The organism is Alkaliphilus hydrothermalis (genome assembly GCF_016908555.1).
In the GTDB taxonomy this organism is placed as follows: domain Bacteria; phylum Bacillota; class Clostridia; order Peptostreptococcales; family Natronincolaceae; genus Alkaliphilus; species Alkaliphilus hydrothermalis.
In genome coordinates, this window is record NZ_JAFBEE010000006.1 from 1 (window position 1) to 115343 (window position 115343).

The following is a 115343-nucleotide window of genomic DNA, read 5'->3' on the forward strand; positions in this document are numbered from 1 at the left end:
AAGACCCCAGATAGACCATCTGGTTGATAGGTCGGAGGTGTAAGTGCAGTAATGTACTGAGCTGACCGATACTAATAGGTCGAGGGCTTGACCAATTTTTAAACAGCTAGCTTAAAAATGTGTGGTTTTGAAGGAACTAACCTTCAATCAAACTTAATGGTTTGTAATTTATGCCGTGACAATAGCGAAGAGGTCACACCTGTTCCCATCCCGAACACAGTAGTTAAGCTCTTCTGCGCTGATGGTACTTGGAGGGCAGCCTCCTGGGAGAGTAGGACGTCGCGGTATTTTTTTATGTTAAACTACCTATATATGAATGGGTAGTTTTTTAATTTTCATGATGTCTGATCCGTTTTAGACATCTTTATTCAATTTTATATTTTTAGATTAACCAGATAATATTGAAAGGCTTAAGGAGAAAAGTTCCCTAAGTCTTTTTTTATTACCAAAATTAGATTAAATAAATACATTACACTTCATACTTTGAATGAGAAGATATGTTTATATACAAAGGTATCTCAATGGTAATTGTTTAGAGAGTTTAGGAAGATTGATGGTAGCATTTTTAACTGTAAGTGCGGTAGAGAAAAGTATTAAATGTAATGTAAATATATGAAATCATAAGGCAAACCAGATATAATTGCGGGGATAAATATAGGGGATATGTGGATAAACAACGAATAAATTATCAAAACTCATAAAGATATATACAGCATGCTAATTAGTTTAAGAAGATAACTCTTTGAATGAAGGTTATTAAGTAATCCTGATCAAAATTAATAAGCTGAAATACATATAGGGGAAGGCATATATATTGACTCTACATTAGTTATCCAAAAGATTAAATATAAATAATACTTAATAAAATTAAGATTTTGATAAATCTTAGATCTTTTTCTAACTTGATTAAAAACACCTAATATGATAGTATCGTTATATTGTCAGATGACAAGACACTTGTAAAATCACTTTTTAACTGGAGGAATACGTTATGGAAAATTTAAAAATGATAGAGGAAATACAGAGACTCAAGAAAAAGAAGAACGCAGTTATATTAGCCCATAATTATCAAATACCAGAAATTCAAGAAGTAGCGGATCTAGTAGGGGATTCATTAAAGTTAAGTCAAGTAGCAGCTGAGACAGACGCAGATATCATTATTTTAAGCGGTGTTAGATTTATGGCAGAAAGTGCAAAAATTTTATCACCAAATAAAAAAGTACTCCTACCTGCCTATGATGCTGGATGTCCAATGGCAGATATGATTGATGTAGATAAACTAAGGGCATTTAAGGAGGAACATCCAGGCGCACCTGTAGTATGTTATGTAAATTCCTCAGCAGAAGTAAAGGCAGAGAGTGATATATGTTGCACATCATCAAATGCTATTAAAATCATAAAAAGCATCCCATCTAAGAAGATATTATTTGTTCCAGATATGAATTTAGGGAGCTATATCGCTAAACAAGTACCAGAAAAAGAGATTGTCCTGTTTAAGGGATTCTGCATCACACACCACAGAGTAAAACCAACAGAAGTAGACCAAGTAAGGGAAGCATATCCAAAAGCAAAAGTATTAATTCATCCAGAGGCTGCGCCTGAAGTAGTGGAGAAGGCAGATTTTGTTGGAAGCACTTCTCAAATTATCAATTATGCAAAAGAATCTAATTGCGATACCTTTATCATTGGTACTGAGATGGGTGTTATGCATAAATTACAAAAGGATAACCCAACCAAGAAGTTTTATCTCCTATCTCCAGGGTTAGTTTGCAACAATATGAAAAAAAATCGTTTAGTAGATGTTTACGAAGCTTTACTTGAAGAAAAACATGAGATTACAGTAGATGAAAATATAAGAGAAAAGGCATTGGGATCGTTAGAAAAAATGCTTAGAATCAGCTAGGAGGAAATGTCATGGGGCAACGATACATCATGTCTACCAGCAAAGACTTTATGATTGAGGAAGACTACGATGTGATTATTTTGGGAACAGGGATCGCAGGATTATTTACTGCGTTAAATATTGATCATAGATTTAGGGTGTTGCTAGTAACTAAGACAACTATGGGAATTAATAATAGTAGCTTGGCCCAAGGGGGGATAGCTACGTCTAAAGATGCTAAAATACATTATGAGGATACAATTCATGCAGGAGTCAATCATAATAATAAGGAAGCTGTTGAAATCCTAACTACTGAGTCGGAAGAAGCTATAGAAAAATTGATGGGATATGGAGTTAATTTTGATCGAGATGAAAAAGGCAACCTTCTTTACACTCGGGAAGGTGGACATAAGCAACAAAATATACTTCATGTAAAAGATGAGACAGGGAAAGAAATTTCAAATACACTAGTTAAAGCAGTAATGAGTAGGGAAAACATAGTTATTAAAGAAGACACATTTATTCTTGATGTACTAACTAGTCAAGAAGCTGTAAAAGGTGTAATGGCATTGAATCCTAATGGTGAATATAGTGTGTTTACCGGTAAAGCAGTAATTATTGTAACTGGCGGAGTGGGTCAACTATATGGTAAAACCACAAATGAAAAGGTAACTACTGCTGATGGTATTGCTATGGCATATAGGGCTGGGGCTAAAGTTAAAGATATGGAGTTTATTCAATTCCATCCAACTGCATTTTATGAACCTAATTCTCAACAGAGATTCTTAATTTCTGAAGCTGTTAGAGGAGAGGGGGCTATTTTGAGGAATGTAGACGGTGAAGCCTTCATGGAAAAATATCATGAGATGAAGGACTTAGCACCTAGAGATATTGTTGCCAGGGCCTTATTTAAAGAAATGACAAAATCCAATAGTGACCACGTATATCTAGATATAACCCATCTAGAGAAGGATTATGTAAAGAATCGTTTCCCTATGATTTACAGTAAGTGTATGAGCTTGGGCATTGATATGACAAAAGATTGGATTCCTGTTGCACCTGCTGAACATTATATAATGGGAGGGATCTCTACAGATTTGTATGGTAGAACAAATATTAAAAATCTATATGCATGTGGAGAGTGTGCTTGTACAGGGGTTCATGGAGCTAATCGATTAGCCAGCAACTCATTGTTAGAGGGTACTGTTTTTGCAAATCGAGTAGCGAGAGATATTAATATGAACTTAGTTGATTCCTTTGATGGACCATCCCATATAGGGAATGGTATGGAAACGGTAGATAGTTATACTAAACTATCTATAAAAACTAATAAAAACCAGAGTAAGATTAAACATCAGTCTATTTATCTAAATTTAAGTCAAATAGAAAAACAACTAAAAGAAACGATGAACGAGTATGTTTCGATTGTTAGAACAAAATCTGGGTTGATGGCAGCCCATATTATTACTTATAGGATTTTAGAAGAATTAAGTAAGAATTCTCAAGACAATATTCGGTATTATGAATTAATAAATATGGTAACAGTAGCACGGTTAATCATCAAAGCTGCTTATCGACGGGAAGCAAGCTTAGGAGCCCATTTTTTAAATGAAGAGATGGAAAATAAGGAGGGGATCGTATGTTAAATAAATTAATGATAAAAAGAATGATAGAGGAAGCACTAATTGAAGATATGAATTATGGGGATATCACAACCGATAGCCTTTTAGATGAGTCGATTATGGGTGAAGCTATTATTACTGCTAAAGAGACGGGTGTAATCGCAGGATTACCTGTGGCAGAAGCTACGTTTAAAATATTAGATGAAAAGATTGAATTTATAGCTATTGTGTCTGATGGGAATAACGTCTCAAAAGGAGATGATATTGCTATCATTAAAGGGAGTCTAAAAAATATTATCAAGGCTGAACGTACTGCTTTAAATCTATTACAGAGGATGTCTGGAATAGCAACTAAAGCCCATAAGTATGCAGAAATCGTTAAGGATTATCCAGTCAGAATTGTAGACACTAGAAAAACAACTCCTGGCCTACGATCCTTAGAAAAATATGCTGTTAAAGTGGGAGGTTGCTCAAATCACCGTTATAACCTATCGGATGAAGTGATGATTAAGGATAACCATATTAAGGCGGTGGGGGGAATATCTGAAGCGCTAGAAAAGTGTAGAAAGGCTATACCTCATACGACAAAGATTGAGATAGAGGTGGAGACATTAGAGCAGTTAAAGGAAGCTATAGCAGGTGGGGCAGATATTGTATTACTAGACAATATGGACACAAATACTATGAAGGAAGCTGTAGAAATTAACCAAAGAAGAGTTATTTTAGAAGCTTCAGGAAATATTACAGAAGAACGACTAAAGGAGATAGCGGCCATAGGAATCGATGTAATTTCTGTAGGGGCATTAACTCATACTGTGAAGGCGATGGATATTAGTTTAAACTTAAAATAGTAATAGGAACAAGAATAGATATAAGTAGTCGAGTAATATTTCCTAGTATATATTTTAAGAAGATAAATAGTTAAAAGGCAAAATAACTTCCTGATTTTATTAAAACAGAGAAGAATAGTTTGCATTAGAGTTGTATGTACTTTATTATGGATGAGTGGATTATTATAGGATTGAGGGGAATATCGGTTTTGTGTAGTGTTGAATGTTCACAGATAGAAGTAGTATATATACAAATACGTGAAATTAATAAGATAATTTAAGTAAACATATTAATGAAATACATTAATAAAATACCTTAATAAAATACTAATTTTAATACAAGTGACTTGGTAAGATCAAAATTTATTAGTGTATATAAAGTTTATATATTTGATAGTTCTATAGGAGGTGAACAATTTGAACGCAGAAGATCGTAGAAGTAGCATTATACAAATACTTCAGGAAAAGAACAAGCCAGTTAAGGGAACGGAACTAGCTAATCAATTGGGTGTATCAAGGCAAGTGATTGTACAAGACGTCGCTCTATTGAGGGCACAAGGCTCCCAAATAATGGCCACCCCTCAGGGGTATGTTATGCTAAAGAATGATAAAACCAAATTAATGAAAACAATCGTATCTAAGCACCATTCATATTCGGATATGAATGATGAATTACAAATCATGATAGACTATGGCGCTAGAGTAATAGATGTGGTAGTGGAGCATCCCCTATATGGAGAGATTAGAAGCATCCTAGATATTAGCTATAAAAAGGAACTAGATGATTTTATGGAAAAAATACGTACGGAAAAGGCTGAACCTTTAGCCACTTTAACGGATGGAGTTCATATTCATACAATAGAGGTTCCAAATGAAGAAAGTTACAATAAAATTAGAAAAGTACTTCTAGAAAAAGGATTCTTGATTGAAGACTAATCATATGCTTTCACGTGTAATAGGTACAAAACACAGATTCAATTCTTGTGGTGATGATTACTTTATGAAATGGGGAAATTTAATAATACTACAACAGTGAATTAGCAGTAGAATTTATACAAAAATAAAAACCGAGTACTCTTATGTCTATTGGCATTTCCGTAATGGTATAGGAATAAGTTCGTTAGAAACTTCCATATCTAATTAGATCATATTTAAAATAAATTTAGTATTATAGCTTCTAATGAAGAGAACTGATACGAAATTATAGATTTCGGACATCTGTTTTAAAATACGAAGTTTTTATTGGCATTTATATAAATTTAATTATATAAATTGAAATTAATCATGGGTATATAATAGCTAGTCAATAGCTAGCTAAAAAAGATATTAACCATTTATAATTAGGTTGTTGATAATAAAACCAAGAAAGGGGTCTTAATCAAGATGCAGGAGAAACGATTTTCTCTAAGGGATTATATTACTAAAGCACTGAATGGAATGGCTTTAGGTTTGTTTTCATCATTAATCATAGGACTGATCTTAAAGCAAATTGGAGACAATTTTAATATCGAGTTTTTAGTTCGTTTTGGTAGTATTGCTCAAGTCCTAATGGGACCAGCAATAGGAGCAGGGGTAGCCTATGCAATCGGGGCACCATCTTTAGCTATATTTGCCTCTATAGTAACTGGAGCTATAGGAGCTGGTACATTTCCTCCAGTAGAAACAGGTGGGTTTTTGGTCAAGTTGCCTGGCGAACCAGTTGGCGCATTCGTAGCAGCTTTAGTTGGTGCAGAAATCGGAAAACTGATTGCAGGAAAAACTAAAGTTGATATTGTGTTAATCCCAGCAGCTACTATTTTAGTAGGGGGACTTGCAGGGAACTATGTAGCACCAGTGGTATCAGCATTAATGTCTGGATTGGGTCAAATTATCAATCAAATTACACAGCAGCATCCGATTCCTATGGGAATACTGCTATCAGTAATCATGGGAATCATCTTAACTTTACCAATAAGTAGTGCGGCCTTAGCAATCTCTCTGGGCTTGAGTGGATTAGCGGCTGGAGCCTCAGTAGTTGGTTGTGCAGCTCAAATGGTGGGCTTTGCTGTGGCCAGCTACAGGGAAAATGGATTTGGTGGCTTAATTGCTCAAGGACTGGGAACCAGTATGTTACAAGTACCTAACATTATCAAGAATCCCCGCATATGGATTCCACCAATCGTAGCCAGCGCACTATTAGGACCGTTGGCAACAACCATCTTCCAGATGGAGAATAACAGTATCGGTGCTGGAATGGGAACAAGTGGTTTAGTAGGACAGGTGGGAACCTACACACAGATGGTGACTGTCAACGGAGACCCAGCCATTACAGTCTTAATTAAGATGATTTTATTACACTTTGTTTTACCAGCTATATTGACACTGTTTGTTTCAGAATATATGAGAAAAAGAGGCTGGATTAAATTCGGTGATATGAAATTAAATCAATAGTTTGTAATATAGGACTTCTGATAGTATAATAGGATACAATCGGGGGTTCTTTTTTAGTTTTAAAATACGAGGAGGGAAATAGATGAAAAAAAGAAGTAAAGTTTTATTAGGAACGGCCCTAACAGTCTTTTTTATGTTCTTTTTATTCTTTGATCAGATTATCACCTTAGTCACCGACTACCAATGGTTTAATGAATTAGGTTATGAGGAAGTCATGGTTAAACGGCTTATGACTCAAGTACAGCTTGCAGGCCCCATCTTTCTTGTATCAAGTTTATTTTTCTATTTATACTTTCAATCATTAAAAAGAGGCTATTACAAAAAAATTCAGTCCTATCATATGGGATTACCTGAAAAATTCTTAAATAGAATTATTCTACTCCCATCACTTTTCTTAGGATTTATCTTATCCTCTTCAGTTGCAGGAAGGTTATGGTTTGACTTTTTAATTTTCCGAAGTAGCCAATCCTTCAACTTCACTGATCCGATATTCAACAAAGACATATCCTTTTACATGTTTCAATTACCAGTATTGAGACAGGTTTTAGGAATATCTACTGGTCTAATCTTTTTGCTACTTATATTAACCTTCATATTCTATATCATCATGTTCATTGTCAGAAGACCAACCTTATATGAAGTAGATGGTAGGTTTGTTGTAGGGCATGAATTTTGGAAAAGTGTATTTCATATGGCATTAAAGCAGTTGATGGTGGTAGGAGTTGTATTCTTTATTGTATTAACGATCCAGTACTACCTTAGAGCTTATAATGTATTATATAATCAAGGGGTAGACCGTGGCGTTATATTTGGAGCTAGTTACACCGATATAATGGTAGACCTAAAAGTACTAAGGGTGCAAATGATTGCCTCTGGGCTAGCGGCTATTGGTCTAATAGTTGCTTACTTTAGAAAAAATGTTAAATTAGCTGTAGCAGGGCCTATTGCCCTTGTTGTAATAAGTCTAGTAGGTGGTGTTATTGGCGCATCAGTAGAAAACTTCCTAGTAGCCCCTAATCAAAGGGCAAAGCAATTACCCTTTATAGAGGACAATATTGCCTATACCCGCAAAGCCTATGGGTTAGAAAATGTCACTACAAAGGACTTTGATATTAAGGAGGATCACTTAACTGCCGAGGACATTCAGAACAATAGAGAAACCATCGACAATATTCGTATCAATGATTATCGTCCTACATTAGAAGCCTATAACAATATACAAGCTATAAGATCTTATTACCGCTTCAATGATGTAGATATAGATCGGTATTATATAAACGGAAAATACACACAGGTTTTCTTATCAGGAAGAGAGCTAGACATTAATCGATTAAACCCAAATGCACAAAATTGGATTAATCAGCATTTAAAGTATACCCATGGCTATGGAGTGACATTGTCCCCAGTAAATAAGGTCACTAGTAATGGCTTACCTAGTTTAGCGATTAAAAATATACCTCCAATTAGTGATATTGATATAGAAATTACTCGTCCAGAAATCTATTTTGGAGAAATTACAAATCAATATATTATCGTGAAGACAGAGGAAAAGGAGTTCGATTATCCTGTAGGAAATGACAATGCAGAGACCATATATGAGGGAGAGGCAGGGATTTCTTTAAAGGGGATTAATAAACTACTGTATAGCTATAAACAGGGAACAATTAAGTTACTTTTATCAGGTGGGATAACAGCCGATAGTCGAATTGTTCTAAATAGAAATATTCTAGAGCGGGTTGAAAAAATAGCCCCCTTCATAGAATATGACGAGGACCCTTATTTAGTAATTCATGAAGGTAAACTCTACTGGATGATTGATGGGTATACCCTATCCAGTGATTACCCTTATTCTACTCCTTTTAGGAAGGATGGAGTGAATTATATACGTAACTCGGTAAAGGTAGTGATTGATGCCTATAATGGTGATGTTGATTACTATATATCCGATGCCACTGATCCAATTATCAATACCTATGCCAATGTTTTCCCCAAGCTTTTTAAACCTTTAGAGGAAATGCCCGAAGGACTAAAGGGGCACATAAGGTATCCCCAGGATTTATTTGATTTACAATCTAGAGTATTTGCAATGTATCATATGACCAATCCTAATGTATTCTATAATCAAGAGGACCTCTGGTATTTAGCTAAAGAAAAATATTACGAAGAAGAACAGACTGTAGAGTCTCAATATATGATTATGAAGCTTCTAGAGGAAAGTCAAGGAGAATATGTGTTGACAATACCCTATACTCCAAAGGATTTACCAAACTTGACAGCCCTATTGGTGGCTAGAAATGATGGGGAGCATTACGGGGAGCTGATGGTGTATAAACTACCAAAGGAAAGGAATATATATGGGCCAGCCCAGATCGAATCTAGAATAGACCAAGATACTGTAATTTCTCAAGATTTATCCCTATGGGGAGAAGGTGGTTCGGGCGTTATTAGAGGAAATCTGTTGGTAATACCAATAGAAGACTCCCTATTATATGTTGAGCCCCTATATATTGAAGCATCTGGAGACAATAGTATACCAGAGGTGAAGAAGGTAATTGTAGCCTACCAAGACCAAATCGTAATGGAGGACACATTAGACTTAGCCTTAGAAAGAATTTTCGGTGGGAAAGGGGATGTTCAGGTTCCACCAGAAATAGGAGATGGTTTAGGGGAGGATTTAGAAATCTCTGAATCCTTACAAGAAATTATTCAAAAAGCTACTGATGTATTTGAGAAAGCTAAGGTAGCTTCCCAAAAGGGAGACTGGGCAACCTATGGTAAATATTTAGAAGAGTTGGAAGGGTTGCTGAATAAATTAAATAATGAGAGTAGTAGTCAAATAGAAGAGTAAAGAAAGGATAATAAAGGAAATATAAGAGGTAAACAGGAGTTAAAAATTAAACCAAAGACAAAAAAAGCCTATTGAAGTATCTTCTTCAGTGGGCTTTTTTACGTAGGGCTAGAATATTGGCTACAGGGTTATACATTAATTACTTAAGTTATAGGTTTATTAATTTATTTTCCAACACGATTTTGCTTGATTTCTTCTAAGGTCAAGTTATCTAAATAATAGGACTTACGGGCAAATTCTTGTCTTGTAATGATATTCTTTTCGATTAACAACTCTATTATTGTGGCGATTGCCAAAGTATTGCGGTAATCAGTATCCTTTAATTTACTAAGCTGTGCAATGATATCTATTTCCTTCATATTAATCCCCCTCCCTAAATCATATTTTAATTATTGACCCCAGAAAAGCTTTTATACCACTTCATATCTAAATTTATAAGAATATTATAAAAAACATACATAAAAATAATATAAAGTGGGAAAAGTAATTTTACGCTTGAACAATGGTAATAATTATGTTAAAATACAGTTTAATTAAAAGAATTTCAAATAAATAATAGGCGTTGAAGAGAAGTAGTAAATAGATAGCTTTTTTAGAGAGTCGATGGTGGGTGGAAATCGATAAAGCGAACTGTTGAATCCGTCTCGGAGCTAATGACTGAACATATATGAGAAATCATGAAGTAGGAAATTCGGAGGGCAGCCGTTATCATGTCGAGAGGTGGATTAATATTTTTATAATATAGTCAACTAGGGTGGCAACGCGGAATTTTATAGCTCCGTCCCTTATTATAGGGACAGGAGCTTTTTTGATGGAAAAAATGGAAAAAATGAAAAACAATATATAATATTGATCGAGGAGGTAATAAGATGTTAGATATTAAAAGAATAAGAGCAGACTTTGACAACATTAAAGCAGCAATGGGCAAAAGGGGAGAAAAAGATTTTAGTTTGGAGGAAGTCATTCGACTGGATGACGAGAGAAAAGGCCTTCTACAACAAGTGGAACAAATGAAGAATGAGCAAAACACAGTTTCTAAGGAAATACCAAAGTTGAAAAAAGAAGGTAAAGATGTCTCTGAAATAATGGCAAAAATGAAGGAATTATCAGGTACGATTAAGTCAATAGATGGTGAAGTAAAGGAAGTAGAAGAAAAGATTCATGAGCTAATGTTGAGGATTCCTAATGTACCCCATCCAGATGTACCACAAGGGGATACAGATGATGACAATGTAGAAATCCGCAAGTGGGGAGAGCCTAGACAATTTAACTTTGAAGTTAAACCCCATTGGGATCTTGGAATGGACTTAGGTATCTTAGATTTTGAAAGAGCATCAAAGGTAACAGGTTCTCGTTTTACTATTTATAAAGGATTAGGGGCTAGACTTGAGCGTACTTTAATCAACTTCATGCTGGACCTACATACAGTGGAGCATGGATATACAGAAATCTTACCTCCATACATGGTAAATAGGGACAGTATGACGGGGACAGGTCAATTACCAAAGTTTGAAGATGATGCGTTTAAAATTCCTCAAAAAGACTTCTTCCTAGTGCCAACAGCCGAAGTACCAGTTACAAATATCTTTAGAGATGATATTTTAGAGGAAGCACAACTACCGATCCACTATGTAGCCTATACTCCCTGCTTCCGTTCTGAGGCAGGTTCAGCTGGTAGAGATACTAGAGGTCTAATCAGACAACATCAATTCAACAAGGTGGAGCTAGTGAAGTTTGTAAAGCCAGTGGATTCTTATGATGAATTAGTAAAGCTTGTTGCCAATGCTGAAAAGGTATTACAGTTATTAGAACTGCCTTATAGAGTTGTCAAAATCTGCACAGGAGATCTTGGTTTTCAAGCGGCCTTCAAATATGACATTGAGGTATGGATGCCAAGCTACAATAAATATGTTGAGATATCTTCTTGTAGTAACTTTGAAGACTTCCAATCAAGAAGAGCTAACATCCGATTCCGTCCTGAGACGAAGGGTAAGGTGGAGTTTGTTCATACAGTAAATGGTTCTGGTTTGGCGGTAGGTAGAACTTTAGCTGCAATACTAGAAAACTATCAAAATGAAGATGGAAGCGTAACATTGCCAACAGCAATCAAAGATTTGATGAGGGTGGATGCGATTAAATAAGATAGTTGAGTAAGGTAGTTAACATGTTTAATAGAAAATTAAGGTTAGATATTCAATAAATATAAATACCATAAACAATGTGGATATCAAGTGAAATACCCCCTATTAGTAGTTGATTTAAGGGCTACTATTAGTGGGGTATTTTTTGTTAAGTTGTTATAATTATCAGTACAAACTGTTCACATGGAACTGAGCAAATGAGCAATGGGAGGGAGGGTTAGGAAACAAGAGCTTTGGTACAGCAGCCAGAAGTCATAGACTTTTCCCAAAAGGATTAATTACATTATAATTTATTGGATTTGCTATGGTTAGATTTGCAATGTTAGAAGAATACTAAAAGCAGGTGATCATGAAAAAAAAGCAAAAAGGTGGGATTAGATTGTGCAAAAAACATTTTATTAGAAGTATTATCATAATTGTGTTGTCCGTTGTGCTAGTAGGATGTTCGGTAGGAAATCTAGGGAATCAAAATAGAAATAGAGAAGAATTGGGTGCGTTACAGAAGGACACCCTGTTGATAGATGTCGAAAGTACCCCAATAGATATGGGGTCACTAAATCAGTACAAAATTGAAGCAGAATTGAATACAAATATCCATCAATTAATTGCAAAGCAGTCTGTAAGCTATGTTAATAATACTCAAGAAGAACTGAAGGAAATCTATTTTAATCTATATCCAAATGCCTTTAAGGACAAGGATACTGCACCAATTCTGTTCGACCAGACCAGACATGCCTCAAAATATGAAGCAGGGTACATAGAGTTAAACAATCTAAAGGTGAATGATGAAAAAAATAATTATGAAATCTCTGGTATAGGGGAAACCCTGTTAAAAATTCCTTTAGAGGAGCCGTTACAACCACATAAAGTCGTAGATATTTATATGGAATATACGATTCAGGTCCCTAATGTAAAAGAACGATTTGGTGTATGGGAAGGGGTCTATAACTTTGGAAATTGGTATCCTGTAGCAGCTGTATATGACCATAGGGGGTGGAATCTCGAACCCTACTATTCGATAGGAGACCCTTTTTATAGTGAAGTTGGAAATTATGACGTAACCCTCATATTGCCAGAGAAAATGGAGTTAGCTGCATCTGGAAACATAACCAGCCATATGACTAGAAAAAATAAAAGAATTTGGAAAATAGAGTCTAAGCTCATGAGGGACTTTGCTTGGTGCAGCAGTGAAGATTTTGAAGTAGAGGAGGTTATGGTGGGGGATACAGTTGTCAAAATGTATTACTTAACCAATGACCCTCAAGTAAGAGAAAAGGCTAAGGAGTATGCAGTTAACTCCCTAAAGACCTTTAACGAAGTTTATCAGCCCTATCCCTATGGTTATTACTCAGTTGTAGAGACAAACTTCCCTAGCGGCATGGAATACCCTGGCTTGGTATACGTGGGCCGACAACACTATGATAAAAATAGACTGGATTCTTTAGAATTGATTATTGTACACGAAACCGCCCATCAATGGTGGTATGGGGTGGTGGGGAATGATCAAGTGAATGAGGCATGGTTGGATGAAAGCTTGACCACTTACTCAGAGCTAGCCTATTATCGAAATGTGTATGATGAAGAAAAGGGAATACAACATCATCAAAGGAGAAATCAAAGTCAATATGAAGTAGTTAAGGAAGGATTCTCCGATAAACGAATACTAAGACCCTTGTCAGAGTTTGATGGGTGGTCTGATTATGGAACATTAGTATATAGTCATGGAGCTAATATGCTGTATCATTTAGAGGAACAGTACGGTGAAGATAAATTGTATGAAATTTTAAAGACATACTATCATGAAAATCAATTTAAAGTGGCTACATCAGAGGACTTTATTAGAATTACTGAAGAAATTTTAAGTAAGGATCAAGAAATATTTTTTGGCAAGTGGTTATTGGGACAATAAAATTTGACTATAATATTTACTAGATACGTCTTTTATTAAATAGTAGGAAATTGATTTTTGTAAATGATTGTGTTAGACTATTAAATGTACAACAAATGAGCACATAAAGTGCCATAGGTTTCCGTAGCTCAGTAGGATAGAGCGTTCGCCTCCTAAGCGAAAGGCCGTGGGTTCGATTCCCGCCGGGAACACCATTTAAGTAGAGACAAAGTCTTACAGACATCGTTTGTGGGACTTTGTTTTTTATAACGAATAGGAAAGTTCTACATTAAATTAATAAAAAAGAGAACTTTTTCGTAAATGAGTTTCAACATAAGTCATCATTTAAATCTTCCGAAGGAAGACTTTGTTCATGGGGATAGTCTATTATTCTTATTCACATGAACTAACGTAGTATATACTGTGGCTCTGTTTAATGCATACGATTTAGAGTAAATGGTATATATTGATACTTGATTGTTATATATACTATGCTATATAATAGATGTAGTGTTAAATTTAATCCCACCAATACTTATATGGGTGGATAGCTGTATACAAGCTGATTAGATGGAAATAATATCAGTATAGATGAGATTGCACAGAAAAACACTGAGAATAATTTGGAATTAAAAAACATGCCATAGAGTATGGACAAGATTAGTCGTATAAGATATACTAGTGCAAGCGGAAGTGCTATGGTACTTTTAGTTTTGGAGGTTGCCCGATGGATGAATATTTTATGGGATTAGCAATAGAGGAAGCAAAGAAAGCCTATGTAATAGGGGAAGTCCCTATTGGAGCTGTTTTAGTACGGAATGGTGAGGTTGTTTCCAAAGCCTATAACCTACGGGAAACTGAGAAAAACGCCACTTACCATGCCGAAATTTTAGCTATAGAAAAAGCTTGTAGAAATTTGAGGGGATGGAGGTTGACAAGTTCCACATTGTATGTTACTATAGAACCCTGCCCTATGTGTGCGGGAGCTATTCTTCAAAGTCGTATAGACCGACTAGTAATCGGAGCAATGGATCCTAAGGCAGGAGCTTGTGGTTCAGTAGTTAATCTATTAGATAACCAAGCCTTTAATCATCAAACTGAGATTGTTGCTGGTGTACGGGAAGAAGAAGCAGCCCAGTTGATGAAGAACTTCTTTAGAGAATTAAGAAAAAAGAAATAAAAACAAGGAGAGGTGTCCGAGTTGGCTAAGGGGCACGCCTGGAAAGCGTGTAAGACCGCAAGGTCCCGCGGGTTCGAGTCCCGCTCTCTCCGCCATTAAAAAGTTTAAAAGTTTGCTGTGCTAGACGGGGAGGTAGCGGTGCCCTGTAACCTGCAACCCGCTGTAGCAGGGTCGAATTCCTCACCTAGGCTTGTTGTATGTAGGGCTGGCCTAAGCAAGTGGTAATGAGAGTTGGGTCCTACGCAATGGAAGCTTACGAACCCCGCCAGGTCCGGAAGGAAGCAACGGTAAGTAATCCCTTTCGTGTGCCGTGGGGCTGCCTAACTTGAGCTAACTGCTTGGGTATCGCCTATGGCAACCTGCCAAAGTGAGGTGCACAGCATTACATATTACGTAATGATAGAACATGAGTATGCAGCTCATGTTCTTTTTGATTTTTATTATAACTAATCACCAGTATTGAAATTATCAATACAAAATGTTGGTATGATAGATAGAAAGAATACTAACTGGGATACAATACGTTGTAGAGGCGTAGGAGGATTGATATACTATAAGGTAGGGAAATAAATAGAAATATATCCGAAAGTAGTAGGAGGGAATTCGATGAATAAACAAGTTGATGCAAGGGGAATGAATTGTCCACTGCCAGTAATACATACAAAAAAAGCATTAGAATCCATAGATGGTGGAGTTGTAACCACCATAGTCGATAATGAAGTTGCCAGAGAGAATGTATCTAAATTAGCCAATAGTCTTTCCTTAAAGACAGAAGTGAAGGAAGGTAGGGGAGAGTACCATATTAATATCTACAAGGATCATTCTATTGATGCGGTAGAGATGATTGATCTACAATGTGATGATGGTAAAAAGCAGGATTTAGTAATCGTTATTACCAGTGATGTGTTCGGCGAAGGAGAAAGGGAATTAGGTAAAGTATTAATGAAGGGGTATATCTATGCCTTGACAGAGGTTCAACCATACCCAAAGGCATTAATTTTTATAAACAGTGGTGTTAATCTTCCAGTAGATGGATCGGATGTGATAGACCATCTAAGGACTTTAGAAGCTAATGGCGTAGAAGTATTATCCTGTGGTGCCTGCTTAGACTACTATAAGCTTAAAGAAAAATTAGTAGTGGGTGGAGTTAGCAACATGTACACAATCGTTGAAAAAATGAATAATGCCCAAAATACAATTAAACTATAGTTAGGAAGTGGAGCATAAAAGATGGAACATAAGGATTTTTGCGTAATCGTATTTGAATCAACTCATTTTGCAATTGCAGCAGAGAGCTTATTAAAGGAAAAGGCATATAAGATAGAGATCATCCCAACCCCTAGGGAAATCACCGCCAGTTGTGGTTTATCCATTAGGTTTGAGGCACAATTATCTAATGAGGTCCAGCGGGAAATGAAGGACGGTAACATTGGAATAAAAGGAATATATCAAATGATTAAGACGGAAAAAGGTAGGGGCTTTAAGCCTATTCCATAAGGAGGTTTAGTATGGTATTAGACACGATTAGAACAGTCTTTGTAGAGACAATGGAGTTTCTGAAGGACCCCAAACAAATGACGATGTTATTTGGCAAGCTATTTAATATTGTAATGATATTGGTGATTGCTAAGGTTAGTATTAAAGTGATTGATGCACTGATTAATAGGTTTATTGATACCCAAAAGAATTTAAAGTTTAAGGTTGATATACCAAGGCTAGAAACAATGAAGGGTGTACTAAAAAGTATTGTCAAGTACACAATCTATTTCATTGCCTTCACCAGTATTATAAAGACCTTTGGTACTGATGTTACGGCCCTAATAACAGCAGCAGGAATTGGGGGTCTAGCTATTGGTTTTGGAGCTCAGAACTTGGTTCGAGATATCATTACTGGTTTCTTCATATTATTTGAAGACCAGTTTGGTGTAGGGAACTATGTAGAGCTGGAAGGAATCCAGGGGATTGTTGAAGATATGGCATTGAGGGTAACTAAAATACGAGGATTTAATGGGGACCTATATATTATTCCAAATGGAGAAATCAAGAAGGTTACCAATAAAAGTAATGGTAAAATGAGGGCTTGGGTGGATATATCTATAGCCTATGAGGAAGATATTGATAATGCAATAAAAGTACTAGACGAAGCTTGTGAGAAACTAAGACAAGAGGATGCTAGAATATTAGAAGGGCCTACTGTACTGGGGGTGAGTAGCCTAGCGGCATCGGATGTTGTGATTTCTGTAATGGCTAAAACTGTGCCAATGGAGCAGTGGGCTGTGGAACGCCTCATGAGAAAGACCTTTAAAGAAGTCTTTGATCAAAAAGGAATAGAAATACCGTATCAAAGACGAGTAGTAATAAATAAAAATCCATAGAAATGAATACTATATATACAATAATTCTAAGACCCTGTTATATTTAAGAGGGTTTTTTTATTACATCCAGCACTCAGCACTAGTATTTAGGCAACCGAAACAATTAACAAAATATATAAAAAAAGTGAAATAAATCAATGAATTTTACAGGATTTTTATGATTACTATAGAATTAAATAAATCAACAATAAGTACTATTTTGAAGAAAGGGACATTGTAATGGAAAAGATAAAAATACTGGTAGTAGAAGATGACTTGGCTTGGATAAAACTTCTGGAAATGCTCTTTAAGATAGAGGGAGATATGGAAATTGTAGCTGCAGTAAAAGAAAAGAAGGAATTTTATGAGATTATAGAAAATGGCAACATAGATGTTATTTTAATGGACATTAATCTTACAAGTAATCAATTAGATGGTATATATATTGCCGCTGAGGTTAGTGGGGTAATAGATGCTAAGATTATTATGCTTACCTCTTTAGAACCTAAAGAAGTTGCACTAGATTCCTTTAATGCAGGAGCAGTAGAATTTCTTTCTAAATCCCATTATAAAAAATTGCCTCAAGTGATTAGGGATGTAATGAACAGAAATACTCCTATGGAGGATTTACTTAAGGATTATAGGCGTTTGAAGGAGCAAGAGATGCTCAGTTGTTTATCAGGTGCTGAAAAAGAGGTGTTCAGTCTAGTGGAACAGGGTTATACAAGGGATGAGATTCGAGAGAAGCTTGTGAAATCTGATAGTACTATAAAAAATCAAATCAATAAAATTATAAGTAAATTGGGGGTGGGTAATGTAAAAGAAGCCATTATAAAAATTAAATGTAGGGGCTTATATAACTCTAAAGAACTTTAATAAGGAGCAGACATGAAAAAATTTATTAGTCAGATGATAGATAGTTATGCTTTAAACAAATTACATAAGAAAAAAAGTAAAAGCTCCCACTATAGAGTGATAACAGGAGAGGCTAACGGTATAGAAAAGCAGAAGCAGTTTTTAAAATTACACAATATACCCCACTTAGATTTTTTAAAGTCTAGGGAAGAGGGGTTATATACTATAGGGACATTTAGATATCCTTCTTTAGTAGAAACAGAGTGGGAATGTAATAATGTCGTTGTAGGTAAATACTTTAATGTAAAAGAAAAGGATCACGATTTCAGCGATTCTTATAGAAAAGATAGAAAAGATAGAAAAGATAGAAAAGATAGAAAAGATAAAGTTAGCGTTATAATGGTACATGGCTGGAGGTCAGAGGGGTTTAGACATTTTGACAAGTTATTTTTACAAGACTTTAGGGATAAAGAGTTTGATATATTTTATTATACCCTACCCTATCATTTAGATCGTCAACCTCCAAATTCCTTATATAGTGGAGAGTATATGATTAGTGCAGACGTAGAAGGGACCCTTCAAGCAATCCAACAGGCGGTGGTAGATTTAAGGGCTTTAGTCCAGTGGATTAAAAAAAATAAGGGCGGGAAGGTATTTCTTATAGGGTTAAGCTTGGGGGGCTTTATTACCAACTTGACGGCGACAATAGAGGCTGATATTGACGGACTGGTTTCAATTATGTATGCCAATGCCCTATCCTTCTCCATATGGAAGACACCTCCTGGAAAATACATAAAAAAAGACCTTGTAAATAATAAATTCACATATGAAAAACTAATCAATTATTGGAATATTATTGACCCCAGTAATTATCCACCCCTATTGGCTAAAGAAAAAATTCTTTTAATCAGTGGAAAATATGATCGGTATGTTTGGCTTGAGGATACAAATAAGCTGTGGTCTAAATGGCAGCAGCCAAAGAGGATTTTGTATAATTGTGGACATGCTGGGATTGTTCTATGTAGAAAACAAATACGTAAAGATGTAATTAATTTTGTGGATAAATTGATTTAAAGGGGGGTAGCTTTCTATATGATTTTTGTAGTGATACTGTTGTGGACGCTGTCTGCTATTGTGTTAGTATATGGTCGTAAAGAAGAGTCCAATAGATGGCTCGGTGCCCTTACTTTTCTTACAGGATGTGGGGCTTTGGCAGTAGTGCTAGAAGAATATGGGATACAAGTTGTAAATACTTATATAGGGGTGGGCAATACCAATAACTATGTGATGTACAGTTTAATTGGTTTTTCTTCTTCTTTATCCCATCACTTTGCGCCCTATGCTTTATTGATGTATGGAATAAATAATACACTTATATTTCAGAAACGGTTCAAGCGTTGGAAAAATAAACTTAAAATAGTACTCCTTATACCACCAATAATGATGTATATGCTCTTTCCTTTTATGGGGGGGTATAATCCATCTTTTAAAATCCTAACCATTTGGGTAGCACCTTATGTAATTATGGCAAATTTATTATTATTCTTAACCTTTATAATAACACCATCTCCAGTGGAAAAACAACAGAAATTATTCAACTGCCTAATCGTTTCACCTATTACTCTGTACGCTTTATATTCCAACTTTATCCTGAGGATATTTAATAATCATGAAGCATGGAGGTTCCACCGTTGGTTTGTAATCCTACAGTTTACTTTATTTATAATATTTAGTGCCAGACACGGGGCCTTGGGAGTGAAGATCAAGTTTGAGAAGCATCAATTGGAAAGAACCAGAAGGTCGATTTCTTCAGGTACTGCCATCATTAGTCATACAATTAAAAATGAGATTGGAAAAATTTCTATGGGGGCTGAGAGTATTCGACTCTATTGCAATGAACCTAATGAACATATTAATACTTCCTTAGAGATTATTAATGATTCTACTAACCACCTATATGCTATGATTAGTAGAATCAATGTGCAGATGTCAGATATTATATTAGATAAATCATATAACAATGTTAAGGATATTGTAGATACAGCTATCAATATGGTGGGTTGTTCCATTAAGAAAAAGAGTATTACTGTGGAAACAAACTATTATGAAGCTGATGTGGTTTGGTGTGACGAAATACATATTCGGGAAGTATTGATTAATATATTAAAGAATGCTATAGAAGCAATGGAGCAAAATGGTCAAATAAAGATTACTTTATGCAAGGGAAAGAGGGGAATTTCCTTATCCATAAGCGATAATGGTAAAGGAATCCCTAAAGAAAATTTAGAGAAGGTATTAGACCCATTTTTTACAACCAAGAAACTTACCCTTAACTTTGGCTTAGGATTATCCTATTGTTATAATGTAATGGAAAGACATGGTGGTAGACTAGAGCTAATTAGTGAAGTAGGAGTAGGGACAACAGTACTATTACACTTTTCTACAAAAAGAAAACTGTGGAATCTGTTTAATTAACGATCTCTATTACTATTAATTCTTGTTTTGTAATAATTATACATTATTATGGACCATCATTCAGTTTAAACCCTAGTATCAATATGTTAATATGTAGATAGCATATTTCTTCTCATACTAGAGTAAAAATGTAATATTTGGAAAAGAGGGGGTTAATAAATGAAGAAATTTTTAAAAACATTTGGATGGATTCTGTTATACCTATCGATCTATTTTACCCTACAGGTAATCTATACAATCGTAGCAGGTATTATAGTCGCCGTCAAATTAATAGTCCAAAACCCTGGTATTACGTCAGAGGAAGTTCAACAAAAGATACCACTTTTAATAGCACAGCAAACAACTTTAGCGATTATTGTCAGCTCAATACTAGCTTTTGGTCTATATTATCTAATCATTAAAGCCCGCAAGGAGAGCTTCTTTGAAGTATGTCAGTTCACCAAAATTTCTTGGAAAAATGCAGCTTTATTTGTACCTGTAGGAATTGGTATGGTATTTATTAATGGATTCCTATTGTCGTTGATCCAAAAAACAGAGGTGATGGATGATGCTTTTTCAAAGCATATTGACCTGATGGAACAGCTGTTAAGTGGTAGTCCAATCCTCTTATATCTGGCGGTAGCTATTGCAGCACCCTTCATTGAAGAAATTATCTTTAGAGGGCTAATCCTAAAGGAACTTAGAAAAAATCTATCTATTAAATGGGCTATTGTTATTCAGGCCATACTATTTGCCCTATACCATATGCAATTGGTACAAGGTATTTATACTTTCTTTATGGGAATTCTGCTGGGGTTAGTATGTGTTTGGTTTAAATCAATATGGCCAGCCATCATTATTCATCTATTTAATAATCTTATCAGTGTTATTTTATCTAGAATGACTAATGTGGAAATCTTGAATAAGCTGGAGATACCGATTCTTATTGTAAGTCTTGGTGTATTGGTATCTGTCGTGATATATGCTCATCGTAATAGAGAACTTGAAGTAGAGGAAATAGAAGAAAATATAGAAGTGCCTGTAAATATGTAAGAAAATAGGCTAAAAAAAAGCAACTAACACGATTGTTATAAAAATTGTCTAGTTGCTTTTGTTCACATTGGGCATTTTTTATTTATCAGGGAAGCGATGTTCTATAAAATGTTAATAATGTTTTCTACAGTGGGCTGTAATTATATCGCCAAATAGTCTACAATAATAGTAATAGATGATATAGAAGGGAAGGGGAATAATGCCAATTAAATTTGAAGTAGGAGATGTCGTAGAATTGAAGAAGCAACACCCATGTGGAAATCATCATTTTGAAATTTTGAGGACGGGGGCAGACTTTAGGATTAAATGTGTAAAGTGTGAAAAACAGTTATGGCTAGCAAGACCGGAAATAGAGAGAAGAACAAAAAAAATACACCCTAAGAATGAGGGGAACGAATAAAGGAGAGTGGCTATTGCCACCCTCCTTTATCATTGTAAGGGGGAGATTGGGATGAATAAATGTTATATTGTGGGGGCTATCTCATTAATATATTTGCCTCATTTGTAAAAAAATATACGATAATTATAAAAAATATTTTAAGCTTCTTAAATGATAACTAAATAATCGGGTAAGGAATTAATAGGAAACTTTCAGGCAGGATAATTAAATAGATTGTAGTATTATTATGGTTGTATATAAAAATAATAATAAAATAACCATAGCAAGAAAATATATAAGATTTTGAGGGATAGAATATTATTTTTATGAGGATGATGAAGGGTGAACAGTAAAGATAACCTATTTAATAAAGAGGAATACTATCTAAACCGTGAGTTGAGTTGGCTAGAATTTAACGACCGTGTAATAAAGGAGGCTAAAGACAACAAAAATCCTTTATTTGAGAGATTAAAATTTTTAGCCATAGCAGGGTCCAATTTAGATGAGTTTTTTATGGTAAGGGTGGCATCCCTAAAGGATCAGGTGAATGCAGAATATACCAAGCCAGACCCGGCAGGATTAAAACCAAAGGAGCAATTAAATCAAATATCCCAACGGGTACATCGGATGGTTCATGAACAATACAATGCTCTAAATAGAGGACTGCTACCAAAGTTAAAAAAGAATAACATTAATATCGTTAATAGTAAATCTTTGATGGAGGAACAAAGACAGTTTCTACAGGAATACTTTGATAGTACAGTCTATCCAGTATTGACTCCTATGGCAGTGGACGCTTCTCGTCCCTTTCCCCTGATCCTTAACAAAAGCCTCAATATAGGTATATTAATGGATCAACAAGTGGAGGAAGGAGAATTAATATTTGCAACAGTACAGGTACCAGCAGGATTACCAAGGCTAATCGAATTGCCTTCTAGTCTAGAGAAGGGGGTAGAGCTGATTTTCCTTGAGGATGTCATCAAAATGAATGTCAGTAGTTTGTTTTCTGGATATAAGATTGTTTGTGCTTCAGCATATCGTATTACACGGAATGCTGACTTGAGTATAGAAGAAGAGGAGGCAGAGGATCTACTAAAGGAAATAGAAAGGTCCTTACAAAAAAGAAAATGGGGAGCAGCGGTAAGATTAGAAATTGAGCAAAGTAGTCATGCTGCCTTAGTAAAAATACTAAGAGATTCCTTAGAGATCCATGAGAAGGATATTTACCACATAAAAGGTCCCCTAGATTTAACGTTCTTATGGAAAATTTATCGGAGGAAAGGATTTGAACATTTAAAATATCCAGAATATATACCGACTATTCCTCCAGTTCTCGTGGATGAGGAGGACCTATTTGAAGTGATTAGACAACAGGATCTATTATTGCATCATCCCTATGAATCCTTTGATCCGATAGTAGAATTTGTTGAAAAGGCATCGAAAGACCCAAATGTATTGGCGATCAAACAAACCCTCTATAGAGTAAGCGGAGATTCACCCATTATTAAAGCACTGGCAGAGGCCGCCAAGAGGGGGAAACAGGTGACAGTTTTGGTGGAGCTAAAGGCAAGATTTGATGAAGAGGTAAACATCCACTGGGCTAAAAAGCTAGAACAATCGGGGTGTCATGTAATCTATGGACTGGTGGGTCTAAAAACCCACTGCAAAATGACTTTAGTGGTTAGAAAAGAGGCGGAAGGGATGGTTCGTTATGTCCACTTAGGAACGGGTAACTATAATGATATCACAGCAAAGCTCTATACCGATGTGGGACTACTAACGGTGAATGAAGAGATCGGAGCCGATGTCACAGCACTATTCAACATGCTTTCAGGCTATTCTTACCCACCAGAATTAAGTAAAATTGCTGTAGCCCCCTTAAATTTAAGAGAAAAGTTCTTGGAATTGATCTATAGGGAAGCAAAAAATGCAGAGTTGGGAAGGGATGCAAGAATTATTGCCAAAATGAATTCTTTGGTGGACAAGCATATTATACAAGCCCTATATTATGCCTCTACTAAAGGAGTAAAAATTCATTTAATCGTTCGGGGCATATGTTGTTTAAGACCTGCAATACCAGATGTGAGCGAAAATATTACAGTTACCAGCATAGTCGGGAGGGTTTTGGAACATAGTCGCATATACTATTTCTACAATGATGCTGCGGAAGAGGTCTATATATCCAGTGCTGACTGGATGCCAAGGAATCTTGATCGACGGGTGGAAGTATTAGTCCCTATAGAAGATAAAGGAATTAGAAATAGAATCGTAAAGATGCTCACAATTGAAATTAATGACAATGTAAAGACAAGAGTACTTAATTCCCAAGGGATATACCATAAAATCGATAAACGAGGAAAACAACTAATAGATACCCAGAGATATTTTTTTAGCTTGGCTTCAAAGCAGTGGCAACAGCAACAAAGGGAAAGAAAACAGTTGATTTTTGAACTAAAGACGATGTGTGGAGCAACAACAATGGATAAAGTAGAGGAAAAAGAAGGTGGGGATTCTGATGGAAAAGAAATTTGCCATCATTGACTTAGGTTCCAATTCGGTACGAATGATTATTATGAAAATAGATCAAGACCATTCCTATAGGATGATAGACGAGGCTAAGGAAATGGTGAGGCTTAGTGAAGGAATGGGAAGAGAGATGATTCTAAAGCCTACCCCTATTAAAAGAACCATTAAAGCCTTAAAACTGTTTAAAAAGCTACTGGAGGTACATCACGTAGATGAAGTATTTTTAGTGGCTACAGCAGCAGTGCGAAATGCCATAAACCAAAAAGAATTCTTACAAATAGTTTATACAGAGACGGGATTTGAATTTGAAGTGATTACAGGGGAAAAAGAGGGCTATTACGCCTACTTAGGGGTAATCAATACCATAGACATAAATGAGTGTGTAATTATCGATGTAGGTGGGGGCAGCACTGAACTGGTACTGGTGGAGAATCGGCAGATTAAAGAGGCCATTAGCTTCCCCTTTGGGGCCGTAATTCTGACTGAAGGTTATTTAGATAGAAAGCAGGAATCGACGGAAAAAATGAAACAACTGGAGGAGTATATTGCAAAGCAATTTAAAAAGGTAGATTGGCTGAAAAAAGCAGTAGGCCTACCGGTGGTGGGGATTGGAGGAACAGCTAGAACCCTAGCGAAAATCAACAAAAATGAAATTGAATTTCCCTTAACTAGCCTCCACAACTACCAAATTACCAGCAAAGAAATGATTGCCGCCTTCAATAAGGTCAGTAAAGCTAAGATCCATGAAAGAAAAAATATCCCTGGAGTTAACAAAGAGCGGGCAGACATTATAGTAGGGGGAATTGTCCCCATAAAGTGTTTAGTAGAATATTTGAAGGCAGATAAACTAATTATCAGCGGTAATGGATTGAGGGAGGGGGTATTCTTCGAAAAATACATACTGGAATGTTATCCTGTTAATCGATTATTAAAGGATGTCCTCCATCATAGTATTAATAATGTTTTAAGGAACTATGATGCTAATATTATACATAGTTACCATATTAGAAAGTTGGCTCTTTCCATCTTTGACCAGATGACCGATCTGCATGGCTTGGGGAAAGAAGAAAGAAAACTACTATCGGCAGCAGCACTACTGCATGATATTGGTAACTACGTGGACTATTACAACCACCAAAAGCACGGATTTTATCTAGTGCTAAACTCCAGATTAAATGGTTTGAGGAATAGAGAGCTGGTGATGTGCGCCTTTATCGTAGCTATGCATAGGGAAGTGGATTTTAGAAGGGACTGGAAATCCTATAGTATGCTGATTTCAAAAAAAGACTTTGAGATAATTATAAAACTTAGTATATTTCTTAATATAGCTGAAAAACTAGATAGAAGTGAGGCCCGTATCATAGAAGATGTGGAGTGTTTAATAGAGGGGGAGCGAGTCCAAATAAAAGTGAAATCTGCTACTTCACCAGAACTGGAGATTTGTACAGCCTATAAGGTACAAAAGGCTTTTAAAAAAGCCTTTAATCGTGATCTGGAGATTATATAACAGCATAGATTTTGGCTATAATATTTTAGTATAGGACTTAATTTAAGAGAGATATGGAAAACAGGTAATAAAATATATAATAAAAATATTAAAAAATCATTGAAATTAAGGCTACATAATGATATAATCTTTTAATGTGAGAAAAACATTTCTCTCTGCCTTGCCAAAGAGCAAGGCCGCTAAGTCCAAAGGGAGGTGGAAAAGATGAACAAGTACGAATTAATGTACATTCTTAAGCCAAGCACTGAAGAAGAAAAAAGAACTCAACTATTAGAGAAATTCAAAGGTATTGTTGAAGCTGATGGTGAAGTTGAGAACGTTGATGAGTGGGGTAACAGAAAGTTAGCTTACGAAATCAGCAAAGTTAATGAAGGATACTACGTATTAGTAAACTTCAATTCTTCAGCTGATGTGCCGAAAGAATTAGACAGAAACTTAAAGATTGCTGACGAAGTAATCAGACATATGATCACTAGATTAGAAGCGTAATACAATAAGGTGGTGTAACGATGAATAGTGTTGTGTTAATCGGACGTTTAGCAAGAGATCCAGAGTTACGATTTACTACCAGCGGAAAAGCTGTAGCCACCTTTAGTGTTGCAGTGAATAGAGCCTTTTCAAAGACGAAAGAGGCAGACTTTTTTAACATTGTGGTTTGGGGTAAAAGCGCTGAGAACTGTGCCAATTACTTAGCTAAAGGACGTTTAGTAGGTATTAATGGTAGATTACAAAGCCGTTCCTACGAGACTCAAAATGGGGACAAAAGATATGTTACTGAAGTAGTGGCAGATCAAGTTGAATTCCTAGAGTGGGGAAATCGTGAGAATAATCAAAATCAAAACCAATCGCAATCAGGTTCTTTTAATGACTTTAATTCAGCTGATATAGATCTAAACGATTTTGAAGCAGTTGACGATGACGAAGATATTCCATTCTAAGATAAGGAGGGAAACCAATGATCAACAAGAAAAAGCGTAGAAGTAAAAAGAAAATTTGTACTTTTTGTGCGGACAAAGTAACTACTATGGACTACAAAGAAGTTCAAAAGTTAAAGAAGTACATTACTGAGCGTGGTAAAATTCTTCCAAGAAGAATCTCAGGAAACTGTGCAATTCACCAAAGAGAATTAACTAAGACTATCAAAAGAGCTAGACATATGGCTTTAATTCCATATACAGTAGATTAGTCATAAAATAACGGGGAGTGGTCAAAAGACTGCTCCCTTTTTGAGTGGAAATTTTTAATTAAATAAAGTATTAATATCCCCCTATCTCTATTAATATATATTCAGTAGACTATAATATCTACTTTACTACAGAGGAGGAGTCTACAATGAATAAAAAGAGTTTAATTGCTCTGGTACTCATCTTTTCAATGCTAATAAATACTTTTTCCGCATATGGAAATGAAGATGTAGAATATATAAAGGCTAAAGCAACGGTCTTGAAGGTAACAACAGAGCAACAAGGGGAAGTAATGATTCAGCATGTTGAAGCAAGGATTTTAGAAGGGATATATGAAGGGAATACTGTGGATTTTTCCCATAAACTCATAAAAGGTTCTCCATACAATATAGCCTTAGAAAAAAACATGAAGATTTATGTGCAACTGGCAATGAATAATGGTAAGTTGGAGAATATTAGCTTTAGAGATATATCTAGAGAAGGATATATTACAATTTTATTTGCATTATTTTTTATACTCATTATTTTATTTGGGGGGTTTACGGGATTAAGATCCTTTATAGCCCTTGGTATCACAGCCTTTTGTATTTTAAAAATCTTTATGCCCATGATTATAAAGGGATATGGCTTTATCATTACTACAATTTTAGTATGTAGTATCATTATTATCGTCAGCTTTATTCTGATTAGTGGATTCAGTAAGAAAAGCTTCACCGCCATTGCTGGCACCATAGGAGGTACAATATTGTCTGGAGTTTTAGCGCTTTATTTTGGGAATTTGATTCAACTTACAGGGATTTCTGATGATACCATACAAATGCTGGTTACCCATACAGAATTAGATATTGATTATAGGGGATTACTCTATAGTGGGATAACGATCGGCGTATTAGGAGCAGTGATGGACGTTAGCATGACCATTACATCTGTAATATGTGAAATTAAGAAGGCCAATAGTAAAGCAAGAATCAGCACCTTATTTTTATCAGGACTTTCGGTGGGAAGAGATATCATGGCAACAATGACCAACACTTTAATATTGGCCTATGCCGGTACTTCTTTGCCATTGTTATTTTTCTTCACCTTATCTAATATGCCAATCGTAGACCTCATTAATTCACAATTTTTAGCTACAGAAATACTACGCTCCTTGAGTGGGAGTATAGGACTAATTTTAACCATTCCCATTACCTCCTTTATTGCTGCCATCAATAGTTGATGGAATAATAAAAGATGTGACTAAAATTTAAGCAGGATTTAAAACCTAATAATAGAATAAATAGTATAGGGTGAAAAGAGGTAATAGATCCATAGGATAATCATTTCAGAGAATATCTGATCAATTGGTAGGAAAACCTACAGATATATAATAAACCTAAAACTATGAAATGATTACTTATAATCTATTAAGAATCTACATATTCATTGTAAAATAACATAATAGTCAGGCACACTCCCTAGAGAAAAGGGAAAAATAAGGAGGATAAAGATGAGTTACGTATTGGTGGAAAATAAAATGTATGATAGTGAAGAAATACTTAATAGAATTAAAGAAAAACATCCCTTCAAAGTCGTAAAGGATATAACAAAGGGTTCTAAAAGGGACGATACCCTTGTATACCAAATAATCCATGATGTTGTCCATTTGAAGGAGGAAATCCTATTAGATACTACTGAGCCCATAGAGCAGGAGGATTTAGTTGAAGAATTAATGAATCTCGCAGATGAAAAGGTGGCAATGATAGAGGACCTTTTATCGGGTGCCTTTATTTGTTATAGTTATTCTTATCATTATGATGACGGATTGGAGGAAATAAAAAGTATTTTTATTGCTTGCGATGAATCGGTGGGGGATTTAAGATTATCAGATATAGCAGAAAGAATCTTAAAATCCATCGATTAAATAGAGTTTGGTGGGGGTGTCCTGTACTGTTGGGATACTCTCTTCAAATCAAATCTAAAGGGGGAATTTAATATGGCAACACCACTATTACAAGTCTACCAAAGAGAAATTGTAGGGAAGAACAGTGTTGCAAAGCAGAGAAAAAAAGGAAAAATACCAGGGATTTTATACAGCAGGGGAAAAACCACCCAACTTATCTTTATGAAGGAAAGAGACATAGAAAAAATATTAAGCAAGTATGGTAGCACTAGAATCGCCGTAAGTTTAGAGGGAGAAAAAAGCTTTGCGGTGATTAAAGAAATTCAGAGGGAAAATTTAAAAAACCAGATATTACATGTGGATTTACAAACTTTACGAGATGATCAAAAGATAAAACTTACCCTTCCAATACACTTCGTCAATAGAGAAGCTGTTGAGAACAGTAGTCAATTCTTACAAACGATACATAATGAAATAGACATTCAAACCTATCCTAAATACATTCCCGATAAAATAGAAGTAGATGCAAAGCTTTTAAATAAAAAGGATGCAATAACAGTGAAAGATCTACAAATATTAAACAGTGAGCATATTGAGGTTTTTCTTGAAAAGGATGCCATCATCGCTAATATGAGCTATGTAGGACAAAAGGAGGAGCCTCAAGAAGAAGAAAATCTTTTAATGCTTATATAACAAAAAACGCACCTCTATCTCTCCAATTTATGCCAGATAATAGAGTATAAAAAAACTCTAATTGGTTATAATTCTTTAATAAATTGAAGAGGAGAGGTGTTTTTATGCAATCAATTACAAGCGAAGTTCGCAATAATGTGGGTAAGAATGAAAGTCATCGTGTAAGATTTGATGGATACGTGCCATCAGTGATTTATGGTCGAAATATGAATACTGTGCCAATCAAAATAGATAAGAGGGAATTACAGTCCTTATTAAGAAATCATGGGGAAAATGGAATCATTCAAGTCGAAATGGGTGGAGAAAATCATACTGTATTAATCAAGGAAGTTCAAAGGGACCCAGTGACTAAAGAAATCATTCATTTAGATCTACAACAAGTAAGTTATGATCAAAAGATACATGTTAAAGTACCAATAGTGTTAAAAGGAAGAAATTATGTTGAAAGAGGAGGAGTCATCCTACAACAACAACTACAAGAGTTAGAGGTGGAATGCTTTGCTGGAAATATACCTCAAAAGCTTGAGTATGATGTAACCAGCCTTACCAGAGGGGACGCCTTAAGGGTAGCAGACATGGAGTTTGGAGAAGAGTTTCACATTATTCAGGACCCCCAATCCATCATTGCGTCCTTTGCAAGGGTTGAAAAGGCTTTAGACGAAGTAGTGGAGGAGTAACACAAAGGTCTCTCATATAATAAAAAAAATTTTAAAAGATATGCAAAAAACAAGGCATCATCCCAGTAGATGGGATGATGCCTTTAGTTTATTAAAGTGTCTGAGGGAATCCTTTTCATCCAATGCATTGGCAAAATCCTCTGTAGCTTCCAATTGATAACACATATAAATTCCTCCTTGGAATATAATTATTGATTAAGCGAGAAACATAAGTACATAAATAGTATAAACAAGCAAATTATAAAGATAGAATAATTTCTCGTAAAAAAGTCTCAATAAAAAAGATCTATTCGATATACGAAAAAAATTTTCCCTTAATCATAGAAAATATTATTTGCATACTATAGGGGGGTATGGTATCCTAAAGTAGAGGAGGTGTTTGCAATGAAGGAAGAAAAATTGGGACGTTCGAATTATAAGGTCCCCAGCGAAGAGTCCCTTAAAATACAAAAGTCCATTACTGATCGTTTAAGTCGAGTGGAGGGTCAAGTAAGAGGAATTAAAAATATGATTGAAAAAGGTACCTATTGTAATGATGTGATTAATCAGATAGAAGCATCCCGATCGGCCCTTAGTTCCATCGCTTTGATTTTGATGGAGGGACATCTAAAAAATTGTATATCAGAACAAATCAAAAACGGTGATGAGAGTGCCATTGAAGAAGTGTTGAAGACGGTTAAAAAATTGATGAAGTAATGATAGGAGGAATGACTATGAAGCTAGTTCAGAAAACTTTGCTGGCGGAGGGCATGACCTGTGCTGCTTGTGCTAAAGCCATTGAACGAAACCTTTCGAAAATGGAGGGGGTTACCAGTGCAGCAGTGAATTACGCCAGTGAAAAAGTGACGATAGAGTATGATGAAGAAAAAGTAAGCCTAGATGATATGGTTACTAGGATTACTAAGCTAGGATATGGACTGAAGGAAGAAAATCATTTAAGGGAGATTAGTATTCCTATTGAGGGAATGACCTGAGCCTCCTGCGTCAGTGCGGTGGAGCGTGCTCTACGAAAACTAACGGGTATAGTGGAGGCAGATGTAAACATAGCCACTGAAAAGGCCCAAATCAGATATGATAGTAATGTACTAAGGATTTCTCAAATTAAGCAGGCCATTGAAAAGGCAGGTTACAAGCCCCTTGATCTAGAGATGGAGAGTAAGGTTGACCAAGAAGGTGAAAAAAGGGAGAAGGATATCAAGACCCTTTGGAATAAGTTTGTGATTTCAGCCATCTTCACATTACCGCTACTGTATATCGCCATGGGTCATATGGTGGGGGCACCATTGCCAGTATTTTTAGACCCCCATCCCAACGCCCTTAATTTTGCCATTACTCAATTACTTTTAACAATTCCAGTATTGGTGGCGGGACAGAAGTTTTACACTGTTGGATTTAAAGCACTAATCAGAAGAAATCCAAACATGGATTCATTGATTGCCATAGGCACCAGTGCTGCCTTCCTTTATGGAATCTATGCCATTATGGAGATCCTTAACGGAAATCATCATATGGTGATGGAGCTGTACTTTGAAACAGCAGCAGTAATCATTACACTAATTTTACTAGGTAAATATCTAGAGGCGGTTTCGAAGGGTAAGACATCCGAAGCCATCAAAAAGCTTATGGGAATGCAACCAAAGACAGCTCTAATATTCCAGGATGGGCAGGAAATGGTCATTCCAATTGAAGAAGTAGAAGTGGGAGATATTGTTATTGTAAAGCCTGGGGAGAAAATCCCCGTCGATGGTACTGTAGTAGAAGGATATACATCTGTAGATGAGTCAATGCTCACAGGAGAAAGTATCCCAGTAGAAAAGAGAAAAGGAGATCCTGTTATCGGGGGAAGTATCAATAAAAATGGTTCTATCCAGTTCCAGACGACAAAGGTTGGTAAAGATACAGCCCTATCTCAAATCATTAAGCTAGTGGAGGATGCCCAAGGTTCAAAGGCACCGATTGCTAAGATGGCGGATATTATTTCTGGTTACTTTGTACCGATTGTTATTGGAATTTCTATTCTTGCATCTGTTCTATGGTATTTTTCTGGAGAATCGGCAGTATTTGCCCTTACAATCTTTATTTCGGTATTGGTGATTGCTTGCCCTTGTGCCTTAGGTCTAGCAACCCCTACAGCTATTATGGTGGGAACAGGTAAAGGTGCAGAGAATGGAGTATTGATTAAGGGTGGAGAAGCCCTAGAAACAGCCCACAAGATTGAGACGGTAGTATTTGACAAAACAGGTACCATCACTGAAGGTAAGCCAAGGGTGACGGATATCGTGACTAAGAATATTTCAGAGGAAGAGTTATTAATGATGGCGGCTTCTGCTGAAAAGGGTTCTGAGCATCCATTAGGGGAAGCGATTGTTAGAGCCCATGAGGAAAGAAAATTAGACTTGAAAAAAGTAGATGACTTTATGTCGATCCCTGGTAGAGGGATTGAAGTATCAATAGAAGGTAAGAAATTACTATTGGGTAATAAAAAACTTATGGTGGAGAAAAATATATCTATAGGTTTAGAGGATGAGTCAAACCGTCTGGCCAATGAAGGTAAAACACCAATGTATGTTGCCCTCAACCAAGAGTTGGTGGGAATTATAGCAGTAGCCGACGTTGTAAAGGAAAACAGTAAAAAGGCTATTGAAAAGCTACACCAAATGGGAATTGAAGTAGCTATGATTACTGGAGACAACAAACTGACAGCCAATGCCATTGCAAAACAAGTGGGGATTGATATTGTATTAGCGGAAGTACTTCCAGAAGATAAGGCCAATGAAGTGAAAAAGCTACAAGGAAAAGGTAAAAAGGTTGCAATGGTTGGAGACGGAGTAAACGATGCTCCAGCATTAGCCCAAGCAGATGTAGGGATTGCCATTGGTTCTGGTACTGATGTTGCAATGGAATCTGCTGATATTGTCCTTATGAGAAGTGATTTAGTAGATGTTGTAACAGCTATTCAATTAAGTAAGAGTACCATCAGAAACATCAAGCAAAATCTTTTCTGGGCATTTGCCTACAATACGGCGGGAATTCCTTTAGCGGCAGGGTTGGTATATCTGTTTGGAGGACCATTGCTTGACCCAATGTTCGCGGCAGGTGCTATGGCCTTAAGCTCTGTATCTGTAGTAAGTAATGCCCTCAGATTGAGGAATTTTAAACCACAATTATAAATACCAAATAAATAAGTAATCTGAGCAAGGTAAATATAAATTAAGGAGGAATCAAAAATGAAAAAGCAAATCAAAATCGAAGGAATGTCCTGTGGACACTGCTCCAATCACGTGAAGAACGCTTTAATGGAAATCGAAGGAGTAAAGGATGTAGTGGTGAATTTAGCAGATAAGAATGCCGTCGTTGAAGTAGCAGACAATGTTACTGATGCAAGCATGAAGGAAGCTATTGAAGAGGCTGGATATGATGTAATGGGATTTGAAAATATATAAAACAAGAACATCAAAAATTTATATTTAAAAAAAGCAGACTATATTGTCTGCTTTTTTTAGTAGCAACTTCATCTTTCCCACTTAAATCTATTAATTTTATAAATATTCTTAATTTTAATGGGTAAAAGCTATAGAAATACTAATATATTGTAAGAAGATAAAGATGCAAATATACAAACACTTTAGTAAAAAATAAGGAAAAGAGGGGGGAGGTAAAGCATGAAATATGATTACGATATTATTGTAATTGGAGCTGGTAGTGCTGGATTGGTAATTGCAGCAGGAGGAGCTAGCCTTGGTGCAAAAGTTGCACTGGTGGAAGAAAGCAAAATGGGTGGAGATTGTTTAAATACAGGATGTGTACCAAGTAAAACATTTTTAAAGAGTGCCCACCTGGCAAAAGATATACAGTTATCTCATAAATTTGGGATAAATGCTTCCTTAAATAATGTTAACTTAGAAAATGTAATGAATCGGGTAAAATCGGTAATTAAATCCATTGAGCCCCATGATTCTAAGGAGAGGTTTGAGGGTTTGGGGGTTGATGTTTTCCTAAAAAAGGGTAAACTAATGGATAATCATAGAGTTTCTATAGGGGAGCAATTTATTACAGGAAAGTACATTGTTATTGCAACCGGGGCCAAACCATCTATTCCCAATATAAAAGGATTAGATGAGGTTTTCTATCTTACCAATGAAAACGTGTTTGGCCTTAAAAAGCTTCCAACACATCTAATTGTATTGGGGGGTGGCCCTATCGGACTTGAGCTTGGCCAAGGATTTAGACATCTTGGGTCCAAGGTGACAATCATAGACAAGCATTCTGATATTTTTCATAAGGATGACCCAGAGGTAGGACCCTGGATGAAGGAGAAATTCCTTCGAGATGGAATGGATTTGCAGTTAGGCGCATCTATTTTACAGGTAAAACAAGACGGGGATGATGTGGTGGTTGTAATAGAGGCAGATGGCCAGAGTAAAGAAATAAGAGGAGATCAGCTGCTAGTTGCTTTAGGAAGAAGGCCTTCGTCACAAAACTTAGGCCTTGAAGAAATAGGGGTGGAGATGGATGAAAAAGGATACATTAAAGCTAACGCTAAACTACAGACAAATATTAAAAATATTTATGCCTGCGGAGATGTAACCGGACCATATCAATTTACCCATATGGCTGGATATCAAGCCTCTATAGTACTTAAAAATATTGTTTTTAAGCTCAATGCAAAAGTTGATTATTCGGCTGTTCCATGGACAACCTACACAAAACCAGAAGTCTCTCATGTTGGTTATACAGAGCAACAGGCAAAGTCCCTAGGGATGTTTAAGGACTATCTAATAGTAGATTTAGCAGATAATGATCGGGCCAAATCAGAGAATGATGAAGGATTCATTAAGCTAATTTTAGGCAGAAATAAGCGAATCATTGGAGCAACAGTAATCAGTGATAAAGCTGGTGAAATGATACCAGTTGTCACCTTGGCCATTAAGAAAAAACTAAGCTCTTCAATATTTCTAAATATGATATTTGCTTATCCTACTGAGTCAGAGATCTATAAGATTGCCGCTCTTAAGAAAGCCAAGGAATCTTTTAAAGATTGGCATAAAAAAATAATTAAATTCATTTTTTTAAGATGAGGGAAAAAATTTCACTATAGTAGGGTCAGTAAAGGTGCTAATAACTACAAACATAAAAAAAAGGCAGAAGGGTCTAGTCCCTTGCTGCCTTTTTAAATGTAATACTAAATGCTAATTATTTGATTTTTCCTTCATAATTTTCCTGTAGTCCTGTACGTTCTTAAGGTGTTCTTTATAGGTCGTACCAAATACATGGCCGTCTTTGCCTAACACATAATATAGATAGTTGTGATCCTCTGGATATAGGGCAGCGTAGATAGATGTTTTACTTGGGGCTGCTATAGGGCCAGGGGGTAGACCAGGGTTTCGATAGGTATTAAAGGGACTAGATTCCTCTAAATGAACATTAAGCACACGGGTAATATGTTCTTTCCCTTCCCCTATACCATAAATTACAGTAGCGTCGATTTGTAGAGGCATTTTTTTCTTAATCCGATTGTAGATTACACCACTGATAATCGATTTTTCCTCGTCGTTGTAGGCTTCCCGTTCAATTAAAGAAGCAATAGTAAGAACTTCGTGGATAGATAGGTTCAGTTCCTTTGCCCTTTCTTGATACTCTGCTGTAAAGATATCCTCCATTGTTTTGGCCAGGCGATTTACCACATCAGCAGGTGTATTATTCATGGTAAAGTGATAGGTGTCTGGGTACAAATATCCTTCTAAAGAAAAATAGAGTTTTTCGGTATCAAAAGAATAGCCTTTATCTGAAAAATATGTGTTAGTGGCCTGTAGAAATTCATCAGCAGTACCTAGACCAATGGACTCCATTCTTTCTGCCATCTGATAGATGGTAAAGCCCTCTGGAATAGTTAGAACGACTGGTGTCTCAGGAGCACCTTTAATTAATAGTTGAAATATTTCATCCATTGTAACATCTGGTGTTAGTACATAGGTACCAGGCTTGATGAAACGGTCAACTTGAGCTTGTTTTGCTTTATACTTAAACCACAATTCGCTTTTAACTACTTTTTTCTCTGACAGAAGATTAGCCACATAAGTGGTGGAAGCTCCCTTTGGAATGACGATCTCTAAGGGTTCCTTCACCGATGCCACAGACAGATAGGATGGTAATAGGAATAAAGTAGTAATGGCTAATACCATCAGAAATACAAGTGTATATATGATTTTTTTCATAATCAATCCCCCACTAGTTAAAAATAGAGCGTACTTATCTATTATTTTATCATTTTTTGACGAGAAAAGCTAATGTAGTGGAAAACAATTAAGGAAATATAAAGAAACCATAAATAAAACAAGTTAAAGTTAATGTATATAGGATTTTATATTATAATAAGAGAGGATGTAGGAAGGCAATGAGAAGGAGTGAAGACATGAAGGATCGATATATAAAGCAGATTAATTTTAAAGGAATTGGAGAAGAAGGACAAGAACGCTTAAAAAAATCAAAAGTACTAATCATTGGATGTGGTGCTTTAGGTACAGTAGCAGCCAACAGTCTAGCAAGGACAGGAGTTGGAACCCTAAGAATCGTAGATCGGGATTTTGTTGAGTATAGCAACCTCCATAGACAGATTTTGTTTGATGAAGAGGATGCTGAAAATAGTATCCCAAAGGTGGAGGCAGCAAAGACAAAATTACAAAAGGTTAATTCTGATATTACTATTGAAACCATTGTAAAGGATGTAAATAGTATCACCATTGAAAAAATGATTGAAGGAATGGATTTAATAATAGATTGCACTGATAATTTCAAGACTCGATATCTAATTAATGATACAGCCTTTCAGCATAATATCCCGTGGATTTATGGGGGAGCTGTGGGAAGCACTGGAGCAATAAAGATGTTTATTCCAGGCAAAACAGGTTGCTTGAGATGTATGATGGATACACCGCCATCGGCAGGTAGTATTGCCACCTGTGATACGGCAGGGGTGATTAATACCACTACGGGAATCGTGGGAATGCATCAATCTACAGCCGCCATCAAGTACTTAACGGGAAATCTAGAGGCACTAGAAAATAAAATGATCTATTTTGACCTATGGGAAAATGAATTTCAAACCATGCAGTTACCGAAAAAAGAAGGGTGTACCTGCTGCGGTAATCATAAGTTTGAATATTTGATGGACAAAATGCCAGAAGCAATCCATATATGTGGGAACAACACAATACAAGTAGATCCTCAAAACAGTAAGGGAAAAGTAGATTTGCGTCAGCTCTATGAACGACTATTGGAAGCAGCAGTAGAAGTTAAGCTCTCGGCTTTTTTATTAAATATCAAGGTGGAGGGCTATGAAATCAAGCTTTTTGATGATGGTAGAGCGATTATTAAAAATGCAAAAACCATTGAAGAGGCAAAGGGGTTGTATGCCAAATACATCGGCTACTAGGTAGCCTGTTGAAAAGCCCCCATCTTCCGCGTCACTGCGAAACACTAGCACTCTCACGTATTATTTATACGCTACGATCGCCAGTGTTTCTTGTTCCTTGAATCTGAAGACTTTTGAACAGGCTATCGCCTGTTGAAAATCCCTCATCTTCCGCGTCACTGCGAAACACTAGCACCCTCAAGTATTATTTATACGCTACGATCGCCAGTGTTTTTTGTTCCTTGAATCTAAGGAATTTTGAACAGACTACGGTTGTTGAAAAGCCCCCATCTTCTGCGTCACTTCAAATCCCCAGCACTCTCGCGTATTACAATACTCGACGACCGCTGAGGATTTTCGTTTCTTGAATCTAAGGGCTTTTGAACAGACGTAAAAATTCTTGTAGTTGTCACAGTACCGTCACATAAGTGGGATAAGATAGGATTGTAAAGAAGTTTAAAATAAATTTAATGGAGGCGGTATTATGGAAAGAAGATGGAAAATAGCGATTGTTGCTATGGGGATTGTTGGTTTAATGGCATCGGCCAGTTTTGCGGCTACAGGGGAAGCAGTACCACAACTAAGAAGAGGTCTTTTCTTTGATCGTGGAGCATCTCCTATGGAGGTAATTACTGAGAAGGCTGGAATCACTGTTGAGCAATTGTTACAACTAAGAGAATTAGGATTAACTAACCAAGAGATTATGGAGAAGTACGACTTAAACCTAGAAGAAATACGAGAAGAGGTTCTTCAAGAAAAATATAAGGTGATTGATGAAAAAGTAGCAGAAGGATTGATTACTGCTGAAGAAGCAGAAGTATTAAAGGAAAGAATGGAAACTAGATTGCTAAAATGCGACGAAAATTCAAAAGGTCGTATGGGTCTTGGTGGCCGTGGTAAAGGCAGAGGTTTTGGCGGAAGAGGTCAAGGCTTCGGTGGTAGAGGTTGCGGAAATAACTAGGAATTGGATATAATAAAAACACCAGCTACTGGTGTTTTTATTTATGTTTTCATTTATTAACTTAGGGATGGGGTGAAAAAATGGTGGGAACAAATATACTGCTGGTGGAGGACGAGGACAAGCTAAGAAGATTGGTGGCTACTTATTTGAAGAGGGAAATGGTCAATGTAGTGGAGGCGGCAGATGGCAAAGAGGCTTTAGATTTATGGTATGAGCAGGAATTCCACATGGTGATCCTAGACGTGATGTTACCCCATTATGATGGTTGGACAATATGTAAAAGAATACGGGAGACCAGTGCTATACCAATTTTAATGTTGACGGCTAGAGGGGAAGAAAATGACAAGCTCTTTGGCTTTGAGTTGGGAGCTGACGATTATATGACCAAGCCCTTTAGTGTAAAGGAACTGGTGGCTAGGGTAAAGGCTCTTTTAAAAAGGAGTCAACAACAGCTCTCTACTGAAATACTATATATAAATGAACTAAAAATCGATAAAAAATCCCATCAAGTATATTTAGGGGATGAGTTACTTCAATTAAGTCCTAAGGAATATGATTTGCTACTATATTTCATACATCATGAAAACATTGCCCTCACCAGAGAGCTTTTATTGGATGGAGTTTGGGGCTATGACTATTATGGAGACTTAAGAACTGTGGATACCCATGTAAAAAGGCTGAGGCAAAAACTTAAAGAAATAGGAAAAAAAATAGTCACAGTACGGGGAGTCGGTTATCGTTTTGAGGTGAAGTCATGAGAAAAGATTCGATTTTCCTAAAACTGTTTATTCTGTTTTTAATATTCTCTATGGCCATTGTAGGACTCCAATGGTTTTTGCAGGCAAATTTTTTTAATCGGTTTTATCAACAACAGAAAATCAACCAAATGATTGAATTAGGGCAGGAGCTCAAGCAACAGTTTACAGAAGAAGGCCTATCCAACAAAACCAAAGAAAAGATCAATACAGTGGCGGATACTTTAAACGGGAATCTGAGGATATTCGACCGCAGGGGTGGAATGATTTATCAAACAGGCATGATGATGGGAATGTCTAAGATGGGGCATCTATCAATGGAGGATTGGAATAGAGTTCAATTGGGAGAAACAATTGTTTTTAAAGTACCAGGACACATGAGGAAATTGGATGCCTTGGCACTAGTTTTTCCTATTGAGGCCTATATTATTGTTCTTCACACACCCCTACAACCGATTGAAGAATCTATCGCCATATCTCAAGAGTTCGCGGTTTATGTGTTAATCGGCGCAATGATTCTAGCGATGATTTTGGCGTTCATTTTTTCAAAGACAATTACGAAGCCTTTGACAAAGCTGAATGGAGTAGCTATGGAGATGGGCCGACTGAATTTTGATAATCTTTGGGAGGATGACAGAAAGGATGAAATAGGTCAGTTGGGAGCTACCTTTAATTTTTTATCCAGCGAACTAAAGAAAACATTTGATGAATTACAGGAAGAACTAAAAAAGGAAAAAAACCTTGATAAAATGAGGAAGGAATTTGTAGCTAGAGTTTCCCATGAGCTCCAGACCCCCATAGCCCTTATTCAAGGATATACAGAAGCCCTTCAAGATGATGTAGCAAACAATGAGGAAGAAAAACAGGATTATTTTCATATTATAGAAGAAGAGATAAGTAAAATGAGTACGATGGTGAAGGATTTGTTAGACCTGAGTCAACTGGAATCGGCGAATTTTAAAGTAAAATTAGAGTCCTTTGATATTGTTAGCTTGGTGGATCGTACGCTATTTAAATTTGATGTACTAAAAAAAGAGAAAAAGGTGCAATTAATGGTGGAGGAAGCCCTTCAGGAACAAATGGTACTGGGGGATGAATACCGTATAGAGCAGGTATTGAGTAATCTAATTCAAAATGCCATCAATCATTGTAATATTGGAGGTAAAGTTGAAATAACCTTAAAGGATATTGGGGAATTTGTTTGCATTGAAGTATATAATGAAGGCAAACAGATAGATAAAGAAGATCTAAACTATATATGGGAAAGCTTTTACAAGGAAAAGGATAAAAAAGTCGGTACTGGACTAGGTCTAGCCATCGTAAGAAATGTCTTGGAGCTTCATGGTAGCAACTATGGAGTTAAAAATATTGAAGGAGGAGTTCTTTTCTATTTCCAGTTAAAGAAACAAGGATAGGTTACTAGGGGGGAGGGGATTAAGAGAGAAACATTAAAAAGAATTATAAAAATTATACTTGGGGCACTCATACTATTTATTGCATATGAAAACAGAGGATTTCTCCCAAAGGGAATTGATTTAGAGGAAATACAAGATATTGTTGAAATGTTTGGTGTTTGGGGAATGTTAGTTTTTGTTGGCATCGCCTCTATTAGACCCTTCATCCTTATTCCCAGTGCCTTGTTACTGGTGCTAGGTGGAATCATTTTTGGTACGATCATGGGTACGATTCTATGTATCATTGGCATACTAATATCCTCTAGTCTATGTTTTTTCCTAGCCAGCAGATTTGAAGGAATTTTTGCAAAGTTGTTGAAGGGAAAATACTTGAATAGACTTGAAAAATTAAAAGACAAAGAAGTAATCAGAACCCTTTTTATGATGAGGGTAACCCCTGGCTTTCCCTTTGACCCCATCAGCTATGGGGCAGGACTGACGGGGATTAGCTTTTATGATTTTTTCATTGGGACCTTCTTAGGGAGCTTACCAAAGGTATTTCTCTACTCATTACTAGGGGATGGAATCAAAGATTTCTTTTCCTATAGAACCATGGCTGTATTTATTATTTTGGTTTTGTTTGCTTTAGCACCGATATTTTATCAGAGGTACAAATTAGATCATGAGGGACATTAGAAAACTCTGAAGGGCATTCCTCAAGCCCAGTTGTTACTTTTCCAAATAAAAGTTGATAATTCCCCCATACTTTGATAAGATGTAGAAGAAAAAAGAATAGTTGTTTTAGGTGTTTTTATTAGACTTAAATGGGAAAATGGTGAAAAACCATTACAGCCCCCGCTACTGTAAGTGTGGATGAAATTGATGAATACCACTGGAGAATACGTCTGGGAAGGATCAAGAGTAAAGAGAAGCACAAGTCAGGAGACCAGCCTAAAATGTGTGACAGCCTTCGGTGGGAAGGGAATGTTGTTATGGAAAAGTGTATACAACTACATTTAATAAATACAAACAAACCAATCCACCCACAGGGTGGATTTTTTCAGTTTTTTAAGAAGTTTAACACAAAATAACAGGAGGTAGTAATTATGAAAAGAGGATTATTTATTTTAGCCCACGGGAGTCAAGCAAAGGAAGCGGATATGATTCTAGCAGAGTTGATGGAAAAGCTACAGAAAAAGATGGACAAGAACTTCGATGAATTAGGTTGGGGGTCCCTACAGATATCAAAACCATCTGTGGATGAAGGACTAGAGGCTTTGGCAGCAACAGGAGTAACGGAAATTGTCATCGTACCAATGTTTATTTTTAAAGGAAATCATGTAAAGTATGATATACCAGAGGTATTAGAGGGTATTAAGGGTAAATACCCTAATATCAGCTTTACAATGGGAAAACATATAGGAGCAGATGACAGAATTGTGGACATACTACAATCAAGAGCAGTAGAAGCCCTAGAAGTAAAATTCTAACACAAAGGATGATTAAGTAATGAAGATCATGGTTTTTGGAGTAACCCATAAAAATTCCAGTATAGCCCTTCGGGAAAAGGTGGCTTATTCAAGGTCAAAGTTAGAAAAAGCCTATGCACATCTTAAGGAGTCGGCTTTTGTAGAAGAGGCAGTGATTGTATCCACCTGTAATCGAAGTGAAGTATTTGCAATAGTTGAGGATATTGAAAAAGGAACAAAGTGGTTTAAGAACTTCTATCAAAATTTCTTTCATCTTCAGCCCCAGGAACTAGAAGGACACTACATTGCTAAAACAGGTCGAGAGGCCATAGAGTATCTTTATGAAGTATGCTGTGGATTAGATTCATTGGTTTTGGGAGAAGACCAGATTTTAGGACAGGTGAAGGAGGCCCATCAAAAGGCTTTAGATCATAGTGCCACTGGTAAAGTATTGAATAGATTATTCTTAGAGGCTGTTACGGTGGCAAAGGAGCTCAAAACTAAAACTGCCATATCGGAAAACCCTTTATCCATCAGCTCAATAGCAGTTAAGCAGATGGAAACAAGTTTAGGTGGATTAGCAGGGAAAAGGATACTGGTGGTGGGCTATGGAGAAATGAGTAGAATAGCTATAGAAAACCTGTTGGAAAAAGAAGTAGATACCATCTATATCTGTAATCGAACCAGTGGAGCCATCGAAGCTCTAGAGAAAAAGTACCCACAGATCAAGTACTTACCCTATGAAGAAAAGTATTCAAAGATTAATGAAATAGATGCAGTACTCAGTGCAACTTCTGCTCCCCACTATATTTTTCATTATGATGAGGTAAAAGAACTCTACAAGGGGGAAGGAAGTGTTTGTATGGTGGATATTGCCCTGCCTAGGGATATAGACCCCCTATTAGAAGGAATCAAAGGGATGACACTATATCATATTGATCATTTAAAGGCAGTTGTAGAGGAAAGTCTTCTCTATCGTCAACAGTGTATAGAAGAAATGAAGGAATTTATACAAAAATCAGTGGATAAGTACATAGAATGGTATAGATGTCTGCCGATTTATCCTAGAATAAAGGCGTTAAAGAGCTACTCACAGAAAATGACAGATGAAGAACTGGAGGGGCTTTTCAAAAAACTCTCCCATATGGAGGAAAAGGATAAGGAATTAATAGAAGTGGTGGTAAGGAGTCTCATAAAAAAGATGTGGAAAAAGCCTATCTTGCAAATGAAACACGCTGGAGTTAATGGTAGAGGGGAACAGGTGGCTGCTGTGGTGGATGAATTGTTTGATTTAAACACAAATATAAGGAATGAGTAAAGGAGGGGCAATATGACAAAGTATTACCCCGTCATGCTGAATATCGAAGGAAAAAATTGCACTGTCATTGGGGGTGGAAGGGTTGCCCAAAGGAAGGTAAAGTCCCTGTTGGAACATGGGGCAAGGGCAACTGTGATTGCACCAAAGACCACAGAAAAACTAGAAAAAATGGCAGATGAAGGTGTCATTCACCTCAAGAAAAGACCCTATGAAAAGGGGGATTTGAAGGGGAGTTATTTAGTCTATGTTGCCACCGATATCCCCGAAGTCAACGAAGCCTGTTATCAAGAGGCAGAGGAGCTGGGAATTATGATTAACATAGTGGATGTACCTCAACTATGTGATTTTATTGTTCCTGCTATCCACCGACAGGGGAGCCTGACCTTAACCGTTTCTACCGATGGAAAAAGCCCTATGTTTTCTAGACGGATTCGGGATGAGTTGGAGGTTGCCTATGGTCCCCAATACCAACACATAATAGACACGATGGGGGAAATCCGAAAAAAAGCCCTAGAGGAGATTGATGATATCGAGGTGCGAAGAGAGTTGTTCCACAGATTGACCTATGACACCTCTGTAAATGCAATAGCGGACTTCGATAGCTATCGAGAAAAAATGTGGCGGATTTACGAATCCTGTAGAAATAGAGAAGGGTGTGACAAGGATGAGAACAATTAGAATCGGATCTAGAGCCAGTCGATTGGCCTTGGTACAGGCGGAATTAATTATTGATGGACTAAGGGAAAAATTTCCCCAATATCAATATGAAATTATTAAGATTATCACCAAGGGAGACAAAATTCTAGATAAAACCCTTGATAAAATTGGCGGAAAGGGGCTTTTTGTGAGGGAAATTCAAAAAGCCCTTATCGATAAGGAAATTGACTTGGCGGTACATAGCATGAAGGACATGCCAGCAGATTCCCCAGAAGGACTAATGCTGGGGGCAATAACCAAAAGAGAAGACCCTAGAGATGTATTGGTTACAAAAAACCATATCCCTTGGAGTCAGTTACCAACGGACGCTAGAATCGGAAGCAGTAGTTTAAGAAGACAGGCACAGCTTTTAAATCTAAATGGATGTTTAAAGATTGAGCCCATTAGAGGAAATGTTGAAACAAGAATCAGTAAAATTGAAACCCAAACTTTAGATGGGGTGATTTTAGCGGCGGCAGGACTAAATCGTCTAGGGCTAACGGAAGAAATTGCCCATTATTTTAATACAGAAGAATTTGTCCCAGCAGTGGGGCAAGGTGCCCTTGGATGTGAAATCCGTAAAGATGATGAAGAACTATACAATATATTACAGGAACTAAATCACAAAGAAACCTACAACACAGTTATGGCAGAAAGAAGCTTTCTAAAGGTCATGGAGGGGGGCTGTCATGTACCCATCGGAGCCTATGGAAAAAAGGTAGGCGAAGAGCTGCAATTAACAGGAATGGTAGGTGCTCCTAACGGCAAAGAAATCATCAAAGAAACTGAAATAGGTGGATTTGATGATTTTGTTGAAATAGGGAGACGTTTGGCAGAAAAAATGCAGAGTAAGGGTGCTAAGGAGCTACTGGAGGAGGTCGCCAACAAAGACCCAAAGGATAGACTAATTAAAGAATAGAAAAAGAATACTACAGGGAGGTGTACTGATGAAGAAACCCTATGTATATTTAGTGGGGGCAGGACCAGGGGATGAAGGCTTAATCACTGTGAAGGGGTTGGAATGCCTGAAAAAAGCAGATGTGATCTTATATGACCGTCTTGCAAACCCCAGTCTATTGAGATACCGTAAAGAAGGGGCTGTTTGTATAGATGTAGGAAAATCCCCCCATAGACACAAGTATACCCAAGATGAAATCAATAGTTTACTGATACAAAAGGCCAAGGAAGGAAATGTTGTCACTAGACTAAAAGGGGGAGATCCTTATGTTTTTGGGAGGGGTGGAGAAGAAGGCTATACCCTACATCAAGAAGGGATCCCCTTTGAAGTCGTTCCAGGGATTACATCAGCCATTGGGGCGGCTAACTATGGTGGTATTCCAGTTACCCATCGTAATATCAGCACATCCTTTCATGTTATTACTGGACATGAAGATCCCACAAAGGAAAAGACCACCGTTAATTACAAAGCATTGGCACAACTGGAGGGAACGCTAATTTTTCTAATGGGGGTTGGAAATTTACAAAAAATTACTGGAGAATTGATGAAGTACGGAAAATCCAAGGATACCCCAGTGGCTTTAGTCCATAGGGGTACCACAGGAAGACAACGGACAGTGACGGGTACATTGGAAAATATCGTGGAGGTGGTGGAAAGAAATCAAGTTACCTTCCCCTCCATCATCATTGTAGGTGAGGTGGTGAATTTAAGGAATCAGTTAAACTGGTTTGAAAATCTACCACTACAGGGCAAGAAAATACTAGTCACCAGAAGTCGTCAGCAGGCCAGTGAATTATCCAACAAATTAAAGGCCCTAGGGGGAGAAATCATAGAATTTCCCACCATAGAAATCAAACCATGTGAAAACCTGCAGGAAATAGATGCGAAGATTAAAGAAATCCCAAAGTCTCAATACACCATATTCACCAGTGTAAATGGAGTCAATAGTTTCTTTAAGCGACTGAAGGAAATGAAACTAGATATCAGAGCCATAGGAGATAGTAAAATGGTTGCCATTGGCACAGCAACAGCAGAAGCCTTAGAGGACAAAGGGCTTGTGGTGGAGATCGTGCCAGAAGTATTCACCGCTGAAGGAATATTAGAGCGCCTTCAGGGAGTCATTCAAAAAGGCGACAGGATATCCATCCCTAGAGCGGAGATTGCTAGACGAAACCTAGTGACAGGACTACTGGAAATGGGAGCAATCGTTGATGAAATACCTATCTACCAGACGGTAATCCCCACCCATAGACGGGAGGAACTGCTGGAAATATTGGAGGAGGGAATAGATGTTATTACCTTTACTAGTTCATCCACTGCCAACAATCTGATGGAGATCTTAGGAGAAGAAAATAAAGGGCTATTAGAAAATAGTAAAATTGCTGTAATTGGACCCATTACGGGAAATACCGTAAGAGAGTTAGGCTTAACGATTGATTTTCAAGGGAAAGAATATACGATAGAAGGACTAATTAATGGAATTTTGGAGGGATACAATGGAAATGAATAAAAGACCTCGAAGATTAAGGCGAAGTGCAGGAATACGAAATCTAGTACAGGAGACAAGAGTAGATATCGCAGACTTAGTTTATCCTTTATTTGTTGTCCATGGGGAGAACATCAAGAAGGAAATTACAGCTCTACCAGGGCAATATCATTTTTCAGTTGATCGCTTGATTGAGGAAGTTAGCCAAGTGGTGAATCTAGGAATACAGGCGATTATTTTATTTGGCATCCCCGCAAAGAAGGATGAGCGGGGTTCAGAAGCCTACGCAATGGATGGTATTGTGCAGCAGGCCATTAGGGAAGTAAAGAAGCATTACCCAGACTTAGTAGTCATTTCTGATGTATGTCTTTGTCAATACACCGACCACGGGCATTGTGGGCTAATCAAAGACCATGAGGTGCTAAATGATGAATCTCTAGATTTGATTGCCAATACAGCCCTATCCCATGCCATGGCAGGGGTAGATATTGTTGCCCCCTCCGATATGATGGATGGTAGGGTGGCGGCAATACGACAGGTATTAGATAAAAACAACTTTAGTCATATACCAATCATGAGCTATAGCGTAAAATTTGCATCGGGATTCTATGGGCCCTTTAGAAGTGCGGCAAAGTCAAGTCCTCAATTTGGGGATCGTAAAACCTACCAAATGGATCCTGCCAATGGAAGGGAAGCTTTGAGGGAGGCTGCCCTAGATATAGAGGAGGGGGCAGATATCTTGATGGTCAAGCCTGCGCTTGCCTATTTAGATATCATTCATCAACTAAAGACCACCTACAACATGCCTCTAGCAGCCTACCATGTCAGTGGTGAATATACCATGGTAAAAATGGCGGCAAAGGAAGGTCTGATAGATGGAGAAAAGGTGATGGTGGAAATCTTGACCTCCATCAAGAGGGCAGGAGCAGATATGATACTAACATACTTTGCTAAGGATATGGCAGAGTGGATCAGGAGGAATACCCTATGAAGCTAGATCGTTCGTTACAATTGTTTGAAGAATCTAAAAAACTTATGCCAGGGGGAGTTAATAGTCCCGTTCGTGCCTTTTCCTCTGTGGGGATGAACCCACCCTTTATGAAAAGGGGACAAGGGGCCTACCTATATGACGAAGATGCCAATCATTATATTGACTATGTAGCATCTTGGGGGCCACTGATTTTAGGTCATTGTCATCCTCAGGTGGTGGAAAAGCTAAAGGAAATTGTAGAACAGGGAACCAGCTTTGGAACACCAACAGAAATTGAATCAAAGTTAGCCAAGTTAGTCATCGAATCCATTCCCTCAATCGAAATGATCCGTATGGTGAACTCGGGTACAGAGGCCACCATGACGGCCCTCAGATTGGCTAGGGGATATACAGGGAGAAGTAAAATTGTAAAGTTCAGTGGAAACTATCATGGTCATTCCGATGCCCTATTAATCAAAGCTGGATCAGGGGCTTTGACCCACGGTGTCCCCAGTAGTCCAGGGGTAACGGAGGAAACAGCTAAGAATACTATTACGGCTGAGTTTAACGATATAGAGAATATAGAAGCCATATTTAAAGAGGTGGGACAAGACATAGCAGGAGTCATCATTGAGCCTGTGGCAGGAAATATGGGGGTTGTTCCCATGACGAAGGAGTTTGCCCAAAGGCTACGGGAATTGACTAAAGAATATGGTAGTCTATTGATTTTTGACGAAGTAATGACGGGCTTTAGGGTAGCCTTTGAATGTGCCCAAAGTCTTTATGGAATAGAACCAGACTTAACTTGCTTTGGAAAAATTATTGGTGGAGGGCTGCCAGTGGGTGCCTTTGGAGGTAAGAAGGAGATTATGGAGTATCTATCTCCCCTTGGTCCTGTGTATCAGGCGGGAACTTTATCGGGAAATCCTTTAGCCATGATGGCGGGTTATACAACTTTAAGTATCTTAAAGGGTAATCCAGAAATTTATCTAGACCTAGAAAGAAGAGCAGTTATGCTGGAGGAAGGGTTGAAGCAACAGGTGAAGGAAATCGGTATCAAAGCCTCCTTCAATAGAGTTGGCTCCATGCTTTGTATGTTCTTTACAGAGGTTGAGGTGGTAGACTTTAAAACAGCCTCCACATCCGACACTGAAAAATATGCAGTATTTTTTAGGGAAATGCTTCAGCAGGGAGTTTATTTAGCTCCTTCCCAGTATGAGGCCACCTTTATTTCTGCTGCCCATACTGACGAAATGATACAACAAACCATAGAAGCAGCTGGTAAAGCTCTAAAGAAGGTAAAGGAGCTGGCATAAATGGCAAAAGGGGGACGAATTGTACTGGCAGGAACCCAAAGTGGAGTAGGAAAAACCACCCTATCCTTGGGAATCATGGGGGCATTGAAGAAAAGAGGGCTCCCAGTAAAGCCCTTTAAAGTCGGTCCCGACTACATAGACCCTCAGTTCCACCGTTTTGTAACGGGGGAAGCATCGAGAAATTTAGATAGTTATTTATTGGAGGAGGGAGTCCTCAAGGGTTTATTTCAAAAAAACTGCCAGCCTGAAGACCTTGCCATTATTGAAGGGGTCATGGGTCTTTTTGATGGAATGGGGATTAAAACCCATGATGGCAGTACTGCCCATTTAGCAAAGATACTAAAGGCTCCAGTAGTGTTGGTCATCAATGGGGGCGGCATGTCCAATAGTGCCGCCGCCATGGTGTTGGGTTATAAAATGCTGGACCCAGAGGTGGAAATTAAAGGTGTAATTATTAATCAAGTCTCTGGAGAAAAGCATTATGAACTACTTAAGGAAGTGATTGAAGATCAAGTGGGGGTAAAGTGTCTAGGGTATCTCAACAAAAATTCAGATGTTAAATTGGAAAGTAGGCATCTGGGTTTGATCCCCTCTATGGAGGTAGGTCAGCTTAAAGAAAAGATGGACAAACTATTGGAAATGGTGGAGGCAACCATTGATTTAGATGGATTGCTGGAAATAGCAGGTGAGGTAGAGGCGTTGCAGGCAGATGAACTACCTACACTTTCTAGCACATATAACCTGCGTATTGCATATGCCTATGATGAAGCCTTCAATTTCTATTATCAAGACAACCTAGATCTATTAAGGGAAACAGGAGTAGATTTAATTCCCTTTAGTCCCCTTAGGGATGAAAAACTTCCAAAAAATCTTCATGGTATATACCTTGGGGGGGGATTTCCAGAGGTTTTCGCTGAACAACTGGAGAAAAATACTCAGATAAGACAAGAAATCAAAGAGAAAATACAACAGGGGTTACCCACCTACGGTGAGTGTGGGGGCTTTATGTATTTGACCAATTCCATCACAACTTTTTCGGGGGAGTCCTATGATATGTTGGGAGTTTTCGATGCCCATGCCACCATGACCAATCGATTGCAACGCTTTGGATATAACGTGATAGATTTTAAAAACAATACCATATTTGATACTACTGGAGTTGGACAGGTGAAGGGACATGAATTCCATAGGGGAGTTGTCGAGGGTAATCACAATGATTATGTGTATTCTGTGGATAAGCATAGGGATGGAAGGCTAATTTCCCAGTGGAATTGTGGATTATTCAAATATAATTGCCTAGGGGCCTTTAGTCATATCCATTTTTATAACAATCTTGCTTTTCCTAAGGCCTTTTTGGAGTCGTGTAAAGTTTACAGAAATGGGGAAAGAGCTCTATGATTCACGCTGTAGCCCCAGCCTCCTGCGGAGAACTACTACAGGGATGGCTCTTAGGGGGAGAAAAGCTCATCTCCTACAGCATAGACTGCTATAGCCATGTTTTTTTAAGGGAAAATCCCTTAGATATGCAAATTAGTTCTGGTAGTTTGAAACACAAGGCGAGATATAGCAAAGCCTATAAAATCCTAAAAAGGGTTCTTCAATATTATGGAGTACCAGCGGAAGAAGCCTTTAATCTACATCTGGAGATTAAATCAGAAATCCCCGTTGGCAAAGGTATGGCCAGTAGTACGGCCGATTTAGCAGCTACGGCTCTAGCCACTGCAGCTTATCTAGGAAAAAATATTACCCAAAGGGAAATTGCATACCTGTGTGTGGAAATTGAGCCTACCGATAGTACAATTTTTTCGGAGATTACCCTCTTTGACCAGCTACAGGGGAGATTTATGAAAGGTTATGGACACCTTCCCCCCTGTAGAGTTCTATTGTTGGAGGGGAAAGGAAGGGTCAACACCCTTGAGTTTCGTAAAATCAATCGTAGGGAAAAACTTCTAAGGCAAAAAGATCAAATGAGGAAGGCCCTCCATACCTTTGAAGTAGGAATGGATAATCAAGACTTAAGTAAAATTGGAGAAGCCTCCATCCTTAGTGGTCTTGCCAATCAACCCATCCTTTACAAACCGGGACTGGAGGATATGGTGGAGCTGGGAATCAAACTAGGGGCCAGTGGAGTCAATGTAGCCCACAGTGGTACGGTGGTGGGATTACTTTATGAAGATGGCAAATTCAATCAAGAGAAGTTTATCTATGAACTAAAAAGAAAACCTTTCTTTAAAAACTATTGCAAAGCAAAAGATTATCTTGTTGTTACTGGTGGAGCAAAGGTAGTACAGGACTAATATAGAGGAAGTTGGGAGAGCACATCTTTCTCTAGTACAAAAAAGGAGGCCAGCTAAATTGAACTATATAAAGCAACCAATGGAAATTGAAAAAAGAAGTTTTGAAATAATTACTGAGGAATTGGGAGGACGAACTTTCCCCGAAAGAGAAGGAAAAATCATTAAGAGAGTGATTCATACCACCGCAGACTTTCAATATGCCGACATTACTTTAATTCACCCCGAAGCAATATCTGAGGCTTTGGAGAGTCTAGGTAAAGGATGTAAAATTTACACCGATACTAAAATGGCAATGGCGGGAATGAACAAGCGGGCGTTAGCCAAGCATCAATGTGAGGTCTATACTTTGGTTGACGACCCACAGGTGGCATTAGAGGCCAAGGAAAGGGGGATTACCCGTTCTATGGTGGGGATGGAGAAGGCAATGGCGGATGAGAATACGAAAATTTTTGTCATTGGTAATGCCCCCACTGCCCTTTTTATGCTGTGTCAATACATGGATGAAGGTAAGGTAAACCCCTCTTTAGTTGTAGGTGTGCCGGTGGGTTTTGTGGGTGCCAGTGAATCTAAAGAGGAGCTAATCACGAAATCTGTTCCCTACATTACCACCCGTGGTAGAAAAGGTGGAAGCACTGTGGCCGCCGCCATCATCAATGCCCTATTGTACATGATGGAATAGAAAGGAATCCCAAGATGGATCGATACGTTATTAAAAATGGTAAAAGGCTTCGATATGGTTACACCACAGGCTCCTGTGCAACTGCGGCTTCTAAGGCAGCGGCCATGATGCTGCTGGAGGGTAAGGCCATAGAGAAAGTGAAGATAGATACCCCCAAGGGCTGGGAGTTAGATCTTAAGGTCCATGATATTTCAATAGACGCCACAGGGGCTTCCTGTAGCATCATTAAAGATGGTGGAGATGATCCAGACGCCACAAACGGATTGAAAATCTATAGCCAAGTGAGCTGGAGAAACGATGGAGAAATTCACATTGATGGTGGAATAGGAGTAGGTCGAATCACTAAGGGCGGGTTACCTGTTCCGGTAGGTAGCGCCGCCATCAACCCTGTTCCAAGGCAGATGATTGAAAGGGAAGTCAGGAGTGTGATTGGTGAAGGACGAGGGGTGGATATTAAAATCTATGTTCCTAGGGGTGAAGAGGTGGGAGCAAAGACCTTCAACCCTAGACTTGGGATTGTAGGGGGTATATCCATCTTGGGGACTTCTGGAATCGTAGAACCCATGTCAGAGGAGGCCTTTAAGGAATCCCTATCCATAGAACTCTCCATGCTGAGGAATGAAGGGGTAGAAAAGCTAGTGATGGTGCCTGGTAACTATGGTCGGGATCTGGCAAGGGACCATTTTAGAATAGATGAAAAGCACTTGTTTAAAATCAGTAATTTTGTCGGTTTTATGTTGGATGAGGCCCTTGCAAAGGGGATTAAGAAAATACTGATTATCGGGCATATGGGGAAGATCGTTAAGGTGGCAGGAGGAATATTCCATACCCATAGTAAAATAGCAGACGGCCGTCTAGAAATTCTTACTGCCTATCTTGGGCTCATGGGGGCTTCAAGGGAGGACCTAAAGAAAATCATGGAAAGCAACACGACAGAGGAAGCCATTCAAAGTATTAAGGAGTTTGGTTATGATGATGTGTTCTTAACTTTAGCGGAGAAAATATCGGAAAAATGCCGACAACGAACCTATCACAAAGTTGAGATTGGTACAGTGGTCTTCTCCATGGAGGAGGGAGTCTTAGGAGTTTGTCCTATAGGAGAAGAGCTTTTGGAGGAATTTAAAAATGAATAAACCTACAAACAAAATTTATATCATAGGCATTGGTCCAGGGCATCCCGATTATGTTCTTCCCATTGCCCATAGAATTATTATGCAGAGCGATCTATTAATCGGGGGGGAACGGAATCTAGAAACCTTTCCTGATTTTAATGGAAGAAAAATAGTGATTAAAAAGGACTTAGCAGCCCTAGTGGAGCTGATGAAGCAGGAGATGGAATCAAAAGAAATTGCCTTAATTGTATCGGGAGACACTGGATTTTATAGTATGCTGAGCTATATGAAAAAGCATTTTACAGAGGAAGAAATAGAGGTAATAGCAGGTATTAGCTCAGTTCAATATTTATTTGCCAAAATTAAAGAACCTTGGCAACAGGTTCCCCTCATGAGTCTCCACGGTCGGAGGGAGGACTTCATCACAGCCCTAAAGGAACAATCAAAGGTAGCCTTGTTGACGGATCAGAAACATACTCCAGATGAGATTGCTAGGGAGTTGATACAGGAGGGCTTAGGAGAAGTTCAGATGGTTGTAGGTGAAAACCTTTCCTACGAAGAGGAGCGACTCAGTAGGGGAACGCCAGAAGAAATCATCTCCTTAGCTCCCTATCAAATGTCGGTGGTGGTGATTAAAAATGAATAAATGGCAATATTTAACCCCAGGGATCCCCGACTCCTATTTTATTAGGGGTAAGGTGCCTATGACAAAGGAAGAAGTACGGGCGATAGTGATGGGGAAGCTGAGACTAAAGGAAGATAGTGTTTTGGTGGATGTGGGGGCTGGGACAGGCTCCGTATCAATCGAGGCGGCTTTAATGACAACAGGCGGTATGGTTTATGGCATAGAGCATAATGAAGAAGCTTTAAAGCTACAGGCAGAAAATAAAAAAGCCTTTGGTGTTGAAAATTTTGAGATCCTCCAAGGCAGGGCAAAGGAAGTAATCAAGACCATTCCTTTATATGACCGGGTATTTATCGGGGGAAGTGGTGGAGAGCTAAAGGAAATTCTTCACGAGGTGAACAATAGACTTCCTGCTGGTGGTAGGGTGGTCATTACGGCTGTTACTATAGAGACCTCCGCAAGGGCTTTAGAGGAACTAAAAAATAATACATTTGAAGATATAGAAGTGATTGCTGTTTCCATATCAAGGGGCAGAAATACAGGAAAATATACATTAATGGAGGCTCAAAATACCATTAATATCATTTCCGCAAGTAAAGGGGGCATAGTAAATGAAGGGTAAATTGACTGGTGTAGGAGTAGGACCTGGTGATCCGGAACTTTTAACAATCAAGGCAGTTAAAAAGATTCAGGAGGCTCAAGCAATCATTGCTCCCTGTAGTAAAGCAGAAGAAGACAGTGTTGCGTTAGCCATTGTAGAGGAATATCTACAGGAGGATACAATAGTTTATAAGATGGTTTTTCCTATGGTCCACTGTAAAGATACGCTAGAAAAGGCTTGGCAACAAAATGTTCAGGAAGTCATGGAGCTATTGGACAGGGGACAGGAGGTTGTTTTCCTAACCCTTGGAGATCCAATGCTTTACAGTACTTATATTTATATTTTGAGAAGAATTCTAGAAGAAGGTTATTCCGTAGAATCGGTGGCAGGAATCACCTCTTTTTGTGCTGTGGCGAATCAAATGAATTTTCCTTTGGCAGAGGGACAGGAGGGACTGACGATTATTCCCTTTAAAAAAAATGAAGCACTACTGGAAAATGCCCTACAGCAGGGGAATAATGTAGTGGTCTTAAAGCCATCCCACAATCCAAAGGCATTGGCAGAGCTGATGGAAAAGTATCAACTGGAGAATTCCTTTGTGATGGTATCCAAGAGTGGACAGCCCCAGGAGTCAACAACAACAGATATTAACTTATTGAAAGAAGGAAAAATTCCTTACCTATCGACGGTAATTATTAAAAATAGAAGAGGAGGCAATGACAATGGCTAAGGTGTATTTTATAGGAGCAGGCCCTGGAGATCCAAAACTAATTACGTTAAAGGGTCATGAAATTATACAAACTGCAGATGTAATTATTTATGCAGGCTCTTTGGTAAATCCTGAGGTAATCTCCCACAGAAAACCACAAGCAAAGGTCTACAATAGTGCCTCCATGACTTTGGGAGAAGTCCTCACCATTATAAAGGAGGCAATCCCCCAAGGACTAGAGGTGGCAAGGGTTCATACGGGAGATCCTAGTATCTATGGGGCTATTCGGGAGCAGATGGATGCCCTAGAAGAAGCCTCCATTGAATTTGAAGTGATTCCAGGGGTCAGCTCCTTTGTGGCATCGGCAGCAGCTTTAAAAAAAGAGTTGACCTTACCAGAGGTTTCCCAGACGGTTATTTTAACAAGAAGGGAAGGGCGAACGCCAGTGCCAGAAAGGGAAACGCTGAGATCTTTAGCAAGTCATGGGGCGACTATGGCAATTTTCCTATCGGTTCATATGATTGAAGATGTAGTGAAGGACTTATTGACCTCCTACCCAGTAGAAACCCCTGTAGCAGTAGTACAAAAAGCCACATGGGAGGATCAGAAAATAGTAATAGGGACTCTAGAAAATATCGAGGACAAAGTTAAAGAGGCCAATATTACAAAGACAGCCCAAATTTTAGTAGGAAACTTCTTAGGGGACAAATATGCCCTATCAAAGCTCTACGATCCAAACTTTACCCATGAGTTTCGGGCTTGATAAAAATGAGGTATTCAATATTTGCCCTGACAATGGGGGCGACGGAATTGGGATTGAGGTTAAAACAGCATTTACCAGAGGCTATTTTATATAGCAAGCCAGCGTTTGCCCAAATTACTAAACAAGCTGGACAAACAACTGGCATAATCCCCATAGAAGTACCCCTCAAGGAATTAGTACAGGATGAATTTAAAGCCTCTGACCTAATGATTTTCATCATGGCAACGGGAATCGTTGTTCGAATGATTGCCCCTCATCTTCAGCACAAAGGAAAAGACCCTGGGATTTTGGTGATGGATGAGGATGGACGAAATATCATTAGTCTGTTGTCGGGGCATTTAGGGGGAGCCAATGAATGGACTCGAAGACTGGCTACTTTACTGGAGGCAAATCCCGTGATCACCACTGCATCCGATGTGAGGGGACTTTTATCGGTGGATTTATTTGCTGAAGAAAATAACTGTGGTTTTGAAGATTGGGAAGGGGCAAAGAAAGTTACTGCCCATTTGATAAATGGAGGGACTGTAGGGGTATTTAGTGAAGTAACATTAAAGACGTTACCACAGGGATATGAACAAGTCAGTCGTCGAAATGAATTGATGGAATACGCCTTTGGTATTGTTGTGGCCCATGAAAGAACGAATAATCAGAAGGACATCAATATTATAGTCCAGCTCTTTCCAAAAAATATTGTAGTGGGGATTGGTTGTCGAAGGGATACCCCAACTGATGTTATTTTGGAAGAAATTCAACATACTTTTCAAGATCAAAATCTTTCCACCAGTAGTATTGTTAAATTCGTTACTGTGGATGTAAAGCAGGATGAAGTGGGGCTACAGGAGGTAGCTCAATCCTTTAAAGTGCCTTTGGAGGTTATACAGCGACAACGAATAAAAGAGGTAGAAGAGCAATTTGAGACTTCGGTGTTTGTTAGAAAAACCATCGGTGTAGGGGCAGTCAGTGGGCCCTGTGCCTATCTAGGCAGCAATAGAGGACGGTTGATATTAGAAAAGAGGAAAAATAGGGGGATCACCCTATCAATAGCAGAGATGGTCATAGAATGCAATAAGGGGTGAAGTAATGGATAAGGTGCATAATGTTAATCATAAAGCTGGAAAAGTAACGGTGGTGGGGTTAGGACCTGGAGATGTAGCCTACATGACTCCAGTGGTAAAGGAAGCCATAGAGGCGGCGGATGTGGTGGTGGGATACAAGACCTACATAGACTTAATCCAGCCAATGTTGGAGAATAAAAAAGTAATCAATAATGGAATGCGTAGGGAAGTAGAACGGTGCCAAAAGGCAGTGGAGATTGCGGAAGAAGGGCATCAGGTGGTTTTGGTCAGCAGTGGAGACCCAGGTATCTATGGAATGGCAGGAATCCTTTTAGAGGTAAAGGAGGAAATGGGTAGCAACATAGATGTCGATATCCTACCGGGGATTACTGCTGTTAATGCAGCTGCGTCGGTGCTTGGAGCACCCCTCATGCATGATTTTGTTGTCATTAGCTTGAGTGATCTTCTAACCGATTGGGAAGTCATTAAGAGGCGGATTCGTTGTGGAGGCGAGGGAGATTTTATAGTAGCTCTGTATAATCCAAAGAGTAAAGGAAGAACAACCCAGATTGAAGAAGCAAGGGAGATTCTTCTACAGCATCGGGGAGAAGACACCCCGGTGGGAATCGTAAGAAATGCCAAGAGGGAAAATCAAGAGATGACAATTACAAGCCTAGGGAATATGCTACAGCACAATATTGATATGACCACAGTCGTGATAATTGGAAATTCCAACACCTATATTAAAAATGGCAAGATGATTACCCCAAGGGGATATAAGATATGATTTTAGCCCTTTGTGGAACCAGTGAGGGCAGGGAGTTATTGGGGGTTTTAGCTGGAGAGTATCCCGCTATATTAGCCACTGTGACTACCCCCTATGGAGTAGAATGTCTTGGGGATTACCCTACGGTGGAGGTATTGCAGACAAAGCTACAGCAGGAGGAATTTGAGAAATTAATAGAAGAGAGACAAATTCAGGTGGTGGTGGATATCAGCCACCCCTATGCAGAAAAAATCTCAACCTTAGCCATAAATGTATGTAGAGAAAAGAAGATACATTATCTGCGATATGAACGAAGGACTACAGAACAACTACAGGAGGACCCGAACATCCTTTGGGTAGAGGATTTTCCCGAGGCTGTCCAATTGGCGAAGGGGTTTGTGGGGAGAATATTTCTAACCATCGGCAGTAATCATCTGACCACCTTTGTTAAAGAAATCCCCAAGGAAAGATTGTTGGCTAGGGTATTGCCTGTATCAAAGGTGCTTTTATCCTGTGAAGAGCTGGGACTGAATCCTGACAATATCATCGCCATGAAGGGGCCTTTTTCTGAGGAAATGAATCGAGCTATGTTTGCCATGCAGGATGTATCTGTAGTGGTGACAAAGGACAGTGGCGGGGCTGGGGGAACCCTAGATAAGCTTAGGGCTGCTAAGGCGGTTGGAATCCCTGTTATTGTCATCAAAAGACCAGCTGTGGACTATGGTGAGGTTTATTACGATTTAAAGGAATTGATGAACACTTTAAAAATATTAAAGGAAGAAAAGGTTTCAATGAAGTTAGATAATGTATAAGTAAATATATATTAAAAATAATGAGATGACACTAAGAGTAAATATAGAAATATAAAGCATCCTTTGATTAAAGATTTTCATTGGTAGCTTTAAATAAGCCACTTAGGATCATATGTTTAATTTAATCTATAAATTTAAGCTATAAAACGCCTTTAAAAGTAAAAACTAACTTAGGAGGTGTTTTACATGAATCAAGAGGTTATTAAGGATTTAGGGAATATGAGTTATGCAAATCTGTCCCAAAGTCAACTAGCTCAGTTACAAGAAATAGAGGGTGAAATCAATGCAAATCGACAAGATAAGGTATTCTTGATGGCATTGGTTAAGTAAAGAAATAACCTAATATACTGTGATCACCAGTTGATAAATCCTCATCTTCTGAATCACTACAAGAGACCAGCAGTCTTGTGTATATCTATACGCTACGACTGCTGGTCTTTCTTATCCTTGAATTTAAGGACCCATGAACTGGCTAGAGGGCGGCGATTTTTAAAAAATTAATAAATAGTCCCCATAACCCATTTATTTCGGCAGGATTTTACAGTAAAATGTAGAATAAGAATAAGATGTGTAGAACCAACGGACAATTTGGAAGATGTTGATAGAAGTTGTTATAATATACCATATACATTTATAGGGGAGTGGGGTATGTCATGCTACAATTCTTAATTGGTTTTGCGTTTTTAATGGTTTTGTTAGTGCCGATTGGCTTTTTTATACTGAGTATAATTTATTCATTAGGTGAAGAATTACGTCACGATGCCAGTAGTAAAGCAAAGAAGAAACCATCGGTGCAGGTGGCAAAAATCCCTGTAAGGGAACGTATACGGGCTGTTAAATAACCCTTCCTATAAAGTGGAATTGGGTTATTTTTATTTTCTTCTTGAAGTATCTACTATTAGGTGATAAGATATGTAGGTAATTTATTTAAGGGAGGGATTTTATGGCTGCTTTAATTAGACAGACAGTCAGTGAACCTCAAAAACCACTATGGAAAAATATCCTTTATGTTTTAGCTGTGGTTTTAGGAATTAACTTAGCTGTGGAACTAACAAATTTCCTTCCAAAGGCTATTGCAGGGATTGTAAGCGTTATTATACTCATTTTTTCCGCAGTGTTTATCTCATACTTGCTTAATAGAAAACTAGCCCAATACACTTATATATTGATTGAAGATGAATTGATTTTTTATAAACAGCTGGGTAAGAGAGAAAATAAGGTTCTAAATGTTAAGATTTATGATCTTGATTGGATTAAGTCCATGGATCAACTAGCCAAAAAAGAAAAGGTGAAAAAAATATACTCTTTAGCCTGTAGATTAAAGGGAGAAGATGTTTTTGTGGGCCAATTCAAGGAAGACGAAAAGGTGTATCGATTTATTTTCCAACCTAATGATGGGCTTTTGAAAGCCATCAACAGGCAGATAAAGCCACACAAAAACTTATAGTAAGATATACAAGAAAATCCAGTGATGCTAAAAAGGATAATGGGGGCATCACTGGATTTTTTTCTTGATTGATACCAGTATAATACCATCCCCATAATTATTTTTAACTTTTTAATAACAATGTACGAGAAGTAGGAATAAAATACTATTATCAGGGAAAACTAATAGGTAATTAATTAAAAAGGCTGGTGACAAACATGACAAATTTATTGGAATGTTATATTTGTAATCGTAAAGATGATATTGGAATTATAATAAAAGAGCAGTACATATGTAGGGAGTGTGAAAAACAAATCACCGATGCCCTACCTGGAGAAGAGCATTATGAAGAATATAAAGAAAAAATAAAAGAGATTTTATTTTAAGTAAGAAAAAAAATTATCGCAACCTTAGGACTTCCAATGAGGTCCTTTTTTATGTTGATTACTTCAATATAAATGAGTAGCCCTGAGGCTACTCATTTTATTATGATAAAACTAAGATGATGGTGGTTTTTTACTTTGCTCTATTAGGAGCAATTTTTTTTCTTTCGTTTTTTACTTGATCCAATGAAATAGCCAACATTTTAGCAATCTCTTGATCTGTTTTTTGATTTCCATAGACCTTAATAAGATCCTTAAGATTATTGATCCTATGGTTTCTCATAAAAAACACCATCCTTTTTATAGTTTGGTACTGTTTTCAAAAACAGACATAACCTATTTATAGTATTGGACGAAGGAAATTATTTTATACGTAATGATTAATAAAGGGTTTAAAAAAAACGTATAGAATTAGAATAATAATGGATTTTAAATCTAGTGAAGGTAAAAATGAAAGGATGAGCTTGTTTGAAGAATACCTTATTATTAGATCAATTAATTAAAATACAACAGCAGCAGATGATCTCCTTTCATATGCCAGGACATAAAAATGGAAGAATATTTGAACGTCTTCCCTATAAAAATTTTAAAAATATACTAACCTACATCGATACTACAGAGATATCCGGTACCGACAATCTCCATCACCCAAAGGGAGCCATCAAAAAAGCTCAAGAAAGGGCAAGTAGATTGATGGGAAGCGAAGAAACCTTTTTTTTAGTGAATGGAAGTACATCAGGAATCTATAGTATGATTATGGCTGTCACCAACCCAGGGGACAAGGTAATTATTGGAAGAAATTGTCATAAGGCAGTGATCAATGGATTGATATTAGGGGATTGTATTCCCTGCTATTTAGCCCCAACAGTAGACCCTGTGCAGGGGATTGCTTTAGAGATTACACCTGCATCAGTAGAGAGAATGCTATTAGAACAGCCTGATGCAAAGGCAGTGGTCATCACCTATCCCACCTATCATGGGGTGGCCAGTGACTTGAAAAAAATCGCTGAAATTGTCCACAAATATGATAAAATACTATTAGTAGATGAAGCCCACGGAGCCCATTTGGGTCTTAGTGAAGCCCTGCCAAAGACAGCGTTGGAATGTGGGGCAGATATTGTCGTACAAAGTACCCACAAGACTTTACCAGCCTTTACCCAAAGCTCTATGTTGCATATTCAGGGAAGTAGAGTGGATCGGGATAAGCTTAAATTTATGCTGAGACTGCACCAAAGCAGTAGCCCCTCCTACCTACTGATGGCATCTTTAGATGTTGCCATGACCATATACGAGAGTCATGGGAAGGAATTAATGGGGGAGCTATTGAATCATGTCAAGGAATTTAAATCCAGTATGAAGGAGTATGAAGGAGTAGTTTTGTTTGATGAAGACGACTTTTCAGAAGCAACAGCTTCCCTCTATACATTAGACCCCACAAAACTCTGGATTAGTCTCCAGCGCAAAGGAATATCTGGAGTTCAGTTGGAGGAGGAACTTAGGAGTACGTTTGGAATTCAAATGGAGTTATCAAACCTATACGGTGTTTTGGGAATTGGCACAATTGGTAATGAAAAAAAAGATTTTATACAATTAGCCAAAGCAATTGAAGGAATCAACAGTCTGTCAAAAACTTATACTTCCTATACGACGATCATCGGTCATAACGTTAAAAGTCCATTGATGATGGAGATTCCCCAATGGGCATTAACTCCTAAGGAAGCCCTCTATAGGGAAAAGAGAACAGTACGATTGCAGGAGGCCATAGGTTTGATTAGTGGGACAACCATTACCCCATACCCTCCAGGGATACCAATCCTGATGCCGGGGGAAGTCATAAATAAAGGGTTGATACAATATATTAAAGCAATCACATCTATGGGGATGGAAGTAATCGGACTAAAGGATGATACTCAACTACTGATAGATGTAATAAAATAGACACATTACGGATTAACATACATGAGGTGATAAAATGATGAAGGGTTTATTCATTAGCATAGAAGGTATGGATGGAGCAGGAAAAACAACACAGGTTGATTTGATGAAAACCTTTTTAGAGAAAAAAGGTTATCAGGTACTGGTCACCAGAGAACCAGGAGGAACAGTGATTGGAGAGAAGATCCGCAAGGTAACCCTGGATCCAGCCCATCAAGAAATGAGCTACATAACAGAAGCACTACTCTATTCAGCCTCAAGGGCCCAATTGGTGAATCAAGTGATCAAGCCTGCTTTAGAAAGAGGGGAAATCGTGATTTGCGATCGATTTGTGGATTCCAGTTTAGTCTATCAAGGAAAGGCACGGGGACTAGGATACAAAGCTGTAAAGGAAATCAATGACTTTGCAACCCAAGGGCTGGAGCCCTGCCTAACAATTATGTTTAATATAGCACCAGAGGTGAGCCTAAAGCGAATTAATGCTAGAGGAAAGGAAGACCGACTCGAACAGGAGAAACTAGCTTTCCATCAACAGGTACATGCAGCTTATCAAGACTTAGTGAAGCTATATCCCCAAAGAATTAAAGAGATTGATGCCGGTCGGCCTATTGAAGTTATTCAACAGGAGATTGAGGGTATATTAATAAAACTAATACAAGAGGGGGAATATAAATGAAATTAGTAATAGCAATTGTTCATGATGAGGATGTACATCCATTATTAGAGGATTTAACGGCTAAAAAGTTTCGAGTGACTAAGCTGGCGACTACGGGGGGGTTTCTAAAGTCAGGTAATACCACTCTGCTGGTGGGGGTCGAGGGTGAGTATGTAGACCAAGTCATTGAAATTATTAAAGAAAACTGTCAATCAAGGGAGCAGATGGCTACTTCACCAACACCTGTATCAGGAGCTACGGGAGTATTTATCCCCTATCCTATTGAAGTAACGGTGGGGGGAGCCACAGTCTTTGTAGTAGATGTAGAAAAGTATGTAAAGCTGTAGGAAAGGGAGTACCATATATATGGCCTTTGAAGAAATCGTAGGACAAGAGAGAATCGTTGAGATACTTAAAAAGACACTATTGAACAATACCTTCTCCCATGCCTATTTATTTGAAGGGCTAGAAGGATTGGGGAAAAAACAGATGGCGTTGGAATTCGCCAAAGGGGTCATCTGTAGTCAAGAGGGGATGAAACCCTGTAATGTCTGTCAAACCTGTAGAAGAATACAGGAGGGGAACTATCCAGAGGTTAACTTAATCCAAGAGGATGGAACCATCAAAATTGAGAAAATCCGTGAGCTACAGAAGGATATTCAAATGAAGCCCTATGAGGGGCGAAAAAAAATATATATTATTAATCATGCAGAAAATATGACGGTACAGGCACAGAATGCCCTCCTAAAAACATTGGAGGAGCCTCCTGCCTATGCCACCATCATTTTACTAACGGTAAACGGCAACAGCTTGTTACCCACCATTATTTCAAGATGTCAGATCCTGAAATTCAGACCTGTGGAGATTGGGAAAATCCAGCAGGTCCTGATGGAGGGACGGGGAGTTTCCCGTGAAGAAAGTAGAATGGTGTCCTCCTTCTCCAATGGAATTATCGGTAGGGCATTAAAACTATTGGAGGATGAGGATTTTAAAAGAATAAGGGAAGAAGTTCTAAAGCTGACGGAAGAAATGCTTCGGAGGGATACAATTAATCTTCTGGAAAGTGTGGATTTTTTCACAAAGGAAAAAAATCAGATTGAAGAAATCTTGGACATGCTGGTGAGTTGGTATAGGGACCTTATGATCTATAAGGAAACACAGGAATTACATTTTTTAATGAATTGTGATAGAATAGAAGAAATTCAAGATCAATCTAATCGTATAGGATTGAAAAAAATAAGAGATATTATTTTTATAATAGATCAGACCAAAGGCAACATTAAAAGTAATGTTAATTTCCAGCTTAACATAGAGGTGATGCTTTTGAACATTCAGGAGGTATTGGTATGGTAAGTGTAGTTGGAGTACGTTTTAAAAAGGCGGGAAAAATATACTACTTCGATCCAGATGAAATAGAGATATTAAAGGGACAAAGCGTCATTGTAGAAACTGCTAGAGGGATTGAGTATGGGGATGTAGTAGTAGGACCTAAAGAAGTGACAGAGGAGGAAATCATCGCGCCTTTAAAAAAGGTCATTCGTGTGGTTACACCCGAGGATGAAATAAAACATCAAGAGAATAAATCAAAAGAGACAGAGGCATTTGATATTTGTCTTGGTAAGATACAAGAGCACCAGTTGGAAATGAAGCTGATTGATGTAGAATATACCTTTGACAATAACAAAGTGATCTTTTACTTTACTGCCGACGGTAGAGTTGATTTTAGGGAATTAGTAAAGGACCTTGCAGCCATTTTCAAAACAAGAATAGAACTACGACAAATTGGTGTAAGGGATGAAGCTAAAATGATTGGTGGAATCGGTCCCTGCGGTAAGTCCCTTTGTTGTGCTTCATGGCTAGGAGATTTTGAACCAGTATCGATTAAAATGGCAAAGGATCAAAGTCTTTCATTAAATCCTGCTAAAATCTCGGGTATATGCGGGAGACTTTTCTGTTGCTTAAAATATGAGCACAATTTATATCAGCAAATATTAGACAAGCTTCCTGGAGTAGGAGCCATCGTTAAAACAGAAGATGGAGAAGGAATTGTAGTGAGCACCAATGTATTGTTGGAGCAGCTGAAGGTTAAAATCAAGCTCCCTGACAATTCTGAAGATGTTAAGACCTACTTCCTAGATGAAGTTACAAAAATAAAAGAAGAGAAAAGACCCCAGAAGGATGAAGATATACCAGCTGATTTAGTAAAGGAGTTAAAGGAATTAGAAAAATAGGTGAATAAAGAAAAAGCAACGCTTAGGAGAGACTACTAAGCGTTTTTTGGTTTTTGTAGTTTTCTCAACTGATTTTATGTTAGCTCTAATATGGTGGGAGACAAACTTGATAACAGGAAAATATTGGACATTCTCCTGGCCCCATAGCAACAAACCAATATATTTGATATACTATAATCAACTCAATACATAGGACCAATAAAAATTAACCAAACAAAAGAGGTGTTTTTATGAGATCAAGGTATAAATTGCTAGCAATCCTACTTATAATTGCAATGATGGCTGGTGTTACCGCTGGATGTAAGAAAAGAGCCAGTGATGATCCTCAGCAACCAACAGCTGGAGGAAATCCAGTAGTAGACCAGCCCCAGCACCAGCCGAAAGAACAGGAGCAATTACCATCAGGAGAAAAAGAAGATGGGGATGAAGGACAAGAAGATAATAAAGTAATCATTACACTAGAAAATGAACTAAGAGAAGAAGTTATCATAGCTGCAAAAGAGGATAAGCTATTGGTAATGACCTTCTGGGTAGATTGGAATCAAGAGGCAAAGGGACAATTAGAGGTCTTAGAAAACTTATATCCACTTTTGAAGGATGATGTAGAATTTGTAGGCATCCATGCTCTAGGCTTTGATAGCATCTCAAAAGAACAAGCACAGGAAAAGATAAAGGCAGAAGGATACCCCTATCCTATGCTAATAGATGAAGAGTCTAAAGCACAACAAAAGTATTTTGTAGGTAGCTTCCCCACAACAGTCATCATTGATCAAGAGGGAAATGTAGTCAAGTCCTTGACATCAAATATTGAAGAAGATGATTTACTAGAAGAAATTGAATGGATATTAGAAAAATTCTTGCCATAGGCAAGAATTTTTCTATATTTGGTATCTGTAAAAATATAAAACTATTCGTAAACTATAGCAGGAGGTGTAGCAGTGAGAAATATCCTAAAGCTCCTCAAGGCAAAGCAGGCACAAACACTAGAAGACCGTATTAATATCATCCAAGAGGGTGATGAAAAGGAGAAAAATAAATTAATTCAAGAATATATTCCCTTTATCCAAAAAAATATTAGCCAACAAGTGGGAAAATATATAGATATAAATAATGATGATCTCTATAGCGTAGGACTAATGGCCTTTAATGAAGCCATTAATAAATACAATCAAGAAAAAGGAAGCTTCCTAAGCTTTGCATCCATGGTAATTAAGAGTAGAGTAATTGATCAATTACGTAAAGAATCTAAACGCTCGAAAGAAGTCTATATAAGCCAATTTTCTTCGGAAGTAGATGGTGCAGACTATCTTATGGCCACCGAGGGTTTTGAAAACAAGTTAGAGATAAAGATGGATATGAAGACGCTATTGCAGCGAATGGAGACCTTTGGAGTAACTTTGGATGACTTAATAAAAGAAGCACCAAAGCATGTGGATACCCGGGTAAATGCCGTAAAGATTGGCAGGTATGTGTATGAAAACAAAGGTTTACGGGCTAAGTTCATGAAGACCAATAATCTTCCAGTGGGTGATCTCATTAAAGACCTAGACGTATCCAAAAAAGTACTCCAGAGAAGTAGAAAATTTATTATAGCAGTTATCTTAATATTAGACAGTAACTTAGATACAATGAAGAGTTATATTTCACAGACAGAAGGGAGGGAGCACTGTGAAGGGTAAAGGAACAATTATGGAAATACGGGACAAAACAATGGTAATCATGACAAATGAATGTTGCTTTGAAGAAATAAAAAAACGTAACAACGTAATGGTTGGAACGGAGATTGAATTTACAACAAAAGATATGCTCAAGGGAAAACCTACCTATTTTAAGCCATTGGCAACAGTGGCAGCGGCTATCATACTAATGATCATAAGTACTTTGTTTATTTTACCAAACTTCATTGCTGAAGCAAAGGCAGTGGCAATGGTGACTATTGACATTAACCCTAGTGTTGGCTTAGAGCTAAATCAAAAGCAAGAAGTCCTAAAACTACTTCATCTTAATGAAGATGCCGAAAAATTGCCTATACCATCTGTAAAAGGGAAAAATGTGAGGGTAGCCATAGAAGAAATTATGGCAATAGTTAAAGGAAAAGGGTATTTACAAGAGGATGACAACTATGTACTACTTACCACAGTGTCTTTGGAAAAACAAAAAGGGGAGGAAGAAGATGAAGAGCTATCAATTCTAGCTGAGGAACTTAAAATCAGTATAGAAAACAATGTCTACCAAAAAGAAGGTAAAAATGTAGTGGTGTTGACCTTAGAATCCAACTATGAGACTTTAGTAAAGGCACAGGCGGAAAAGACTTCTGTAGGAAAAATGGAGTTGTACCAACGTCTAGAGGCAGAAGAAGATAAGGAAGATAGTGAAGATGACGATGTAAAGCTGGATGAAATCAAAAGTAAGAATGTAAAAGAATTAGTTGAAGTGGTAGAGAAAAGGCCCCATCCAGTATTTGATCAACGTTCTGATAAAAAGAATGGCAAAAGTCACCCAATATTTGAAAATCATCCTAATAAGTCAAAAGAAAAAGAGGCTATAGAAGATCAAGAAGAATCAAAAGAAGATAAAAAAGAACTAAAGAAAGATAAAAAAGATAAAGAGCGTAAAAAATATAAGCATAAAAAAGACAAAGACCGTAAAGAAGATAAAGAACATAAAGAACATAAAGAAGATAATGAAGATAGAAAACGTAATGAACACAAAGAAGAAAAAGAAGAAAAAGAAGATACAAAAAAAGATAAAAAAGAGCCGAAAGAAAAATTTAAAGAAGATAAAGGAGAAGATAAGAAGAAATCAGAGAAGAAACATCCAGTTCTTAATCAACAATCTGAAAAAAAACATAATAAAGAACAGTCAACATCCAGAGATGATGAGATACGAAACATTGGAGAAACAAGGATCAAAAGAGAGGGGAAAAAATGGCATTTGGATGAAAATAGTCCCGATGAAGTAAAAAAAGCTCTGATGAGGAACGGCATAAGGAGAAAAATACTGGAAGTAATAAACATAAATTAATTTGTAGTATTAATAAAAAACTGCTAAAATTTTAAATGCAACATAAGAAATAAAAATGAAACTTCTGAATAAAATCAGGAGTTTCTTTTTTTATGATTTTAAAGGAATAATAGACAAGTTATATTGGTTTAAGGCATCAACGCACATTTGGCTAATGTTGATAACTTCGGGGTTAATAAGATTCCCTTTCTGATCAATAGCAATGTGCATCTTCTTTCTTAATCCATTAATTATGATTGGAAGCTCAATAAGGCTTTTTTTATCTTTTTCTTTTGATAGTACACCTTTTATTCGGATATGCTATAATAAAATGATGTTTGATAATGGCTTAAGGAGGACAAGATGGAAGAAGCACTTTTAAAGGATGGAGAAAGAATAGACGATTTGCAAATTAACAACTTAAAAATAATCCAAAATCCAAATGGGTTTTGTTTTGGACTAGATGCTGTACTTTTGGCTAACTTTGTTGAGCTTAGAAAAGGATTCAAAGTTGTAGATTTAGGGACAGGGACTGGCATTATACCAATTCTATTGGCAGGAAAGTCTCAGGACACTCAGATAAAGGCGATTGAAATACAAGAAGATGTATCAGAAATGGCATCCCGAAGTATGAAGCTTAATCAGTTGGAAGATCGGGTGGAAGTACTGAATATAGATCTGAAGGATCACAACAAATATCTACAGCCCAATAGCTTTGATGTAGTCACCACCAATCCACCCTATATGCATTCAGAGGGTTTAATTAACCCAGGGGACAAGAAGGCTATTTCAAGGCATGAAGTTAAGTGCACTTTAGAGGATGTAATTGCAACGGCGGCGAAACTGTTAAAGGACCATGGTAAGCTTTTTATGGTTCATCGTCCCCAAAGATTGGTTGATATTATTATTCAATGTAGAAAATATAAATTAGAACCAAAGAGATTAAGATTTGTTCATTCCACTGCGGGAAAGAAGCCTAATTTACTATTGTTGGAATGTCGAAAGTTTTCACAACCAGAACTTAAGATAGTAGATCCCTTGATTATCTATAAGGATAATGGGCAGTACACAGATGAGATACAGAGTATTTATGAGAGAACAAGCCTACAGGAAGGAGGTGGCAATTATGGAGAAGGGTAAACTGTACATATGCCCTACCCCGATTGGGAATTTAGAGGATATTACCCTTAGGGTTTTGAGGATTTTAAGGGAGGTGGACTACATAGCAGCTGAGGATACTCGCCAGACCATCAAACTCTTAAATCATTTCGAAATTAATAAAAACCTGACTAGTTATCATGAACATAATAAAATGAAAAAAGGACAAGGAATACTAGAGGATTTAATGGAGGGTAAGCAGGTGGCGTTGGTTTCTGATGCCGGTATGCCTGGAATTTCAGACCCTGGAGAAGAATTAATCAAAGATTGCATAGAACATCATATTGAAGTAGAAGTATTACCAGGGGCAACTGCTGCCATCTTAGCACTAGTAGCTTCTGGGCTTAATGCTAGTCAATTTAGTTTTGAAGGGTTCTTAAGTCGGGACAAGAAAAAACGAAGAGAAAGGCTAGAAAGAATTAAAACAGAAGATCGGACTTTGATTTTTTACGAAGCCCCCCATCGCTTAAAGGATACTTTAGAGGATTGTATAAAAATATTGGGAAAACGTCGTGCAGTGGTTGGACGAGAGTTAACCAAGAGATTTGAGGAGTTTATTCGTGGGGAATTGCAGGAAGTATTGGCTCATTTTGAAGAGATACCGCCAAAAGGAGAAATCGTTTTAATGATTGAGGGGATTTCTCAAGAGGAATATGAAGCCTTAGAGAAACAGGAATACCAAGATCTCTCAATAAAAGACCATGTAGTTCAGTTGTTGAATTCGGGAATGGATAAAAAAGAAGCTATAAAAGAGGTATCTAAGATTAGGAAAATACCAAAAAGAGAAGTTTACCAAGAAGCGATTGATTTATAAAAAGCTTTACAAAAAAAGAAGTAAAGAGCGGGGAGGCTCTTTACTTAAGTATGAGGAAGACTATTTCAATTCGTCCTTACAAGAAGAACAGATATTTTTGCCTTTATATGTAATGATATCTTTAGCATTGCTACAGAAGATACAAGCTGGCTCGTATTTCTTTAAAATAATACTTTCGCCATCTACATAGATTTCTAATGCATCCTTCTCTGCGATGGTTAATGTACGACGTAATTCAATAGGTAATACCACTCTTCCTAATTCATCTACTTTCCTTACAATACCTGTTGATTTCAATTGTTTTTCCTCCTTTTATTTTACAACCTTTTTGATTAGTCATTACAATTAATAACATTATATTACACAATAGTCCATAAAACAACAAAATTCGACATATCACTTATTAAAATAGTACCAGACTTTCCATAAAAAGTCAACTATACTTTTCAATAAATATTAATTAAATAATTAACAGGAATCTCGAAGGTGTTTATCTAAATACTTAATGTATTTACTAAGAAGCAAAGCAAAGAAGTTTACTTATAAAATAACCTTTATTTATTAAAAATAATATTATAAACTTGATATAGAGGGTATATCTTTATAGGAGACATGATAAGGGACATGTTATAATAAAGCAATTATATCCAGTGCTAAACTTTCTAGTTGGAGTACAGTATATAAGTAAATATAGACAAATTTGTTATTGTAATTGCGACACATGGATATTAGTTATCACTTTAAGGAGCTGGTATAATGAAAACCTTAATTTCCTCTATACTGCAAATAAATAAAAAATACAAAACCAAGTTTTTTGTAGTAGGTGGTTACATTAGAGATCTGCTGATGGGAAGAACTATACAGGATATGGATTTTGTTTTGGATGTAAATCCAAAGGATTTTGCTAAAGAGGTTGCCGACAATATCAAGGGGAATTTTGTCGAATTAGATAGATTGAACCAAGTTTATCGGGTGTTTACTCCTGAAGGGTTAATAATGGATTTCTCAAAAATGAAGGGCGATACAATAGAAGAAGACCTCTATCATCGAGATTTTAGTATTAATGCCATGGCCTACGACTTAAACAACGGTTGGCCTATAGATGAAAAATTAATTATAGATTGGTTTGATGGAAGAAAAGATATTGAAGCTCAAAAGATTCGTCATTTAAAAAATAGTGTTTTCTCTGAAGACCCCATAAGGATGTTAAGGGCTGTAAGGTTGATGGTTCAGCTAAAGTTTAACATTGATACCCGAACGATCAAGCTCATCCAAGATAACGCCCCTAAAATCAGCTTAACAGCTGGAGAAAGAATTACAGAAGAACTGTTCAAAATTTTAAAAGCAGAGAACAGTTATTTCTATTTAAACTACATGGATGAGACACTACAGCTACTGGATAAAATATTTCCTGATTTAGTAGATATGAAGGAAGTAGGGGAGTGTAAATATCATGTGGTGGATAGCTGGACTCATTCCATCTTTACAGTTAAGGTAGCGGAGGGCTATATCAACTCAGAAGGTTTTTTTGAAGAGCATATTCGACAAGTGTATGAAGACCATACAAGTAAAGTGATTGCCGGAAATAGGACGAGATTAGACCTCATCAAATTAGGGGCCCTATTCCATGATATTGGAAAGCCATCTGCCCGAAAGATAGATGAGACTGGAAGGGTTCGATTCAGAGGCCATGAAATCACAGGAGCAGAGATACTAAAAGGATATGCAGAAAAATTGAAGCTCAGCGTAAAGGAAAGAGACATACTTTATCGATATGTAGCCTACCATATGCTACCGTTAGATTCCTATAAAAAGAATGATGTCAGTGGAAAGGCCCTATACGAAATCTTTACCAAAATGGGGGAAGAGACGCTAGACATACTATTGATTGCACTTTCAGATATTGTAGCCACTAGAAAGCTATTGGTACCTGAGGAAGAAATGGGAATGTTCAAGGTGCATATTGAGTACATTGCCAATAATTACTTGACCCGTTATCGGCCGATAGAAAATATCCAGAAAATTGTTACAGGTAGGGATATCATGGAGCACCTGGAGCTTCCTCAAGGAGTCTTGGTGGGGGAGTTGTTGGAGGAAATCAAAAAAGCCATTTTCTATGGCAAAATCTCGGCAACAAAAGAAGCTGCTTTGAAATATGTTAAGCAGATTTACAAAGAAGATATATAAATGAATAAGGATATTAAAAATATAATTAAATAATAATACAGTGAAACCCCTAAATAGAAGGGATAGACTTACTAGTCTGTCGCCACCTGTTCAGGGGTTTTTTATTTGCTTTTATTTTGAGTTCATTTTTGATATTTTCATTATTTAAAGCTACTCATCCCTCATGGACTTAACCATTTCGTGTTTAAGATCCCAAAGTTTTTGAGATAAATCCACTTTGTAGGTTTGAGGTCTATTGAGTCTTCTGTACTCTGGCCACAGAGAGTGAAGTTCCTTAGTAGCATACGCTTTAATTTGTTGAGTCGTTTTTCTTTCGTATACCAGCTTCCCTCCTTCAAAAAGAGGAACTAGAAGTTCACGGATGTGGTACTTCTTAAAGGTCTTCTTTTTCCAGGTATAAAGGGGATGGAAAACTGTAAGGGGTTGTTCAAGATCTATGGTTTCATCCTCCAACATAATCAGGTCTGCTTGGGCATGTTGATTAGCTTCATCATAGATACGTACCACTTTCTTGTATCCAGGGTTCGTGATTTTTTCTGGATTCTCAGAAATTTTAATTTTTGGAACCAGCTCACCATTTTCTTCTGCTGCTACTAGCTTATAGACCCCACCTAAAGCAGGGCAACTCTTTGAAGTGATTAAATTTGTTCCTACCCCCCAACCTGTCACGGTTGCCTCCTGCATTTTTAAGGAATAGATGGTATCTTCGTCTAAATCACTGGAGGCAATTATTTTTACATCCGTAAAACCAGCTGCGTTCAATAATTTTCGTGCTTCTTTAGATAAATAAGCAATATCTCCAGAGTCGATTCTCACTCCTGTAGGTACATATCCATCAGCCTTTAGTTCTTCAAATACTTTTATAGCGTTAGGAATACCGCTATTTAAAGTATCATAAGTATCTACAAGAAGAAGACAATTGTGGGGATAAATTTTTGCATAAGCACGGAAGGCTTCTAACTCACAGTCAAATTTCTGAACCCAGCTATGGGCCATCGTACCTGTAATTGGGATATTAAACATTTGGCCAGCCAACACGTTGGATGTTCCGGCACAGCCACCAATATAGGCAGCCCGGGCTCCATATATACCAGCATCGGGACCTTGGGCTCTACGGAGACCGAATTCAAATACTGCATCACCTTTAGCTGCTTCACATACCCTAGCAGCCTTTGTGGCGATTAAGGATTGGAAGTTTAGGATATTTAAAATGGCGGTTTCTATTAACTGGGCTTCAAAGCATCTGGCTTTTACCCGCAAAATAGGTTCAGTTGGGAACATGATAGAGCCTTCTTCAACTGCGTAAATATCTCCTGTAAATTTGAAGTTCTTTAAGGCTTCAAAAAAATCTTCGTCAAAAAGCTTTGTATTACGGAGATAAGTAATGTCTTCCTCATCAAAGTGCAGGTTTTCGATGTAGTCAATAACTTGTTCAATACCAGCGATTAAAGTAAAACTGTTATCGCAAGGATTTTTTCTAAAGAAAACATCGAATACTACAAGATCATCGGCAATGTTATTTTTTAAGTATCCATTCATCATGGTTAATTGGTATAAATCCGTAAGTAATGTATGGTTTCTCATGATATTGTCCTTTCTTAGTAAAGCATTTTTGTGTCTAAAATTATTATAACAAAATTTTTATAGTTTAACTATAAAATGAGGACATATATTTATAGAGGCTCGATAAGGGGGGATAAATAACGATGAATAAGATATGGTTTTTTATGATTATATTCGGAATGATCATGGCTGCTATCACGGGTAAAGTAGAAGTGGTTAATGAAGTTCTCTTGACGGATGTGCAGGAGGCTGTTGTATTTGCCATAAGCTTGACGGGGATTATGGCTGTATGGCTGGGGTTAATGAATATTGCCAATAAATCGGGGTTAATGGATAGCTTTTCAAAGTTAATGAGACCCTTCACAAGACTGCTTTTTCCGTCTATTCCAGCAAATCATCCTGCCATTAGCGCAATCGTGATGAATATGGTGGCAAATATGTTAGGTGCGGGAAATTCAGCGACGGCCCTTGGGCTAAAGGCGATAGAGGAACTACAAACATTAAATACAAATAAAAAAACCGCCACCAATGCCATGTGTATGTTTCTAGTGATTAATATGTCGTCTATTCAAATCATTCCCTTGACGGTATTAAAGATTCGAGCTGATGCAGGCTCCATTATGCCCTCTGAGATCATCATCACATCTTTGATTGCATCAACGGTATCGACAATAGTTGGCATTGCAGCTTGTAAAATATTAGAGGGGAGGTAGGTAGGATGGAACTACTTAAAATGATTTCCGTCATGGCAATTCCCTTGATGATGACCATCATTTTACTGCATGGATATATAAAAAAAGTGAATTTGTATGATGCCTTTGTAGAAGGGGCAGGGGAAGGGTTCAAGACAGCTGTGAGGATTATGCCCTATCTTATTGCCATTTTTCTAGCCATCGGACTTTTGAGGAAATCTGGGGGGATGAATCTCGTGGTGGGATTATTGGCTCCTATTACAAAGTTCCTAGGAATACCATCGGAGGTATTGCCTTTAGCATTGATGAGACCCTTTTCGGGTAGTGGGGCATTAGGTATATTGAAGGACATTATCGAGAGCTATGGACCAGATTCCTTCATAGGAAGGGTGGCATCCACTATGATGGGTTCGGCAGAGACCATCTTTTTTACAATGGCAGTTTACTTTGGAGCAATAGGCGTTCAAAAGTCAAAGCATACGGTGCCAGCAGCCCTTATTTCCCACTTTGCAGCGGTGATTGCATCGGTGGTAATCTGTAGTTTTATGTTTAGGTAGAAAATCAATTTACCTATTGACAGATGATGTATATTTTTATATATTGTTGTATAATACTAAGAAATGAAAATGCAAGCAACTAAAAACCTAGAAAACTAGAAATGAGATATTAATCTTGTAACTAAGTATATAATCTTAAGAGTAATGATGGGAAGAGTAAGTAAATGGAGATAGTGAAAAGAGAGCCGGGATAGGTGAAAGCCGGTACTGTTGAAATTTTCTGAAGATGGCCCCTGAACTTTATGGCTGAGGGTGGTTGCCTTAGGTCATAACGGAGTTGCTTCCGTTAATAAAGCAAAGTGAAGGAACTTCACTTACAGAGTTTATTGTTGGAAGACGATGATGAACTAGGGTGGTAACGCGAGCTAATCCTCGTCCCTATATTTAGGGGCGGGGTTTTTTGTTTTGTAAAATTGATATACAGGATAAGGAGGATGAAAAATGAGTAAAGAAAAGTATTATATTACAACCGCCATTGCCTACACATCTGGAAAGCCCCATATTGGGAATACATATGAGGTGATTCTAGCTGATGCAATAGCAAGATTTAAAAGACAACAGGGCTATGATGTGTTCTTTATGACAGGAACCGATGAGCATGGAGAGAAAATCGAAACCAAAGCCAGAGAAGCAGGAAAGACTCCAAAGGAATTCGTTGATGAAGTAGCAGGTGAAATTAAATCCATCTTCGACTTAATGAATACAAAGTACGACAAATTCATTAGAACCACAGATGAAGACCATGAAAAGCAGGTACAAAAGATATTTAAGAAATTATATGACCAAGGAGATATCTACAAGGGACACTATGAAGGAAAATATTGTACTCCATGTGAATCCTTCTGGACAGAATCCCAACTGGTGGATGGTAACTGTCCCGACTGTGGTAGACCAGTGGTGGAGGCTAAGGAAGAGGCATATTTCCTTAAATTAAGCAAATATCAAGATAGATTGATGAAGCATATTGAAGAAAATCCTGAGTTTATTCAGCCGGAGTCTAGAAAAAATGAAATGATTAATAACTTCCTAAAGCCAGGACTTCAAGACCTATGTGTATCCAGAACCTCCTTTAAATGGGGGATTCCAGTAACTTTTGATGAAAAGCATGTTATCTATGTATGGATCGATGCTTTATCCAACTATATTACGGGAATCGGCTATGATGTAGACGGAAACCATGGAGAAAAATATAACCACTATTGGCCAGCAGACCTCCACTTGATCGGTAAAGACATTCTGAGATTCCATACACTATATTGGCCAATCATATTAATGGCACTAGATATACCACTGCCAAAGCAAATTTTTGGTCATCCTTGGATGTTGCCTGGTGGAGATGGAAAAATGAGTAAATCAAAAGGAAATACCATCTATGCCGATGATTTAGCTCGCCACTTTGGAGTTGATGGAGTTAGATACTATTCCCTGCACGAAATGCCATTTGCACAAGATGGAACCATCACATGGGAACTGGTAATTGAGCGGGTTAATTCTGATTTAGTAAATGTATTGGGGAACCTTGTAAACAGAACCATTACAATGGTTAATAAATATTTTGATGGTGTGGTAGAAGCACCTATCCACAAGGATCCTTTAGATGATGAACTAATTAAGCTGGCATTAGAAACCCCTAAAAAGGTAGTGGCTAAAATGGATCAACTAAAGGTATCGGATGCCATTAGCGAAATCTTTACGCTACTGAGGAGAAGCAATAAATACATTGACGAAACAACCCCTTGGATATTGGGGAAAGACCCAGAGCAAAAAGATCGATTAGCTACTGTTTTATACAATCTATTGGAATCCATCAGAGTTTCGGCAGTATTGCTTCATCCATTCCTACCTCAAACGGCGGAGGAAATGTTAAAGCAACTTAATACCTCTGAAAATAGTTGGGAATCCCTTGCGGAGTTCAATGGAACAATAGTTGGAACAAAGCTAGAAAAGCCAGAAATTATTTTCAATCGGATTGATGCAGCTAAGAAATTAGAAGAAATTAAAGAAGAGCTAGAAAAGAACCAACCAAAAGAAGTGGAAGAAAAGAAGGTAAAGCCAGTGGCTCTAATAAAAGAAGAAATTACCATAGATGATTTTAGTAAGCTTGATTTAAGAGCAGTAAAGGTGATCAAGGCAGATAAGCATCCAAAGGCAGATAGGCTACTTGTTCTACAGGTACAATTGGGAGATGAAGTACGACAGGTGGTATCAGGCATCGCAGCCCATTATTCTCCAGATGATATGGTGGGGAAGACAGTAATCTTAGTGGCCAATTTAAAACCTGTTAAATTACGGGGTGTAGAATCGCAAGGGATGATTTTAGCTGCTTCAAATGATGAAAAACTAGTATTGGGAACCCTTGATGGGGACATGGACAGTGGAACCCCAATTAGTTAGGAGGAGTATAGATGTTATTTGATAGCCACGCACATCTAGATGATTCTAGATTTGATGTAGATCGAGAGTCGATTATAAAGTCGGCTAAAGAGGATGGTATCCTATATATTCTAAATGCTGGAGCGGATCTATCAACCTCTGTTAAAGCAGTTAACCTAGCGGAGAAGTATGAAATGATTTATGCAGCCGTTGGAATTCATCCCCATGATGTAAAGGATATTGATGAGGATACAATAGAGGTTTTGAAGGCTCTATCCAATAAAAAGAAGGTGGTTGCCATTGGAGAAATCGGATTAGATTATCATTATAATCATTCTCCAAAGGAAGACCAAAGAAAATGGTTTAAAAGACAGATTGAATTGGCTAGGGAAGTCAAACTACCAATGATTATTCATGATCGTGAAGCTAATCAAGAGTGTTTTGATATACTTAATCATTATAAGGCTGGTGATATTGGTTGTGTGATGCACTGCTATTCCGGCAGTGTAGAGCTGGCAAGGGAGTATATTAAGAGGGGGGTATATATCTCTCTGGCGGGTCCTTTGACTTTTAAAAATGCAAAGAAGACCCACGAAGTAGCTAAAGAAATACCTCTAGAGTGGCTCCTAGTTGAAACTGATAGTCCTTATTTAACACCTACCCCCTATCGTGGGAAAAGAAATGAACCTGCCTATGTACGATACGTAGCTGAGGCAATTGCTGATACAAAGGGAATTTCTTTTGAGGAAGTGGCGAGGAAGACAACTGAAAATGCCAAGAGATTGTTTGGGATTAAATAATTGAAGTTTTAAGTACAAAACAGCACCCTAGCATGTCTAATATACTGTGGGTTGCTGTTTTGTTTTACATTTTTACAAAAAAGATTATTTGACCTTCTTCTTAATATTGACTAAAAATTTAGTCTAATTATGCCGATAAGCATATAAAGACTATGGAGAAGCAAGCCAGAGGGAGTGAATATTAATGGATGACATTCTAAAAAGAGAGTATAAGGAAATTGCCATAGATGCACTGGTTCAGGGGATGAGATTATATGATGATGTTATCAATCAATTTGGAAATGTATTGATTCCTGCCAAGACTGAAATTGCAAATGTAGAAAAGATTAAAAACCTATTAGAGCACCATAATATAGCTAGAGTCAAAGTTGTTGTAAAAGAAGATGAAGTAGTTGAAGAACTAGACTATGACAAGATGGAAGAAAATGGCGACTATACGAAAATAGAAGAGAAACTCATTGAACTAAAAATACAGGAAGAAATAGCTTCCTTTAGGCAAAGATTTAAAGATACTCAAGACAGTGTTCAAAAAGGCTTTGAGATGATTCTAAAGGGTGGCAGTGTTAGCAAGGATGAGATTAAAAGCAATATTAATAAAACCTTAGAGAGTTTTCAAGGAAGTATAAATGTATTTCAGCTGTTGGAGAAAATGAAGGATTTAGATGATATCACCTATGCCCACAGTCAAAATGTTATGGTAATTAGTCATTCAATTGGAAAGTGGTTAGATTTGAAGGATGAATTAATACAGTCACTGGTGCTGAGTGCTATGCTAATTGATGTTGGAAAGATGAAGGTGTCCAGTGATATCCTCAACAAGAAGCAAAGGCTTACTGATGATGAGCTGCTGGAGTGCCATAATCATACGGTATATAGCTATGAAATGATTAAGAGCTATGATTTTATCAATAATGATATCAAACAAGCGGTGCTACTTCATCATGAAAGGATTGACGGTAGTGGTTATCCTTTAAGATTAAAGGGGGACAAAATACCACTATTGGCGAAGATTGTGGCAATTGCTGATGTGTACAACGCCCTTACTTCCCAGAGGCCCTATCGAAATAAAAAATCGCCTTTTGAAGCCATCAAAATTTTGGAGACTGAATACAGGGATAAGCTAGATCTGAAGATTATGTACGTATTCCTAAATAGGATAGGAAACTGCTTCATCGGGCAGAAAATAAAACTAAATGATGGAAGAATTGCTGAAATTGTGTATGTAGCAAAGCAAAACATCTATCGTCCTGTGGTGAAGCTTCAGGGGGAGGGGGAGCTGATTGATTTAAATATTCCTCAAAATGCCCAAATAGAAATTGTTGATTTTATATAAAAAAAGATAGCCCAGTGATGTGATTGCTGGGCTATTTATGTGGGACAGTCTATCTGTTTCTATGAATTAAGCCTGTTGTTAATGATGTTCTAACAATAAGGACAAAGATTAAAAAGCTAATCCTTTACAAAGCTTTAACTTTATTAATATAACTCAAGTAGATACGTAGGGTACTACTACCAGAGGGTTATTTAGAAATTAGATGGGAAAACGTTAATAATTTATAAACAAGGAGACCTAGCAACTAAATAACTAGGTCTGTTTTGATATTAAGGTGTATAAAAATTTTGTGTAAAATAGTTATTGAATCGAGAAGATCCAGTACCAAACCAAACTCCTACCCCAAGTCTACGATAATTACCTACAATGGCTTCCCGATGACCAGTGAAGGAATTCATCCAGCCTTCATGGGCAAAAATAGCATTCTGTTGACCTGCAGCAATATTTTCCCCTGCTGAACGATAGGTGATTCCCTCTTGTTTCATACGATCAAAGGGACTTTCATCTTTTAAACTTACGTGATTAAAGTAATTGCTTTCTGCCATATCTCTGCTATGTTTTTCAGAACTTAAGGAAGCAAGGTCACACCATTCAAAAGGAGACAATCCTTCCCTTACTCGAAGGGCATTGGCAAGGTCAAACACCTGTCTTGAGTAGGCTTTCCTAAGCTCTGCAGAAGTATTTAAAGGACGGTGATATTCCTCTTCCACACTTTTATCAATGATTTGCAGGGCCGACACTTGACTATTTTTGTGAAGATCATAAAAAACAGTTAGATAAGCATTACTTAATTGGTAGACTTGATATTCTTCACCATTTTTAAAAGTGGGATAAAGATAATAGACATTTCCCTTTAAAATACGGTCTAGGGGTTTTCTATTTAACGAAGATATTAAAGTAGACTTGCTGGAGGCTACATTAATATTAGTTTCATTCTCCCATATGGGGTGATTACTATAGATGGCAACAACCTTATTATTCTTTATTCCCAATTGTAGATAATCCTTATAATGATTATGGTATATATGCCATTTAAAGCTATACTCACTGGGGTCTATACGTTTAGGGCTTCCTAAGATTTTCGTGACTGTCTCAAGGCTTGAGCCTAGGGAGATTCCTTTAATGGAGAAGGTGAGACTGGATTTTGATTCCTCTTCAGATATAAAAATAGATTTATTTTTTTGATCCCAGTGGACATTTGCCCCTAAATTCTCTGAAAGGAATCGGATAGGGACAAAGGTACGGCCATCAATAATTTTTGCCGGTACATCCAGTGTAACACTGGTGTTGTTTTTGTAGGCGGTGGAGCTATTAATTGGGATGATGATAATTGAATTATCCTTAATGGCAGTAACTTTTCTAGAAAGACTATCCCAAGAAACCTCAGCTCCCAAACTTCTGAGGACGGATCCGATGGGGACAAGTACGCGATTGCCAATAAGCTGGGGTGGCACATCAAAGGTGAGCTCCTCTTGATTATTAAAAATTTTTATCTCGGGAATCCATCCATTTCCATAGGCAACTGTGATGATTGAGTAGACTAATAATATAGAAAGGGTAATCGATAGTGTTTTTTTTAGCTTCATGACATTCCTCCTATTGTATAGTTGTATTTTATTTGATGATAGCATTTAATAAAGGCTATTCCAACAGTTTTAAAACAATGTAATTAAAAAATAATATATACATTTTATGACAGTAATTATTATATTTCCCGGGAAATTGACAATGGGAAATTATACTTACAATCCAGGGGAATAATGAATATATTTTCTAATATGTGTAAATAATCATAAGGTCAACCGATGAAAATGCCAATTAATACTAAAAAGGTTGACAAATTTTCAAAATAGGATAAAATAATAAAAATGAAGCAAAATTCCAACTAGGCTCAAGCTCAAAAATGTTTATTAGAAAAAATTAGCTCTAATAAATGAAAAGTCTTTTAACGAAATCAGGTTGTTAGATTAGTTATTAGGAGAACAGGAGGAAATAAAATGAAAAGTGACCTCAGCAATAAAAGATTTTTTGATAAAAAAATCTTAGTTGCTACGATTACCCTACTGGCGTTAGTAATAGCAGTAGGAGTAACCTTTATGTCATTACAAAAGACCATCGTAATTGCATATGATGGCCAAGAAATTGAAGTTAAGACGTTTTCAAATACAGTTGAATCTATACTAAGAAAACAAGGAATTGAAATTGCAGCAGAGGATAAAATTATTCCTCAATTACAGGACCCAATCACTGATGGTGAACGAATCACGATCCATAGAGCCTTTGAAATACAACTGGTGGATGGTGGAGAAGAAAAGGTGATTAAAACGGCAGAGGCTACTGTTGGAGAGCTTCTGAAATCACTAAACATCGAAGTGAAGAGTTTAGATCAAGTTGAGCCTGCTCTAGACACTCCTTTAAAAAAGGGTGAATTGGTATTAATCACAAGGGTAGAGGAGGAGTTCCTAGTAGAGGAACAAGAGATTCCTTATCAATCCATTACCAAGTACAATGATGATCTTGAACAAGGTAAAACTAAGGTAGTTCAAGAGGGGAAAAGAGGCTTGAAGGAGGTTAAGCTAAGGTTAACCTATGAAGATGGTATTGAGGTATCTAGGGAAGTAGTTGAAGAGAAGGTACATGAACAAGCTGTGGATGAAGTGATTGAAAAAGGAACAATGAAATACTTAGTTACCTCCAGAGGGGAAGTAGCCCGTTACAAGAAAGTAATTACAATGCAGGCATCTGCATATGATGCTGGATTTGAAAGTACTGGTAAAAGACCTGGAGATCCTTACTATGGAATCACTAGAAGTGGGACTAAGGTAAGACCGGGGGTAGTGGCGGTAGACCCGAAGGTTATTCCTTTAGGCACAAAGCTGTATGTGGAGTCTTTAGATGGTACTAAAAGCTATGGATATGCCAGCGCTGAGGATACCGGGGGCGCAATTAAGGGAAATCGAATTGACCTATATTTTGAAAGTCGTAGCGATGCCCTACGCTATGGAAGAAGGAACGTAAGAGTATATGTACTAGACAATTAATAAATATTTGGTCCAGCAGCCTAACGTATCTTTATATACGTTGTGTTGGCTGGACTTTTTCATGTCCATAATCAATCAGTGGTATTTGTTGTTATTAATAAAGGTAAAACATGGTATACTATAAAGGAACTAGTCAATCCACTTATGGCTTAATAGGAGTTCCTTCCGATATACCTTATACTCAAATAATAACTATAGAATGATTTATAAAGCAAGATACATAAGGAGGTCCAATGATTAAGGAAATAATAGTAGTTGAAGGAAAAGACGATGTAGCGGCCATTAGAAAGGCTGTCGATGCAGAAATGATTACTACAGGAGGATTTGCTTTACCTCCATCAGTTATAAAAAGGATCGAAACGGCAGCTAAAAAAAGAGGGGTTATTATCTTTACGGACCCAGACTTTGCAGGAGATAAAATAAGAAAGACCATTGCAGCTCAAGTTGCTGGTTGTAAACATGCCTTCCTACCAAAGGAACAGGCCACAAAAAACGGAGATATCGGTATTGAGAATGCTTCTCCCGAGAGTATACGGGCTGCATTAGAAAAAGTTAGATGTGAATCGGTAGACAGAAGAACAGAGTTTACCCAAAGGGATTTAGTGATTAACGGATTAATAGGAGATGCGGGGGCTTCAGAGGCTAGAGACCAACTGGGAAAAATCCTTGGAATTGGTTATGGCAATGCAAAGCAACTACTAAATCGTCTAAATAATTATGGAGTAACAAGGGAAGAATTCGAAGAAGCGATAAAAACTTTAAAAAGTAGGGATGTTGAATGAATAAAATAGCTACACCAAAAAACACGAAAGAAATGGTATCAAAATATGGTTTTCATTTTTCAAAGAGTTTAGGACAAAACTTTTTAGTTGACTACAATATAATTGAGAAGATTATAAGAGGTGCAGGGATTACTAAAGATACTAATGTGATTGAAGTAGGCCCTGGAGCAGGGAGTTTGACTCAAGGATTGTCGGAGGCTGCAAAAAAAGTAGTGGCGGTTGAAATTGATAAAAAGCTGATTCCTATATTAGAGGATACACTTCAGGGTTATGAAAATATTAAGGTTATTAATGAAGATATCTTAAAATTGGATTTGCATCAGTTATTAAAAGATGAATTCGACGGAGGAGATATCAAGGTAATAGGTAATTTACCCTATTACATTACAACCCCCATCATTATGAAGTTTTTAGAGGAAAAGGTGCCAGTAGAATCAATAATTATAATGATTCAAAAGGAAGTGGCAGATCGTATGAATGCCAAGCCAGGAAATAAAGACTACGGAGCCTTGTCGGTGGCAGTTCAATATTACTGTACAACTGAGATCATTACGATAGTACCTCCAACGGTATTTATACCTCAACCTAAGGTGGATTCCAGCGTTATTAAATTAAATGTTTTAAAGGAACCAAAGGTAAAAGTAGAACGGGAAGATATCTTCTTTAAGGTGGTCAAGGATGCCTTTGGGAAGCGTAGAAAAACCCTGCTAAATGCCTTAAGCAGTGGGGATCTACAGTTCAACAAGGATATGGTGAGGGAAGTGCTTAAAGAAAGCAATGTTGATGAAAAGAGAAGAGGAGAAACTCTTTCTCTCGATGAATTTGCCAGTATAGCAAATGGTTTTGTAAGACGAATATAGTACTATTTAACAGGGTCTTTCTCCTTATGGGGAGGCCCTTTTTTTGTAGGAAAGTTCTACATTAAATAAATGTAAAAGAGAACTTTTTCGTAAATGAGTTTCAACATAAGTCATCATTTAAACCTCCTAAAGGAAGACTTTGTTCTAGAAGTTTAACAATTATTTTATAGGTTACTCCAAGCAATGGAAAACAATCTGTAAACAATTTGAGACTTAATACATATAATTATACAGAAGCATTTTTTCTGGAGATAGATCATGATTAAGTTAGGGGGGAAAACATGAAAAGACGATACAGGAGATATTTTATTATAATGGAAAATGAAGACAACGGATTTGAAGTATCCAATAATCAGAAACCAAAGGGTCATGCGAAGGTGGAAGTAAGTAATGACAAAGGGAAAATGGTATTACATTGTCAAAATCTAAAGGATTTATCTGAAAAGCGCATGAGATATCGTTGGTATTTAGTAAATACCAATAAAGAAGAACCTACTGTCATAGATATCGGCCCTATGGAGGTGGATGAGAACGGTAAAGGAGAAATTACATGGGAGTTTAATGGTGAAAATGTCAAAGCCACCAAGGAGGCTATTGATGATTTTAACCTATTAACTATGTTGGTAGAATCCATAGGCGATAATAAAACAATCGTAGCACCATTAGTGGGTTACATAGACAAAGAGAAGTTTGATTGGAGAGAGATTCTAGCACAAAGATTCTTTGGTGACACAACCTCCAATAGCTTTTCCAAAAAGCCTAAGCTAGAAAAGAGTCAGCCGATACCAAAGCCAATACCTGACATAATTCCTAAAAAGGAACAAAATCCTCCATCAAACCTACAGCCAAAGGTGGAAAAACCAGTTAGAGAAGAAAATAAGCCAAAAGAAGAAAATAAAATAGTAGAAAAACCAATGATTAAAGAAGAAACAATTGTAAAAGAAAAAACAACTGTTAAAGAAACACCAATTGTTAAAGAAACACAACAAGTAAGAGACCCTCAAACAGTAAATGAGACATCTAAACCAGTACAAGAAAATCAACCTTTTATAAGACCACAAGCAGCTAAAGAGCCAAAGCACCAAAGGGCTATGGAAAATCCCTATGGCGCCCAAAGTGTATTGAAGTCTCTACAAGGATATATTGAAACTACTGTAAAGATGTTCCCAAAGGTTAATCCTTTTGAGGAGCCTATTGAGAACTATCAATGGTGGCATATTTATTACAATCAGCAGACAATGTATCGAGCCCACATGCCATTCATAGGTTATATTGATGGAGCTAAATACCCAACCCAGTATTATCCCTATCAATATCCGACAGACTGTCAACGACAAGTCTATCAATATCAACATTACTTATTTGGTATTGTATATGATGCAAATAAGGAAGTTAAATATTATGTTTATGGTATACCAGGTAGAAAAACTAAGTCTGAACAGCCTTATGGCGGTAAAACGGGCTTCGATTATTGGAAATCCTGTAGAAGAGGTCATGTAGATGATAGAACTCAAGGGTACTGGCTACTGCACATTGATCCAACAACAGGCGGGGTCGCGAAACCCTTTAAATCAACAACAATCTAGTGACTATATATAGGATAAGGGAGGGCCTTTTAAAAAAGGCTCTCTTTCTATGAAAAGATGATTACACAACTCAAAAGAAATTAAAGTCCTAAGCTATAAATATCACCATGTTAGCAAAAGATAATAGGTGAAAAAACATAAAGGGGATGATCTAATGATTGAAACTTATCTATTGTTTTTATTGAGTGCATTTGTTGTAATCATGGCTGGGACGAAGTTGTCTAAGTATGGGGACATCATTGCTGAGGCAACTCCTTTGGGTCATTCAATAGTAGGAGGTATATTGATAGCAGCTGCTACATCTCTTCCTGAGCTTGTAACCAGTGTATCATCAGCTTTGATGGATGCACCTGATATTGCTATTGGAAACGTTTATGGGAGCAATATATTTAATTTAATGATATTAGCTTTAGTAGACATATTTCATCAACAGGGGAGATTTTTAGTACATGTAAAATCAAATCATATATTGGCAGCCATGTTTGGTATTTTGTTATCTGCAGTCGGTGCCATCGGGCTTTTAGTAGCCCAAGTCTCGGGAATAGACAAAGTAATCGGATGGATTAGTGTCACAAGTATTATTATTTTTACAATATATGTTTTTGCCTCCATCATCATTGTAAGATATGAAAATAAAAGCCAAAGGGAGTTAAAAGAAGAAGTAAAGGAGGAGTTGTATATAAAGGGAATGATATCAGAAAAACAGGTTAAAAAAGGGAACGTTAGTCTAAGAAGAGCCATTGTGGGTTTTATACTAGCCTCTTTAGTTATTATTTGGGCAGGAATAAATTTGACTAAAACAGGTGACCAGATTGCTATAGACACAGGACTGGGCCAAACCTTTGTTGGGACCTTACTAATTGCTGCCACTACATCATTGCCAGAATTAGTAGCTTCTATGTTTGCCATAAAAATAGGAGCCTATGATATGGCAGTAGGCAGTGTGTTGGGTAGCAACATATTCAATATGTTAATCATTACCGCAACTGATGCAGTCTACTTCAAAGGCTCCATTTTCAGTGTTATTGAAATAAATCATGCCATTACTGCTATGGCAGGAATCCTACTGAGCTCTATGGCTGTTATTGGACTCTTCTATCGCTCGAAACGTACAATCTTATCAATAGGCTGGGATTCGGTATTTATCTTAACCTTTTACTTAGGAACGGTTTATTTGCTATACATTTCTTAAAGGCTTAATGATTATTTAATGAACTTTTTTAATTTCATAGGGCCATTTTTGGTAACCACCGATAAGGGCAAAGACCCTTGGAAATCCAGACTCTGCCATGAGTTTAGATGCTTTTAAACTCTCTTTACCATTATCACAGTAGATTAAGTAAGTATCATCAGGACTAAGGGTTGCCATTTGAGCCTTTAAATCCTTGTAAGGAACAAACTGTGCGTTACTTATGTGTCCTTGGTTGTAATCCTGCTGAGATCGAACATCAAGAATGACAATTTGGGGGTTATTTTGTATAAATATATTGGCCTCTTCAGGGAGAAGTTTTTGATAGTTATACTTGAGCTGACTATTACTGCTGACGGGACGTTCCTCAGATAATTGACCTAAAATAATTAAACCAATAATTAGAGCAATCACTACGCCAATGGTTATATACAAATCCCTTTTTCTAAAAACAAAGATACGCATTATTTCACCCCTCTATACTTTTTTATTAGCTTGATATAATATATGGGTTAAAAATAAGCTTTATTACGGTATTGATGAATTACTCCAATAATTTGGCTGAGACTGATACTGAAATTTTTTGACTGATAATAATATAATCCACCAACAACTTAAAATGCTTATCTTCTATACCTATGATTCGTTGTTGAAGTATTTTGTGAATCATGACACCATCGATTGAGTCTAAATCACGACCAACTAAATCGGACAAGTAAAATTGTATGTTTTTTTTAATTTCATCTTTTACCAGCGGATTACCATTATAATTTACAAGGATATCTAAGTCTTTTACGATAATTAGACTTTGCTTCTTAATATTTTCATTCAATCTTTCTAGTTTAATTTCCTTATCCAAAAGTTCGGTGGTCAATTGACTCTGGATACCATAGAGACGGTCAAGGGTTTGCATTTGATAGAGGGCCATGATTGCCAAGCCAAGGAATAATCCTAGAGTAAAGACTGATAATAATTGGGGCCATTTTTTCATAGCTTATTGACGCCTCCTAAATAGTAGATAATGCGATAGCCCATCTGGGCCCCTGATAAAGCACTTAAAATATAAAATACTTGTTTTAAAAGCCCCCTAATATCACCGTTAAAGACCCCCACCTCTAATATTTTAAAAGAAGGAAGGGTTCCCCCCAGTGCCACTATTACTGCCCAGAGTTTAATCTTATCACACAAATCCAGCATTGATTTTAGAGGTGGATGGCCACTAAAGGTTGCTGCGATTCCTCCAAAAACACATCCCCCAAGAATAACCCCCAAAGATATGAAGAAGTTATATAGTAGATTTTGCAAAAAAGTGATCATATTCCCCCACCTTCCTTTTGATAATAGTAATGAAGATTTCCATTATAGAATAATATGGCAAAAATTTAAAATAAATGAATAAAAGATAGTTGCATAAATTCATTTAAAACATAGGATATAAGAAAATGAAGGGAGGAGGGAAAATAATGAAACATTATCCATATTATAACCCAAGTCACTATCCATGTCCTTATCCGTATCAAGGGGGCCAAGGAATGTATGGAGTGCCAAACATGTATCTAGATATGTACGAAGATCGTCGAAGATTGATGGATATGTATCCAGCCTGCTATAGAAGAATATATCCTCAAGTACAAGAGATGTGTAGACATATGGACGTACCTACCAATCCAAGAATGTATCCTTATGTTGACCCTACAATGTTAGAAGAAATGATCAATCAAGTTTATGCAATGGAGATGGGGGAAGCAACTAGTCAGCAAAGAGGATTTTTGAGGGATATTATTACAATTCTATTCATAAGAGAGCTATTAGGCCGTAGAAGAAGATATTATAATGACTATCAATATCCTGGTGTTGGATATCCTGATACTCCAGGATTTCCAGGAGGAGGCTTTCCAGGAGGAGGCTTTCCAGGAGTAGGTAACCCAGGAATAGGTAACCCTGGAATAGGCCCCTTTATTTAAAATTTTAACCACAAAAAAGCTAGACCATTTGGTCTAGCTTTACTTTTTCTTCGAAAATATTTTAGCTGTACTAACAATTTTATGGAATTTATCTTTTTCCTTCATGATTCCCTTAAATAATAAATAGATAGCTGTAGAAGGTAGGAGATTATATTTGTACAGGAACATACCTAGATATATAGATATATTATCTACGGAGGTGGTATCGGCTAAGTAAAGCTTTTGGTTGGGTACTTGAAGAATATCAAAGACTGATTGTAGGGCTGGCAATAGAATTGTTTCAGAATTTGCAACGTTTAATACAAAAACTTTATTGTCCTCTTGATCATTACCAACATATAAAAGTCTTCCCAATGCCTCTTGGTTTTTACTAAAAAATTGGTGAAGGTTTTTTGAGTACTCCTTCTGTGGAGCTTCCACTGAAAAATTGGCTAAATGAATAGCAGCAGCCACAGAAACCACTATGGAGTTATTGACACCATAATAGACAATATACATAAGACTCCTCCTAAAGTCATTCTAAGATGTATCTTGTGTATTTTACTAAAAAAATATGTGTATCTTTCAAATATAAGCCTTAAACGTATAAAATATTTATTATATAATAAATATATTTAAAAGTAAATATATTTAAAATTTACAAATATTCAATGTGTCAATCTGTTAATAAATCAAAATCGACAATTTTCGGCATTTTACAATCTTGGAATGTCAATAAAGATTGGAAAACACACAAAATTCTGTTAATTTACACTTTTGAATATATTGCAAGCTAGTAAAAAATATTACGAAAATTTAACATATTACATAAGCTTATTTTATTGATTTTGGTGACAATTCGTAATATACTTGTTCAAGACTAATAATTTTTTTCAAAACGTTTTCATAAAATTTTAAGGAGGGTGAAACAATGGGTGTAAACACATCTACGAAGAAAAAAGGACTTTTTAATAAGTTCCTTGACGTGATTGAAGTAGTTGGTAATAAACTACCAGATCCCGTAACGCTATTTGCAATTTTTGGTTTATTAGTAATCGTTATTTCTCATTTTGCTGCAAAAGCTGGAGTTATGGTTGAGTTCGAGTCAATCAACCGTGCTACTGGTGCTTTAGAACCACAAAGAGTTGAGGCTGTAAGCTTACTTACAAAAGCCGGTATTCGAAGAATTTTCTCAGAAGCAGTAACTAACTTCACAGGCTTCCCGCCATTAGGAACAGTATTAGTTGCTATGCTTGGAGTAGGGGTTGCTGAAGGAACAGGATTAATCGGAGCAGCACTTAGAAAGTTAGTTTTAAGTACACCAAAAAGATTAATTACAGCTGTAGTTGTATTTGCAGGTATTATGTCTAATATAGCTTCTGACGCTGGCTATGTAGTTTTAGTTCCATTAGGAGCATTAGTATTCATAAGCTTTAAGCGTCATCCATTAGCAGGTCTTGCAGCAGCATTTGCTGGGGTATCTGGTGGATTCAGTGCAAACTTATTATTTGGTACAATCGATACATTATTAGGTGGTATCAGTGGAGCGGCAGCATCAATGATTCAACCAGGATACGAAGTTGGTATCACTGCTAACTGGTACTTCATGCTTGTATCAACTTTCGTAATCACTGCTGTAGGTACTTTTGTTACTGAAAGAATTGTAGAGCCAAGACTTGGCGAATACAAAGGTGAATCTAATGTGGAAATCGAAGAAATCAGTGCTAAAGAATCTAAAGGTTTAATGTGGGCTGGTATTTCTTTATTAGCATACATTGGAATCTTATTAGCTTTAACTTTACCAGAAAATGCAATTCTTAGAAGTGATGCAGGCAAATTATTATCTGGATCTGCTTTCATGGCTGGAATGGTGCCAATTATTGCTGCATTCTTCTTAATTCCAGGAATCGCTTATGGTATCGCTGCAGGAACTGTAAAAAGTGACAAGGATATTGCAAAGCATATGGGTAAAGCTATGTCATCTATGGGTGGATACCTTGTATTAGCATTTGTGGCATCTCAGTTTATTGCTTACTTCTCTTGGACTAACTTAGGTACAATCTTAGCTGTTAACGGTGCGGACTTCCTTAAGGCAATCAACTTAACGGGTGCTCCATTACTGATTGGATTTATCTTAGTTTCTGGATTCATTAACCTATTCATTGGTAGTGCTTCTGCGAAATGGGCAATCATGGCTCCGGTTTTCGTACCAATGTTCATGCAACTTGGATACTCACCAGAGTTTACGCAATTAGCCTACAGAATTGGTGATTCAACTACAAATATTATTTCACCATTAATGTCTTACTTTGCAATCGTTATTGCATTTGCTCAAAAATATGATAAGAAGACAGGTATCGGTACACTAATTGCTACGATGCTACCATACTCAATGTTGTTCTTACTTTTCTGGACATTATTATTCTTAGTATGGTTCACATTCAGAATACCACTAGGACCAGATGCATTTATCAGATTATAAAATCACTATTTAATTTTAATACAACGAAGGTACCGTATACCGGTACCTTTTTTTTCAAGAAATATATAAAATATACAGGAAAGTGTTTTGACTTTATGGTTATAATAATTTAGAATATGGGTAAACAATAAAACATAGGTTTTACAGAAAGCTTTGATACATAAGGAGGAATAGTAAATGGTTAATCGCGACAGAGTTGTTAATGAATTTTTAGAATTAATCCAAATTGATAGTTATTCAGGTAAGGAAGCTGAAGTAGCAAGTGTTCTTGTTAAAAAGCTAGAAGAATTAGGATTAGAAGTAAAAAGAGACCAGGCTGGTGAAAAAGCTGGTGGAGAAACCGGTAATATCATTGCTAAATTAAAGGGTACAAAAAATGGCCCAACAATTCTTTTCAGTAGCCATATGGATACTGTTAAGCCAGGACTTGGAATCAAGCCCGTTATTAAAGACGAGGTAATCTATAGTGATGGAACAACTATTCTAGGCAGTGATGATAAAGCTGGTATTGCAGCTATATTAGAAGGAATTAAATTAATAAAAGAAAATAATATAGAGCATTCAGATGTTGAGATTGCCTTCAGTATATGGGAAGAAGGAGGTCTTTTCGGTTCTAAATATATGGATTATAGCTTAATTAATGCGAAAATGGCATTTGTTTTAGACAGTGGTGGATCCCCAGGAGAAATCATTGTACAAGGACCAGCTCAAGATAAGGTTAATGCTAAAATTATTGGTAGACCTGCCCATGCAGGAGTTGCACCAGAAGAAGGCATCAGTGCCATTCAAATAGCTGCAAGAGCCATTGACCAAATGAACTTATTGAGAATCGACTCAGAAACAACTGCCAATGTAGGTGTAATTACTGGTGGAGAAGCAACAAATATTGTTACGCCAGAAGTATTCATAAAAGCAGAAGCTAGAAGTACAAATGAAGAAAAATTAGATAAGCAAACAGCCCACATGGTGGAGACTTTAAAGAAGGCTACGGCTGACTTTGGAGGACAAATCGAATTAGATGTCGAAAGAATGTATCCTCCCTTCAATATTGATGTAAATGAACCAATTGTGCAAAAGACTCAAGAGATTTTTAGTAGAATGGGTATTGAAGCATATACAAAATCCACAGGTGGCGGTAGTGATACAAATATCTTCAACGGTAATGGCATTAAAGCCATCAATTTAGGTATAGGAATGAAGAAACCCCATACATTAGAAGAGCATATTTCAGTTAAAGATCTAGTAAATAGTGCTCAGATGGTATTTGAGTTAGTTAAAATATTTGGTGAATAAGAATTAGTAGGTAGTCCATATAAATATACAAGCTAAAACAGCATTCGAAATAGGGTGCTGTTTTTTTATTAAAGGTAAAAAGTAAACTTTTTAAGAAAACTATTGCATTTTTATACAAAATGTTTTTTAATAGATTAGATGTATTTTTTTTAATCATATTGCGATAAACAGTAGATAATAAGGGTAGCAATAGGACTAATAATCACTTAAAGTCTTGTTAATACTTATAATAAATGAAAGGGGTGGATATTTGTGTCCTATCTAAATCAAAATCAAACACCTTTATTTTCGGCGCTAAAGGATTATCACCAAAGAAATGTCATACCATTTGATGTGCCAGGTCATAAACATGGAAAGGGACTGATGGAATTTACAGAGTATGTTGGTAGTACAATTATGGAGCTGGATGTAAACTCAATGAAATGTTTAGACAATATTTGCAACCCAATAGGGGTTATTAAAGAAGCTGAGGAACTAGCAGCTTATGCTTTTGGGGCTGACCATGGATATTTCCTTGTAAATGGAACTACTTCTGGTGTACAAGCCATGATTATGAGTGCTTGCCAACCCGGAGATAAGATTATACTACCTAGAAATGCCCATAAGTCTGCTATAGCAGGTATTATATTAAGTGGCGCAGTGCCAATCTATATTCAACCTGAAGTTAATGAGGAATTAGGAATTGCTATGGGGGTTACACTGGAAAGTGTAGAATCCACCATAGGAAGGCACCCTGATGCAAAGGCGGTATTCTTAATCAATCCTACCTATTATGGAGCTGTATCCAACATTAAGGATATTGTAAAGGTAGCCCATAGAAATGCCATGGCTGTGTTGGTGGATGAAGCCCATGGAGCCCATATGGGATTCCATGATGAATTCCCCATGAGTGCAATGGAGCTGGGGGCAGATATGAGTGCAGTCAGTCTACATAAAACAGGTGGTTCATTAAGTCAAAGTTCATTGCTTTTATTACGAGAAGGAATTATTGACCCCTTTACAGTTAAGAAAAACTTAAATCTTATGCAGACCACAAGTGGTTCATATTTATTGATGGCTAGTTTGGATGTGGCTAGAAAACAATTAGTAATAGATGGAAAAGAAATGTTGGATAGGGTGCTTAGACTCTCTAGAGGTGCTAGGGATCGTATTAATGAAATCGATGGTCTTTACTCCTTTGGTACAGAGCTGATTGGTGCACCAGGGGTATATCACTTTGATGAATCGAAGCTAGGAGTACATGTTCGTAAGCTAGGACTTACAGGGTTTGAAGTCTATGACCTATTGAGGGACGAGTATAATATTCAGGTGGAAATGTCTGATTACTATAACATTATGGCCATCATCAGCTTAGGAGACACAGAGGAGTCTCTAAATGCCCTGGTGGATGCTTTAGCTGATATAGCTATGAAGCATAGACGAGAAGAAGAAATTAAAGTTATTAATAATGTTCTAAAAAATCCTGATGTAATCATTTCCCCTAGGGATGCCTACTATAGCAATAAAAGGGTTATTAAATTAGAGGATGCAGAAGGTGAAATCAGCGGAGAGTCAATCATGGCATATCCCCCAGGTATTCCAGTTGTTTCACCAGGGGAAAGAATTACAAAGGAAATGATCGAACATATTCAAATGCTTAAAGAAGAAGAAACCCTTGTCCAGGGAACTGAAGACCCTTATATTAATTACGTTAGGGTGCTGGGGCTAGGAATGAAAAGATAACTAAAATATATCTAAAAGAAGATAAATAACTAACAGAAGCTCTCCATAGGGGGGGCTTTTGTTATGTTCCAACAGCTCTACTTGCCAATGCAGAGATGTTTAGGTTAAATGCAAATGCACTGATTAAAAATATTAAATATTTTAAATATTTACTCATTTGCACCATAATTGTGGTAAGATGTAAATAATTAGAACCATTAAAAACTATGTATGGGGTGAAAAAATGCAAAATAGAGATAAAGCATTAGAAATAATGGAAAACATGAAAAAGGTCATTATTGGTAAAGATGAAGTATTAGAAAAAGTATTAATATGCTTGCTTGCTCAAGGACACCTATTAATCGAGGATGTACCAGGAGTAGGAAAGACAACTATGGTGAAGGCACTAGCAAAAAGCATCAATTTAAGCTATAGTAGAATTCAGTTTACAACGGATTTAATGCCGTCTGATATTACTGGACTATCAATCTATAATAGAGAGGAAGGGAACTTTGTTTTAAAGAAGGGACCGATATTCAATCAAATTATTTTAGCGGATGAAATTAACCGTACCTCCCCAAAGACCCAATCAAGTCTACTTCAAGCTATGGAGGAGGGAGAGGTATCCATAGAGGATCATACCCATGAATTAAAGAAACCCTTTATGGTTTTAGCCACACAGAATCCACTAGAATATCAGGGAACTTTTCCTCTACCAGAAGCACAATTAGACCGATTTTTAATGAGGATTTCACTGGGATATCCAACTGCCACCGATGAAAAAAATATTATCCGAAATCATTATAAGGGTAAAAAACTAGATGGAGTAAGTCCAATAGCAAATGAGGAGGATATTTTAAAAATTCAAGCAGAAGTAGAGGAGATTCATGTAGACGATGCTATTCTCCAATACATTGTCGGAATTGTAAATACCAGTAGAAGTCATAGGGATATTCACTTGGGTGCCAGCCCAAGGGCCTCCATTGACCTATATAGAAGTGCTAAAGCCTTAGCCTATCTCAAAGGTCGAGATTATGTTATACCTGATGATGTAAAAATGATGGCTCCCAATGTGTTGGCCCATAGATTAATTTTATCGCCAGAAGCGAGGATAGAAGGAAGAAAAGTCCAAGAGGTTACTCAGGACATCATAAAAAAAACCTACATACCGGTGGTGAAGGCTGTTGAAAACTAAAATACTACTAATCATTTCTGGTTTAGTGACGATTCCCTTCAGCCTTTTGGTGGGTGGAAGGATACCCTATTTCCTTTTGTATACATACTTACTGACTCTTGCCATACCTTGTTTGCATGGACTACTGGGAAAGATCTATATAAAGGGAGCAATTATTATTCCAGAGAAGGATCTCGTTCCAGGGGAAGAGATTAAAATCAATTATAGTCTATATAATCCTCTGCGCATTACCTTTGCTAGGATAGAAGTAGAAAACAGTATAGCCCAAAAGCTGGCTGGTGGAATTGAAGAGATGAAAGTGTTTTCGCTAGAAGCTGACGAGGAGGTTAGGCAGGATACAATAGTTGTCTGTCGTCGCAGAGGGATTTATGAGTTGGGGGAAATTAGAGTTTATATAAGGGATATTTTTAATATGTACACATTTAAAAAAATTATTAAAACGCCAATTGCTTTAAAGGTATACCCTGTAGTTGTGCCTTTGTCAAGTATTTCTGTAGATAGCAGTGAGGATTTTCACTCATTATCAGAGCTAAGAGACTATAGGGAGGGTGACCCCATCAGAAAAATCCACTGGAGGGCATCGGCTAAGAAAGATGCATTAATGGTGAAGAATTATGATGAGGAAGCAAATCGTGAGGTAGTAATCCTCCTTGATAATTATATGGATAGCTATAAAAAGGACTTAGAACACTGGATTGAAGATAAGGCTATTGAAGTTACTTTATCTATTGCGCAACATTTCCTATTGAAGAACATAAAAGTAACACTATTTTATCAGCAACATAATAAAACTGTGGAAATAAAAGGGACGAATCATGGTTATTTGAAGTTATTTATGGAGCAAATGGTTTCATTGCAACCCAACGGCAAAGACCCCTATAGCTTTAATATAGGTGAAGTATCATCTAGAATCAATCAAGGTTGTACCTTGTTTCTTGTAACTCCAAGGCTAAACAGAGACTTAGGGGCTCAAGGGATTCGGTTGAAGATGAAAAATCTAAACCCGAGATATATCGTAGTAGGAGATGAAGAAATTGACCCTAAGACGTGGAATGATAATAAAAAAATTGTAAAAGTCTTAAATCAAGAAGGAATAGCCACCTATGTGATCGATCGGAAGCACGATGTCAGGCGGGTCTTGGAGGTGAAATATGAAACTTACTGATGAGAGAAAACCTATTGCTGAAAAACTAATAATGTTAATTTTAATTGTGTTCACCCTTTCAAACATTTGGGGGCTTTTATTGGGGATAGAATTAAATTCCTTTAGTAGATTAATCATTACAGCCTTGTTGGCAGTAGGAGTTCATCTCCTTCTAAGTTATCCTTTCATCACAATAATTACCCTAACTTTCACCACCATTCCAATGTTGATTTTAAGTAATTACAAAATTTTAGGAGTTACTAAAGTACTTCTTTGGTTAGAGCAATTCATCAGAAATGTAGTAGATTATTTTAATGGAACCGAACAAATTTTAAGTAGGAACTTAATTATGTTTTGGGTATTGATAACGTTTAGTTTATGTGTAATCACGTGGTTTGTTCTAATGAAAACTAAGCAGGCTTGGATTTTGCCAGTCTTGTATATTCCGGTATTTATTTACTATTGGTATATTTATGTTGATGTAGCTTACCAAATGATGATTATGTTCTTTATTTTATATTTTATACTAATAGGAAGTCAACAATATGTAAGAATAGAGAAAAGTTCCCTGAATCAAAAAATCCACCTTAAGGCTGGTATATACCCCAATTGGATCAAGACTGCCCTAGCATATGGGTTAATTATTGTATTATTAGCTGCTATTCTTCCAAAAGGGAGGAATGTGGTGGACTGGTACTGGTTAAGGGATCAAGTGATTTCTAGGTATCCAGCTATTACTGATTTAAGAGATGATTTAGTATATGGGAGGAGCTATGGGCAAGCAGAAATATTTTCCTTCTCAAATACCGGGTTTCAAGAGAGCTTAGAGCTTGGGGGGCCTGTTGTTCTTAGTGATCGGCTAATTATGGAAATACAATCCTCGTACCCTTTTTATCTCAGGGGAAGTGTCAAAAGCACTTACAAAAACAATCGCTGGGAAAAGGAACCAACTAAAGTATTCAATAAAGGTCTTAATGAGGAGATCCCCAGGGAGGTGGAGAATGGTACAATAGTAGAACTGGATATCAGCTATGTCAATATGGCTTCCTTTTCTATTTTTACCCCTTATCAGCCAACTAGGGTTTATTCCGAAAGAGATGGTAGATTCAAATATAATAAGAATTATGAATTAACGAAGATTAGCGGGATTTATAAGAACGAAAAATATACAGTACAGGCGATCATTCCTAATCAAATAAAACATACTGATTACAATGTACAAGTAAACTATTCTGATGGAGGGGACCTAGTTAGTTACCTACAGTTACCGGAAGAATTATCCCCTAAAATAACCCAATTAGCTGATGAGGTCACTGAGGGAAAATATACTCCCTATGAGAAGGCAGAAGCAATTAGGGATTACTTAAGAAGCAATTATAGTTATACACTGGAGCCGTCAGCTACGCCAGCAGGAAAAGAGTTTGTGGAATATTTCTTGTTTGAAGAAAAACAGGGATATTGTACTTATTTCGCCACCACCATGGCTGTAATGCTTAGAACTCAAGGGATTCCCTCTCGATATATAGAAGGATTTCGAATGCCAGATGAGAGAAAAAATGGCCTCTATGAGGTTCGGTTAGACAATGCCCATGCATGGGTAGAGGCATACCTAGAGCCAATGGGTTGGATTACCTTCGAGCCTACACCAGCCTTTGCAGGTCCAGCTGTTGTAAGCGGTAGTATAGAAACTGGAGGGGCCCAAGAAGAAGAACAGGTGAGAAGTCCCAGTAGTGATGCCCCGACAGAAGGTGCTATGACTGGAGCTGAAGACATGATGGAGGGTATGGAGGGCTTTGGAGGAACCAATTATAAAGCATCCGAAGTAGACCCGCTGGCTCAGTTTGTTGATAAAATGTTAGCATTAGCTCCTAAGATAACTTATATATTACTACTGATAGGAATTCTGTTGAGGGCAACTTACATTCATTTTAGAAACAAGTCATACTACAGTAAACTGATGAAAGACAGAAGTAAAAGCAGTATTCCAAGCATCTATAAGAATATACTAGATGTATTAGAGGCAATGGGAAAACCAATAAAAATGGGAGAAACTCCGTACGAATATACGGAAAGGATCATTTCGAAGGTGTATGGGAATGAACATAACCTTAGGGAAATAACAAATATATATATTAGAATGCAATATAGCAGAGAAGAGGGGCAAAAAGAAGAGGTAGAACAAATGTTAAACTGCTTATGGTTCTTGGAGAGGAAATTAAGGGTCTATTGGGGCTTCTGGAAATTTTCGTTTAAAAAATATATAAAAGGTGAGATCATTAGACCATATAATATCTAAATCTTCAAAACATATCACATTCCCAAGATTGCAGAAAATTACCATTTTATTACTATTTGCTTACTTCGGTGGATTTTATTTAGAATATTTGATAAAATAGAATAAGTATTTTCTAATACTGCCTGTTATATAGGCAACAATGATAGTCAATGCTTATAATTTTAAAAAAATGGCAATAAATTTAGTTGAACTCGGAGTAAACCAATCAAGGGAAGTGAAAATATGAAAACTTTTTTTAAGATTTTTTCCATTGCATTCTTATGCTTTCTAATACTATTTTCTGGGATTGTATGGAGTTTTAATCGTTTTATGAGGGATGACCATGCCGGTACCGGTTTAATCGCAAAGGCCATTGAATGGGAAGAAGAACAGGAGCAAGAAGAAAATCTAGAACCCGAGGAAACAGATTTATTAAAAAGCCTAGTAAATGATAGTTCAAGGGTAAATATATTGGTATTGGGACTTGAAGGAGCAAGAAGTGATACAATGATGTTCTTCTCCTTTAATCCTGTGTCTAAGAAGGTAGATGGAATATCTATTCCAAGAGATACCTACTATCACAGAGAGGGATATGATAGGCTGGATGCAAGAAAAATTAATGCAGCCTATGGTTCCCATGGGGCAAATGGAGCAAAGGCAGTTGTGAGTGATCTTCTGTTAGATATTCCTGTAGATTATTACGTGACAGTAACCTACAAAGGTGTAGTCTCTATTATTGACTCTCTTGGAGGTGTACCAATCAATATTCCCCAACCAATGAAGTATACGGATTATGCTGATGACCCACCCCTCATCATTGATTTTGAAAAGGGACATCACCTATTGGATGGAGAGGATGCTGTTAGGTTTCTTCGATTTAGAAAGGGGTATGTAGATGGAGACTTAGGTAGAATTCGTGCGCAACAGGACTTTGTAAAGGCGGCTATTAAAAAGGCCTTAGGCTTTAGATTGCCTGCAGTAGCCACCACTGCCTTAAGATATGTGCGAACAGATATGGGTCTACAAGATGTAACACGATATGCTACATCTGCAATTGGCTTAAACTTGGCAGATGTAAATATGACTGTTTTACCAGGACAAGACAAGTATAGAAATGGTGCTTCATTCTATTTTCAAGACATTCAAGCTACTAAGGATTTGCTCATAGAAATATACTCCGAAGGAAAATCATTAGAAGCATTAATCGTTGGTGAAGAAGAAAAAAATCAAAATAATGATTAGAAATAAAAAGAGCAGTGCCTGGGGAAGGCCTGCTCTTTTTATTTCTATATACGGTTTGGGGAGTGGGGGGTTACATTTATTTATTACCCTGAGTTAGATTGATTAAACTTACTCATCTTAAAAAAGTCATGGGTCTATTTTCTATTAATTAACAGATCTCCTATCCTATTGACGTCTCCAGCCCCCATTGTAAGGACTAAATCTTGAGGTTGGATATTGTCATAAAGAAAATCAGCAATCTCTTCAAAATCCCTCATATAACGGACATCTTTATGATTCTTTATTAGCTCTGCCAGCTGACTACTGTGAATCTTTCCTTCATCAACCTCTCGGGCAGCATAAATATCAGTAATAATGACATGGTCAGCCTGTTGAAAAGACTGGGCAAAATCATGTAACAAAGCAAAGGTGCGGGTATAGGTGTGGGGTTGGAAAACACACCATATTTCTCGATGGGGATATTTTTGAACTGCCTCTAAAGTAGCCCGTATTTCCACTGGATGGTGGGCATAGTCATCTACTATTTTAGCTCCCTTCACTTCTCCTAAGAGCTCAAATCGACGATGAATACCTTTGTAAACTTTTATATGCTGAGCTATTTCTGTAGGAGAAATCCCTAAAATATGGGCAGTTGCAATAGAAGCTAAGGAATTATTAACGTTATGTAATCCAGGAATACTAAGCTGGAAGTGTCCGATATTTTCTCCTTTAAATTGTACTTCAAAGGATGGAAAACCGTTGGTATTAAACTCGATATTCTTTGCTATAACATCAGCATCTTCTTTGATGCCATAGGTGATTACTTGACAGTTTAAGTCGTGATAGATATCTCTTACATTAGCATCATCCTTGCAGGCTACAAGAAACCCTTCTTGAGGAATTAATTCAGCAAAGCGTCGGAAGGCAGCTTTGATATGGTGGATATCCTTGTAATAGTCAAGATGATCCTCATCGATATTCAAAATGATTCCAATAAAAGGGTTGAATTTTAAGAAGCTTTCTACATATTCACAGGCTTCTGTAATAAAGTGTTGGCTCTCTCCTATCTTAATATTACCGCCAATCTCTTCCAACTCTCCCCCCACAAGAATCGTAGGATCTAATCTAGCATATTCTAAAATGAGGGATAACAAAGATGTAGTGGTAGTCTTACCATGGCTACCAGCTACTGCAATAGCTTTATCATACTTCTTCATGATCAGCCCCAGCATCTCAGCTCGATCAATCTGAGGAATTCCTTGTTTCTTTGCTTCTTGTCTTTCACTATTATTTTCCTTAATAGCAGCACTATAGACCACTAAGTCAGGATTCTTAACATTTTCCTCATGGTGACCAATGAAAACCTCTGCTCCATGCTGCCTTAGTTTATCAAGAATTCTAGAATCCTTCATATCTGAACCTGAAATACGATAACCGTGTTTTAGTAAGACTTCTGCAATGGCACTCATGCTGATGCCACCGATTCCTATTAGATGAATATGTCTTAAATGATGGTCAAGCTCAAAAGAAATCACATTTTTCACTCCTCTAGCATAAATTAGAATAAAATTATTCCCTTTTTAAAGCATATAGTATATTACTTATGATGGTCATACTGAAAAGAAATTAATCACTCATTAATAATATGTAATTCTATAATGTATGATAACATAAAAAAACTTTATTCACACTACTAAATCCGTTAGAAATCAATATTTTTGCATAAACTATAAAAAAGATAGTGAATCAATATAAATTTCAAGAATATTAAGACGTATATAGGTAAATAGAAAATTTTATAGTTTTATATGAAGGGGCAAACTACTTGAAAGGTTAGGACCCAAAGCTAGGAATCTAAGGTATGATGATATGATGGTCCAGCTACCACGTTGAATTGTGGTGGTCTTTTTTAATTACAAAAGCATATGAATATAAATGATGTAAAAAAATGAAAGGAGTGAAGGATTTGAACTTTAAAAAAACTACAGCCCTAGTCCTTATCATGATTTTAACAATCGGAGCAGGTTGGGTCAACTTCGTAAATGCCGAAGCACCTCAAGTCTATAATGGGAATGATCCAACCATACTAGAGTTACTTACACCTCAAGAGCCAGAACAGCCAGAGGAACCACCAGAAGAACCACCAGAAGAACCACCAGAACCAGAGGAACCAGAGGAACCAGAAGAACCAGAAGAGCCTGAAGCTCCAGCAAGGAATCTATTTAACTTGACCTCAATGTGTTGGGAAAGTGAGACGGAGCACAAATATAGAGTGACAAATAATAGTGGAGAAGAAATCTACTATACATGGAAAACAGCAGGTGGAGGACCAAGTGGAAGTGGAACAGTAGCCGCCAATACAGTGGAATATTTCTACGGGGCAGGGGGAACAGTGAAGCTATACATCCATTGGAATGAAGAAATTCTCCATGAGTATGTAAAGGCAACAAATAATAAAAAATGCTATGTACCGGAACCACCAGAGGAACCAGAAGAACCAGAGGAACCAGAGGAACCAGAAGAGCCAGAGGAACCAGAGGAGCCAGAAGAGCCAGAAGAACCAGAGGAACCAGAAACTCCTGAGGAACCAGAAGCTCCAGAGGAACCGACACCACAACCTGAACCTCCAATAATCGTAATAGAGGATGACCCATTACCCCAAGGTCTAGCTGTGGAGAATCCAGAACCATCTACGCCTCATCCTTCAATTGTGCCATTGAAATTAGAGGATATAAAAGAAGATCCAACGGAGGAGGAGCAGGATAGTGGGGATGCTTGTATAGTAGAAGAGGTTGATGAAATTATCTTGGAGGAAGAAGCACCTCAAGGACCAGTAAAGTTACCTAAAACCGGTGAGCTCCCTCCATATATCTTCTATGGGGTGGGAGGAATGATTTCAGCAATTGGAATTAAACTCAGAAAAAAATCATAGAAATGAAAAGGGGCTGAGGGATAGAAAACTCAGCTCTATTTTTATAACGTATAAGAAGGAAGACTTTGCTATAACGAATAGGAAGGTTCTACATTAAATAAATATAAACCAGCGGGGGAAAGAATGAGAAAATGGAGTCAAGAATATGATGAAGAGGTAGGTGATGGGGTTGAAAAAAATTTCTTTTGTACTGATTTTATTGGGTGTCGTTATTGCCATGTATCCTTTTTTAGAATCAGGATATACATGGTATTGGCAACAGAAAATAATGAGGGAGTACGAAAGTCAACAGGAGATAAGAAGAGTTCAAGATAAGATGAAGGATAGAATAGAAGAAAATCTACAGGAAAATACTATAGAATTCCAAGAATACCATGACCTACAAGAAATATTTCAGGAAGAAACAAGCCAAGGATTACAAGAATTATATGTATCGCGGGAGGCTAATAGTCAGGAATCCAGTACTAGCGTAGAAAAGAATCGTCAGACAGAAATTGAACAAGAAACAGGGCCTTCCCCACAGACTGAAAAAAAATCTAATAATAACAAAACACATGTGATAGGAATACTAAAAATTAGTAAAATAAATCTTAACTTACCAATATTGCAGGGAGCCACTGAGAAGAATCTGAAAATAGGTGCTGCAGTAGTCAGGGGGACAACACCCTTGGGAGACATAGGAAATACAGCCCTTGCAGGCCATCGCAGCCATACTTATGGTCGATTTTTTAATCGACTAGACGAATTGGAGGTTGGAGACCAGATCTTAATAGAAAAAGAGGGTGAAATCTATCAATATAAGATTTATAAAAAACACATTGTAATTCCAGAAGATGTAACGGTGTTAAATCGAAATAATAAAGACCAAATCCTTACATTGGTTACCTGCCACCCGTTGTATACATCAACCCACAGACTGATTATTCATGCAGTTTATAAGAAAAAGGACAAGTATTAGTAATATATAGAAGTATGATATAATAGAATAAAAAATTATGAAAACTCAGCATACTTGTATGATGAGTTAGCACACAACAGTGTTTTTCTTGAAATTGGTAATGAAAAAGAATAAAATGAGTTATAGGATAAAGCATAAAGAGAAGATACTAAACTTTAAAAATAAAGGTACGGAGGAAGTATATGAGCAAACTAAAGAGGAATGAAAGAATTGCAGCTATGGTGAAGATACTCAGTGACCAGCCTAATAGGATATTCACTCTCAATTTTTTCACAGAAAAATTCAATTCAGCTAAATCAACTATTAGTGAGGATATAGTAATTGTTAAACAGACAATGGAGAAAATGGAACTGGGAAAAATCGAGACCTTTTCTGGAGCCGCAGGGGGGGTGAAGTTTATTCCCAAAACATCCAAGGAGCAAAATAAAGAGATATTAGAAATGATTGCAGCAAAACTAAGTGAAGGGGATCGGATTTTACCTGGGGGCTTTTTATATATGACAGATATCATTTACTCCCCCCATATCATTCATCGAATAGGTGAAGTATTTGCCAGTCAGTTTGATTACAAAAACGTAGATTACGTCATCACTGTAGAGACGAAGGGGATTCCCTTAGCCTTAATGGTGGCCAAGGCCATGAATTTACCCTTGGTGATTCTAAGAAGGGATAACAAGGTAACTGAGGGTTCAACCGTGAGTATTAACTACGTATCGGGCTCCAGTGGCAAAATTCAACGAATGTCCTTATCGAGAAGGGCTATTAAACCAGGCTCAAGGGTAATCATCGTAGATGACTTCATGAAGGCTGGAGGAACTGCTAGGGGAATGATGGACATGATGAAGGAATTTGATGCCCATGTAGAGGGGGTAGCAGTACTCATCGCCACAAAAGAACCCGATAAAAAATTAATTAGTGATTATACATCACTGTTAATACTTGAGGACGTAAAGGAAACAGACCAAGTGGTAAAAATTTATCCCGATCCAAATTTAACCTAAGTAAATTCCATCAATACTACAAAATTGTCATGAAAACAAAAAAATTCTGAAAACTTAAAAAAACAAGAAGGAAATCTTTAATTTTTGGAGAATATTGACCATTATAATCATATTTGCATTTTTGTAGTATGACAGATGGAAGGTGGTGAAGGACAAAATGCAAGTGACAGATGTTAGAATTAGAAAAGTAGCCGCAGAAGGCAAAATGAAGGCAATTGTTTCTGTTACATTCGACGAGGAATTTGTTGTACATGATATTAAAATCATTGAAGGACAAAATGGATTATTCATTGCCATGCCAAGTCGTAAAATGGGTGAAGGTGACTTCAGAGATATCGCTCATCCAATTAATTCAGTAACAAGAACAAAGATTCAAGATGCGATCTTTAGCGAGTACGAAAGAATGAGTGATGAGCTAGAGGAAGCTATAGGGGAATAGTAAACAAAAAGGGGGGGGCCAAAAAGGTCCTCTTTTTGTTTTAAAATAGGGTTTTCTAATGGGCAAAAATATAATAAACTATTAAAGGGATTAAAAGTACAACAATGAAATAAAATAGAGTATAGCGTTTTGTCGAAAATATAGAAATTGAGGTGAAGGGATGAAACTTAAAGCAATTATATTAGCAGCAGGAGAAGGTAAGCGGATGAAATCTAGTTTACCAAAGGTTCTACATAAAGTATGCGGACAATCAATGCTGGAGCACGTAGTTGAGTCAGCAGAAGCATCGAAGGTAGAAGAATGTATTGTTGTTGTGGGACATGGAGCAGAGGAGGTTAAAAAAAGCCTTCCAGAGCATGTTAAAACAGTACTACAGGCAGAACAACTGGGGACAGGGCATGCGGTAATGATGGCTTATGACCATATAGATGAAGATGGTCTTGTGTTAGTTTTATGTGGAGATGGTCCATTAATTACGGATGAGACCCTAAATCAGCTTATGGAGTACCATACCTCAGGAAATTTTAGTGCTACTGTACTGACAACAGATTTGACAAATCCCTTTGGTTATGGAAGAATAGTTCGTGATGGAGATTTTCAGCTAGATAAAATTGTTGAAGAAAAAGACGCTTCGACAGAAGAAAAAGCCCTTCAAGAAGTTAATTCCGGTATTTATTGTTTTGGGGCGGGGGCATTAAGAAAAGCTTTACCCCTATTAAAAAACGAAAATGCCCAGAAGGAATATTATTTAACGGATGTTTTATCCTTAATTAAAAAAGATGGTGAAAAAGTAGGGGTATACAAGACAACTGACTATAGAGAAATTATGGCAGTAAATGATCGCATTCAATTGGCAGAAGTAGAAGAGCTAATGAGAAAGAGAGTTAACCGTAAGCATATGGTGGAGGGAGTAACGATTATTGCTCCTAACAATAGCTATATTGGGAAAAAGGTTAAAATCGGTAAAGATACGATTATCGAGCCAGGAGCAATGATTAAAGGGAACACGATAATAGGTGAAGGATGTACCATTGGAGCGAATAGCAATATTGATAACTGTATTATTGGTAATAACGTAGTGATTCAAAGCTCTACCCTTGTAGATAGTAGTGTAGATGATTATACGACAGTTGGTCCATATGCTTATCTACGTCTAAAAAGTGAAGTAGGTAAGCACTGTAAGATTGGGGATTTCGTGGAGTTAAAGAATACCCAATTTGGCGACTACTCCAAGGCATCTCACCTAGCTTATATAGGGGATGCAGAGGTTGGCAAGCATGTAAATATAGGTTGTGGTGTCGTGTTTGTAAATTATGATGGCAAGAAAAAGCATAAAAGTATTGTTGAGGATTTTGCCTTTGTGGGTAGCAATGCAAACTTAATCGCTCCAGTAATTGTTAGAAAAAATGGATATGTGGCCAGTGGCTCTACCATTACAAAGGAAGTTCCAGAGGGTGCATTAGCTGTAAGCAGAAGTAAGCAAGAAAACAAAGAAGGTTGGGTAGCCCGAAAAGGGATGCTAAAAGAATAAGCCAAAGAAAATTTGTAAAAAAACGAGGAGGATAATGATGAATACCAGTGGAAGTGAGATAAAAATATTTTCTGGGAATGCCAACAAAACTTTAGCAAAGGAAATTGCTAAAGCGATTGGAGTACCATTAGGAAATGCTGAGGTAGCAACCTTTAGTGATGGAGAAATAGCCGTAAACATTAGTGAAACAGTAAGAGGTACGGACGTTTTCGTTGTACAACCAACTTGTCCTCCAGTAAATGACCATCTAATGGAGCTATTAATCTTAATTGATGCCTTCAAAAGAGCTTCGGCAGGAAGAATCACTGCTGTACTTCCTTACTATGGCTATGCAAGACAAGATCGTAAGGCAAAGGCAAGAGACCCAATCACAGCTAAATTAGTTGCAGACTTATTAACTACTGCAGGAGCTGATAGAATTTTAACTATGGATTTACATGCTTCTCAGATTCAAGGATATTTTAATATTCCAGTGGATCATTTATTAGGAGTACCTATTTTAGCCCAGTACTTTCTACAAAAAAATGTACAAGACCTAGTAGTTGTTTCGCCTGACCTGGGAAGTGTTACTAGAGCTAGAAATTTTGCAAATCATTTAGATGCGCCTATCGCCATCATTGATAAGAGAAGACCAAAGGCAAACGTTTCTGAAATTATGAATATCATTGGAGAAGTTGATGGTAAAAATGTAATTCTAATTGATGATATGATTGATACTGCAGGTACCATTGCTCAAGCAGCCAATGCTCTAAAAGAGTTTGGTGCAAAGGATGTATATGCATGTTGTACCCATCCAGTACTATCTGGGCCAGCGGTGGAACGAATTCAAAATTCTGCAATTAAGGAATTAATTATCACAAACACAATTCCACTTCCAGAGGAAAAGCAAATAGATAAGATTAAAACCATGTCTGTTGCACCAGTATTTGGTGAAGCAATCTTAAGAATCTATAAAAATATTTCTGTTAGCAAAATTTTTGATTAAGAAGTAACCAAAGCTATTGACTTAAAGCCCTCACATTCAGCCTTCAGGACAACAATCGTTTTGAAGCTAGAAAGAATATGGGGGTTTTTCGTCACCACATTTTAGGATATTTTACCAAAGAAGAGGTGAAGAGGATGTACATAATCGTTGGTCTGGGGAATCCAGGAAAAAAATACGAAAACACTAGACATAATGTTGGTTTCCATGCCGTAGACCGGTTAGCCATAAATCATGGAATACAGGTGACTAAGTTAAAACATAAGGCTCTCATCGGTGAAGGTAGAATTGGGAATGAAAAGGTTGTGTTGGTAAAACCCCAGACATTTATGAACCTAAGTGGACAAAGTGTTATGGAAATCCTTAAATTTTACAAGGCAGACCTAGAGAAAATGGTTGTCCTTTATGATGATATTGATGTAAAGGTAGGGGCCTTAAGAATACGGGAAAAAGGCAGTTCTGGCAGTCATAATGGTATGAAAAATATCATTTACCTTCTACAAAAAGATAACTTCCCAAGGATTAGAATTGGGGTGGGTAAACCTCAGTTTGGAGATTTAGCAGACTATGTATTAGGACGTTTTTCATCGGAAGAAATTCCGTTAATCAATGAAGCCATCGAAAGGTCAGTTCTTGCGGTGGAGGCAATTCTAAAGGATGATATTCAACTAGCAATGAATAAGTATAACGGATAAGGTTAATTATATAGAGAAAAAAGGAGTTACTAAATGTTTATATTCTCTGGTATAATTGCTGCTGCTTTTGCTTATTTATGTAATAAAGTGATTTTAAAAAGATTTGGGAGCAATAGCTTGGTTGCCTTTGTTCCCTTTATAGAAGAATTTTCCAAGTCTATTGCAGCCGTTTTGATGTCCACCCATATAGTAGGTACCCACTTTGTTTTTGGGTGTATAGAAGGGATTTATGATATAGTTACCTCATCTAAAAAGATTGGAAATCTGGCTGCTTTAGCCAGTGTTGTGAGTCATAGTTTCTTTGGGCTCATTACCTACATTACCTTTGGGAAAAGTGACTCCATCTTGATTGCTGTATTGGTGGCATGGGTATTTCATAGTGCTTGGAATTGGTACATTACCAAATATCTTTAGGATAAAACAGAATAGATTAAAACCAGCCCGGAGGAAAAAACCGGGCTAAAGACGTTGCTTAAAGGGAAGCTCATAAATGATAAAATAACGCAAGAGGGTGGTGATCAAATGAAAAACCTACTTCTGGCTCCATTAAAGAATTCAATACAATACAATCAAGTAATTGGAGCAATTAAGTCAAAGAAGACTCCGGTGTTTCTTCACGGGCTAAGCGATTCTCAAAAATCAAACATGGCCTATGCCCTTCAACAGGGGATGGAAAAGCCTATTTGTATTCTCACCTATAGTGAAATGGAGGCTCAAGAAATCTATCAAGACTTGAAATTCTATGTGGATGAGGTATTATATTTCCCTACAAAGGATGTTGTGTTTTACGACCTGGAGGTCGTAGGGGAAGAAATGGAAAATTTGAGGATGAAGACGATAGAATTGCTTTCAAGAGGTGGAAACCAGATCATAGTCTCCTCTATAGAAGCCCTACTATTGAAAATGACTCCTCGAAGCACCTATGAAAAATATAAACAGGAGTTCGAGGTTGGTAAAACAATTGACTTAAATCATGTGCTGGAAACCTTTATTATTCAGGGATACAATAGGGTAGATAGAGTGGAAGCTAGAGGGGAATTTAGCCAAAGGGGAGGGATTATTGATATATTTCCTCCATCGGCAGAGGTACCTTACCGTATTGAACTTTTTGATGATGAGGTGGACTCCATTAGAACCTTCCACGTGGAGACACAAAAATCCATAGATAAGAAGAAAAAAGTACAGATAAATCCCGTAACGGAAGCCATCATAGACCCCGACAGAGTAGCTGATGGGATAAAGCTCATTAGACAAGAGCTGGAAAAGAACATTGTTAAACTTCAAGGGGAAGCGAGGGATCGCCTGCAGGAAAAAATGGCTGAAGTCCTAGAAAAGTTTGAGACCCATAATTTCTTCAAAGGTTCTGATCGTTTCTTACCCTATATCTACAAGGATGGGGCAACCCTGTTAGACTACTTAAAACCAGATACTCTATTTATCATAGATGAGCCACGACGGATTAAAGAAAAGGTTGAGGGATATACAGAGGAATTTAGAGAAAACTTTAAAACTCTGTTGGAGCGGGGAGAAGTCCTACCGACTCAAGGAAAGACGTTGGTTCTATATGATGAGTTATTGAAGAAGATTCAGAGTAAGCCATCGGTGGTTCTAAATTTACTTCCAAAATATACTCCTGACTTTCAACCAAGGGAGACGGTAAGCTTCACCTCTAGGGGGGTTCAATCCTTCCAAGGCAAGTTTGATCTGTTGGTGGAGGAGCTTAAAAATCTTCAATATAAGGGATACAAAGTGGTGCTTGTGCCAGGGACAAAAGAAAGAGCATTGAGGCTGCTGGAGCTTATGAAGGAGCGGGGGATAAAGGCGAATTTCATTGTTGATATGCAGCAGGAGTTGGTTTCAGGGCAGGTGGCAATTTTACAAGGTAGTGTCCATAAGGGCTTTGAGTATGTAGATATGAAATACATGATGATCACCGACAATGAAATCTACGGGGTGCATAAAAAGAAGAAGCAAAAGACCAAGAGGAAGGACGCAGCCCCTATCAAATCCTTTATTGAGTTAAAGGAGGGGGATTATGTCGTTCATGAAGGTCATGGGATAGGTAAATACATTGGAATAGAGGAGCTAAAGGTTGATGGTATCAAGAAGGATTATTTAAAAATCCGCTACTCTGGAGAGGACAATCTCTACGTACCTACTGATCAAATGGACTTGATCCAGAAATATATAGGAAATGATGAAAAACAACCTAAGCTCAGCAAGCTGGGGGGAACCGAATGGACTAAAACCAAAGCCAAGGTTAAAAAGGCCATTGAAGATATGGCTGAAGATCTGCTAAAACTCTATGCCGAGCGGGAAAAGCTAAAGGGCCATACCTTCCCTTCTGATACCGAATGGCAGAAGCAATTTGAGGATTTATTTCCCTTTGAAGAGACTCCAGATCAGTTGCGATGTATAGAAGAGATCAAGGGTGACATGGAAAGGGAAAGGCCAATGGATCGACTGCTTTGTGGGGATGTTGGTTACGGAAAGACTGAGGTGGCTATTCGGTCTGCATTTAAGGCTGTGATGGATAACAAGCAGGTGGCGGTGTTGGTCCCCACCACAATATTGGCGCAACAGCACTTTAACACCTTTAAGCAGCGTTTTTCAGGCTTTCCAATTAAGGTAGAAATGTTAAGTCGCTTCAAGAGTCCTGCTCAGCAGAAAAAAATACTTGAAGATGCCCGTACCGGCAATATAGATGTGGTAATTGGAACCCACAGAATTTTATCAAAGGATTTGGCATTTAAGGACTTAGGGTTACTGATTGTGGATGAAGAGCAACGATTTGGGGTAAAGCACAAGGAGAGCCTAAAACAGCTTAAGAAGTCTATAGATGTACTAACCCTAACAGCCACACCGATCCCAAGAACCCTTCATATGTCCATGATTGGGGTTAGGGATATGAGTGTCATAGAAGACCCACCTGAGGAGAGGTATCCTATCCAAACCTATGTAATGGCCTATAACGAAGCATTATTAGCCGATGCCATTACAAAGGAAATATCTAGGGGCGGACAAATCTACTATGTGTATAATCGTGTACAAGGAATTCATCAAATGGCAGCAAGGATACAGGAAATGGTGCCGGAAGCCAGAATAGCTGTCGGACATGGACAAATGAGTGAACGGGAATTAGAGAATTTGATGTTGGCCTATTATGAAGGGGAATACGATCTGCTGGTTTGTACCACCATCATTGAAACAGGGCTAGATATCCCAAATGTAAACACCATTGTTATTCATGACGCCGATAAACTAGGACTTTCTCAGCTTTATCAGTTAAGGGGCCGGGTAGGACGTTCAAATCGTCAAGCCTATGCTTATCTAATGTATGAAAAGAATAAATCCCTGACAGAGGTGGCGGAGAAGCGACTAAAGGCCATTAAAGAGTTCACTGAGTTTGGCTCTGGTTTTAAGATTGCCATGAGGGACTTAGAAATCAGGGGAGCTGGAAATTTATTAGGAGGAGAACAGAGTGGACATATGGCCTCCATTGGTTATGACCTATATGTAAAACTATTAGAAGAGACAATAGGGGAAATGAAGGGGGAAGTTGTAGAAAAATATCAAGATACAACGATAGAATTAAATGTAAATGCCTATATTCCAGAATCCTATATTTCCAACCAAAGTCAGAAAATAGAAATCTATAAAAAAATTGCCTCTATACGCAACCAAAAGGACCTCTTCAACGTAGAGGAAGAGGTGGAGGATCGTTTTGGAAATATCCCTGCCAGTGTGGCTAATTTACTGATGATATCCTATGTCAAGGCACTGGCTAAAGGACTAATGATTCAATCCATTTCCCAAAAGGAAAAGGAAATTCGAATTACATTCCAAAATAGCAGCAGGCTAAAACCAGAGGGAATCGGGGACGTACTACATACCTTTGGAAGAAAAATAACTTTCCACGCCAGTAATGAACCTTATTTTGTCTACAAAATTACCACAATGGACCAATACAAGATATTAACAGACTTAAAAGACATTGTGGAGAAAATTAGTGGTTTGCAAAATCCTAGAAATTAGATATAATGGTTACATAACAAATGAAAAGGAATAGGGGTTGATTGTGGTGAAAATGCTAAGATATGGCAAAGCAATAAAGGTTTTAGCCGCTTGCCTAGTACTGATTGTATTGGCTGTGGGGTGCACTACTAAGTCTGACACATCAAAGCTGGAGGGTGATGTTGTGGCAGTTGTAAATGGGGCTGAGATTTCAAAAGACCAATTCAATAAAAATTTAGCACTATTCAAAATGGATTATGTTAATCAATTTGGTGAAGAAATGCTAAATGAAGATATGGGCTCTGGCATGACCTTATTAGAAACAATTAAAGAACAGGTTATGGAAAAGCTAGTAATGGAAGAGCTTCTAATGCAACTGGCTAAAGAAAATAAAATAGAAGTTAGTGACGAAGAAATTCAAAAAAGTTATGATGAATATTTAGTATATGTTAAAGGCAATGAAGATTTTAAGACCTTTGCCGATGAAAATGGGATAGATGAAGATTTTATTAAAGGGGAAATTAAGAAAGATAGAAGCATCACTGCATATCAAGAGCACTATATTAAAGAACTGGGAATGGATGAGGCTCAAGCGAAAAAATACTACGATGAAAATCCAGATTTTTTCATAAATGATGAAGTTAAAGCCAGACATATTCTTGTCAGTGATGAAGAATTAGCAAAGCAATTGGTAAACAGAATCAAGGCTGGAGAATCCTTTGAAGAGTTAGCCAAAGAATATTCGGAAGACCCAGGCTCTAAAGATAAGGGTGGAGATTTAGATTATTTCCCTAAAGGGGTAATGATTGCTGAGTTTGAAGAAGCTGCTTTTTCGATGGAGATTGGAGCAGTAAGTGAACCAGTAGCCACAATGTTTGGATTCCACATCATTAAAGTAGAAGACAAGAGAAGTGAAAAGAAAGACTTCGAAGAAATCAAAGCTGCTCTTGTTCAAGAATTAGAAATTAAAGACTTCCAAAAGTATGTAGAAGAAAGATTAGAAGAATCAAAAGTAACTAAGAACATGCCTCAAGAGGAAGAAGAAAAAAAAGAAGAATAAGAACGATAAAATAATACAAAAATGAGAATCCTTATATTAGGGTTCTTTTTTTCTGTAAATTTCATGAAGGGAAATTAATAAATTCCTTAAATGAATAAAATAGTGGGATTGGTAAAATAATAGATATACAATAAATTCTACTAAAATTAGGAGGTAATAGGAGTGAAGGCGACAGGAATAGTTAGACGTATAGATGATTTGGGTAGAGTTGTTATTCCAAAAGAGATTAGAAGAACATTAAGGATTAGGGAAGGGGATCCTCTAGAGATATTTACTGATAGAGAAGGGGAGGTAATACTTAAAAAGTATTCTCCTATTGGAGAACTTAATGAATTTGCGACAGAATATGCAGAATCTTTACAAGAAGCATTAGGGCATACAGCAATTATTACTGATAGAGATTCTATTATCGCTATGGCAGGGGCACCTAAAAAAGAGTACATGGACAAAAGAGTCAGCAAGTCTCTGGAAAAGCTCATGGATGAACGAGAAGTAGTATTAATGAATCAAGGGGACCAACACGTACCAATAGCTTCAGATGAGGGAGATAACGGAGCTTATGTAGCTCAGGTAATTGCACCAATCGTAACTCAAGGTGATCCAATCGGTACAGTAATCCTTTGCTCAAAGGAAAAAGGAACCACAATGGGAGAAACAGAGAAAAAAATAGCTGCTACTGCTGCTGCATTCCTATCAAAGCAAATGGAACAATAGTAAGATCCAATCCCCGGTGTAGAAGCCGGGTTTTTTTATTGGTGGTCAATGATATCGTTTTAAACTATACTTAGAAAAAGAAGTCTGCTATAATAAAGTTTGATTGAATGAGAAGTAGGAGGAGTAACCATGAAAAAAGATTCCTTTTTAAAGGGAGCTGCTATACTGGCCATAGCAGGTGTTATAACAAAAATTTTAGGTGCATTCTTTAGATTGCCATTAGGAAATGTTATTGGGTCAGAGGGGCTAGGATATTTCCAAGCTGGCTATCCTATTTATGTTTTGATTTTAGCCTTTGCATCACAAGGGTTTCCCACTGCAATATCAAAGCTTGTGTCAGAAAAAAGAGCCCAAGGAAACGCAGGAGGAGCCCATAAGGTATTTCGAACATCCTTCTATATCCTTATTTCCTTTGGACTAATTAGTTCATTATCCTTATTTTTGGGTGCTAGGTTTCTTGTTGATAAAGTGATTGCCAGCCCAAATGCTTATTATGTCATGCTGGCTTTAGCACCAGCCCTATTCTTTGTACCAATCTTGGCTGCTTTTAGAGGGTACTTCCAAGGAATGAAGAATATGACTCCGACGGCAGTATCACAAGTAGTGGAGCAGATTGGTAGGGTTGTTATAGGACTAGCCTTAGCGTTCTTTTTAGTA

General features: G+C 37.3%; 110 protein-coding genes, 2 tRNA genes, 2 rRNA genes, 1 other RNA gene, 2 riboswitches and 2 other annotated features (1 of these 119 running past the window's edge). Of the genes, 103 read left to right on the plus strand and 12 right to left on the minus strand.

Going from position 1 to position 115343, the window contains the following annotated elements:
• From JOC73_RS05850 to JOC73_RS05885, 8 genes are all read left to right on the plus strand, one after another.
• A 23S ribosomal RNA gene (locus JOC73_RS05850) occupies positions 1-95 on the plus strand; the annotation flags it as partial.
• A gap of 76 nt (positions 96-171) precedes the next feature.
• Positions 172-288, plus strand: a 5S ribosomal RNA gene (gene rrf, locus JOC73_RS05855).
• Positions 289-991: 703 nt separating this feature from the next.
• Positions 992-1903 carry a quinolinate synthase NadA gene (gene nadA / locus JOC73_RS05860; protein WP_204401123.1) on the plus strand — a complete coding sequence of 304 codons (912 nt, stop codon included), beginning with the start codon at positions 992-994 and terminating at the stop codon, positions 1901-1903.
• 11 nt (positions 1904-1914) lie between these two features.
• Positions 1915-3528 (plus strand): L-aspartate oxidase, encoded by a 1614-nt coding sequence (gene nadB / locus JOC73_RS05865; RefSeq protein WP_243427867.1) that lies wholly within the window; start codon positions 1915-1917, stop codon positions 3526-3528.
• On the plus strand, positions 3522-4355 hold the full coding sequence (gene nadC, locus JOC73_RS05870) for a carboxylating nicotinate-nucleotide diphosphorylase (RefSeq protein ID WP_204401125.1): 834 nt from the start codon (positions 3522-3524) through the stop codon (positions 4353-4355). The genes nadB and nadC overlap by 7 nt, the downstream gene beginning before the upstream one ends.
• Positions 4356-4742: 387 nt before the next feature.
• The gene (locus JOC73_RS05875) at positions 4743-5270 is read left to right on the plus strand and encodes a transcription repressor NadR (RefSeq protein WP_334297438.1); all 528 of its coding nucleotides are present in this window, start codon (positions 4743-4745) and stop codon (positions 5268-5270) included.
• Positions 5271-5717: 447 nt separating this feature from the next.
• Positions 5718-6764 (plus strand): PTS transporter subunit IIC, encoded by a 1047-nt coding sequence (locus JOC73_RS05880; protein ID WP_204401128.1) that lies wholly within the window; start codon positions 5718-5720, stop codon positions 6762-6764.
• Between the two features lie 82 nt (positions 6765-6846).
• Entirely contained in the window at positions 6847-9612 is a 2766-nt protein-coding gene (locus tag JOC73_RS05885) for a UPF0182 family membrane protein (RefSeq protein ID WP_204401130.1), read from the plus strand.
• Positions 9613-9776: 164 nt separating this feature from the next.
• Here the strand turns inward: JOC73_RS05885 and JOC73_RS05890 are convergent, their stop codons facing one another.
• Complete coding sequence (locus JOC73_RS05890; protein WP_204401132.1) at positions 9777-9971, minus strand: hypothetical protein; 195 nt, start codon at positions 9969-9971, stop codon at positions 9777-9779.
• 194 nt (positions 9972-10165) lie between these two features.
• Positions 10166-10401 (plus strand) — a binding site (T-box leader).
• Positions 10402-10481: 80 nt separating this feature from the next.
• Between JOC73_RS05890 and serS the strand changes: the two genes are divergently transcribed.
• The 27 genes from serS (at position 10482) to JOC73_RS06025 (ending at position 35463) form a co-directional block, all read left to right on the plus strand.
• Entirely contained in the window at positions 10482-11753 is a 1272-nt protein-coding gene (gene serS, locus JOC73_RS05895; RefSeq protein ID WP_204401134.1) for a serine--tRNA ligase, read from the plus strand.
• A gap of 349 nt (positions 11754-12102) precedes the next feature.
• Positions 12103-13662, plus strand: a complete 1560-nt coding sequence (locus JOC73_RS05900) for a M1 family metallopeptidase (protein WP_204401136.1) — start codon at positions 12103-12105, stop codon at positions 13660-13662.
• A gap of 117 nt (positions 13663-13779) precedes the next feature.
• Positions 13780-13856, plus strand: a tRNA-Arg gene (locus tag JOC73_RS05905).
• A 512-nt stretch (positions 13857-14368) separates the two neighbouring features.
• Positions 14369-14821, plus strand: a complete 453-nt coding sequence (gene tadA, locus JOC73_RS05910; protein ID WP_204401138.1) for a tRNA adenosine(34) deaminase TadA — start codon at positions 14369-14371, stop codon at positions 14819-14821.
• Positions 14822-14827: 6 nt separating this feature from the next.
• A tRNA-Ser gene (locus tag JOC73_RS05915) sits at positions 14828-14916 on the plus strand.
• A 20-nt stretch (positions 14917-14936) separates the two neighbouring features.
• An RNA gene (gene ffs, locus JOC73_RS05920) (signal recognition particle sRNA large type) lies at positions 14937-15201 on the plus strand.
• A gap of 226 nt (positions 15202-15427) precedes the next feature.
• Complete coding sequence (yedF, locus tag JOC73_RS05925; protein WP_204401140.1) at positions 15428-16030, plus strand: sulfurtransferase-like selenium metabolism protein YedF; 603 nt, start codon at positions 15428-15430, stop codon at positions 16028-16030.
• Between the two features lie 21 nt (positions 16031-16051).
• Entirely contained in the window at positions 16052-16318 is a 267-nt protein-coding gene (locus tag JOC73_RS05930; protein WP_204401142.1) for a DUF3343 domain-containing protein, read from the plus strand.
• 11 nt (positions 16319-16329) lie between these two features.
• A complete protein-coding gene (locus JOC73_RS05935) occupies positions 16330-17196 on the plus strand; it encodes a mechanosensitive ion channel family protein (protein WP_204401144.1) in 867 nt (288 codons plus the stop codon).
• Between the two features lie 219 nt (positions 17197-17415).
• Complete coding sequence (locus tag JOC73_RS05940; protein WP_204401146.1) at positions 17416-18051, plus strand: response regulator transcription factor; 636 nt, start codon at positions 17416-17418, stop codon at positions 18049-18051.
• A gap of 12 nt (positions 18052-18063) precedes the next feature.
• On the plus strand, positions 18064-19104 hold the full coding sequence (locus tag JOC73_RS05945; RefSeq protein ID WP_204401148.1) for an alpha/beta hydrolase: 1041 nt from the start codon (positions 18064-18066) through the stop codon (positions 19102-19104).
• A gap of 18 nt (positions 19105-19122) precedes the next feature.
• Positions 19123-20505 (plus strand): sensor histidine kinase, encoded by a 1383-nt coding sequence (locus JOC73_RS05950; RefSeq protein WP_204401150.1) that lies wholly within the window; start codon positions 19123-19125, stop codon positions 20503-20505.
• 159 nt (positions 20506-20664) lie between these two features.
• Positions 20665-21537, plus strand: coding sequence for a CPBP family intramembrane glutamic endopeptidase (locus JOC73_RS05955; RefSeq protein ID WP_204401152.1), 873 nt, complete (start codon positions 20665-20667; stop codon positions 21535-21537).
• A 199-nt stretch (positions 21538-21736) separates the two neighbouring features.
• Positions 21737-21937: a DUF951 domain-containing protein gene (locus JOC73_RS05960; RefSeq protein ID WP_204401154.1), complete on the plus strand. Its 201-nt coding sequence runs from the start codon at positions 21737-21739 to the stop codon at positions 21935-21937.
• 321 nt (positions 21938-22258) lie between these two features.
• A complete protein-coding gene (locus JOC73_RS05965; protein ID WP_204401156.1) occupies positions 22259-24457 on the plus strand; it encodes an RNA degradosome polyphosphate kinase in 2199 nt (732 codons plus the stop codon).
• The gene (ppx, locus tag JOC73_RS05970) at positions 24432-25949 is read left to right on the plus strand and encodes an exopolyphosphatase (RefSeq protein WP_204401158.1); all 1518 of its coding nucleotides are present in this window, start codon (positions 24432-24434) and stop codon (positions 25947-25949) included. The genes JOC73_RS05965 and ppx overlap by 26 nt, the downstream gene beginning before the upstream one ends.
• A 204-nt stretch (positions 25950-26153) precedes the next feature.
• Positions 26154-26438, plus strand: coding sequence for a 30S ribosomal protein S6 (gene rpsF / locus JOC73_RS05975; RefSeq protein WP_204401160.1), 285 nt, complete (start codon positions 26154-26156; stop codon positions 26436-26438).
• 20 nt (positions 26439-26458) lie between these two features.
• A complete protein-coding gene (locus tag JOC73_RS05980) occupies positions 26459-26887 on the plus strand; it encodes a single-stranded DNA-binding protein (RefSeq protein ID WP_204401162.1) in 429 nt (142 codons plus the stop codon).
• A 17-nt stretch (positions 26888-26904) separates the two neighbouring features.
• On the plus strand, positions 26905-27135 hold the full coding sequence (rpsR, locus tag JOC73_RS05985; RefSeq protein WP_204401164.1) for a 30S ribosomal protein S18: 231 nt from the start codon (positions 26905-26907) through the stop codon (positions 27133-27135).
• A gap of 146 nt (positions 27136-27281) precedes the next feature.
• Complete coding sequence (locus JOC73_RS05990) at positions 27282-28352, plus strand: YibE/F family protein (RefSeq protein WP_204401166.1); 1071 nt, start codon at positions 27282-27284, stop codon at positions 28350-28352.
• A 270-nt stretch (positions 28353-28622) separates the two neighbouring features.
• Complete coding sequence (locus tag JOC73_RS05995) at positions 28623-29036, plus strand: hypothetical protein (protein ID WP_204401168.1); 414 nt, start codon at positions 28623-28625, stop codon at positions 29034-29036.
• A gap of 72 nt (positions 29037-29108) precedes the next feature.
• Positions 29109-29708: a 50S ribosomal protein L25 gene (locus JOC73_RS06000; RefSeq protein ID WP_204401170.1), complete on the plus strand. Its 600-nt coding sequence runs from the start codon at positions 29109-29111 to the stop codon at positions 29706-29708.
• Positions 29709-29812: 104 nt separating this feature from the next.
• Positions 29813-30385 carry a 50S ribosomal protein L25 gene (locus tag JOC73_RS06005; RefSeq protein ID WP_204401172.1) on the plus strand — a complete coding sequence of 191 codons (573 nt, stop codon included), beginning with the start codon at positions 29813-29815 and terminating at the stop codon, positions 30383-30385.
• A 384-nt stretch (positions 30386-30769) separates the two neighbouring features.
• Positions 30770-31081, plus strand: a complete 312-nt coding sequence (locus JOC73_RS06010) for a metal-sensing transcriptional repressor (RefSeq protein ID WP_204401174.1) — start codon at positions 30770-30772, stop codon at positions 31079-31081.
• Between the two features lie 11 nt (positions 31082-31092).
• Positions 31093-33555, plus strand: a complete 2463-nt coding sequence (locus JOC73_RS06015; protein ID WP_408626914.1) for a heavy metal translocating P-type ATPase — start codon at positions 31093-31095, stop codon at positions 33553-33555.
• Positions 33556-33612: 57 nt separating this feature from the next.
• Complete coding sequence (locus JOC73_RS06020) at positions 33613-33828, plus strand: heavy-metal-associated domain-containing protein (protein WP_204401176.1); 216 nt, start codon at positions 33613-33615, stop codon at positions 33826-33828.
• 219 nt (positions 33829-34047) lie between these two features.
• Positions 34048-35463: a dihydrolipoyl dehydrogenase family protein gene (locus JOC73_RS06025; RefSeq protein ID WP_204401178.1), complete on the plus strand. Its 1416-nt coding sequence runs from the start codon at positions 34048-34050 to the stop codon at positions 35461-35463.
• A gap of 111 nt (positions 35464-35574) precedes the next feature.
• Here JOC73_RS06025 and mltG read toward each other — a convergent pair whose 3' ends face one another.
• Positions 35575-36600 carry an endolytic transglycosylase MltG gene (mltG, locus tag JOC73_RS06030; protein ID WP_204401180.1) on the minus strand — a complete coding sequence of 342 codons (1026 nt, stop codon included), beginning with the start codon at positions 36598-36600 and terminating at the stop codon, positions 35575-35577.
• Positions 36601-36797: 197 nt separating this feature from the next.
• Here mltG and JOC73_RS06035 point away from each other — a divergent pair, with 197 nt between their 5' ends.
• The 27 genes from JOC73_RS06035 to JOC73_RS06165 all read left to right on the plus strand — a co-directional run bounded on the left by JOC73_RS06035 (position 36798) and on the right by JOC73_RS06165 (position 60350).
• Complete coding sequence (locus JOC73_RS06035; RefSeq protein WP_204401182.1) at positions 36798-37817, plus strand: ThiF family adenylyltransferase; 1020 nt, start codon at positions 36798-36800, stop codon at positions 37815-37817.
• Between the two features lie 463 nt (positions 37818-38280).
• Complete coding sequence (locus tag JOC73_RS06040) at positions 38281-38757, plus strand: DUF2680 domain-containing protein (RefSeq protein WP_204401185.1); 477 nt, start codon at positions 38281-38283, stop codon at positions 38755-38757.
• A gap of 80 nt (positions 38758-38837) precedes the next feature.
• On the plus strand, positions 38838-39515 hold the full coding sequence (locus tag JOC73_RS06045) for a response regulator (protein WP_204401187.1): 678 nt from the start codon (positions 38838-38840) through the stop codon (positions 39513-39515).
• A complete protein-coding gene (locus tag JOC73_RS06050; protein ID WP_204401189.1) occupies positions 39512-40927 on the plus strand; it encodes a sensor histidine kinase in 1416 nt (471 codons plus the stop codon). Before JOC73_RS06045 ends, JOC73_RS06050 begins: the two co-directional genes overlap by 4 nt.
• 147 nt (positions 40928-41074) lie before the next feature.
• On the plus strand, positions 41075-41602 hold the full coding sequence (locus JOC73_RS06055; protein ID WP_204401191.1) for a TVP38/TMEM64 family protein: 528 nt from the start codon (positions 41075-41077) through the stop codon (positions 41600-41602).
• 90 nt (positions 41603-41692) lie between these two features.
• Positions 41693-41875, plus strand: a riboswitch (cobalamin riboswitch).
• A 137-nt stretch (positions 41876-42012) separates the two neighbouring features.
• A complete protein-coding gene (locus JOC73_RS06060) occupies positions 42013-42396 on the plus strand; it encodes a sirohydrochlorin chelatase (RefSeq protein ID WP_204401192.1) in 384 nt (127 codons plus the stop codon).
• 19 nt (positions 42397-42415) lie between these two features.
• A complete protein-coding gene (hemA, locus tag JOC73_RS06065; RefSeq protein WP_204401193.1) occupies positions 42416-43693 on the plus strand; it encodes a glutamyl-tRNA reductase in 1278 nt (425 codons plus the stop codon).
• A gap of 12 nt (positions 43694-43705) precedes the next feature.
• Positions 43706-44371 (plus strand): precorrin-2 dehydrogenase/sirohydrochlorin ferrochelatase family protein, encoded by a 666-nt coding sequence (locus JOC73_RS06070; RefSeq protein ID WP_204401194.1) that lies wholly within the window; start codon positions 43706-43708, stop codon positions 44369-44371.
• On the plus strand, positions 44358-45308 hold the full coding sequence (gene hemC / locus JOC73_RS06075) for a hydroxymethylbilane synthase (RefSeq protein ID WP_204401195.1): 951 nt from the start codon (positions 44358-44360) through the stop codon (positions 45306-45308). The genes JOC73_RS06070 and hemC overlap by 14 nt, the downstream gene beginning before the upstream one ends.
• 28 nt (positions 45309-45336) lie before the next feature.
• Positions 45337-46857, plus strand: coding sequence for a uroporphyrinogen-III C-methyltransferase (gene cobA / locus JOC73_RS06080; RefSeq protein WP_204401196.1), 1521 nt, complete (start codon positions 45337-45339; stop codon positions 46855-46857).
• A complete protein-coding gene (gene hemB / locus JOC73_RS06085; RefSeq protein ID WP_334297440.1) occupies positions 46850-47824 on the plus strand; it encodes a porphobilinogen synthase in 975 nt (324 codons plus the stop codon). Before cobA ends, hemB begins: the two co-directional genes overlap by 8 nt.
• The gene (gene hemL / locus JOC73_RS06090; RefSeq protein WP_204401201.1) at positions 47821-49119 is read left to right on the plus strand and encodes a glutamate-1-semialdehyde 2,1-aminomutase; all 1299 of its coding nucleotides are present in this window, start codon (positions 47821-47823) and stop codon (positions 49117-49119) included. The genes hemB and hemL overlap by 4 nt, the downstream gene beginning before the upstream one ends.
• A complete protein-coding gene (locus JOC73_RS06095) occupies positions 49120-50517 on the plus strand; it encodes a cobyrinate a,c-diamide synthase (RefSeq protein ID WP_204401203.1) in 1398 nt (465 codons plus the stop codon). It abuts the gene before it with no gap.
• Entirely contained in the window at positions 50514-51416 is a 903-nt protein-coding gene (locus tag JOC73_RS06100) for a GHMP family kinase ATP-binding protein (RefSeq protein WP_204401205.1), read from the plus strand. Before JOC73_RS06095 ends, JOC73_RS06100 begins: the two co-directional genes overlap by 4 nt.
• A 58-nt stretch (positions 51417-51474) precedes the next feature.
• The gene (locus tag JOC73_RS06105; protein ID WP_243427868.1) at positions 51475-52095 is read left to right on the plus strand and encodes a precorrin-8X methylmutase; all 621 of its coding nucleotides are present in this window, start codon (positions 51475-51477) and stop codon (positions 52093-52095) included.
• 14 nt (positions 52096-52109) lie between these two features.
• Positions 52110-53228, plus strand: a complete 1119-nt coding sequence (gene cbiD, locus JOC73_RS06110) for a cobalt-precorrin-5B (C(1))-methyltransferase CbiD (RefSeq protein WP_204401206.1) — start codon at positions 52110-52112, stop codon at positions 53226-53228.
• A complete protein-coding gene (gene cbiE / locus JOC73_RS06115; RefSeq protein WP_204401208.1) occupies positions 53221-53853 on the plus strand; it encodes a precorrin-6y C5,15-methyltransferase (decarboxylating) subunit CbiE in 633 nt (210 codons plus the stop codon). The genes cbiD and cbiE overlap by 8 nt, the downstream gene beginning before the upstream one ends.
• Complete coding sequence (gene cbiT, locus JOC73_RS06120) at positions 53846-54454, plus strand: precorrin-6Y C5,15-methyltransferase (decarboxylating) subunit CbiT (RefSeq protein ID WP_204401210.1); 609 nt, start codon at positions 53846-53848, stop codon at positions 54452-54454. The genes cbiE and cbiT overlap by 8 nt, the downstream gene beginning before the upstream one ends.
• Positions 54444-55163 carry a precorrin-2 C(20)-methyltransferase gene (gene cobI / locus JOC73_RS06125; RefSeq protein WP_204401212.1) on the plus strand — a complete coding sequence of 240 codons (720 nt, stop codon included), beginning with the start codon at positions 54444-54446 and terminating at the stop codon, positions 55161-55163. The genes cbiT and cobI overlap by 11 nt, the downstream gene beginning before the upstream one ends.
• Complete coding sequence (cobM, locus tag JOC73_RS06130) at positions 55156-55905, plus strand: precorrin-4 C(11)-methyltransferase (protein WP_330613131.1); 750 nt, start codon at positions 55156-55158, stop codon at positions 55903-55905. The genes cobI and cobM overlap by 8 nt, the downstream gene beginning before the upstream one ends.
• Positions 55906-55910: 5 nt before the next feature.
• Entirely contained in the window at positions 55911-56981 is a 1071-nt protein-coding gene (cbiG, locus tag JOC73_RS06135; RefSeq protein ID WP_204401216.1) for a cobalt-precorrin 5A hydrolase, read from the plus strand.
• A gap of 4 nt (positions 56982-56985) precedes the next feature.
• Complete coding sequence (gene cobJ / locus JOC73_RS06140; protein ID WP_204401218.1) at positions 56986-57747, plus strand: precorrin-3B C(17)-methyltransferase; 762 nt, start codon at positions 56986-56988, stop codon at positions 57745-57747.
• Positions 57744-58538 (plus strand): cobalt-precorrin-6A reductase, encoded by a 795-nt coding sequence (locus JOC73_RS06145; RefSeq protein ID WP_204401220.1) that lies wholly within the window; start codon positions 57744-57746, stop codon positions 58536-58538. The genes cobJ and JOC73_RS06145 overlap by 4 nt, the downstream gene beginning before the upstream one ends.
• Positions 58539-58724: 186 nt before the next feature.
• On the plus strand, positions 58725-58868 hold the full coding sequence (locus JOC73_RS06150; protein ID WP_204401222.1) for a hypothetical protein: 144 nt from the start codon (positions 58725-58727) through the stop codon (positions 58866-58868).
• A 323-nt stretch (positions 58869-59191) separates the two neighbouring features.
• Positions 59192-59380, plus strand: coding sequence for a hypothetical protein (locus JOC73_RS06155; protein ID WP_204401224.1), 189 nt, complete (start codon positions 59192-59194; stop codon positions 59378-59380).
• Between the two features lie 101 nt (positions 59381-59481).
• Complete coding sequence (locus JOC73_RS06160; protein WP_204401226.1) at positions 59482-59985, plus strand: hypothetical protein; 504 nt, start codon at positions 59482-59484, stop codon at positions 59983-59985.
• 197 nt (positions 59986-60182) lie between these two features.
• Positions 60183-60350: a sigma factor G inhibitor Gin gene (locus JOC73_RS06165; protein WP_204401228.1), complete on the plus strand. Its 168-nt coding sequence runs from the start codon at positions 60183-60185 to the stop codon at positions 60348-60350.
• A gap of 130 nt (positions 60351-60480) precedes the next feature.
• Here the strand turns inward: JOC73_RS06165 and JOC73_RS06170 are convergent, their stop codons facing one another.
• Positions 60481-60630, minus strand: coding sequence for a hypothetical protein (locus JOC73_RS06170; RefSeq protein ID WP_204401230.1), 150 nt, complete (start codon positions 60628-60630; stop codon positions 60481-60483).
• Between the two features lie 185 nt (positions 60631-60815).
• Between JOC73_RS06170 and JOC73_RS06175 the strand changes: the two genes are divergently transcribed.
• From JOC73_RS06175 to JOC73_RS06210, 8 genes are all read left to right on the plus strand, one after another.
• Complete coding sequence (locus JOC73_RS06175; RefSeq protein ID WP_243427870.1) at positions 60816-62285, plus strand: aminotransferase class I/II-fold pyridoxal phosphate-dependent enzyme; 1470 nt, start codon at positions 60816-60818, stop codon at positions 62283-62285.
• 34 nt (positions 62286-62319) lie between these two features.
• Positions 62320-62958, plus strand: a complete 639-nt coding sequence (gene tmk / locus JOC73_RS06180) for a dTMP kinase (protein WP_204401232.1) — start codon at positions 62320-62322, stop codon at positions 62956-62958.
• Positions 62955-63284 carry a cyclic-di-AMP receptor gene (locus tag JOC73_RS06185; protein WP_204401234.1) on the plus strand — a complete coding sequence of 110 codons (330 nt, stop codon included), beginning with the start codon at positions 62955-62957 and terminating at the stop codon, positions 63282-63284. Before tmk ends, JOC73_RS06185 begins: the two co-directional genes overlap by 4 nt.
• Positions 63285-63303: 19 nt before the next feature.
• A complete protein-coding gene (gene holB, locus JOC73_RS06190; protein WP_204401236.1) occupies positions 63304-64290 on the plus strand; it encodes a DNA polymerase III subunit delta' in 987 nt (328 codons plus the stop codon).
• Positions 64284-65168 carry a PSP1 domain-containing protein gene (locus JOC73_RS06195; RefSeq protein WP_204401238.1) on the plus strand — a complete coding sequence of 295 codons (885 nt, stop codon included), beginning with the start codon at positions 64284-64286 and terminating at the stop codon, positions 65166-65168. Before holB ends, JOC73_RS06195 begins: the two co-directional genes overlap by 7 nt.
• A gap of 230 nt (positions 65169-65398) precedes the next feature.
• Complete coding sequence (locus JOC73_RS06200) at positions 65399-66034, plus strand: TlpA family protein disulfide reductase (protein ID WP_204401240.1); 636 nt, start codon at positions 65399-65401, stop codon at positions 66032-66034.
• Positions 66035-66106: 72 nt separating this feature from the next.
• The gene (gene sigI / locus JOC73_RS06205) at positions 66107-66847 is read left to right on the plus strand and encodes an RNA polymerase sigma-I factor (RefSeq protein WP_330613132.1); all 741 of its coding nucleotides are present in this window, start codon (positions 66107-66109) and stop codon (positions 66845-66847) included.
• Positions 66837-68192 (plus strand): anti-sigma factor domain-containing protein, encoded by a 1356-nt coding sequence (locus tag JOC73_RS06210; RefSeq protein ID WP_204401242.1) that lies wholly within the window; start codon positions 66837-66839, stop codon positions 68190-68192. The genes sigI and JOC73_RS06210 overlap by 11 nt, the downstream gene beginning before the upstream one ends.
• A 90-nt stretch (positions 68193-68282) precedes the next feature.
• Here JOC73_RS06210 and JOC73_RS15505 read toward each other — a convergent pair whose 3' ends face one another.
• On the minus strand, positions 68283-68489 hold the full coding sequence (locus JOC73_RS15505) for a Spo0E family sporulation regulatory protein-aspartic acid phosphatase (RefSeq protein WP_408626917.1): 207 nt from the start codon (positions 68487-68489) through the stop codon (positions 68283-68285).
• Positions 68490-68534: 45 nt separating this feature from the next.
• Between JOC73_RS15505 and JOC73_RS06220 the strand changes: the two genes are divergently transcribed.
• Both JOC73_RS06220 and rsmI read left to right on the plus strand, forming a co-directional pair.
• Positions 68535-69311, plus strand: coding sequence for a tRNA1(Val) (adenine(37)-N6)-methyltransferase (locus JOC73_RS06220; protein WP_204401246.1), 777 nt, complete (start codon positions 68535-68537; stop codon positions 69309-69311).
• Positions 69298-70143 carry a 16S rRNA (cytidine(1402)-2'-O)-methyltransferase gene (gene rsmI / locus JOC73_RS06225; RefSeq protein WP_204401248.1) on the plus strand — a complete coding sequence of 282 codons (846 nt, stop codon included), beginning with the start codon at positions 69298-69300 and terminating at the stop codon, positions 70141-70143. Before JOC73_RS06220 ends, rsmI begins: the two co-directional genes overlap by 14 nt.
• 60 nt (positions 70144-70203) lie before the next feature.
• Here rsmI and JOC73_RS06230 read toward each other — a convergent pair whose 3' ends face one another.
• Positions 70204-70440 (minus strand): AbrB/MazE/SpoVT family DNA-binding domain-containing protein, encoded by a 237-nt coding sequence (locus tag JOC73_RS06230; protein WP_204401250.1) that lies wholly within the window; start codon positions 70438-70440, stop codon positions 70204-70206.
• Between the two features lie 459 nt (positions 70441-70899).
• Here JOC73_RS06230 and JOC73_RS06235 point away from each other — a divergent pair, with 459 nt between their 5' ends.
• Entirely contained in the window at positions 70900-72330 is a 1431-nt protein-coding gene (locus JOC73_RS06235) for a CCA tRNA nucleotidyltransferase (RefSeq protein ID WP_204401252.1), read from the plus strand.
• A 150-nt stretch (positions 72331-72480) separates the two neighbouring features.
• Here the strand turns inward: JOC73_RS06235 and JOC73_RS06240 are convergent, their stop codons facing one another.
• The gene (locus tag JOC73_RS06240; RefSeq protein WP_204401254.1) at positions 72481-73914 is read right to left on the minus strand and encodes a nicotinate phosphoribosyltransferase; all 1434 of its coding nucleotides are present in this window, start codon (positions 73912-73914) and stop codon (positions 72481-72483) included.
• Between the two features lie 122 nt (positions 73915-74036).
• Between JOC73_RS06240 and JOC73_RS06245 the strand changes: the two genes are divergently transcribed.
• From JOC73_RS06245 to JOC73_RS06265, 5 genes are all read left to right on the plus strand, one after another.
• The gene (locus JOC73_RS06245; protein ID WP_204401256.1) at positions 74037-74606 is read left to right on the plus strand and encodes a nucleoside recognition domain-containing protein; all 570 of its coding nucleotides are present in this window, start codon (positions 74037-74039) and stop codon (positions 74604-74606) included.
• A gap of 5 nt (positions 74607-74611) precedes the next feature.
• Positions 74612-75142, plus strand: coding sequence for a spore maturation protein (locus JOC73_RS06250; protein WP_204401258.1), 531 nt, complete (start codon positions 74612-74614; stop codon positions 75140-75142).
• 135 nt (positions 75143-75277) lie between these two features.
• Positions 75278-75525, plus strand: a binding site (T-box leader).
• A gap of 58 nt (positions 75526-75583) precedes the next feature.
• Positions 75584-77536: a methionine--tRNA ligase gene (gene metG / locus JOC73_RS06255; RefSeq protein WP_204401260.1), complete on the plus strand. Its 1953-nt coding sequence runs from the start codon at positions 75584-75586 to the stop codon at positions 77534-77536.
• An 11-nt stretch (positions 77537-77547) separates the two neighbouring features.
• Positions 77548-78315: a TatD family hydrolase gene (locus JOC73_RS06260; protein WP_204401262.1), complete on the plus strand. Its 768-nt coding sequence runs from the start codon at positions 77548-77550 to the stop codon at positions 78313-78315.
• Between the two features lie 184 nt (positions 78316-78499).
• Entirely contained in the window at positions 78500-79648 is a 1149-nt protein-coding gene (locus JOC73_RS06265; protein WP_204401264.1) for an HD-GYP domain-containing protein, read from the plus strand.
• Positions 79649-79917: 269 nt separating this feature from the next.
• On the opposite strand, the gene JOC73_RS06270 is transcribed toward JOC73_RS06265, so the two are convergent.
• Positions 79918-81234, minus strand: coding sequence for a stalk domain-containing protein (locus JOC73_RS06270; protein WP_204401266.1), 1317 nt, complete (start codon positions 81232-81234; stop codon positions 79918-79920).
• A 411-nt stretch (positions 81235-81645) separates the two neighbouring features.
• On the opposite strand from JOC73_RS06270, the gene JOC73_RS06275 reads away from it, so the two are divergent.
• The 5 genes from JOC73_RS06275 to JOC73_RS06295 all read left to right on the plus strand — a co-directional run bounded on the left by JOC73_RS06275 (position 81646) and on the right by JOC73_RS06295 (position 87109).
• On the plus strand, positions 81646-82689 hold the full coding sequence (locus tag JOC73_RS06275) for a ubiquitin-like domain-containing protein (protein WP_204401268.1): 1044 nt from the start codon (positions 81646-81648) through the stop codon (positions 82687-82689).
• Positions 82690-82922: 233 nt separating this feature from the next.
• Positions 82923-83471, plus strand: a complete 549-nt coding sequence (rnmV, locus tag JOC73_RS06280) for a ribonuclease M5 (protein ID WP_204401271.1) — start codon at positions 82923-82925, stop codon at positions 83469-83471.
• On the plus strand, positions 83468-84331 hold the full coding sequence (gene rsmA, locus JOC73_RS06285; RefSeq protein ID WP_204401273.1) for a 16S rRNA (adenine(1518)-N(6)/adenine(1519)-N(6))-dimethyltransferase RsmA: 864 nt from the start codon (positions 83468-83470) through the stop codon (positions 84329-84331). The genes rnmV and rsmA overlap by 4 nt, the downstream gene beginning before the upstream one ends.
• A gap of 281 nt (positions 84332-84612) precedes the next feature.
• Complete coding sequence (locus tag JOC73_RS06290; protein ID WP_204401275.1) at positions 84613-85917, plus strand: hypothetical protein; 1305 nt, start codon at positions 84613-84615, stop codon at positions 85915-85917.
• 154 nt (positions 85918-86071) lie between these two features.
• Complete coding sequence (locus tag JOC73_RS06295; protein WP_204401277.1) at positions 86072-87109, plus strand: sodium:calcium antiporter; 1038 nt, start codon at positions 86072-86074, stop codon at positions 87107-87109.
• A gap of 15 nt (positions 87110-87124) precedes the next feature.
• Here the strand turns inward: JOC73_RS06295 and JOC73_RS06300 are convergent, their stop codons facing one another.
• The 3 genes from JOC73_RS06300 to JOC73_RS06310 all read right to left on the minus strand — a co-directional run bounded on the left by JOC73_RS06300 (position 87125) and on the right by JOC73_RS06310 (position 88423).
• On the minus strand, positions 87125-87571 hold the full coding sequence (locus JOC73_RS06300) for a rhodanese-like domain-containing protein (protein ID WP_204401279.1): 447 nt from the start codon (positions 87569-87571) through the stop codon (positions 87125-87127).
• A gap of 79 nt (positions 87572-87650) precedes the next feature.
• Complete coding sequence (locus JOC73_RS06305) at positions 87651-88097, minus strand: hypothetical protein (RefSeq protein ID WP_204401281.1); 447 nt, start codon at positions 88095-88097, stop codon at positions 87651-87653.
• Positions 88094-88423 carry a YtrH family sporulation protein gene (locus tag JOC73_RS06310; RefSeq protein ID WP_204401283.1) on the minus strand — a complete coding sequence of 110 codons (330 nt, stop codon included), beginning with the start codon at positions 88421-88423 and terminating at the stop codon, positions 88094-88096. The genes JOC73_RS06305 and JOC73_RS06310 overlap by 4 nt, the downstream gene beginning before the upstream one ends.
• 146 nt (positions 88424-88569) lie before the next feature.
• Here JOC73_RS06310 and JOC73_RS06315 point away from each other — a divergent pair, with 146 nt between their 5' ends.
• On the plus strand, positions 88570-89070 hold the full coding sequence (locus JOC73_RS06315) for a hypothetical protein (RefSeq protein WP_204401285.1): 501 nt from the start codon (positions 88570-88572) through the stop codon (positions 89068-89070).
• 39 nt (positions 89071-89109) lie between these two features.
• Here JOC73_RS06315 and JOC73_RS06320 read toward each other — a convergent pair whose 3' ends face one another.
• Positions 89110-89568, minus strand: a complete 459-nt coding sequence (locus JOC73_RS06320; RefSeq protein ID WP_204401287.1) for a DUF3189 family protein — start codon at positions 89566-89568, stop codon at positions 89110-89112.
• Between the two features lie 412 nt (positions 89569-89980).
• Here JOC73_RS06320 and JOC73_RS06325 point away from each other — a divergent pair, with 412 nt between their 5' ends.
• The 7 genes from JOC73_RS06325 (at position 89981) to JOC73_RS06355 (ending at position 100381) form a co-directional block, all read left to right on the plus strand.
• The gene (locus JOC73_RS06325) at positions 89981-91531 is read left to right on the plus strand and encodes an AbgT family transporter (protein WP_204401289.1); all 1551 of its coding nucleotides are present in this window, start codon (positions 89981-89983) and stop codon (positions 91529-91531) included.
• A gap of 177 nt (positions 91532-91708) precedes the next feature.
• The gene (locus JOC73_RS06330; RefSeq protein WP_204401291.1) at positions 91709-92824 is read left to right on the plus strand and encodes a M20/M25/M40 family metallo-hydrolase; all 1116 of its coding nucleotides are present in this window, start codon (positions 91709-91711) and stop codon (positions 92822-92824) included.
• A 252-nt stretch (positions 92825-93076) separates the two neighbouring features.
• Entirely contained in the window at positions 93077-94546 is a 1470-nt protein-coding gene (locus JOC73_RS06335) for an aminotransferase class I/II-fold pyridoxal phosphate-dependent enzyme (protein WP_204401293.1), read from the plus strand.
• Positions 94547-94769: 223 nt separating this feature from the next.
• Positions 94770-95720, plus strand: a complete 951-nt coding sequence (locus JOC73_RS06340; protein ID WP_204401295.1) for an AAA family ATPase — start codon at positions 94770-94772, stop codon at positions 95718-95720.
• Positions 95710-96885, plus strand: a complete 1176-nt coding sequence (locus JOC73_RS06345; protein WP_204401297.1) for a DUF58 domain-containing protein — start codon at positions 95710-95712, stop codon at positions 96883-96885. The genes JOC73_RS06340 and JOC73_RS06345 overlap by 11 nt, the downstream gene beginning before the upstream one ends.
• Positions 96872-99160 (plus strand): transglutaminase TgpA family protein, encoded by a 2289-nt coding sequence (locus JOC73_RS06350; protein ID WP_204401299.1) that lies wholly within the window; start codon positions 96872-96874, stop codon positions 99158-99160. The genes JOC73_RS06345 and JOC73_RS06350 overlap by 14 nt, the downstream gene beginning before the upstream one ends.
• A 222-nt stretch (positions 99161-99382) precedes the next feature.
• On the plus strand, positions 99383-100381 hold the full coding sequence (locus tag JOC73_RS06355) for an LCP family protein (RefSeq protein WP_204401301.1): 999 nt from the start codon (positions 99383-99385) through the stop codon (positions 100379-100381).
• Between the two features lie 134 nt (positions 100382-100515).
• On the opposite strand, the gene murC is transcribed toward JOC73_RS06355, so the two are convergent.
• Positions 100516-101895 carry a UDP-N-acetylmuramate--L-alanine ligase gene (gene murC / locus JOC73_RS06360; RefSeq protein WP_204401368.1) on the minus strand — a complete coding sequence of 460 codons (1380 nt, stop codon included), beginning with the start codon at positions 101893-101895 and terminating at the stop codon, positions 100516-100518.
• 270 nt (positions 101896-102165) lie between these two features.
• A riboswitch (cyclic di-GMP riboswitch) is annotated at positions 102166-102249 on the plus strand.
• 77 nt (positions 102250-102326) lie between these two features.
• Here murC and JOC73_RS06365 point away from each other — a divergent pair.
• The 12 genes from JOC73_RS06365 to JOC73_RS06420 form a co-directional block, all read left to right on the plus strand.
• Positions 102327-103292, plus strand: coding sequence for a hypothetical protein (locus tag JOC73_RS06365; RefSeq protein ID WP_204401303.1), 966 nt, complete (start codon positions 102327-102329; stop codon positions 103290-103292).
• 163 nt (positions 103293-103455) lie between these two features.
• Positions 103456-104250, plus strand: a complete 795-nt coding sequence (locus JOC73_RS06370) for a class D sortase (RefSeq protein WP_204401305.1) — start codon at positions 103456-103458, stop codon at positions 104248-104250.
• 182 nt (positions 104251-104432) lie between these two features.
• Positions 104433-105251: a pur operon repressor gene (gene purR, locus JOC73_RS06375; RefSeq protein WP_204401307.1), complete on the plus strand. Its 819-nt coding sequence runs from the start codon at positions 104433-104435 to the stop codon at positions 105249-105251.
• A 157-nt stretch (positions 105252-105408) separates the two neighbouring features.
• On the plus strand, positions 105409-105690 hold the full coding sequence (spoVG, locus tag JOC73_RS06380; RefSeq protein ID WP_204401370.1) for a septation regulator SpoVG: 282 nt from the start codon (positions 105409-105411) through the stop codon (positions 105688-105690).
• Between the two features lie 160 nt (positions 105691-105850).
• Positions 105851-107221 (plus strand): bifunctional UDP-N-acetylglucosamine diphosphorylase/glucosamine-1-phosphate N-acetyltransferase GlmU, encoded by a 1371-nt coding sequence (gene glmU, locus JOC73_RS06385; protein ID WP_204401309.1) that lies wholly within the window; start codon positions 105851-105853, stop codon positions 107219-107221.
• A gap of 37 nt (positions 107222-107258) precedes the next feature.
• Positions 107259-108206 carry a ribose-phosphate diphosphokinase gene (locus JOC73_RS06390; RefSeq protein ID WP_204401311.1) on the plus strand — a complete coding sequence of 316 codons (948 nt, stop codon included), beginning with the start codon at positions 107259-107261 and terminating at the stop codon, positions 108204-108206.
• A 134-nt stretch (positions 108207-108340) separates the two neighbouring features.
• The gene (gene pth, locus JOC73_RS06395) at positions 108341-108898 is read left to right on the plus strand and encodes an aminoacyl-tRNA hydrolase (protein WP_204401313.1); all 558 of its coding nucleotides are present in this window, start codon (positions 108341-108343) and stop codon (positions 108896-108898) included.
• 33 nt (positions 108899-108931) lie between these two features.
• Complete coding sequence (locus JOC73_RS06400; protein ID WP_204401315.1) at positions 108932-109312, plus strand: hypothetical protein; 381 nt, start codon at positions 108932-108934, stop codon at positions 109310-109312.
• A 108-nt stretch (positions 109313-109420) separates the two neighbouring features.
• The gene (gene mfd, locus JOC73_RS06405; RefSeq protein ID WP_204401317.1) at positions 109421-112933 is read left to right on the plus strand and encodes a transcription-repair coupling factor; all 3513 of its coding nucleotides are present in this window, start codon (positions 109421-109423) and stop codon (positions 112931-112933) included.
• 52 nt (positions 112934-112985) lie between these two features.
• Positions 112986-113972: a peptidylprolyl isomerase gene (locus JOC73_RS06410; RefSeq protein ID WP_243427874.1), complete on the plus strand. Its 987-nt coding sequence runs from the start codon at positions 112986-112988 to the stop codon at positions 113970-113972.
• A 162-nt stretch (positions 113973-114134) separates the two neighbouring features.
• Positions 114135-114686, plus strand: coding sequence for a stage V sporulation protein T (spoVT, locus tag JOC73_RS06415; protein ID WP_330613134.1), 552 nt, complete (start codon positions 114135-114137; stop codon positions 114684-114686).
• A 129-nt stretch (positions 114687-114815) separates the two neighbouring features.
• Positions 114816-115343, plus strand: partial view of a putative polysaccharide biosynthesis protein gene (locus tag JOC73_RS06420; protein ID WP_204401321.1) — the 5' end (the start) only. Its footprint extends 1071 nt past the window's final position; only the first 528 of its 1599 coding nucleotides appear in the window; it begins with the start codon at positions 114816-114818; the stop codon falls past the right edge of the window.

Excerpts from the sequence above, each read along its gene's own strand:
- holB (WP_204401236.1), top strand. The coding sequence starts at position 63,304 with ATGGCCTTTGAAGAAATCGTAGGACAAGAGAGAATCGTTGAGATACTT.
- tmk (WP_204401232.1), top strand. The coding sequence starts at position 62,320 with ATGATGAAGGGTTTATTCATTAGCATAGAAGGTATGGATGGAGCAGGA.
- JOC73_RS05960 (WP_204401154.1), top strand. The coding sequence starts at position 21,737 with ATGCCAATTAAATTTGAAGTAGGAGATGTCGTAGAATTGAAGAAGCAA.
- JOC73_RS05955 (WP_204401152.1), top strand. The coding sequence starts at position 20,665 with ATGAAGAAATTTTTAAAAACATTTGGATGGATTCTGTTATACCTATCG.
- nadC (WP_204401125.1), top strand. The coding sequence starts at position 3,522 with ATGTTAAATAAATTAATGATAAAAAGAATGATAGAGGAAGCACTAATT.
- JOC73_RS06045 (WP_204401187.1), top strand. The coding sequence starts at position 38,838 with ATGGTGGGAACAAATATACTGCTGGTGGAGGACGAGGACAAGCTAAGA.
- rpsR (WP_204401164.1), top strand. The coding sequence starts at position 26,905 with ATGATCAACAAGAAAAAGCGTAGAAGTAAAAAGAAAATTTGTACTTTT.
- cbiD (WP_204401206.1), top strand. The coding sequence starts at position 52,110 with ATGGATCGATACGTTATTAAAAATGGTAAAAGGCTTCGATATGGTTAC.
- JOC73_RS06000 (WP_204401170.1), top strand. The coding sequence starts at position 29,109 with ATGGCAACACCACTATTACAAGTCTACCAAAGAGAAATTGTAGGGAAG.
- JOC73_RS06260 (WP_204401262.1), top strand. The coding sequence starts at position 77,548 with ATGTTATTTGATAGCCACGCACATCTAGATGATTCTAGATTTGATGTA.
- JOC73_RS06240 (WP_204401254.1), bottom strand. The coding sequence starts at position 73,914 with ATGAGAAACCATACATTACTTACGGATTTATACCAATTAACCATGATG.
- hemA (WP_204401193.1), top strand. The coding sequence starts at position 42,416 with ATGAAGATCATGGTTTTTGGAGTAACCCATAAAAATTCCAGTATAGCC.
- JOC73_RS06220 (WP_204401246.1), top strand. The coding sequence starts at position 68,535 with ATGGAAGAAGCACTTTTAAAGGATGGAGAAAGAATAGACGATTTGCAA.
- JOC73_RS05945 (WP_204401148.1), top strand. The coding sequence starts at position 18,064 with ATGAAAAAATTTATTAGTCAGATGATAGATAGTTATGCTTTAAACAAA.
- purR (WP_204401307.1), top strand. The coding sequence starts at position 104,433 with ATGAGCAAACTAAAGAGGAATGAAAGAATTGCAGCTATGGTGAAGATA.
- JOC73_RS06020 (WP_204401176.1), top strand. The coding sequence starts at position 33,613 with ATGAAAAAGCAAATCAAAATCGAAGGAATGTCCTGTGGACACTGCTCC.
- hemB (WP_334297440.1), top strand. The coding sequence starts at position 46,850 with ATGAATAAAAGACCTCGAAGATTAAGGCGAAGTGCAGGAATACGAAAT.
- JOC73_RS06400 (WP_204401315.1), top strand. The coding sequence starts at position 108,932 with ATGTTTATATTCTCTGGTATAATTGCTGCTGCTTTTGCTTATTTATGT.
- JOC73_RS05930 (WP_204401142.1), top strand. The coding sequence starts at position 16,052 with ATGGAACATAAGGATTTTTGCGTAATCGTATTTGAATCAACTCATTTT.
- JOC73_RS05900 (WP_204401136.1), top strand. The coding sequence starts at position 12,103 with ATGAAAAAAAAGCAAAAAGGTGGGATTAGATTGTGCAAAAAACATTTT.
- JOC73_RS06170 (WP_204401230.1), bottom strand. The coding sequence starts at position 60,630 with ATGAGAAACCATAGGATCAATAATCTTAAGGATCTTATTAAGGTCTAT.
- JOC73_RS06290 (WP_204401275.1), top strand. The coding sequence starts at position 84,613 with ATGAAAAGACGATACAGGAGATATTTTATTATAATGGAAAATGAAGAC.
- mfd (WP_204401317.1), top strand. The coding sequence starts at position 109,421 with ATGAAAAACCTACTTCTGGCTCCATTAAAGAATTCAATACAATACAAT.
- rsmI (WP_204401248.1), top strand. The coding sequence starts at position 69,298 with ATGGAGAAGGGTAAACTGTACATATGCCCTACCCCGATTGGGAATTTA.
- rpsF (WP_204401160.1), top strand. The coding sequence starts at position 26,154 with ATGAACAAGTACGAATTAATGTACATTCTTAAGCCAAGCACTGAAGAA.
- JOC73_RS05950 (WP_204401150.1), top strand. The coding sequence starts at position 19,123 with ATGATTTTTGTAGTGATACTGTTGTGGACGCTGTCTGCTATTGTGTTA.
- metG (WP_204401260.1), top strand. The coding sequence starts at position 75,584 with ATGAGTAAAGAAAAGTATTATATTACAACCGCCATTGCCTACACATCT.
- cobI (WP_204401212.1), top strand. The coding sequence starts at position 54,444 with ATGAAGGGTAAATTGACTGGTGTAGGAGTAGGACCTGGTGATCCGGAA.
- ppx (WP_204401158.1), top strand. The coding sequence starts at position 24,432 with ATGGAAAAGAAATTTGCCATCATTGACTTAGGTTCCAATTCGGTACGA.
- JOC73_RS06035 (WP_204401182.1), top strand. The coding sequence starts at position 36,798 with ATGAAGGATCGATATATAAAGCAGATTAATTTTAAAGGAATTGGAGAA.
- JOC73_RS06160 (WP_204401226.1), top strand. The coding sequence starts at position 59,482 with ATGGCTGCTTTAATTAGACAGACAGTCAGTGAACCTCAAAAACCACTA.
- JOC73_RS06275 (WP_204401268.1), top strand. The coding sequence starts at position 81,646 with ATGAAAAGTGACCTCAGCAATAAAAGATTTTTTGATAAAAAAATCTTA.
- JOC73_RS05935 (WP_204401144.1), top strand. The coding sequence starts at position 16,330 with ATGGTATTAGACACGATTAGAACAGTCTTTGTAGAGACAATGGAGTTT.
- cbiG (WP_204401216.1), top strand. The coding sequence starts at position 55,911 with ATGAGGTATTCAATATTTGCCCTGACAATGGGGGCGACGGAATTGGGA.
- JOC73_RS06270 (WP_204401266.1), bottom strand. The coding sequence starts at position 81,234 with ATGAAGCTAAAAAAAACACTATCGATTACCCTTTCTATATTATTAGTC.
- JOC73_RS06100 (WP_204401205.1), top strand. The coding sequence starts at position 50,514 with ATGATTCACGCTGTAGCCCCAGCCTCCTGCGGAGAACTACTACAGGGA.
- cobJ (WP_204401218.1), top strand. The coding sequence starts at position 56,986 with ATGGATAAGGTGCATAATGTTAATCATAAAGCTGGAAAAGTAACGGTG.
- JOC73_RS06250 (WP_204401258.1), top strand. The coding sequence starts at position 74,612 with ATGGAACTACTTAAAATGATTTCCGTCATGGCAATTCCCTTGATGATG.
- cobM (WP_330613131.1), top strand. The coding sequence starts at position 55,156 with ATGGCTAAGGTGTATTTTATAGGAGCAGGCCCTGGAGATCCAAAACTA.
- JOC73_RS06025 (WP_204401178.1), top strand. The coding sequence starts at position 34,048 with ATGAAATATGATTACGATATTATTGTAATTGGAGCTGGTAGTGCTGGA.
- rnmV (WP_204401271.1), top strand. The coding sequence starts at position 82,923 with ATGATTAAGGAAATAATAGTAGTTGAAGGAAAAGACGATGTAGCGGCC.
- JOC73_RS06320 (WP_204401287.1), bottom strand. The coding sequence starts at position 89,568 with ATGTATATTGTCTATTATGGTGTCAATAACTCCATAGTGGTTTCTGTG.
- pth (WP_204401313.1), top strand. The coding sequence starts at position 108,341 with ATGTACATAATCGTTGGTCTGGGGAATCCAGGAAAAAAATACGAAAAC.
- hemL (WP_204401201.1), top strand. The coding sequence starts at position 47,821 with ATGAAGCTAGATCGTTCGTTACAATTGTTTGAAGAATCTAAAAAACTT.
- spoVG (WP_204401370.1), top strand. The coding sequence starts at position 105,409 with ATGCAAGTGACAGATGTTAGAATTAGAAAAGTAGCCGCAGAAGGCAAA.
- JOC73_RS05990 (WP_204401166.1), top strand. The coding sequence starts at position 27,282 with ATGAATAAAAAGAGTTTAATTGCTCTGGTACTCATCTTTTCAATGCTA.
- mltG (WP_204401180.1), bottom strand. The coding sequence starts at position 36,600 with ATGAAAAAAATCATATATACACTTGTATTTCTGATGGTATTAGCCATT.
- JOC73_RS06070 (WP_204401194.1), top strand. The coding sequence starts at position 43,706 with ATGACAAAGTATTACCCCGTCATGCTGAATATCGAAGGAAAAAATTGC.
- JOC73_RS06355 (WP_204401301.1), top strand. The coding sequence starts at position 99,383 with ATGAAAACTTTTTTTAAGATTTTTTCCATTGCATTCTTATGCTTTCTA.
- JOC73_RS06145 (WP_204401220.1), top strand. The coding sequence starts at position 57,744 with ATGATTTTAGCCCTTTGTGGAACCAGTGAGGGCAGGGAGTTATTGGGG.
- glmU (WP_204401309.1), top strand. The coding sequence starts at position 105,851 with ATGAAACTTAAAGCAATTATATTAGCAGCAGGAGAAGGTAAGCGGATG.
- serS (WP_204401134.1), top strand. The coding sequence starts at position 10,482 with ATGTTAGATATTAAAAGAATAAGAGCAGACTTTGACAACATTAAAGCA.
- nadB (WP_243427867.1), top strand. The coding sequence starts at position 1,915 with ATGGGGCAACGATACATCATGTCTACCAGCAAAGACTTTATGATTGAG.
- JOC73_RS06330 (WP_204401291.1), top strand. The coding sequence starts at position 91,709 with ATGGTTAATCGCGACAGAGTTGTTAATGAATTTTTAGAATTAATCCAA.
- JOC73_RS06370 (WP_204401305.1), top strand. The coding sequence starts at position 103,456 with ATGGGGTTGAAAAAAATTTCTTTTGTACTGATTTTATTGGGTGTCGTT.
- JOC73_RS06195 (WP_204401238.1), top strand. The coding sequence starts at position 64,284 with ATGGTAAGTGTAGTTGGAGTACGTTTTAAAAAGGCGGGAAAAATATAC.
- JOC73_RS06295 (WP_204401277.1), top strand. The coding sequence starts at position 86,072 with ATGATTGAAACTTATCTATTGTTTTTATTGAGTGCATTTGTTGTAATC.
- yedF (WP_204401140.1), top strand. The coding sequence starts at position 15,428 with ATGAATAAACAAGTTGATGCAAGGGGAATGAATTGTCCACTGCCAGTA.
- JOC73_RS06410 (WP_243427874.1), top strand. The coding sequence starts at position 112,986 with ATGCTAAGATATGGCAAAGCAATAAAGGTTTTAGCCGCTTGCCTAGTA.
- JOC73_RS06055 (WP_204401191.1), top strand. The coding sequence starts at position 41,075 with ATGTTTGGTGTTTGGGGAATGTTAGTTTTTGTTGGCATCGCCTCTATT.
- JOC73_RS06095 (WP_204401203.1), top strand. The coding sequence starts at position 49,120 with ATGGCAAAAGGGGGACGAATTGTACTGGCAGGAACCCAAAGTGGAGTA.
- JOC73_RS06185 (WP_204401234.1), top strand. The coding sequence starts at position 62,955 with ATGAAATTAGTAATAGCAATTGTTCATGATGAGGATGTACATCCATTA.
- JOC73_RS06350 (WP_204401299.1), top strand. The coding sequence starts at position 96,872 with ATGAAACTTACTGATGAGAGAAAACCTATTGCTGAAAAACTAATAATG.
- JOC73_RS05880 (WP_204401128.1), top strand. The coding sequence starts at position 5,718 with ATGCAGGAGAAACGATTTTCTCTAAGGGATTATATTACTAAAGCACTG.
- JOC73_RS06315 (WP_204401285.1), top strand. The coding sequence starts at position 88,570 with ATGAAACATTATCCATATTATAACCCAAGTCACTATCCATGTCCTTAT.
- JOC73_RS06235 (WP_204401252.1), top strand. The coding sequence starts at position 70,900 with ATGAAAACCTTAATTTCCTCTATACTGCAAATAAATAAAAAATACAAA.
- JOC73_RS06390 (WP_204401311.1), top strand. The coding sequence starts at position 107,259 with ATGAATACCAGTGGAAGTGAGATAAAAATATTTTCTGGGAATGCCAAC.
- JOC73_RS06165 (WP_204401228.1), top strand. The coding sequence starts at position 60,183 with ATGACAAATTTATTGGAATGTTATATTTGTAATCGTAAAGATGATATT.
- JOC73_RS05995 (WP_204401168.1), top strand. The coding sequence starts at position 28,623 with ATGAGTTACGTATTGGTGGAAAATAAAATGTATGATAGTGAAGAAATA.
- rsmA (WP_204401273.1), top strand. The coding sequence starts at position 83,468 with ATGAATAAAATAGCTACACCAAAAAACACGAAAGAAATGGTATCAAAA.
- JOC73_RS06340 (WP_204401295.1), top strand. The coding sequence starts at position 94,770 with ATGCAAAATAGAGATAAAGCATTAGAAATAATGGAAAACATGAAAAAG.
- JOC73_RS05885 (WP_204401130.1), top strand. The coding sequence starts at position 6,847 with ATGAAAAAAAGAAGTAAAGTTTTATTAGGAACGGCCCTAACAGTCTTT.
- JOC73_RS05940 (WP_204401146.1), top strand. The coding sequence starts at position 17,416 with ATGGAAAAGATAAAAATACTGGTAGTAGAAGATGACTTGGCTTGGATA.
- cbiT (WP_204401210.1), top strand. The coding sequence starts at position 53,846 with ATGAATAAATGGCAATATTTAACCCCAGGGATCCCCGACTCCTATTTT.
- JOC73_RS06305 (WP_204401281.1), bottom strand. The coding sequence starts at position 88,097 with ATGAAAAAATGGCCCCAATTATTATCAGTCTTTACTCTAGGATTATTC.
- JOC73_RS06310 (WP_204401283.1), bottom strand. The coding sequence starts at position 88,423 with ATGATCACTTTTTTGCAAAATCTACTATATAACTTCTTCATATCTTTG.
- JOC73_RS06245 (WP_204401256.1), top strand. The coding sequence starts at position 74,037 with ATGAATAAGATATGGTTTTTTATGATTATATTCGGAATGATCATGGCT.
- JOC73_RS06265 (WP_204401264.1), top strand. The coding sequence starts at position 78,500 with ATGGATGACATTCTAAAAAGAGAGTATAAGGAAATTGCCATAGATGCA.
- JOC73_RS06060 (WP_204401192.1), top strand. The coding sequence starts at position 42,013 with ATGAAAAGAGGATTATTTATTTTAGCCCACGGGAGTCAAGCAAAGGAA.
- JOC73_RS06200 (WP_204401240.1), top strand. The coding sequence starts at position 65,399 with ATGAGATCAAGGTATAAATTGCTAGCAATCCTACTTATAATTGCAATG.
- JOC73_RS06005 (WP_204401172.1), top strand. The coding sequence starts at position 29,813 with ATGCAATCAATTACAAGCGAAGTTCGCAATAATGTGGGTAAGAATGAA.
- hemC (WP_204401195.1), top strand. The coding sequence starts at position 44,358 with ATGAGAACAATTAGAATCGGATCTAGAGCCAGTCGATTGGCCTTGGTA.
- JOC73_RS06300 (WP_204401279.1), bottom strand. The coding sequence starts at position 87,571 with ATGCGTATCTTTGTTTTTAGAAAAAGGGATTTGTATATAACCATTGGC.
- cobA (WP_204401196.1), top strand. The coding sequence starts at position 45,337 with ATGAAGAAACCCTATGTATATTTAGTGGGGGCAGGACCAGGGGATGAA.
- JOC73_RS05980 (WP_204401162.1), top strand. The coding sequence starts at position 26,459 with ATGAATAGTGTTGTGTTAATCGGACGTTTAGCAAGAGATCCAGAGTTA.
- nadA (WP_204401123.1), top strand. The coding sequence starts at position 992 with ATGGAAAATTTAAAAATGATAGAGGAAATACAGAGACTCAAGAAAAAG.
- tadA (WP_204401138.1), top strand. The coding sequence starts at position 14,369 with ATGGATGAATATTTTATGGGATTAGCAATAGAGGAAGCAAAGAAAGCC.
- JOC73_RS06050 (WP_204401189.1), top strand. The coding sequence starts at position 39,512 with ATGAGAAAAGATTCGATTTTCCTAAAACTGTTTATTCTGTTTTTAATA.
- cbiE (WP_204401208.1), top strand. The coding sequence starts at position 53,221 with ATGAATAAACCTACAAACAAAATTTATATCATAGGCATTGGTCCAGGG.
- JOC73_RS06040 (WP_204401185.1), top strand. The coding sequence starts at position 38,281 with ATGGAAAGAAGATGGAAAATAGCGATTGTTGCTATGGGGATTGTTGGT.
- JOC73_RS06325 (WP_204401289.1), top strand. The coding sequence starts at position 89,981 with ATGGGTGTAAACACATCTACGAAGAAAAAAGGACTTTTTAATAAGTTC.
- JOC73_RS05890 (WP_204401132.1), bottom strand. The coding sequence starts at position 9,971 with ATGAAGGAAATAGATATCATTGCACAGCTTAGTAAATTAAAGGATACT.
- JOC73_RS06150 (WP_204401222.1), top strand. The coding sequence starts at position 58,725 with ATGAATCAAGAGGTTATTAAGGATTTAGGGAATATGAGTTATGCAAAT.
- JOC73_RS06155 (WP_204401224.1), top strand. The coding sequence starts at position 59,192 with ATGCTACAATTCTTAATTGGTTTTGCGTTTTTAATGGTTTTGTTAGTG.
- JOC73_RS06010 (WP_204401174.1), top strand. The coding sequence starts at position 30,770 with ATGAAGGAAGAAAAATTGGGACGTTCGAATTATAAGGTCCCCAGCGAA.